Origin of the sequence: Endozoicomonas sp. ALB032 (assembly GCF_049310125.1) — a bacterium.
Taxonomy (GTDB): domain Bacteria; phylum Pseudomonadota; class Gammaproteobacteria; order Pseudomonadales; family Endozoicomonadaceae; genus Endozoicomonas_A.
Genome location: NZ_JBLYNW010000001.1, coordinates 922747 through 1038089, shown reverse-complemented (window position 1 = coordinate 1038089; position 115343 = coordinate 922747). Strand labels below are relative to the sequence as shown.

At 49.7% G+C, this 115343-nt stretch carries 105 protein-coding genes, 3 tRNA genes and 3 rRNA genes (2 of these 111 only partly in view); 85 read left to right on the top strand and 26 right to left on the bottom strand.

Annotated elements, in window-relative coordinates; translation table 11 throughout:
* The 7 genes from msrP to ACO6VG_RS02985 form a co-directional block, all read left to right on the top strand.
* On the top strand, positions 1–3 hold the 3' end of the coding sequence (gene msrP / locus ACO6VG_RS03015) for a protein-methionine-sulfoxide reductase catalytic subunit MsrP (RefSeq protein WP_422135523.1). Its footprint begins 1041 nt before the window's first position; the window shows 3 of its 1044 coding nt (coding positions 1042–1044); its start codon lies off the left edge, out of view; its stop codon occupies positions 1–3.
* 10 nt (positions 4–13) lie between these two features.
* A complete protein-coding gene (locus ACO6VG_RS03010; protein ID WP_422135522.1) occupies positions 14–592 on the top strand; it encodes a sulfite oxidase heme-binding subunit YedZ in 579 nt (192 codons plus the stop codon).
* A gap of 90 nt (positions 593–682) precedes the next feature.
* Positions 683–1261: a hypothetical protein gene (locus tag ACO6VG_RS03005; RefSeq protein ID WP_422135521.1), complete on the top strand. Its 579-nt coding sequence runs from the start codon at positions 683–685 to the stop codon at positions 1259–1261.
* Between the two features lie 589 nt (positions 1262–1850).
* A 16S ribosomal RNA gene (locus ACO6VG_RS03000) occupies positions 1851–3407 on the top strand.
* Positions 3408–3751: 344 nt separating this feature from the next.
* Positions 3752–7233: ribosomal RNA gene (locus ACO6VG_RS02995) — 23S ribosomal RNA — on the top strand.
* A gap of 217 nt (positions 7234–7450) precedes the next feature.
* A 5S ribosomal RNA gene (rrf, locus tag ACO6VG_RS02990) occupies positions 7451–7566 on the top strand.
* The 16S, 23S and 5S rRNA genes sit together here, the layout of an rRNA operon.
* Before the next feature lie 519 nt (positions 7567–8085).
* Positions 8086–9540 carry an NAD-dependent succinate-semialdehyde dehydrogenase gene (locus tag ACO6VG_RS02985; protein WP_422135520.1) on the top strand — a complete coding sequence of 485 codons (1455 nt, stop codon included), beginning with the start codon at positions 8086–8088 and terminating at the stop codon, positions 9538–9540.
* A 134-nt stretch (positions 9541–9674) separates the two neighbouring features.
* Here the strand turns inward: ACO6VG_RS02985 and ahpF are convergent, their stop codons facing one another.
* Together ahpF and ahpC are read right to left on the bottom strand one after the other, a co-directional pair.
* A complete protein-coding gene (gene ahpF, locus ACO6VG_RS02980) occupies positions 9675–11264 on the bottom strand; it encodes an alkyl hydroperoxide reductase subunit F (protein ID WP_422472680.1) in 1590 nt (529 codons plus the stop codon).
* Positions 11265–11337: 73 nt separating this feature from the next.
* Positions 11338–11901, bottom strand: a complete 564-nt coding sequence (ahpC, locus tag ACO6VG_RS02975; RefSeq protein WP_422135518.1) for an alkyl hydroperoxide reductase subunit C — start codon at positions 11899–11901, stop codon at positions 11338–11340.
* Positions 11902–12130: 229 nt separating this feature from the next.
* Between ahpC and ACO6VG_RS02970 the strand changes: the two genes are divergently transcribed.
* Positions 12131–15241, top strand: coding sequence for a cytochrome c peroxidase (locus ACO6VG_RS02970; protein ID WP_422139044.1), 3111 nt, complete (start codon positions 12131–12133; stop codon positions 15239–15241).
* Between the two features lie 85 nt (positions 15242–15326).
* Here the strand turns inward: ACO6VG_RS02970 and ACO6VG_RS02965 are convergent, their stop codons facing one another.
* Positions 15327–15884 (bottom strand): DUF1415 domain-containing protein, encoded by a 558-nt coding sequence (locus ACO6VG_RS02965; RefSeq protein WP_422139043.1) that lies wholly within the window; start codon positions 15882–15884, stop codon positions 15327–15329.
* A gap of 160 nt (positions 15885–16044) precedes the next feature.
* Here ACO6VG_RS02965 and rmuC point away from each other — a divergent pair, with 160 nt between their 5' ends.
* The 4 genes from rmuC (at position 16045) to ACO6VG_RS02945 (ending at position 18874) form a co-directional block, all read left to right on the top strand.
* On the top strand, positions 16045–17535 hold the full coding sequence (gene rmuC / locus ACO6VG_RS02960; protein ID WP_422413093.1) for a DNA recombination protein RmuC: 1491 nt from the start codon (positions 16045–16047) through the stop codon (positions 17533–17535).
* A gap of 218 nt (positions 17536–17753) precedes the next feature.
* Positions 17754–18587, top strand: coding sequence for an SDR family oxidoreductase (locus tag ACO6VG_RS02955; RefSeq protein ID WP_422413095.1), 834 nt, complete (start codon positions 17754–17756; stop codon positions 18585–18587).
* Positions 18588–18690: 103 nt separating this feature from the next.
* A tRNA-Ser gene (locus tag ACO6VG_RS02950) sits at positions 18691–18778 on the top strand.
* Between the two features lie 19 nt (positions 18779–18797).
* Positions 18798–18874, top strand: a tRNA-Arg gene (locus ACO6VG_RS02945).
* 354 nt (positions 18875–19228) lie between these two features.
* Here the strand turns inward: ACO6VG_RS02945 and ACO6VG_RS02940 are convergent.
* From ACO6VG_RS02940 to ACO6VG_RS02925, 4 genes are read right to left on the bottom strand one after another with little or no spacing between them, the layout of a single operon-like run.
* Positions 19229–19654 (bottom strand): hypothetical protein, encoded by a 426-nt coding sequence (locus ACO6VG_RS02940; protein ID WP_422472613.1) that lies wholly within the window; start codon positions 19652–19654, stop codon positions 19229–19231.
* On the bottom strand, positions 19645–20988 hold the full coding sequence (locus ACO6VG_RS02935) for a recombinase family protein (RefSeq protein ID WP_422472678.1): 1344 nt from the start codon (positions 20986–20988) through the stop codon (positions 19645–19647). The genes ACO6VG_RS02940 and ACO6VG_RS02935 overlap by 10 nt, the downstream gene beginning before the upstream one ends.
* Complete coding sequence (locus ACO6VG_RS02930) at positions 20975–21454, bottom strand: DUF2924 domain-containing protein (RefSeq protein WP_422135511.1); 480 nt, start codon at positions 21452–21454, stop codon at positions 20975–20977. The genes ACO6VG_RS02935 and ACO6VG_RS02930 overlap by 14 nt, the downstream gene beginning before the upstream one ends.
* The gene (locus ACO6VG_RS02925) at positions 21444–21647 is read right to left on the bottom strand and encodes a hypothetical protein (RefSeq protein WP_422472676.1); all 204 of its coding nucleotides are present in this window, start codon (positions 21645–21647) and stop codon (positions 21444–21446) included. Before ACO6VG_RS02925 ends, ACO6VG_RS02930 begins: the two co-directional genes overlap by 11 nt.
* A gap of 217 nt (positions 21648–21864) precedes the next feature.
* On the opposite strand from ACO6VG_RS02925, the gene ACO6VG_RS02920 reads away from it, so the two are divergent.
* The 12 genes from ACO6VG_RS02920 (at position 21865) to ACO6VG_RS02865 (ending at position 31894) form a co-directional block, all read left to right on the top strand.
* Complete coding sequence (locus tag ACO6VG_RS02920; RefSeq protein WP_422472674.1) at positions 21865–23043, top strand: hypothetical protein; 1179 nt, start codon at positions 21865–21867, stop codon at positions 23041–23043.
* A complete protein-coding gene (locus tag ACO6VG_RS02915; RefSeq protein WP_422472672.1) occupies positions 23021–23956 on the top strand; it encodes a hypothetical protein in 936 nt (311 codons plus the stop codon). The genes ACO6VG_RS02920 and ACO6VG_RS02915 overlap by 23 nt, the downstream gene beginning before the upstream one ends.
* Positions 23957–24121: 165 nt before the next feature.
* The gene (locus ACO6VG_RS02910; RefSeq protein WP_317144893.1) at positions 24122–24391 is read left to right on the top strand and encodes a helix-turn-helix domain-containing protein; all 270 of its coding nucleotides are present in this window, start codon (positions 24122–24124) and stop codon (positions 24389–24391) included.
* Complete coding sequence (locus ACO6VG_RS02905) at positions 24388–24855, top strand: hypothetical protein (RefSeq protein ID WP_317144894.1); 468 nt, start codon at positions 24388–24390, stop codon at positions 24853–24855. Before ACO6VG_RS02910 ends, ACO6VG_RS02905 begins: the two co-directional genes overlap by 4 nt.
* Positions 24852–25694 (top strand): ATP-binding protein, encoded by an 843-nt coding sequence (locus ACO6VG_RS02900; RefSeq protein ID WP_422139032.1) that lies wholly within the window; start codon positions 24852–24854, stop codon positions 25692–25694. The genes ACO6VG_RS02905 and ACO6VG_RS02900 overlap by 4 nt, the downstream gene beginning before the upstream one ends.
* 2 nt (positions 25695–25696) lie before the next feature.
* Positions 25697–26350, top strand: a complete 654-nt coding sequence (locus ACO6VG_RS02895; RefSeq protein WP_422472670.1) for a hypothetical protein — start codon at positions 25697–25699, stop codon at positions 26348–26350.
* A gap of 50 nt (positions 26351–26400) precedes the next feature.
* Positions 26401–28506 carry an AAA family ATPase gene (locus tag ACO6VG_RS02890; protein ID WP_422472668.1) on the top strand — a complete coding sequence of 702 codons (2106 nt, stop codon included), beginning with the start codon at positions 26401–26403 and terminating at the stop codon, positions 28504–28506.
* 478 nt (positions 28507–28984) lie between these two features.
* A complete protein-coding gene (locus ACO6VG_RS02885; RefSeq protein WP_422472666.1) occupies positions 28985–29365 on the top strand; it encodes a DUF6362 family protein in 381 nt (126 codons plus the stop codon).
* A gap of 185 nt (positions 29366–29550) precedes the next feature.
* Positions 29551–30828, top strand: coding sequence for a site-specific DNA-methyltransferase (locus tag ACO6VG_RS02880; RefSeq protein WP_422472664.1), 1278 nt, complete (start codon positions 29551–29553; stop codon positions 30826–30828).
* Complete coding sequence (locus ACO6VG_RS02875; protein ID WP_317144900.1) at positions 30794–31069, top strand: flagellin; 276 nt, start codon at positions 30794–30796, stop codon at positions 31067–31069. The genes ACO6VG_RS02880 and ACO6VG_RS02875 overlap by 35 nt, the downstream gene beginning before the upstream one ends.
* Before the next feature lie 16 nt (positions 31070–31085).
* Positions 31086–31529 carry an N-acetylmuramoyl-L-alanine amidase gene (locus tag ACO6VG_RS02870; protein WP_422472662.1) on the top strand — a complete coding sequence of 148 codons (444 nt, stop codon included), beginning with the start codon at positions 31086–31088 and terminating at the stop codon, positions 31527–31529.
* A complete protein-coding gene (locus ACO6VG_RS02865) occupies positions 31526–31894 on the top strand; it encodes a 3TM-type holin (protein WP_422472660.1) in 369 nt (122 codons plus the stop codon). Before ACO6VG_RS02870 ends, ACO6VG_RS02865 begins: the two co-directional genes overlap by 4 nt.
* 411 nt (positions 31895–32305) lie before the next feature.
* On the opposite strand, the gene ACO6VG_RS02860 is transcribed toward ACO6VG_RS02865, so the two are convergent.
* Together ACO6VG_RS02860 and ACO6VG_RS02855 are read right to left on the bottom strand one after the other, a co-directional pair.
* Positions 32306–32785, bottom strand: a complete 480-nt coding sequence (locus tag ACO6VG_RS02860; RefSeq protein ID WP_422472658.1) for a DUF3489 domain-containing protein — start codon at positions 32783–32785, stop codon at positions 32306–32308.
* Between the two features lie 19 nt (positions 32786–32804).
* On the bottom strand, positions 32805–32978 hold the full coding sequence (locus tag ACO6VG_RS02855) for a DUF6900 domain-containing protein (RefSeq protein WP_422472656.1): 174 nt from the start codon (positions 32976–32978) through the stop codon (positions 32805–32807).
* A gap of 153 nt (positions 32979–33131) precedes the next feature.
* Here ACO6VG_RS02855 and ACO6VG_RS02850 point away from each other — a divergent pair, with 153 nt between their 5' ends.
* Together ACO6VG_RS02850 and ACO6VG_RS02845 are read left to right on the top strand one after the other, a co-directional pair.
* Complete coding sequence (locus ACO6VG_RS02850) at positions 33132–33623, top strand: hypothetical protein (protein WP_422472654.1); 492 nt, start codon at positions 33132–33134, stop codon at positions 33621–33623.
* A 71-nt stretch (positions 33624–33694) separates the two neighbouring features.
* The gene (locus tag ACO6VG_RS02845; RefSeq protein WP_422472652.1) at positions 33695–34741 is read left to right on the top strand and encodes a PD-(D/E)XK nuclease family protein; all 1047 of its coding nucleotides are present in this window, start codon (positions 33695–33697) and stop codon (positions 34739–34741) included.
* A 196-nt stretch (positions 34742–34937) separates the two neighbouring features.
* Here ACO6VG_RS02845 and ACO6VG_RS02840 read toward each other — a convergent pair whose 3' ends face one another.
* Positions 34938–35093, bottom strand: a complete 156-nt coding sequence (locus ACO6VG_RS02840) for an HNH endonuclease (protein WP_422472650.1) — start codon at positions 35091–35093, stop codon at positions 34938–34940.
* A 17-nt stretch (positions 35094–35110) separates the two neighbouring features.
* Between ACO6VG_RS02840 and ACO6VG_RS02835 the strand changes: the two genes are divergently transcribed.
* Positions 35111–36958 (top strand): phage terminase large subunit family protein, encoded by a 1848-nt coding sequence (locus tag ACO6VG_RS02835; protein ID WP_422472648.1) that lies wholly within the window; start codon positions 35111–35113, stop codon positions 36956–36958.
* Between the two features lie 3 nt (positions 36959–36961).
* Positions 36962–37162: a phage head-tail joining protein gene (locus ACO6VG_RS02830; protein WP_422137682.1), complete on the top strand. Its 201-nt coding sequence runs from the start codon at positions 36962–36964 to the stop codon at positions 37160–37162.
* Here the strand turns inward: ACO6VG_RS02830 and ACO6VG_RS02825 are convergent.
* Positions 37159–37503 (bottom strand): hypothetical protein, encoded by a 345-nt coding sequence (locus ACO6VG_RS02825; RefSeq protein WP_422137683.1) that lies wholly within the window; start codon positions 37501–37503, stop codon positions 37159–37161. The two genes, ACO6VG_RS02830 and ACO6VG_RS02825, sit on opposite strands and share 4 nt — an antisense overlap.
* Positions 37504–37542: 39 nt before the next feature.
* Between ACO6VG_RS02825 and ACO6VG_RS02820 the strand changes: the two genes are divergently transcribed.
* The 8 genes from ACO6VG_RS02820 to ACO6VG_RS02785 are packed head-to-tail and all read left to right on the top strand — an operon-like array spanning position 37543 to position 43457.
* A complete protein-coding gene (locus ACO6VG_RS02820) occupies positions 37543–39036 on the top strand; it encodes a phage portal protein (RefSeq protein WP_422137684.1) in 1494 nt (497 codons plus the stop codon).
* Entirely contained in the window at positions 39014–40000 is a 987-nt protein-coding gene (locus ACO6VG_RS02815) for a head maturation protease, ClpP-related (protein WP_422137685.1), read from the top strand. The genes ACO6VG_RS02820 and ACO6VG_RS02815 overlap by 23 nt, the downstream gene beginning before the upstream one ends.
* A 51-nt stretch (positions 40001–40051) precedes the next feature.
* On the top strand, positions 40052–40432 hold the full coding sequence (locus tag ACO6VG_RS02810; RefSeq protein ID WP_422137686.1) for a head decoration protein: 381 nt from the start codon (positions 40052–40054) through the stop codon (positions 40430–40432).
* Positions 40429–41424 (top strand): major capsid protein, encoded by a 996-nt coding sequence (locus ACO6VG_RS02805; RefSeq protein ID WP_422139018.1) that lies wholly within the window; start codon positions 40429–40431, stop codon positions 41422–41424. The genes ACO6VG_RS02810 and ACO6VG_RS02805 overlap by 4 nt, the downstream gene beginning before the upstream one ends.
* The gene (locus ACO6VG_RS02800) at positions 41409–41708 is read left to right on the top strand and encodes a hypothetical protein (protein WP_422139017.1); all 300 of its coding nucleotides are present in this window, start codon (positions 41409–41411) and stop codon (positions 41706–41708) included. The genes ACO6VG_RS02805 and ACO6VG_RS02800 overlap by 16 nt, the downstream gene beginning before the upstream one ends.
* Positions 41692–42294, top strand: a complete 603-nt coding sequence (locus ACO6VG_RS02795; protein WP_422472645.1) for a hypothetical protein — start codon at positions 41692–41694, stop codon at positions 42292–42294. The genes ACO6VG_RS02800 and ACO6VG_RS02795 overlap by 17 nt, the downstream gene beginning before the upstream one ends.
* Complete coding sequence (locus ACO6VG_RS02790; RefSeq protein WP_422472643.1) at positions 42287–42688, top strand: hypothetical protein; 402 nt, start codon at positions 42287–42289, stop codon at positions 42686–42688. Before ACO6VG_RS02795 ends, ACO6VG_RS02790 begins: the two co-directional genes overlap by 8 nt.
* 25 nt (positions 42689–42713) lie before the next feature.
* The gene (locus tag ACO6VG_RS02785; protein ID WP_422472641.1) at positions 42714–43457 is read left to right on the top strand and encodes a hypothetical protein; all 744 of its coding nucleotides are present in this window, start codon (positions 42714–42716) and stop codon (positions 43455–43457) included.
* A 56-nt stretch (positions 43458–43513) separates the two neighbouring features.
* On the opposite strand, the gene ACO6VG_RS02780 is transcribed toward ACO6VG_RS02785, so the two are convergent.
* On the bottom strand, positions 43514–44290 hold the full coding sequence (locus ACO6VG_RS02780) for a DNA polymerase beta superfamily protein (RefSeq protein ID WP_422472639.1): 777 nt from the start codon (positions 44288–44290) through the stop codon (positions 43514–43516).
* Positions 44291–44406: 116 nt separating this feature from the next.
* Here ACO6VG_RS02780 and ACO6VG_RS02775 point away from each other — a divergent pair, with 116 nt between their 5' ends.
* From ACO6VG_RS02775 to ACO6VG_RS02750, 6 genes are all read left to right on the top strand, one after another.
* A complete protein-coding gene (locus ACO6VG_RS02775; protein ID WP_422472637.1) occupies positions 44407–47394 on the top strand; it encodes a tape measure protein in 2988 nt (995 codons plus the stop codon).
* Entirely contained in the window at positions 47394–47777 is a 384-nt protein-coding gene (locus ACO6VG_RS02770; RefSeq protein ID WP_422472635.1) for a hypothetical protein, read from the top strand. Before ACO6VG_RS02775 ends, ACO6VG_RS02770 begins: the two co-directional genes overlap by 1 nt.
* A gap of 27 nt (positions 47778–47804) precedes the next feature.
* The gene (locus tag ACO6VG_RS02765; protein ID WP_422472633.1) at positions 47805–51353 is read left to right on the top strand and encodes a hypothetical protein; all 3549 of its coding nucleotides are present in this window, start codon (positions 47805–47807) and stop codon (positions 51351–51353) included.
* Positions 51353–52561 (top strand): hypothetical protein, encoded by a 1209-nt coding sequence (locus ACO6VG_RS02760; protein WP_422472631.1) that lies wholly within the window; start codon positions 51353–51355, stop codon positions 52559–52561. The genes ACO6VG_RS02765 and ACO6VG_RS02760 overlap by 1 nt, the downstream gene beginning before the upstream one ends.
* Positions 52562–54403: a hypothetical protein gene (locus ACO6VG_RS02755; RefSeq protein WP_422472629.1), complete on the top strand. Its 1842-nt coding sequence runs from the start codon at positions 52562–52564 to the stop codon at positions 54401–54403. It begins immediately after the preceding gene.
* A 439-nt stretch (positions 54404–54842) separates the two neighbouring features.
* Positions 54843–55076, top strand: coding sequence for a hypothetical protein (locus tag ACO6VG_RS02750; protein WP_422472627.1), 234 nt, complete (start codon positions 54843–54845; stop codon positions 55074–55076).
* 10 nt (positions 55077–55086) lie between these two features.
* Here the strand turns inward: ACO6VG_RS02750 and ACO6VG_RS02745 are convergent, their stop codons facing one another.
* The 3 genes from ACO6VG_RS02745 to ACO6VG_RS02735 form a co-directional block, all read right to left on the bottom strand.
* Positions 55087–55245 carry a hypothetical protein gene (locus tag ACO6VG_RS02745; RefSeq protein WP_422472625.1) on the bottom strand — a complete coding sequence of 53 codons (159 nt, stop codon included), beginning with the start codon at positions 55243–55245 and terminating at the stop codon, positions 55087–55089.
* Between the two features lie 201 nt (positions 55246–55446).
* Positions 55447–57192 carry a DNA cytosine methyltransferase gene (locus tag ACO6VG_RS02740; protein WP_422472623.1) on the bottom strand — a complete coding sequence of 582 codons (1746 nt, stop codon included), beginning with the start codon at positions 57190–57192 and terminating at the stop codon, positions 55447–55449.
* Between the two features lie 160 nt (positions 57193–57352).
* Entirely contained in the window at positions 57353–58054 is a 702-nt protein-coding gene (locus tag ACO6VG_RS02735; RefSeq protein WP_422472621.1) for a hypothetical protein, read from the bottom strand.
* A 290-nt stretch (positions 58055–58344) separates the two neighbouring features.
* Here ACO6VG_RS02735 and ACO6VG_RS02730 point away from each other — a divergent pair, with 290 nt between their 5' ends.
* The 4 genes from ACO6VG_RS02730 to ACO6VG_RS02715 all read left to right on the top strand — a co-directional run bounded on the left by ACO6VG_RS02730 (position 58345) and on the right by ACO6VG_RS02715 (position 67713).
* Positions 58345–60486 (top strand): hypothetical protein, encoded by a 2142-nt coding sequence (locus ACO6VG_RS02730; RefSeq protein WP_422472619.1) that lies wholly within the window; start codon positions 58345–58347, stop codon positions 60484–60486.
* Positions 60483–61964 carry a hypothetical protein gene (locus ACO6VG_RS02725; RefSeq protein ID WP_422472617.1) on the top strand — a complete coding sequence of 494 codons (1482 nt, stop codon included), beginning with the start codon at positions 60483–60485 and terminating at the stop codon, positions 61962–61964. Before ACO6VG_RS02730 ends, ACO6VG_RS02725 begins: the two co-directional genes overlap by 4 nt.
* A gap of 19 nt (positions 61965–61983) precedes the next feature.
* The gene (locus ACO6VG_RS02720; RefSeq protein ID WP_422472615.1) at positions 61984–67500 is read left to right on the top strand and encodes an ATP-binding protein; all 5517 of its coding nucleotides are present in this window, start codon (positions 61984–61986) and stop codon (positions 67498–67500) included.
* A gap of 136 nt (positions 67501–67636) precedes the next feature.
* A tRNA-Arg gene (locus tag ACO6VG_RS02715) sits at positions 67637–67713 on the top strand.
* A 354-nt stretch (positions 67714–68067) separates the two neighbouring features.
* Here ACO6VG_RS02715 and ACO6VG_RS02710 read toward each other — a convergent pair.
* From ACO6VG_RS02710 to ACO6VG_RS02695, 4 genes are read right to left on the bottom strand one after another with little or no spacing between them, the layout of a single operon-like run.
* On the bottom strand, positions 68068–68493 hold the full coding sequence (locus ACO6VG_RS02710) for a hypothetical protein (RefSeq protein ID WP_422472613.1): 426 nt from the start codon (positions 68491–68493) through the stop codon (positions 68068–68070).
* Positions 68484–69827, bottom strand: a complete 1344-nt coding sequence (locus ACO6VG_RS02705; protein WP_422472611.1) for a recombinase family protein — start codon at positions 69825–69827, stop codon at positions 68484–68486. Before ACO6VG_RS02705 ends, ACO6VG_RS02710 begins: the two co-directional genes overlap by 10 nt.
* Positions 69814–70275, bottom strand: coding sequence for a DUF2924 domain-containing protein (locus tag ACO6VG_RS02700; protein ID WP_422472609.1), 462 nt, complete (start codon positions 70273–70275; stop codon positions 69814–69816). Before ACO6VG_RS02700 ends, ACO6VG_RS02705 begins: the two co-directional genes overlap by 14 nt.
* The gene (locus ACO6VG_RS02695; RefSeq protein WP_422472607.1) at positions 70265–70468 is read right to left on the bottom strand and encodes a hypothetical protein; all 204 of its coding nucleotides are present in this window, start codon (positions 70466–70468) and stop codon (positions 70265–70267) included. Before ACO6VG_RS02695 ends, ACO6VG_RS02700 begins: the two co-directional genes overlap by 11 nt.
* A gap of 212 nt (positions 70469–70680) precedes the next feature.
* On the opposite strand from ACO6VG_RS02695, the gene ACO6VG_RS02690 reads away from it, so the two are divergent.
* The 14 genes from ACO6VG_RS02690 to ACO6VG_RS02625 all read left to right on the top strand — a co-directional run bounded on the left by ACO6VG_RS02690 (position 70681) and on the right by ACO6VG_RS02625 (position 82635).
* Positions 70681–71847, top strand: a complete 1167-nt coding sequence (locus ACO6VG_RS02690; RefSeq protein ID WP_422472605.1) for a hypothetical protein — start codon at positions 70681–70683, stop codon at positions 71845–71847.
* On the top strand, positions 71840–72826 hold the full coding sequence (locus ACO6VG_RS02685) for a hypothetical protein (protein WP_422472603.1): 987 nt from the start codon (positions 71840–71842) through the stop codon (positions 72824–72826). Before ACO6VG_RS02690 ends, ACO6VG_RS02685 begins: the two co-directional genes overlap by 8 nt.
* Before the next feature lie 61 nt (positions 72827–72887).
* Positions 72888–74468 carry a DUF4041 domain-containing protein gene (locus ACO6VG_RS02680; protein ID WP_422472601.1) on the top strand — a complete coding sequence of 527 codons (1581 nt, stop codon included), beginning with the start codon at positions 72888–72890 and terminating at the stop codon, positions 74466–74468.
* 187 nt (positions 74469–74655) lie between these two features.
* The gene (locus ACO6VG_RS02675; protein WP_422472599.1) at positions 74656–74913 is read left to right on the top strand and encodes a helix-turn-helix transcriptional regulator; all 258 of its coding nucleotides are present in this window, start codon (positions 74656–74658) and stop codon (positions 74911–74913) included.
* Positions 74910–75377: a hypothetical protein gene (locus tag ACO6VG_RS02670; protein ID WP_422472597.1), complete on the top strand. Its 468-nt coding sequence runs from the start codon at positions 74910–74912 to the stop codon at positions 75375–75377. Before ACO6VG_RS02675 ends, ACO6VG_RS02670 begins: the two co-directional genes overlap by 4 nt.
* Positions 75374–76216 carry an ATP-binding protein gene (locus ACO6VG_RS02665; protein WP_422472595.1) on the top strand — a complete coding sequence of 281 codons (843 nt, stop codon included), beginning with the start codon at positions 75374–75376 and terminating at the stop codon, positions 76214–76216. Before ACO6VG_RS02670 ends, ACO6VG_RS02665 begins: the two co-directional genes overlap by 4 nt.
* Positions 76217–76218: 2 nt before the next feature.
* Positions 76219–76875, top strand: coding sequence for a hypothetical protein (locus ACO6VG_RS02660; protein WP_422472593.1), 657 nt, complete (start codon positions 76219–76221; stop codon positions 76873–76875).
* A gap of 50 nt (positions 76876–76925) precedes the next feature.
* A complete protein-coding gene (locus ACO6VG_RS02655) occupies positions 76926–79034 on the top strand; it encodes an AAA family ATPase (RefSeq protein ID WP_422472591.1) in 2109 nt (702 codons plus the stop codon).
* 301 nt (positions 79035–79335) lie between these two features.
* The gene (locus ACO6VG_RS02650; RefSeq protein ID WP_422472589.1) at positions 79336–79719 is read left to right on the top strand and encodes a DUF6362 family protein; all 384 of its coding nucleotides are present in this window, start codon (positions 79336–79338) and stop codon (positions 79717–79719) included.
* 180 nt (positions 79720–79899) lie between these two features.
* A complete protein-coding gene (locus tag ACO6VG_RS02645; protein ID WP_422472587.1) occupies positions 79900–81192 on the top strand; it encodes a site-specific DNA-methyltransferase in 1293 nt (430 codons plus the stop codon).
* 1 nt (position 81193) lies between these two features.
* Complete coding sequence (locus tag ACO6VG_RS02640) at positions 81194–81469, top strand: flagellin (RefSeq protein WP_034835171.1); 276 nt, start codon at positions 81194–81196, stop codon at positions 81467–81469.
* 16 nt (positions 81470–81485) lie between these two features.
* On the top strand, positions 81486–81929 hold the full coding sequence (locus ACO6VG_RS02635; protein ID WP_422472585.1) for an N-acetylmuramoyl-L-alanine amidase: 444 nt from the start codon (positions 81486–81488) through the stop codon (positions 81927–81929).
* On the top strand, positions 81926–82294 hold the full coding sequence (locus tag ACO6VG_RS02630) for a 3TM-type holin (protein ID WP_422472583.1): 369 nt from the start codon (positions 81926–81928) through the stop codon (positions 82292–82294). Before ACO6VG_RS02635 ends, ACO6VG_RS02630 begins: the two co-directional genes overlap by 4 nt.
* A 194-nt stretch (positions 82295–82488) precedes the next feature.
* On the top strand, positions 82489–82635 hold the full coding sequence (locus ACO6VG_RS02625) for a hypothetical protein (RefSeq protein ID WP_422472582.1): 147 nt from the start codon (positions 82489–82491) through the stop codon (positions 82633–82635).
* 53 nt (positions 82636–82688) lie between these two features.
* Here ACO6VG_RS02625 and ACO6VG_RS02620 read toward each other — a convergent pair whose 3' ends face one another.
* Both ACO6VG_RS02620 and ACO6VG_RS02615 read right to left on the bottom strand, forming a co-directional pair.
* Positions 82689–83168, bottom strand: coding sequence for a DUF3489 domain-containing protein (locus ACO6VG_RS02620; RefSeq protein WP_422472580.1), 480 nt, complete (start codon positions 83166–83168; stop codon positions 82689–82691).
* A 19-nt stretch (positions 83169–83187) separates the two neighbouring features.
* Complete coding sequence (locus ACO6VG_RS02615) at positions 83188–83361, bottom strand: DUF6900 domain-containing protein (protein WP_422137678.1); 174 nt, start codon at positions 83359–83361, stop codon at positions 83188–83190.
* Between the two features lie 153 nt (positions 83362–83514).
* Between ACO6VG_RS02615 and ACO6VG_RS02610 the strand changes: the two genes are divergently transcribed.
* From ACO6VG_RS02610 to ACO6VG_RS02600, 3 genes are read left to right on the top strand one after another with little or no spacing between them, the layout of a single operon-like run.
* The gene (locus tag ACO6VG_RS02610) at positions 83515–84003 is read left to right on the top strand and encodes a hypothetical protein (protein WP_422472578.1); all 489 of its coding nucleotides are present in this window, start codon (positions 83515–83517) and stop codon (positions 84001–84003) included.
* The gene (locus ACO6VG_RS02605) at positions 84000–85847 is read left to right on the top strand and encodes a phage terminase large subunit family protein (RefSeq protein ID WP_422472576.1); all 1848 of its coding nucleotides are present in this window, start codon (positions 84000–84002) and stop codon (positions 85845–85847) included. The genes ACO6VG_RS02610 and ACO6VG_RS02605 overlap by 4 nt, the downstream gene beginning before the upstream one ends.
* Before the next feature lie 3 nt (positions 85848–85850).
* Entirely contained in the window at positions 85851–86051 is a 201-nt protein-coding gene (locus ACO6VG_RS02600) for a phage head-tail joining protein (protein WP_422472574.1), read from the top strand.
* Here the strand turns inward: ACO6VG_RS02600 and ACO6VG_RS02595 are convergent.
* Positions 86048–86299 carry a BrnA antitoxin family protein gene (locus ACO6VG_RS02595; protein ID WP_422472572.1) on the bottom strand — a complete coding sequence of 84 codons (252 nt, stop codon included), beginning with the start codon at positions 86297–86299 and terminating at the stop codon, positions 86048–86050. The two genes, ACO6VG_RS02600 and ACO6VG_RS02595, sit on opposite strands and share 4 nt — an antisense overlap.
* Positions 86277–86555: a BrnT family toxin gene (locus tag ACO6VG_RS02590; protein ID WP_422472570.1), complete on the bottom strand. Its 279-nt coding sequence runs from the start codon at positions 86553–86555 to the stop codon at positions 86277–86279. Before ACO6VG_RS02590 ends, ACO6VG_RS02595 begins: the two co-directional genes overlap by 23 nt.
* Positions 86556–86614: 59 nt before the next feature.
* Between ACO6VG_RS02590 and ACO6VG_RS02585 the strand changes: the two genes are divergently transcribed.
* The 8 genes from ACO6VG_RS02585 to ACO6VG_RS02550 are packed head-to-tail and all read left to right on the top strand — an operon-like array spanning position 86615 to position 92529.
* Positions 86615–88108, top strand: a complete 1494-nt coding sequence (locus ACO6VG_RS02585) for a phage portal protein (protein ID WP_422472568.1) — start codon at positions 86615–86617, stop codon at positions 88106–88108.
* Complete coding sequence (locus tag ACO6VG_RS02580) at positions 88086–89072, top strand: head maturation protease, ClpP-related (RefSeq protein WP_422472566.1); 987 nt, start codon at positions 88086–88088, stop codon at positions 89070–89072. Before ACO6VG_RS02585 ends, ACO6VG_RS02580 begins: the two co-directional genes overlap by 23 nt.
* Before the next feature lie 51 nt (positions 89073–89123).
* Positions 89124–89504: a head decoration protein gene (locus ACO6VG_RS02575; protein WP_422137686.1), complete on the top strand. Its 381-nt coding sequence runs from the start codon at positions 89124–89126 to the stop codon at positions 89502–89504.
* A complete protein-coding gene (locus ACO6VG_RS02570) occupies positions 89501–90496 on the top strand; it encodes a major capsid protein (RefSeq protein ID WP_422472564.1) in 996 nt (331 codons plus the stop codon). Before ACO6VG_RS02575 ends, ACO6VG_RS02570 begins: the two co-directional genes overlap by 4 nt.
* Complete coding sequence (locus ACO6VG_RS02565) at positions 90481–90780, top strand: hypothetical protein (RefSeq protein ID WP_422472562.1); 300 nt, start codon at positions 90481–90483, stop codon at positions 90778–90780. The genes ACO6VG_RS02570 and ACO6VG_RS02565 overlap by 16 nt, the downstream gene beginning before the upstream one ends.
* Complete coding sequence (locus tag ACO6VG_RS02560) at positions 90764–91366, top strand: hypothetical protein (RefSeq protein WP_422472560.1); 603 nt, start codon at positions 90764–90766, stop codon at positions 91364–91366. The genes ACO6VG_RS02565 and ACO6VG_RS02560 overlap by 17 nt, the downstream gene beginning before the upstream one ends.
* Entirely contained in the window at positions 91359–91760 is a 402-nt protein-coding gene (locus tag ACO6VG_RS02555; RefSeq protein ID WP_422472558.1) for a hypothetical protein, read from the top strand. Before ACO6VG_RS02560 ends, ACO6VG_RS02555 begins: the two co-directional genes overlap by 8 nt.
* 25 nt (positions 91761–91785) lie before the next feature.
* On the top strand, positions 91786–92529 hold the full coding sequence (locus ACO6VG_RS02550; protein ID WP_422472556.1) for a hypothetical protein: 744 nt from the start codon (positions 91786–91788) through the stop codon (positions 92527–92529).
* Positions 92530–92539: 10 nt separating this feature from the next.
* Here ACO6VG_RS02550 and ACO6VG_RS02545 read toward each other — a convergent pair whose 3' ends face one another.
* Entirely contained in the window at positions 92540–92827 is a 288-nt protein-coding gene (locus tag ACO6VG_RS02545) for a type II toxin-antitoxin system RelE family toxin (protein WP_422472554.1), read from the bottom strand.
* A complete protein-coding gene (locus ACO6VG_RS02540) occupies positions 92817–93068 on the bottom strand; it encodes a type II toxin-antitoxin system Phd/YefM family antitoxin (protein WP_257287973.1) in 252 nt (83 codons plus the stop codon). Before ACO6VG_RS02540 ends, ACO6VG_RS02545 begins: the two co-directional genes overlap by 11 nt.
* Positions 93069–93165: 97 nt before the next feature.
* Between ACO6VG_RS02540 and ACO6VG_RS02535 the strand changes: the two genes are divergently transcribed.
* The 7 genes from ACO6VG_RS02535 (at position 93166) to ACO6VG_RS02505 (ending at position 104003) form a co-directional block, all read left to right on the top strand.
* Positions 93166–96153, top strand: a complete 2988-nt coding sequence (locus ACO6VG_RS02535; protein WP_422472552.1) for a tape measure protein — start codon at positions 93166–93168, stop codon at positions 96151–96153.
* Positions 96153–96542 (top strand): hypothetical protein, encoded by a 390-nt coding sequence (locus ACO6VG_RS02530; protein WP_422137693.1) that lies wholly within the window; start codon positions 96153–96155, stop codon positions 96540–96542. The genes ACO6VG_RS02535 and ACO6VG_RS02530 overlap by 1 nt, the downstream gene beginning before the upstream one ends.
* Positions 96543–96597: 55 nt before the next feature.
* Positions 96598–97077, top strand: a complete 480-nt coding sequence (locus tag ACO6VG_RS02525) for a hypothetical protein (RefSeq protein ID WP_422472550.1) — start codon at positions 96598–96600, stop codon at positions 97075–97077.
* A gap of 81 nt (positions 97078–97158) precedes the next feature.
* Entirely contained in the window at positions 97159–100707 is a 3549-nt protein-coding gene (locus ACO6VG_RS02520; protein ID WP_422472548.1) for a hypothetical protein, read from the top strand.
* Positions 100707–101915: a hypothetical protein gene (locus ACO6VG_RS02515; RefSeq protein WP_422472546.1), complete on the top strand. Its 1209-nt coding sequence runs from the start codon at positions 100707–100709 to the stop codon at positions 101913–101915. Before ACO6VG_RS02520 ends, ACO6VG_RS02515 begins: the two co-directional genes overlap by 1 nt.
* Entirely contained in the window at positions 101916–103757 is a 1842-nt protein-coding gene (locus ACO6VG_RS02510) for a hypothetical protein (RefSeq protein WP_422472544.1), read from the top strand.
* Positions 103758–103769: 12 nt separating this feature from the next.
* A complete protein-coding gene (locus ACO6VG_RS02505; RefSeq protein ID WP_422135477.1) occupies positions 103770–104003 on the top strand; it encodes a hypothetical protein in 234 nt (77 codons plus the stop codon).
* Positions 104004–104013: 10 nt separating this feature from the next.
* On the opposite strand, the gene ACO6VG_RS02500 is transcribed toward ACO6VG_RS02505, so the two are convergent.
* Complete coding sequence (locus ACO6VG_RS02500) at positions 104014–105171, bottom strand: hypothetical protein (protein WP_422472542.1); 1158 nt, start codon at positions 105169–105171, stop codon at positions 104014–104016.
* Between the two features lie 231 nt (positions 105172–105402).
* Between ACO6VG_RS02500 and ACO6VG_RS02495 the strand changes: the two genes are divergently transcribed.
* From ACO6VG_RS02495 to ACO6VG_RS02465, 7 genes are all read left to right on the top strand, one after another.
* Positions 105403–107538, top strand: a complete 2136-nt coding sequence (locus ACO6VG_RS02495) for a type I secretion system permease/ATPase (RefSeq protein WP_422135475.1) — start codon at positions 105403–105405, stop codon at positions 107536–107538.
* On the top strand, positions 107538–108965 hold the full coding sequence (locus ACO6VG_RS02490) for an HlyD family type I secretion periplasmic adaptor subunit (protein ID WP_422472540.1): 1428 nt from the start codon (positions 107538–107540) through the stop codon (positions 108963–108965). Before ACO6VG_RS02495 ends, ACO6VG_RS02490 begins: the two co-directional genes overlap by 1 nt.
* Positions 108966–109015: 50 nt before the next feature.
* Entirely contained in the window at positions 109016–109558 is a 543-nt protein-coding gene (locus tag ACO6VG_RS02485) for a hypothetical protein (RefSeq protein ID WP_422472538.1), read from the top strand.
* Between the two features lie 524 nt (positions 109559–110082).
* On the top strand, positions 110083–111321 hold the full coding sequence (locus ACO6VG_RS02480; RefSeq protein WP_422472536.1) for a hypothetical protein: 1239 nt from the start codon (positions 110083–110085) through the stop codon (positions 111319–111321).
* Positions 111318–112148, top strand: a complete 831-nt coding sequence (locus ACO6VG_RS02475) for a hypothetical protein (protein WP_422136765.1) — start codon at positions 111318–111320, stop codon at positions 112146–112148. The genes ACO6VG_RS02480 and ACO6VG_RS02475 overlap by 4 nt, the downstream gene beginning before the upstream one ends.
* Before the next feature lie 217 nt (positions 112149–112365).
* A complete protein-coding gene (locus ACO6VG_RS02470) occupies positions 112366–113352 on the top strand; it encodes a transposase (protein WP_422135471.1) in 987 nt (328 codons plus the stop codon).
* Positions 113353–113548: 196 nt separating this feature from the next.
* A protein-coding gene (locus ACO6VG_RS02465; protein ID WP_422472534.1) for a transglutaminase-like domain-containing protein crosses the window boundary here: on the top strand, positions 113549–115343 show its 5' portion. Its footprint extends 428 nt past the window's final position; the window shows 1795 of its 2223 coding nt (coding positions 1–1795); its start codon is at positions 113549–113551; its stop codon lies beyond the right edge, outside the window.

The following is a 115343-nucleotide window of genomic DNA, read 5'->3' as shown; positions in this document are numbered from 1 at the left end:
TAAAGGTGGCGTTATGGACTGGGTTGCAAAGTTAAAGTGGTTTGTTTTTCCACTCTGTCTGGCGCCATTGGTCTGGCTGATCAATGCTGTTATCACTCATCAACTGGGACCCGACCCGGCAAATACGCTGACCCGAGATTTGGGGGAGTGGGCTTTAATCTTCCTTTGCATCAGTCTGGCGGTGACTCCGGCAAGAAAAATCACAGGTGTTAACAAGCTGATCCGGTTTCGAAGAATGTTCGGGCTCTTCTCGCTCTTTTATGCCGTGTTGCATGTGGTGGCTTATGTTGCATTCATGCTGGGCTGGCAGTGGCAAACACTGTTGGAAGATCTATATCAGCGTCCCTATATAATAGTGGGTGCTTTTGCGATTCTGATTCTCTCGGTACTGGGTGTCACATCCACCAGGGGCATGATGCGCCGGTTAGGGAAAAAGTGGGTGAAGCTGCATAAGCTGGTCTATCTGGCTGCAGGTTTGGCGGTTCTGCATTTTGTCTGGCTTTCAAAAAGTGACTATACCGAAGCGGTAATATTTGGTTCTGTAATGGCAGGCCTGATGCTGTTTAGATTGCCCGCCAGGGGCCACCGCTAGTAGCAGGCTTTATACCTTTTATCAATGAAGAAATTTCGCACAGGTCCTTTCGCTATATTGAGAGTTACGGTTACAAAGGATACAGGTGTGATGAAACAGAAATCTCTTCTTGTGCTTCTGATGGTTCTATTCAGTCCTGTTTGTTTGAGTCATCTTATGCCAGGTGACTATGGTCTGACCGAAGAAAGCATCACAAAACCTTATCAGGCGAATGACTTTCTCTGTGGTTCTATTATCGTAGAAGTTAAGGATGGCTGGAGTATTGAGCAGGTAAGGCTCAATAAAGGTACTATTCAAAATCAGTTTCAATTTGCCGAGCAGCAGACTAAAGGGCTGTTTTTTCCAACACAACTTGGAGGTGGATTACTGCACGTCAGGCAATCCACAGGCGTTAACGAGTTCACAAGGTTGTATCCGTTTTCGGATCCTGTCGATTTCGAGTTAACTGTTTCCCAGGCAGGTCAGGTGAATCAGACTAAATATAGAATTACCAAAGGAATCTGCAGCGAAATAAAGCTGGGAGAGGTTAAGGTTGAGTTAAAGGAGGGTAACGATATCAGTTACTACGTTCAACCTGTCGTGCAAGATGATACAACGGGCCGGTTCTGGCAGGCCTGGCGTTTTGAATACTACACACCGGCCTATATGGTCATCCCATCTCCAGAGTGAAAATTAGTTTCTGGCAGCTTCCAAACTTACTCTATATGATTTTTGTCGTGTAGGTAGTTTACGAAGCTTGTCAGCCTCCCTCATCTGCGTATAATGCGCCTCCACTGATCGGGGCATGGCTCTTAACGGGCACGCAACGATCCATTGCAACAACGTTTAAAACGGTGATTGACAATCGGATCGAACAGCGTAGAATGCACCGCCGCTGAGACAGAAACGCAACGCTCACTGAGTGAACGAATGCGGTCCCGGCAAGTTGAAAAGTGGCTTGAAAAACAGGTGCTTGACAACAACCGGCGCCAAGGTAAGATGAGCGCCTCGCTGAGCAGTGCTGACCGCTGGTTCAGCCGGTTAAAACCTTCTTGTTTTAATCCAGTTCTTTAACAAATTATCAGACAATTCGTGTGGGCGCTTGTGTGAATAGCATCGGTCAACAGAGCTTTGCTCTGAAATGATTTAAATGCTGATCAAGCAAGCGAACATACCCTTAAATTCTATGAGAATTTATCTTCTCATAAAGAGTTTCATGTACGTTTAATTGCAAATGATTGAGCAGCGGACTGTTTTCGGACAGGAAGCAAAACGATTTAAACTGAAGAGTTTGATCATGGCTCAGATTGAACGCTGGCGGCAGGCCTAACACATGCAAGTCGAGCGGTAACATTTCCAGCTTGCTGGAAGATGACGAGCGGCGGACGGGTGCGTAACACGTAGGAATCTGCCCGGTAGTGGGGGATAGCCCGGAGAAATCCGGATTAATACCGCATACGTCCTACTCTTTTTCGGAAGAGGGGGGAAAGCAGGGGACTCTTCGGAACCTTGCGCTATCGGATGAGCCTGCGTCGGATTAGCTGGTTGGTGGGGTAAAGGCCTACCAAGGCGACGATCCGTAGCTGGTCTGAGAGGATGATCAGCCACACTGGGACTGAGACACGGCCCAGACTCCTACGGGAGGCAGCAGTGGGGAATATTGCACAATGGGCGCAAGCCTGATGCAGCCATGCCGCGTGTGTGAAGAAGGCCCTAGGGTTGTAAAGCACTTTCAGCGAGGAGGAAAGGTTCAAGGTTAATACCCTTGAGCTGTGACGTTACTCGCAGAAGAAGCACCGGCTAACTCCGTGCCAGCAGCCGCGGTAATACGGAGGGTGCGAGCGTTAATCGGAATTACTGGGCGTAAAGCGTGCGTAGGCGGCTTGTTAAGTTGGATGTGAAAGCCCCGGGCTCAACCTGGGAACGGCACCCAAAACTGGCAAGCTAGAGTGCGGAAGAGGAGTGTGGAATTTCCTGTGTAGCGGTGAAATGCGTAGATATAGGAAGGAACACCAGTGGCGAAGGCGACACTCTGGTCTGACACTGACGCTGAGGTACGAAAGCGTGGGGAGCAAACAGGATTAGATACCCTGGTAGTCCACGCCGTAAACGATGTCTACTAGTCGTCGGGGATCTTGCATTTCTGGTGACGCAGCTAACGCGATAAGTAGACCGCCTGGGGAGTACGGCCGCAAGGTTAAAACTCAAATGAATTGACGGGGGCCCGCACAAGCGGTGGAGCATGTGGTTTAATTCGAAGCAACGCGAAGAACCTTACCTGGCCTTGACATCCTGCGAACCTTTTAGAGATAGAGGGGTGCCTTCGGGAACGCAGTGACAGGTGCTGCATGGCTGTCGTCAGCTCGTGTCGTGAGATGTTGGGTTAAGTCCCGCAACGAGCGCAACCCTTATCCTCAGTTACCAGCACTTCGGGTGGGCACTCTGGGGAGACTGCCGGTGACAAACCGGAGGAAGGTGGGGACGACGTCAAGTCATCATGGCCCTTACGGCCAGGGCTACACACGTGCTACAATGGTGCATACAGACGGTTGCCAAGCCGCGAGGTGGAGCTAATCTGAGAAAGTGCATCGTAGTCCGGATTGGAGTCTGCAACTCGACTCCATGAAGTCGGAATCGCTAGTAATCGTGAATCAGAATGTCACGGTGAATACGTTCCCGGGCCTTGTACACACCGCCCGTCACACCATGGGAGTGGGTTGCTCCAGAAGTAGCTAGCTTAACCTTCGGGAGAGCGGTTACCACGGAGTGATTCATGACTGGGGTGAAGTCGTAACAAGGTAGCCCTAGGGGAACCTGGGGCTGGATCACCTCCTTAAACGAAGACCGACCTTCCATAAGCGTTCACACGAATTGTTTGATTATCAGTTGTCAGTTGACGGTGGTCAGTTGGCAGTTGTTAGTTTTGTTCTTTAACAATGTGGAATCCAAACTTAAATAAGCTGAGTTGATTTAAAAGACTTTGGTCTTTTAATGAAATTCTTGCTGAGACACTCTCAAGTGTAGGGCGTGTCAGTGGCCGGTTGTCAGTTGACAGTTGCCGGTTACTGAAGATCGTTAAAGGTAGTTATTGCCTATAACCATCAGTTGCCACGAATCGACTGACCACTGGTCACCGACAACTGACAACTGAGATCTCGAAGAGATCGTTTTGGGTTATATGGTCAAGTGACTAAGCGTACACGGTGGATGCCTTGGCAGTCAGAGGCGATGAAGGACGTGGTAATCTGCGAAAAGTCTTGGGGAGCCGATAAACAGGCGTTGATCCAGGAATGTCCGAATGGGGAAACCCACTCACACAAGTGAGTATCCTTAACCTGAATACATAGGGTTTAGGAGGCGAACCCGGGGAACTGAAACATCTAAGTACCCGGAGGAAAAGAAATCAACCGAGATTCCCCCAGTAGCGGCGAGCGAACGGGGAGCAGCCCTTAAGCAATTTTTGGTTTAGCGGAACACTCTGGAAAGTGTGGCCATAGTGGGTGATAGCCCCGTACGCGAAAAGCCATTGATTGTGAAATCGAGTAGGACGGCACACGTGAAATGTTGTCTGAACCGTCTTTTCGGAGACAAGGGGGGACCATCCTCCAAGGCTAAATACTCCTGACTGACCGATAGTGAACCAGTACCGTGAGGGAAAGGCGAAAAGAACCCCGTTGAGGGGAGTGAAACAGAACCTGAAACCGTGTACGTACAAGCAGTGGGAGTCAGTGGTCAGTTGTCAGTTGTCAGTTGCCAGTAGGCAAGCGACAGCAGATGACTGATTACCAGGTCGTCAAGTTGGAAAATACGGGCAGATTTGCAGAGGTGTTGAAATTGACGCTGAACAAAACTGACCACCGACAACTGACAACTGGCCACTGATGACTGCGTACCTTTTGTATAATGGGTCAGCGACTTATTTTCTGTGGCAAGGTTAACCGTATAGGGAAGCCGTAGCGAAAGCGAGTCTTAACAGGGCGTCCAGTCGCAGTGAATAGACCCGAAACCGGGCGATCTATCCATGAGCAGGTTGAAGATCAGGTAACACTGATTGGAGGACCGAACCCACTGTCGTTGAAAAGCCAGGGGATGACTTGTGGATAGGAGTGAAAGGCTAATCAAGCCCGGAGATAGCTGGTTCTCCTCGAAAGCTATTTAGGTAGCGCCTCGTGTCTCACCATCGGGGGTAGAGCACTGTTTGGGCTAGGGGGCCATCCCGGCTTACCAACCCCATGCAAACTCCGAATACCGATGAGTGCAATCACGGGAGACACACGGCGGGTGCTAACGTCCGTCGTGGAAAGGGAAACAACCCAGACCGTCAGCTAAGGTCCCAAAGTAATAGTTAAGTGGGAAACGATGTGAGAAGGCCCAGACAGCCAGGAGGTTGGCTTAGAAGCAGCCACCCTTTAAAGAAAGCGTAATAGCTCACTGGTCGAGTCGGCTCGCGCGGAAGATGTAACGGGGCTCAAACTATTCACCGAAGCTACGGGGTTCAGTTGTCAGTTTACAGTTGTCAGTTGGCAGTATGAGAAGTAAGTATGCAGCGATTTGAAGATTTAGAAGTATTTCAACGGGCCTATAAGCTTTCTTTGAAAGTTCACAAGCTCTCGCTGGAATTTCCGAGAATTGAACAAATGCATGAACTTGCTGATCAGATGCGCAGAGCCAGTAAAGGAATCTGTGCAAATATTGCTGAAGGACATGGGAAACTGATCATCTCAAAAGCAGAGTTTCGAAGGTTCATATTGATGGCTATCGGATCATCTGACGAAATGAGAGTTTGGTTAAGGTACTGCCTTGATCTCAATTACATTGACGATCAGCAATGGCAAGACCTCAAAACCGAATACAATCAAGTCAGTAAGATGTTGGTTAGTTTGCACAAGAGTTTTAAATAACTCAGTTCAAACTGACAACCGACAACTGCAAACTGACAACTGAACCGGTAGAGGAGCGTTCTGTAAGCCGTTGAAGGTTCACCGGAAGGTGGGCTGGAGGTATCAGAAGTGCGAATGCTGACATGAGTAACGATAAAGGGAGTGAGAGGCTCCCTCGCCGGAAGACCAAGGGTTCCTGCGCAACGCTAATCGGCGCAGGGTGAGTCGGCCCCTAAGGTGAGGTCGAAAGACGTAATCGATGGGAAACAGGTTAATATTCCTGTACCCCTTTTGACTGCGATGGAGTGACGGAGAAGGCTAGGCCAGCAGGGCGATGGTTGTCCCTGTTTAAGGTCGTAGGCTGTGGACTCAGGCAAATCCGGGTTCACAAAGCCGAGAACTGATGACGAACCCACCAAGGTGGGGAAGTGGTTGATGCCAGGCTTCCAGGAAAACCTTCTAAGCATCAGGTCAAAAGGGACCGTACCCGAAACCGACACAGGTGGTCAGGTAGAGAATACCAAGGCGCTTGAGAGAACCTGGGTGAAGGAACTAGGCAAAATGGCACCGTAACTTCGGGAGAAGGTGCGCCGGCTTTGGTGATCGGGCTTGCCCCGTAAGCTGAGGCTGGTCGAAGATACCAGGTGGCTGCGACTGTTTATTAAAAACACAGCACTGTGCTAACACGTAAGTGGACGTATACGGTGTGACGCCTGCCCGGTGCCGGAAGGTTAATTGATGGGGTTATCTTCGGAGAAGCTCTTGATCGAAGCCCCGGTAAACGGCGGCCGTAACTATAACGGTCCTAAGGTAGCGAAATTCCTTGTCGGGTAAGTTCCGACCTGCACGAATGGCGTAACGATGGCCACGCTGTCTCCACCCAGGACTCAGTGAAATTGAAATCGCTGTTAAGATGCAGTGTATCCGCGGCTAGACGGAAAGACCCCGTGAACCTTTACTACAGCTTCACAGTGGATCTTGATGTTGCTTGTGTAGGATAGGTGGGAGGCTTTGAAGTGTGGACGCCAGTCTGCATGGAGCCAACCTTGAAATACCACCCTGGCAATATTGAGGTTCTAACCCAGGTCCTTTATCAGGATCGGGGACATTGTGTGGTGGGTAGTTTGACTGGGGCGGTCTCCTCCCAAAGAGTAACGGAGGAGCACGAAGGTTGGCTAAGCACGGTCGGACATCGTGCGGTTAGTGTAATGGTACAAGCCAGCTTGACTGCGAGAGGTACATCTCGAGCAGGTACGAAAGTAGGTCATAGTGATCCGGTGGTTCTGAATGGAAGGGCCATCGCTCAACGGATAAAAGGTACTCCGGGGATAACAGGCTGATACCGCCCAAGAGTTCACATCGACGGCGGTGTTTGGCACCTCGATGTCGGCTCATCACATCCTGGGGCTGAAGCCGGTCCCAAGGGTATGGCTGTTCGCCATTTAAAGTGGTACGCGAGCTGGGTTTAGAACGTCGTGAGACAGTTCGGTCCCTATCTGCCGTGGACGTTGGAAGTTTGAGGAGAGCTGCTCCTAGTACGAGAGGACCGGAGTGGACGAACCACTGGTGTTCGGGTTGTGTCGCCAGACGCATTGCCCGGTAGCTAAGTTCGGACGGGATAACCGCTGAAAGCATCTAAGCGGGAAGCCCCCTTCAAGATGAGACTTCCCTGGCCGCAAGGCCCATAAGAGACGTTAAAGACTATGACGTTGATAGGCGGGGTGTGTAAGCGTTGTGAGGCGTTGAGCTAACCCGTACTAATGACTCGAGAGGCTTGACCATATAACGCCAAAGCGATTTGCGCAGCGAAGCTGCCAGCAAAAGCTGGAAGCTGGAAGCTGGAAGCTTGAAGCCGTACACAGTGAACGAGAGTGTTGAGCAAGAATAGACGACACAGCTTAAAAGAGATTTGGATTCCAGAGCCTTAGTTTTCGAGAAACAGCTTCAAGCCTCCAGCTTAAAGCTTCCAGCTCGAGAGCCAACGGCTCGACCAGTTTTGCCTGGTGACCATAGAGCGTTGGAACCACCCGATCCCATCCCGAACTCGGTAGTGAAACGACGCATCGCCGATGGTAGTGTGGGGTTTCCCCATGTGAGAGTAGGTCATCGCCAGGCATTGAATATAGCAAAACCCCAGTTGAGAGATCGGCTGGGGTTTTTGCTTTGCCCTATAAAGTTGCAAAAGAACTGGTCGTTGAACGACACATGCCCGGGCTGCATTACCGATGGTAGCGCGAGACTTCCCCATGTAACATAATCGTCGGGAACAATCTGGAAGCCGGTGTTCAGAACCTGTTTGTTGGCACCTTTTAAAAGTAAAGGGCTTTCGTTTATTCGATAAAGCCTGTTCCTAGCATGTGAACCTTGCCAGTCATAATCCATTCTATCCCGGTGCAAAGCAAATCAATGGGTTCGGAAGAGAAATTTGGGTTGCCATTCAGTATCTGTTTTAGTTGAGCTGAGCCAGACTATCCGTAAAAAAACGGATTGTCTGGCTATTCTTTCCGCTCAAACAGTTCATCCATGTCTGAGTTGCTGAGATCCCGGTCTCTGAAAGGATAATCAGAGCGCCCAATCAAGATCGTGTCTGTATGTCAGTGCTTAGATGTACGATTCACTTTCAAGGAGTTAGCCATGAACCTGAACGACTCTGGTCTTTTTAAACAGCAGGCTTACATCAATGGAAATTGGCTCAGCGCCATAGAAACGCTCCCCGTTGATAACCCGGCTACAGGCAAGGTGATTGCCCACATTCCGATGCTGAGCGCTTCAGATGTTCAAAGTGCAATAAAGGCTGCAGAAAAAGCCTTTATTGAATGGCGAGCAAAAACTGCAGCAGAGCGTTCGGGTTTACTTCGCAAGTGGTACCAATTGATTCTGGATAATAAGGAAGATCTGGCCACATTGATGACCGCAGAACAGGGTAAACCGCTGTCAGAATCCAGGAGCGAAGTGGCGTACGGGGCTTCTTACGTAGAATGGTACGCCGAAGAGGCCAAACGAGCTTATGGTGATCTGATTCCTGCTACCAAAAACAGCCAGAGAATTATGGTCAAACGGGAACCGGTAGGCGTGGTCGCTGCAATAACGCCGTGGAATTTTCCCAATGCCATGATCACCCGAAAAGCAGCTCCGGCCCTGGCTGCAGGCTGTACCATTATTATCAAGCCTTCCGAGCTGACGCCTCTCTCGGCTTTTGGCCTGACAGAACTGGCAGAGCGCGCGGGTATTCCAGCAGGTGTCATTAATATTGTCACAGGAGATGCCAAAGCAATTGGTGCTGAGTTAACGGGTAGTTCTGTAATACGAAAACTGTCGTTTACAGGCTCGACAGCTGTGGGCAAGTTATTGATGAAGCAATGCGCCGATTCTGTTAAAAAAATCTCAATGGAGCTGGGTGGTAACGCGCCTTTCATCGTTTTTGATGATGCCAATATTGATCAGGCGGTTCAGGGGGCCATAGCCTCCAAGTATCGAAATTCAGGCCAGACCTGTGTTTGTATGAATCGTCTCTTTGTGCAGGACGGTATCTATGATGAGTTCATTGAAAAGTTTTCCGAGGCAGTCTCCAGACTTACAGTAGGTTCCGCAACGGACGGAGACTTTGATCTGGGGCCATTAATCAACGAGGCTGCAATGCTGAAGATTAGGAGTATTGTCGATGATGCATTGGCCAAAAAAGCTCGATTGCTCACAGGTGGTCGCTCTCATAATCTTGGTGGCCTGTTCTACGAGCCAACTGTTCTCACAGATGCTTCCATAGAGATGAAGTGCTATCAGGAAGAGGTGTTTGGACCCATAGCCCCTGTCTTCCGGTTTCAGTACGAAGAGGACGTGGTCAAAATGGCTAACGATAGTCAATATGGTTTGGCTGCGTACTTTTATGCCAGTGACATTAGTCGTGTATTCAGGGTAGCCGAGGCACTGGAGTATGGTATGGTGGCTGTTAATGAGGGTGTGTTATCCACAGAGGTAGCTCCGTTTGGGGGCATCAAGGAGTCAGGTATTGGTCGGGAAGGGTCAAAGTATGGTCTGGACGAGTATCTGGAAATGAAATATGTACTGTTAGGAGGCATCAACGCTTCCTGAGAGCAGTCAGAAGCCTTACATCATCAAAGGTGGTTTAGAGAAGATTAAGGTGCCAGATCAGGAAGCCCTAGGTTGGCGGTCGGGCTTAAGCCCGATCTGGCAAGAAGTGATTGAATGGATTAATCCATAGTCAATCATGCGGCCACAGCAGCATCGCCTTCAAAACTGTTTCTGATCAGGTAATCAAAAGCACCCAACGAGGCGTTGGCGCCGCTGCCCATAGCAATAATAATTTGCTTGTAAGGTGCGGTTGTCACGTCACCGGCCGCAAAAACACCTGGAATCGATGTTTCGCCCCGGCCATCAACAACAATTTCGCCGCGTGGGGTTAATTCCATTGCTCCTTTAAGGAATTCGGTATTGGGTACCAGACCAATCTGAACAAAAATACCTTCCAGTTCTAAACTTACTTCGTCGTCAGTATTACGATCTTTATAAGTCAGGCCATTTACTTTATTACCGTCGCCCAGTACTTCTTTCGTCAGTGCGCTGGTAATGATAGTGACATTCTTTAGAGAACGCAGTTTGCGCTGGAGTACTTCGTCAGCTCTTAACTGGCTGTCAAACTCAATCAGAGTGACCTGGGCAACAATGCCTGCCAGATCAATAGCCGCTTCAACACCTGAGTTACCACCGCCAATCACCGCAACACGTTTGCTCTTAAAGAGAGGCCCGTCACAGTGTGGGCAGTAAGCGACTCCTTTGCCTCGGTATTCCTGCTCGCCGGGCACATTCATTTCTCTCCAGCGGGCACCGGTGGCCATCAGTACCGTTTTACTTTTCAGGCTTGCGCCACTTTCCAGTTGGATTTCTACCAGTTCTCCGACACTGCGGTTGTTTTCAATCAGGGCGCTGGCGCGCTGGTTACTCATAACATCCACATCATAGTCAAGAACGTGCTGCTCCAGATTGGCCACCAGTTTCGGGCCTTCTGTTTCCTTGACGGAGATGAAGTTTTCAATAGCCATGGTATCCATAACCTGCCCACCAAAGCGATCGGCCACCAGACCGGTGCGAATGCCTTTGCGAGCGGCATAGATAGCGGCAGCCGCTCCGGCAGGACCGGCACCTACAATCAGCAGGTCATAAGGATCTTTATTGTTGATGGCCTCTGCTGCACGTTTTTCAGCGTTCACGTCCAGTTTGGCAACGATTTCTGCGGTACTCATACGACCATGACCAAATGGCTCGCCGTTAACAAATACAGCAGGTACGGCCATTATCTGTTTTTCATCCACCTCATCCTGAAACAAGGCTCCGTCGATCATGGTGTGCTGGATACCAGGATTCAGCACAGCCATCAGGTTGAGAGCCTGCACGACCTCAGGGCAGTTCTGGCAGGAGAGGGAAATATAGGTTTCAAAATTGAAATCGCCTTGCAATTGTTTGATCTGATCGAGCAAACCAGCTTCCAGTTTGGCTGGATGACCGCCACTCTGGAGAATGGCCAGTATCAATGAGTTAAACTCGTGCCCCATAGGCAGCCCGGCAAAGCGGATTGCAGGGCGATTGTCCTGACCTTGAATGGCCATGGAAGGTTTTCTTACCAGATCGTTGTCGTTTTTACTTAACGTGATCTGGCTGGAGAGTGATTCTAGGTCTTTAGCCAGTGAAGCCATTTCCTGTGATTTCGCAGAGTCATCAAGAGACACAACGATCTCAACAGGTTTTTTCAGGTTCTGAAAGTAAGCTTCCAATTGCTTTTTGATGTTTGCATCTAACATGATTGACTCGCTTGATCGTTTCGATTGGGTTCAAGCTCCCTGTTATTGAATGATGGCAGGGAGCCCGGGCGTTTTAGATTTTGCCGACCAGGTCCAGGGAAGGTGCCAGTGTTTCTTCACCTGGTTGCCATGCAGCCGGGCATACCTGACCAGGGTTTTCTGCGATGAACTGAGCCGCCTGAATCTTGCGAACCAGGTCTCCAGCGTTACGGCCAATACCTGAATCGTTGGTTTCAACGACTTTGATTTCACCTTCGGGGTTCATAACAAAGGTGCCCCGCAGAGCCAGACCTTCTTCTTCGATCATGACTTCAAAGTTGCGAGTGATCTGACCTGTTGGGTCGCCGATCATTGGGTATTTGATCTTGTTGATGGTCTCAGAGCTGTCGTGCCACGCTTTGTGAGTGAAGTGAGTGTCTGTGGAGACAGAGTAAACTTCAACACCCATGGCTTGAAGCTGTTCGTAGTGGTCGGCCAGGTCGCCCAGTTCAGTGGGGCAAACAAAGGTGAAGTCTGCCGGGTAGAAGAAGACAACAGACCACTTGCCTTTCAGGCTCTCTTCGGTCACTTCAACGAAGTCGCCATTGTGAAAAGCAGTGGCTTTGAACGGCTTGATTTGAGTATTAATGAGAGACATGGTTTATTCCTTCTTACTGATAGTCATTTTGTTTTTTAGTCAGCCGTTTTCGGTGGCGACATGGAAAGAATATGTTGATCTGATTGATTGGTATAATTAATCATTCAAATTTTGTTAATAGTCTTAATCTATTATACGGCTGGCGGGTTATATTTCTTCGCCCGTTCCAGTATCTTTGAAGGAGTCGATTTAAAACAACTCAGGGAAGGCTATGGTGCGACAGGGATGCATGTTGACGCTGATATTGGGATCAGTAAGCGTACTCGGTGCTCAGGATCATCAACCTGGCGAGGTACTCAAAGACTGGCTTAAAACTTATCAGCTATCAGACAGACCCATTGCGGATATTGAAGGGCCCGGGATTCATTCAGACCTCAGTCAACTTGGGAAAAAACTTTTCTTCAGCCCCGATCTCAGCCTTGATGGCAAAGTGGCTTGCTCGACCTGTCATCACCCGAGGCTGGCTGGGGCAGACAGTCTGGCTCTGCCCGTTGGAGTGACCGTTGATGATCCTTTTCTGACCGGACAGCAGAGATTGGATCAATTAATTAAGCTCAGCCCGGACGACTATGTTCGTCATTTGATTCCACGTAATTCTCCTACGGTTTTCAATGTCTCTCTTTATCGAAAGAATTTGTTCTGGGACGGTAGGGTCCAGTATGTGGATTCTGACGTTTCCAGTCGAAAGATAAAAGTCGGTGGTGGTTATTCCGAACTTCCCACCAGTCGTTATCAGACCCATAGCCTGCTTCAGGCTCAGGCCAGGCTGCCGATGGTGTCACCTTTTGAAATGAAGGGGCTGTCCGATGCCAGTCATAATAACCTGGAGATACATCAGCTCATTGTGAGTCGGCTGGCTTCAAGTGATGAGTGGTGCAGACAATTCAAAAGCGTTTTTTCTCCGCAAGACGCCAATGTTTCCTGTGAAGCGGTGGTTCAAATTGACACATTGACAGAGGCTCTGGCGGCTTTTCAGGCAGACTTGGTATTGATTGAAAACCGCTTCTTTGGATTCCTCAATAATAAAAATAAGCTGTCAGAATCTGAAATGAAGGGCGCCCGACTGTTCTTCACAGCGGTCAGTGAGGGTGGGGCTGGTTGTTCAGGCTGTCATTCAGGGAGTCATTTCTCGGATGAACAATTCTACAATCTGGGCATAGAACCTTCAGGTCCTGGGGTGAATGGCAGGGGATTGGACTACGGTAGAAGCAATATCGAACCTGACACTGACACTTTTTCATTCAGGACGCCGAGCCTTTTGAATATTTCACGGACAGCCCCTTATTTTCACAACGGCAGTGCAGCGACCCTCTCTGAAGCCATTAAAGCTCATATCAGAAACAAGCCTGAAAAGAGCTTGTCTGACAGCAATAAGGGTGACAGTAATAGGAGTGATGTCGCTTATATGAAGCGTTCATTGACGACGATTCGGGAAAAAGCAGCGCAATCTCCCTTTCAGAAGCTTTTACCCGAAGCGCTCTCCGATCAACAAGTAGATCAACTATCAGCCTTCCTGGAGACGCTGACGGACCCCTGTTTGCTCTATGAGTCCTGCTTTCAGGTGTTTATTGATGATCAGCCGATCGTGACGCCTTTTACCAGGCCAGTTTCTTTAGAAGAGTCTTCAGCAGAAAAGTTATCAGCTTTACCCAGACAGACCGTTGAGAAAATCGAAATTCGTACTCCGTCGTTTGAGAAGTGTGTTGCCACTCCGGCGGTTATCCCGGTAGCAAAAACTAATCAGAACAGACTCTGGTTCAGAGAAGCAGGTGCTGAAAAGGGCATTGACCACAGGCGCAAAGTCGGTCTGATAAAGCCTGGATGGATCATGGATGTGATTAACTGGGGAGGAGTGAGCGCCGCAGATTTGAATCGAGACTGTCTGGATGATCTGGTCTTCGCTGATAACGATAATAGAGTTTGGGTTTATTACCAGCAGTCCAATGGCCAGTTCAAGCAGCAAAACATTCTTTTGAAGGGGGCAGAGCTTAAGGGTGTGATTACTCCACTGGTAGGGGATCTTGATGGCGATTACCAACCGGATCTTTTCCTGGGTAATGATGGACGATTTTATCCACAGGTGGTTTATGATTTTACTCGAGCCCCTGAGTCTCTGGTCTTTTCTGACGTCTCGGGACCGACACTGAATGCCAGTTTTGGTGATCTGGATCAGGATGGTGATCTGGATGCCGTGATGGCATTCTGGCGCACTTACAAGTCGGTCAGGCAACCGCAAATATGGCGCAATTCTGGTTATCGTCAGATGCAGCCCGCTGATTCTAAAGTTCCTGAATTAAGAGAAAGTTATGGGCCGATTACTTTAAATGATGGTCTGATTCATCAGAAACATGAAGCGCCAGTATTCGGTGGGGACGACTTTACCTTTACCCCTAATTTTGCTGACGTTAATCAGGATGGTATTTCTGATATTCTGATGACAGCCGACTTTTTTACCACGCAGCTTTGGAAGAATACCGGCACTGAGTTGCAGGATGTCACCGATATCAGGGAGGTCCATGGTAGTTTTGGTATGGGAGCAGCGATTGCGGATTTTGATAATGATGGCGATCTGGACTGGTTTGAAAGCAGTATTTTCAGCCTTAGTCAAAGCAGCAGTTATACGGGCAACCGCTTGTATCAGAATGAAGGTGACTATCAATTCCGGAATGTCACGGAAAATTCCGGCCTTCGCGAAGGTGGTTGGGGCTGGGGAAGCTGTGCGGCGGATTTTAATAATGATGGTCTGTTGGATATCTTTCATGCCACTGGCTACGGTAATATTCCGGAAACAGCGACCTATCCCAGCCAAGATTATAAGACACTGGCCACGCAAATTCTGAATAACCACAGTGAGTTTCAGCAATCCAGAGCACGACTATTTATTAATTTGGGTGAGATGACCTTTAAAGAGCAGGCTCTGGAAGCCGGGCTTGAAAAAGCTATGGATGGCAGGGGAATCAGTTGTTTTGATTACCAGCAGGATGGCGATATTGATATCGTAGTGAGTAACTGGGAAGGTTCTCCCGATTTTTTTGTCAATTCAAATCCGGACAATCATCACTGGCTTTCTGTGCGACTCATCGGCCCTCCCGGTAATACGGAAGCGCTTGGGGCTAAAATAAGGCTGTATAGTCAGGATGGAACACAGTTCCGTGAAGTCCGTTTTGAAAATAACTTCGTTTCTACCAATCCCAGGCAGCAGCACTTTGGATTAAAACAATTAGAAAAGGTAGATCGGTTAGTCATTGACTGGCCAAAGCCTTATTCAGCCAGGACGGTTCTGGAAAACCCCCGAATTAATCAGCGACACCTTGTTTTTCATCCAGTATTAAATCAGTAGCCTCCATCGGGCACGAACAGGTGCCCGAGAGACTCAAAAACTTTTCCAGTCATCTTATCTCTCGGTATTCTTTTTAAAAGCAAGTCTAAGAGCAAGTTTTGCGAACAAAGAGATAAGGAAACAACTTTAACTTCTCATCGGCAGTCAGGTTATTCATCTGTTTAATATTTCTATCGGGAATGCCATCGGGGTCCGGGTGACTGGCCAGAGCCTTTTCCAGACTGTCTTCCCGGATAATGTGCAGTAGAGGGTAGGGGGAGCGGTTGGTCAGGTTTTCATCATCATCCGGGTTGGTATCGGCGAAGCAGTAGTTTGGGTGAAAACTGGCTATCTGGAACTGGCCTTCCCAGTGGAAGCCGCGAAGCAGGGCATCCACATGATGTAGAAACTGGTTATAGTCATCAAAATCCTGAAGCATGTCCGGAATGACAATCAGGGTGGTTTCCAGTTCACTGGCCGGTGTTTCGGCGGCCAGCGTCAGTTCAGACTGCAACGTCTCCAGCAGGGCTTCTTCCGAGGTATCCCTTGAGAGGGTGATACGAATCTGGTTGTGCTGCTCTGGCCAGGCCGCAAAGGGGCAGAGATCCAGGCCGATCACTACCTCTTTAAGCCACTGGCTGACTGCTTCAATCTCTTTACTCATAAGGTGAAGTCCGGGTTAATGTGTTACGAAGTATGGCAGAAAGCACGTTTCTGAGCACGAAAGTGGCAGGGATAGACAACAGTGCTGCGCTGTTGATTTCAGTAAAAATACCGTAATGTTGACCAGTAATTATCTAACCTGTGCTGATGAGAGAGCGTGCATGTCTGCAAGTGAAATGGCTGTGGCCATTCTTTTGGTCCTGATCTGTTCTGCATTATCCTGGCTGTTTGCCAGACAGAGAGCGGCTGCCGAATTGGCAAAGCTGGCTGCACAAATGCAGCAGCAGGATCACAGAATTTCTGAACTTGTCGCAGAGCAGGAACAGCATTCCATTGCGAGAGAAAAGCTGCAACAGGACAATCGTGACCTGCACATTTTAAAAGGAAAACTGGAAACTCTGTTGAGTAATGAAAAGCGCAGAGCTGAAGAAAAGGAAGAGCTGCTCAGGAAAGGTCTGCTTAAACAGCAGGATGAGCAGGAGGCCCGGTTCAGTGCAGAAAAGCAGGTCAGGGAGCTGAAGGTCAGGTTGGAGGAGCAGCAGTTGCAAAATGAAAAGTCATTGCGGCAGCTGGAAGACAATAAACAGGCGCTCAAGGAAGAATTTGGCAATCTGGCTAACGAGATTCTGGAAGCCAAGAGTCAATCGGTTTCACAGCAGCATCAGGCAGGTCTGGAAAATCTGCTAAAACCTTTTAAAGAACAACTGGGTGAGTTTCGCAACAAGGTCGAAGAAGCCAGAAAAGCGGATAATGAAGGTCGCGCTGCGCTCAAACAACAGCTGGAAACTCTGCATAATCTGAACCAGAAGATCACCAATGAAGCAGGCAACCTTGCCAGAGCCCTTAAAGGTGATAAAAAGTTGCAGGGCAACTGGGGGGAATTGCAGGTTGCAAAGATTCTGGAAAGCAGTGGCCTGATTAGAGGGCAGGAGTTCGAGCGGGAAGCCAATTTCAAGGATGAAGAAGGCCAGAACAAGCGGCCTGACTTTATCGTCTATCTACCGGAACAAAAGCATCTGATCATTGACTCCAAAGTTTCGCTGGTGGACTATCTGAGTTATGTTAATGCCGAAACCGATGCTGAGCGTGAAGTTGCTCTGAAGCGACATATACAAAGCATCCGGAATCACATCCGGAGTCTTAACGAAAAAGATTATCCCTCGCTGCCAGAGGTTAAAGCTCCTGACTTCGTCTTTATGTTCATGCCTGTTGAACCCGCTTTCATGGTGGCCTTCCAGCATGACCAACAATTATTCAATGAGGCTTTTGAGAAGCGTATTGTGGTTGTGACACCCACCACGCTGCTGGCCACGCTCAGGACAGTGTCTAATCTCTGGACGATAGAAAGACAGAATGCCAATGCCCGAAAACTGGCTGACAAGGCTCGTCAGGTGTACGACAAGCTTCGTGTTTTTGTTGAAAAGATGGAAAAGCTGGATCAACAACTGACCAGTGTCAGAAGCACTTATGATGACGCTATGGGAAACTTGAAGCATGGTCGGGGGAATCTGATATCTCAGGCGGATCAGTTCCTAACCCTGGGAGTGCGTGTTAAAAAAGAGCTGCCCAGACAGACGCTGGAAACAGCTGACCTGGGAAGCGATAGAGTCATTGAGTCTGATCAGCAATCTATTCAGGGTGATGAACTCTGATGAAACTGTTTATCGGTTTTCTGCATCGACACCGGATTCGAAAATGCCCAATGTCTGCAACTTTTCATATTCCTTAAGCTGGAAGTTTGCAGGCACGACCAGACAGGCTTGTTCGGTCATGACATCAAGTTGTTATAGATGACCTGCCCGAGATGATTGTTTTCCTGTGGCCGACAGCCGTTTAATAGACCAGAAGCCCCGGTTTATGGAGTGAAGCAATGAAAAATGTACTGATTACCGGCTGTTCATCCGGCATTGGTCTGGCGTTGGCCCTGGAGTTGGATCAGAGGGGTTATAGGGTCTGGGCCACAGCAAGAAAGCTGGAATCAATCAGACATCTGTCAGATAAAAGTATCAGGACAGCAGAGTTGGATGTTACCGATGAAGACCAGGTTGGCAGGATACTGGCAGAGATTCAGGATGAAGAAGGTAAGCTGGATGTTCTGATCAATAATGCAGGCTATGGCGGAATGGGAGCAGTGGCTGAGTTACCCAGAGAAGAACTTCTGAAGCAATTTGAGACCAATGTATTTGCTCCGGTGTTGTTAGCCAATAAAGTTATCAAGGAAATGTGTACTAATAAGGAAGGAACAATCATTAATATTGGCAGTGTTTCAGGAGAAGTTACCACGCCCTTCTCAGGGCTTTACTGTGCTTCAAAAGCTGCCTTCAACGCCTTTTCAGATGCTATGAGGATGGAGCTTCAGCCGTTTGGCATAAGAGTTCTGACCGTATTGCCCGGAGCCATCAAATCCCGTTTTGCAGAGAATGCCAATGAAGCTCTTGACCGGGTTTTTTCAGAAGGCTCTCTGTATTTTCCTATCGAAGAGGGAGTCAGAGCACGAGCGAATGCCTCTCAGGATAGGCCCACCCCTGCCAAAAAAGTAGCATCAGAGATTGCTGCATGGCTGGAGTCATCAAGCCAGCAGGGCATTTTAAGAGTGGGCAATGGCAGTAGGGCGCTGCCCGGGCTCAAAAGATGTCTGCCTGTTTCATGGTTTGAGGCTATTCTCAGACGCAAGTTCGGACTTAGCCGTTTAACAGTTAAGTAATTGTCCTAAAAGTAGAAAAAAAGTGCATTTTGGCTTTGCCTTTCAGACGGTCCTGCTATAAAGTACGGCTCCGTTCGCAGCAACAGATGCGGGCGACGACAATGGTGAGGTGTCCGAGTGGCCGAAGGAGCACGCCTGGAAAGTGTGTATACGGAAACGTATCGAGGGTTCGAATCCCTCCCTCACCGCCAGTGAACAATTTAGTATTACGCGCTCGTAGCTCAGCTGGATAGAGTACCTGGCTACGAACCAGGCGGTCGTAGGTTCGAATCCTACCGAGCGCGCCATCTTCAGGAAGCCCTATTTTTATAGGGCTTTTTGTCGTTATGGGGGGTGGTTTTTTCTGGCTCTCTGTCTGTTTTATAGTCTTCCGGTGTCTTATAACTGAGTACTTGGAAAATTCTTAAAAAAGCCGATTTTTGGCCATTTTTGGGCTGTTTTTTCTCTCTCTTCTCTAAATAACGTACTTCGGCCACTTTGAAGTACGTTACTTGAATTCCTCTTTATAATCAGTGGGTTGCAGGTGGTTTTTGGTTGCTGGGACGGGTGTTGGGTTTGCACTTTTATAGCGGTGTGGGCGGGGAGCTGTCAGCAAACTTTTTGATTAAAAAAACAGGATAAAAAAAAGGGGGGGGAGTACATCAATCCTCCGGCATCCCCAAAGCCTTCTTCTGCTCAGACCAGAGCAGAGGAAAGGGCTTCATAAAATCAGCCAGCGTCAGGCCACCCAAGCTTCTGCCATCAATGATGGCCTCCTGAATCTCTGGCGACAGGGTGGTCAGGCGTAAGATCCGGGAGGCATAGCTGACACTGGTAATCCCTTCTTTCAGAGCCAACACTTTCAGGTGCTGCTCTTTCCCTGTTTCTAATGCCTTCAACCACCGATGCGCTCTGACCAGAGCATTCCTCAAAGCCGGATCGACCTCTTCCAGTGCCGGACGACCATCCGGGGTGGTGATCTGGCTCTTGCCCTTGCGGTTGATGAACTTAATGGGGATATGCACCAGAATGCAGTTCTCGTCTTCGAGATAGGTGCGGGTGGCTTTGCCAGTCACTTTTATGGCCATGTCACTTCTCCTTGTAGCTCATTGGTGATGGTGGGTATCCCTTCCTGGTGGAAGCGAATCTCAATGCCCTGCTGGTGGACGTCTATACGACTGACCAGTAGTTTCATTAAACGGCGCTGTTCTTCCGGGAACAGCAGGTTCCAGATGTCCGACAGATCGTTCAGGGCTTCTCGAACCTGATCTTCATTGAACGTGTCTTGATCCGTCAGCATCTGCCAGGTGGTGAAAATGATCTCTGGTTGCTTGAGTAAATCCCGGAGGTGTTCAACCACCAGAAACTCGATTTCTCTGGCTGGGAGGGTAGGCAGGGGCGAGTGTTTATGACCATGCTTCCGGGCCGTGCTACTGACGTAGTAACGGTGCAGTTTGCCCTTGCTGCGGCTGGCCGTGGGGATCAGGGCTTCCTGTTCAGGACCGAACAGAAAACCCCGCAGAAAGGAACGTGTGTTGCGGTGTCGGCTGTCTGACTGCCGGGTCGAGCTGTTGCCCTGGAGAATGGCCTCCGCCCTCGCCCAGACCTCCGGTTTGATGAGGGCTTTATGCTCACCCGGGTACCATTCACCCTTGTGTCCGATCTCACCTTTATAGAGGCGGCTCTTCAGCAGCTTGTATATGGCAGTGCGAGTGAACTTTTTGCTACCGGCGACTTGGCCACCCTTGCGCGGCAGTCGTTTGGTTCGAAAGCCCATCTCATTAATCCGTTCAGCGGTTTCAATCTGAGAGCGGGTTTCAATAAAAGTCTTGAAGATCTCCCGGATAATTACTGCTTCCCCCTCATTAGGGACCAGCTTGCGATCCACCACGTCATAACCCAGCGGTGGCGTCCCTCCCATCCACTTGCCTTTCTTTTTGGAGAGCAGGAACTTGTCCCTGATTCTTTCCCCAGTCACTTCCCGTTCAAATTGGGCAAAGGATAGGAGAATATTAAGCGTCAGTCGTCCCATGCTGCTGGTGGTATTAAACTGCTGGGTGACGGCGACAAATGACACCTGATGCTTGTCGAACACCTCCACCAGCCGGGCGAAGTCAGCCAGCGACCTTGAGAGACGATCCACTTTATAAACCACCACCACATCAATCTTTCCGGCTTCCACATCTTGCATCAGTCGCTGAAGCGCAGGCCGTTCCATATTGCCACCAGAAAAGCCGCCATCGTCGTATTCGTCCGGAACCAGAATCCAGCCTTCCTGTTTCTGGGAAGTGATATACGCTTCACCCGCTTCCCTTTGGGCGTGGAGTGAATTGAACTCCTGCTCCAGACCTTCTTCCGAAGACTTGCGGCTATAGACTGCACAGCGCTTGAGATCCTTAATCTTGCTTTTATTTCTGCCCATGGCTTTTTCCCCGCTCATGGCTGCTACCCTTCAGTCCGAAGAACACCGGCCCAGACCAGTGACTTCCAGTAATCAGCTTGGCGATCCCGGAAAGGCTCCGGTATATCTGGCCCCGGTATTCGAAACCTTCCCTGGTGACAATCACCTCGTGGGTTTCACCTTCATACTCCTTAACAATTCGGGTACCTGCTGGTGGCTTATTGACCCTGGCCTTGGGCACAGCTTTGTCTTTAGTCGATGGCTTTTGCAGTCGCTGTAATTGTTTCTTGTGCTTCTCGGAAAGGCTGCCCAGTTCCAGCTCCTGAACCCGGAAGGCCAATCTCTGTCGCAGCAGTCGTTTATTGAGCCTGGGGGCTTTGGTGCCATAGAGCTTTGGCCAGAGTTCCAGCAGTGCCTTGGTGGACATCTTCTGAATGGCAGCTACCTTGGCCGCCAGGCTTGACTGTTCCGATAATTCATTCTTCATTATTAGACTCCTGTCGTTGAAACGTATGAGACATACAGGCTCTGGTTCCGGCATTAGTCCAGTTATCTTTCTCTCTTTCGGTGTTTTCCCGCTCTTGCTGCTTCATATGGCGACGTTCAATACCGACAGCCAGAATCTGGCAGATAGCCAGGGTATTGGGATGCGGCTGATGGCTTGATAGGGTTTTGTTCATGGTCGGCTCCCATCCCTGGGTGGTGCGGATTTATTGATTATTGTCGGAAGCTCTGAAGCCTTTGTAAAAGGGCAATTTGACCCCGTTTGTACCCTCCGATCTGCTATCTGTTATCACTGTCTTTGAATGTACTCTATTGACCGAATAGCTGATTATTTATACAGTGTTTAATCCGTACGAAGTTAAGGGTTAACTCACGCCATGGCAAGGAGCCAGTATGAAAGCAGTCCAACAAGTACTGCAAGGCGCTGATCTGGAGTCAGATACCTTTTTTGAACTCTGCAAGATTGACCTCAACGCCGTCTCTCCGGGTACGACCCGCATCATTACTCCCAAAGAAGTCTACAAAAATATTCTGACGCTGGATGAGCAAGACCAGGCTCGTTTGGAGTATGTGGCTATCCGGATTGTTGATCTGGCCTGTGAGGTCGGACAACAGGTTATGAGTGACTTATCTCATAATTTCACCAGCAATCCATACGACAATGCCCTTCGGCTTCTGGCAGCGAATGAAAGCGACTTCAGGAAAGCAGAAGAGATCCGCTATGTGGAGTATCACCGACATCATGGTCGCATGTGGGATGGCTATTACCTTCCCACTCCGGTGCCTCTGGATAAAGACGTTGATCTGACTGATTTTGTGCAGAAGCTCAGAGATCAGTTCAACAATGACAAGCTGGTGATCAGGCGGCAGAAGCGACAGCGTCATAGTGACCATCAGGGTTTGGTCACTGTGTTGCAGTTCATCATTTATCGGGAAGGCTTACCGGTCAGCTTCGAAGTGCTCGATGAAGAAGGCAAGGATGTAGTACTGAAAACCATTCACCCCGCTCGTGAATACGCAGTGACGTATGAGCCGGAGACCGGTGTTATTGAGCTCTACGCAGAGCAGGTAGCCATTCGTAATCTGCTGAAGAAAGCCTTCTGTGAGTCGGTTCTGGAACAGGAAGACAGCCCTGAAAAGCTGAAGCTTAGGCAGATCAACCTGGAGATCTTTCGCCAGCGACCTGATTTTGAAGATAGCTTTGATCTTAAGCACGGAGTCATGGAAGTGACAGTCAAGAATATTGACATTCAGACATTGCCCGGGCGGGGTGGTGCGATCTTAAAAGCCACTTCAAGAAAATTCTTTGACAAGGATGTCTATCAAACCATCGAAGACCTTGGGATCAACCTTCTGAATCCGAACAGGCTCCATATTCGGGGCGTGACTCTGGCATTCCTTTGTGAAGCTGTGGGCAGCCTGCCGAAAGAAACGATCACGGTTAAGTTGAGAGCCCCCAACGGTTGTTCATTACGGGATCTGTCTCAACGAGAACGCTACTTGAATCATGATCTGCTGGTGCAGATGGGGGTTCTTCTGGAGGACAAGGATGATGAAGCGACAAGCGTTTGATTTTTTACAAAGTTGTTTTGAGGCAGCTGCGGATAGAGAGCGAATCAGTGAGCTGAAGTTCTATTACCCTGAGTGCTGGCAAGACATCATTGGCAATAATGCTTTTATCCCGAAAGGCCCTGCCGATGACCGGCTGATCATGGTGGATTATCCTGATGACTTGCAGGACGGCTATCGCCAGGTGCACAGGGTCAAGGATGAGTTTGTCTACTATTACAACGGCTGCCACAAGGTCACGGACGATGAATTAAGGATGTACAAATTCCGAATGGAGTGGTTCCCGGAATGGTTGGCTGAAAAGCTCAATCTGGATCAGGCAGAACCCATACTGGATGACCGGGTCTGGAAGTTGGGAGAGATCAAAGGCGTCACTGTATTACTGGTTCGAGAGCTGAACCCGAATTTTGATGACATTGCTGACTGTTTGTTTGCTCAATCCTTATCCTCCTGTGTAGTGATTTCCAGCCAAAAGCCCAAGTCCCGCTATATGATTTTACCTCCTGGGTTTCAGTTACTGCCTCTGGATGAGTTATTGCCGAAAGGTCCGGTCGCTGTCGACTATAATCGCTTTCTTTCGTATGTTGATCCGGATCAGGCAAGACTGGAGCGGGAAGGCATTATCTGGGATGAGCATAACGGGATACTGAGAGTGTTGGGCCTTGATCCCTGGCTACTGAAAGGTGGGCCAGCCCGTTGCCAGCTGGTGGATCAGTTGGTGCAGGCCGGTAAAAGAGGGGCTCCTCGAATTCTGACCCAGTTACTCCTGGAAGAGTCCAGTTCCAGTAATCTTAGCCAGTTCTTCCACAAGGAACCTCGCTGGAGAGATTTTATCGGCTACGAGCCAGGAGCTTCAGGACGATGTTGGTTAAAGGCTTTTGAAGAACTGGAGATGTTTCAAACATCTGAAGCTTGATCAATAAATCACAATGACATTAATACCGGCCAATGAGCCGGTTTTTTTTGCATTAATTTCAGCAAAAAACCTCCTCCTACAGTTTCTCCTACAGCTCCTACACTTCTCCTACAGTAACTCCCCCACTATCAGTCTTGCATGAACACGAAAAGCACGGAGGTCATCATGCAAGACACACTACCGGGAGCCGTTGCTCCTACACTTTGTCCTACACCTGAAAATCAGGTGGTTCATCTGGACTCACTCCAGCTGTCCAAACGCCTCAATATCAGCATCAAGTCTCTGGCCAGAATGCGTCAGGACGGCACCGGTCCCCGCTTTATGCGGATCGGAGCCAGAATCCTGTATCGCCTGTCGGATGTTCTGGAGTACGAGCAATCCCGGCTCTATAACGCAGTGGGCTCACCGGTGATGGAACAGGAGGGTGAGTCATGAGCAGTGAGCTGGAAAACATCCAGAATATGGGAATCGCAGAACTGGCAGCTCGTTCCGGAGCGGATTTGGCGACGTTGGTCGGGGATACGGAAAAAGCCCTGGCCCAACTCCAGCTGCAAAAAGACTGGCTGGAGTCAGTGATCGCGTACAAGTATGTCTACAAGGCTTCCCAGGTTCGAGCTCAGTTGCAGCAGGACTTCGGAACCATCAGTTTTGATGACGAAGGAACGCGTGTGCTGGTGGATTTGCCCAGAGAAGTCAGCTGGGACCAGCAAAAACTGAAGGCAATAGCCCAGCGCATTCAGGAACAGGGCGAAGACCCATCTGAGTTCCTGGATGTTCACTACTCAGTGCCTCAGGAGAAGTTTGATCTCTGGCCCCAAGAGATTCGTCGATCCTTCGAGCCAGCCTTGCAAGTGAAGCCAGGTCGTTGCACTTACCGGCTGGTGGGAGGTGTGAAATGAGCCTACCCATTCTCAATGCAGACCAGCGCAGCGAGGAGCATAAGGGCATCAAGTGCGTGCTGCTGGGCAACAGTGGGGTGGGTAAAACCACCCAGCTGTTGAGCCTTAACCCGGACACCACTTTGTTTGTGGATCTGGAAGCGGGTGATCTGGCGGTGCAGGAATGGCCCGGTGATGCCCTTCGACCAGCCACTTGGCCGGAGTTCCGAAACTTTGCCGTCTATCTGGCGGGTCCTAACCCAGCGCTTCGGGACGACCAGGTGTACTCGAAAGCACATTATGAGGCTGTGTGTCGCAAGTATGGTGACCCTGAGTCGTTGGAGAAATACGACACCTACTTTATCGACTCCATCACAGTGCTGGGCCGACTCTGCTTCCAGTGGTGCAAAGGCCAGCCCCAGGCGTTCTCCGAAAAAACCGGCAAGCCGGATACTCGAGGAGCCTATGGCCTGCACGGTCAGGAGATGATTGCGGCACTGACGCACCTGCAACATGCACGAGGCAAGAACGTGGTCTTTGTCGCCATCCTTGAAGAACGGGTGGACGACTTTAACCGCAAGCTCCACCAGCCCCAGATCGAAGGCAGTAAAACCGGCCTGGAGCTGCCCGGCATTGTTGACCAGGTGATCACCCTGGCCAGCCTGCCCGATGAAGAAGGCAACCTGCGTCGTACTTTTGTTTGCCAAACCCTCAACCCCTATGGCTACCCAGCCAAGGATCGCAGCGGTCGTCTGGATGTATACGAACCGCCCCATCTCGGACAGCTGTTTACCAAGATCCGCAGTGGGTCAAGGCAACCTGTCCAGTTTGAAACTCAACCTCAAGGAACGGAGAAATAACCATGAGCCAACAAAGAGCCATGACACGCTGGAACGACTTTAACGATGCTACCGATCAGGGCAGCTACGATGTCATTCCTTCAGGCACCCTGGTCAAGGTACGTATGACCCTTAAGCCGGGAGGCTACGACAATCCCGAAATGGGCTGGACCGGTGGTTACGCCACTTGCGGCGATACCGGGGCCATCTACCTCAATGCCGAGTTCACCGTGCTGGAAGGTCAGTACGCCAGACGCAAGATCTGGTCCCTGATCGGTATGCACAGCCCCAAAGGCCCGGAGTGGGAAAACATGGGCCGGTCCTTTGTCCGGGGTGTCCTGCAATCCGCCCGTAATATCAAGGCCGAAGATAACAGTCCCCCGGCTTATAAAGCCCGGCAGTTGAAATCGTTGTCAGAGCTGGATGGTATTGAGTTCGTTGCCAAGGTCAGTACTGAAAAGGATCAGTACGACGAACCCAAGAATGTCATTAAGCAGGCCATCACACCGGAGCACAAGCAATATGCCCAGCTGATGTTTGGTCAGAATGCTCAGGGCCAATCACCCGCTAATAATCAGCAGGGTGGCCACCCTCAGGCTCAGCTGCAATCCCAGCTCTACAGTCCTCCGGACTCAGCGCCTCACCCAGCTGAAAGCTACAACAACCAGTGGGATTAAGGCTCTAACGCCCACCTGCGGGTGGGCTTTTCCCTACAGGGACTGTGACAATGAAGAACAAATGGCTTGATTTTAACGATGCCCAAGAGCAGGGCACGATGCAGAAACGGGATGCGGAAGACGTTAAGCGTCGTATTCAGGAACGAATGCCAGAGTACCTGGCCTGGTTGTTACCCAATGGCAAAAAGCGAGGCCAGAAGTTTGTATTGGGCAACGTCCAGGGCAAGAAGGGCAAGAGCCTGGAAGTGGAGCTGGGCAGTGGACTTTGGCACGACTTTGAAAGCGGTGAAGGTGGTGACATTATCAGTCTGACTGCGGCGCATCAGTCTCTTGATGCTCAAAGGGACTTTCCAGAAATCATAGAGCTCATGGCGGAGTGGCTCGGCATGCCTTCATTCACGCCACCAGCTTCGGTTAGCCACCAGGAAGAATATGAAGACTTGGGTCATCACACAGGCAAGTGGGACTACCATGACCTTGAAGGCAACCTGATCGCCTGTGTTTACCGGTACGATACGCCAGAGGGTAAAGAGTTTCGGCCTTGGGATGTAAAGACCCGTAAAACCAAAGCCCCCAACCCCAGGCCACTCTACAACCAGCCAGGTATCAAGTTAGCGGACGAAGTACTGCTGGTGGAAGGCGAGAAAGCAGCACAGGCTTTGATTGAAAGTGGCTATTGTGCCACCACTGCAATGAACGGTGCCAAGGCTCCGACGGATAAGACGAACTGGTCACCTCTCACAGGCAAGCGTGTCATACTCTGGCCTGATAATGACGACGCTGGGCTGGAATATGCTTTCAGTGCGGCTAAAGCTATCGATGATGTCGGAGCTTTGTCTGTGGTGATTCTGAAACCACCGGCAGATAAACCTGAGAAATGGGATTCCGCAGATGCCGTTCAGGAAGGCTTTGATATTGATCACTGGATGGCCACAACCGAGCGGAAGACAATCAAATCGGCAGGCCTGCAACTTTCAGACTGGAGTGCGCTCCGTTACAAAGGTGTAGCCCCTGAGCAGCACTACCTGATTGAAGGCTCTTTTCCATTAGGTGTTGTCTCAATCCTTGCGGCTATGGGAGACACAGGTAAGGGAATGCTCACACTCAAGCTCGCACTGGAAATTGCCTGTGGTGAAGACCTGACGGTCGAGGTGTTTGGTGGCAAGGTCTTACAACATGGAACAGCTGTTGTTTTCACCTCTGAGGATGATCAGGCAGAAGTACATCGTCGTCTGCAAAAACTAGACCCGACAGACTTGCGACTGAAATCTCCTGAGAAACTCTTCATCATTCCATTACCTAATGCAGGTGGCCCATTCCCCATGGTCAGGGAAACTCCGGAAGGGCCAAGAACGACATCAGAGTTTACCCAGGTAGTCCGCCAGCTTCAGGCCATTGAAGATCTCAAGCTGGTGGTCTTCGATCCCTTATCCTCTTTTGTTCATGCCGATGTGAACGCTGACCCTGCAGTGGGTAGTTACCTGACGGGGCTGTTGGCGAACCTGGCCAGTGAAACGGGTGCCACTGTGATTGTGGTTCACCATATGCGCAAACCACCAGGACAGAAACCCATCGATAGTGCAGAACAGGCCAGGGATGCCATTAGAGGCAGCAGTGCGCTGGTAGATGGTGTTCGTATGGCTTATGCCCTCTGGCCTGCACAGGACCAGATCGTGCAGCAAACTTGTCAGACTCTGAACCTGATCCCCGAACCGAGAAGTTTTTACCAGGGAGCGGTGGTGAAATCCAATGGCCCGGCGGATCGGACAATTCGTACCTATAAACGCAACAGTATCGGGTTGTTGGAAGACTTGACCAGAAGACTTACGGGAGCAGCCTCATCCGACTATGAGTTGCTGGTCTCACTGTCGGGTGCCATCAGGGAAGCAGCCAGCCGTGGGCATCCTTATACGCATACCGGCGGTAATGGAATCTATAAACAGCGTCATCGTTTGCCCGAAGTTTTTCACCCCATGACTCGAGGCCGATTGGAATACTTGGTTCAAGAGCTTCTGAATGAGCGACCACCAAGAGTGGTAAAAGGTGTTGCTGAAGGCTCCCGTGAGCATAAGTGGTTGGACTCTCCCTTTGGACCCTTCGCTCTTGGTAAAGGACAGTTCGGCAAAGGAGCCGATTTTCCTTCCCGGGAAAGCTAACCAGCTTCTTGGGAAGCAAATGTAAAGATGACCTGAAACTGAGGGTATCTAATTGAAAAACAAAGAAAAACTGCTTCCCAAATTTTGCTGTGATCGTCGTATAAAAAAAGGTGGTCGATTTTCGGCTATCTCGGATTCAAGTGATTGAAAAATAACAATAAAAGTGATTTTTCTGATTGTAGGAAATGCTTCCCAAAAAAACAGAAATTCTTGGGAATTCCCAAGCATTTTGGGAATAGAGTCAACTGTAAGAACAGCGTCTAATTGCTTGAAAATCATATCAAAATGGGAATCAGGCAGAGTGAAAATGCTTCCCGAAAAGTCCGGGAACGGGAAGCAGATGGGAACGGTTAACTGATTGAAAAGTAATAAAAAACTGCTTCCCGGGAACGCCTTACTTATAAATAAGTAAGGGGGGAATATAAAGATTCCCCCCTTACTGAAGTGTTGAAGCAATTGCAGAAGCCAGGGAGGAAACATGCACACAACTGATGAATTGAGACATTGTTATCGGGAAGCCTGGCTGGTGGCACGACGAGTGTCGTCAGGTATTAATCTCCGGTACTCCGCTTTCTGGCCGGAGATCAATCCCAACCGCTGGGAGGTCTACCAGGGAGAAAACAAAATCCTGAGACTGCCTGAGCCCTCGGAAGACGAAGTGGATCGCATGGTGAAGTGTATGCGCTGGTTGCGATGGGTCAGCGAGGAGGAACGCAAGCTGATCTGGCTTCGTGCTTCGGGATTGCCCTGGCGAGTGATTGCTGACGACCTCGGGGTGAATCGAAAAACAGCCTATGGGCACTGGTGCAAGGCCATAAACCGGATTTCTATCCACATTTTACAAAAAAATTCAGGGTAATTTGACCCATGTAGAGTGTTTAAAGAGGTGTTTGTCTGTCGTTGTCGCTTAAAGTCCGTATATGGAGGATTGGACACTTTCGCCAAATTTGACAAGAATTAACGCTAAGCTCGAAGCGAAGTGCACCTGAACCTCACACCTCCCCGGTCTGAGGTTTTTTTACGTCTGGAAATCACGGAAGAACCATGTCCAGAATCCTTGTCGAAGCCATAGAACATCGCACCGTCGCCACCCTGGTGCCCTACGCCAACAATGCCCGGACTCACTCCGATGAGCAGGTGGACCAGATTGCCCGGTCAATCGAGGAGTTCGGGTTTGTCAATCCGGTGCTGGTGGGCAGTGACGATGTTATCGTAGCCGGTCATGGTCGTTTGATGGCGGCGAAGCAGCTGGGCATGGAAACTGTGCCGGTGATTGTGCTGGGGCACTTGAGTGAAACCCAGCGCCGAGCGCTGGTCATAGCCGACAACCAGATCACGGCCAACTCAGGCTGGGACGAAGAACTGCTCAAGCAGGAACTGGCAGAACTGGATGCTCTGGATTTTGACCTGGATCTGATGGGCTTTTCCGATGAGGAGTTGGAAGGTCTGTTGCTGGTGGACGAGCCTGAAGGGCAGACCGATGATGATGAAATTCCTGAACCGGAAGAGCATCCCGTCAGCCAGCTGGGTGATGTCTGGATTTTGGGAAGCCATCGGGTGCTGTGCGGCAGTGCTACCGAACAGGCCGATGTGGAAACCCTGATGGCAGGCCAGCTGGCGGATATGGTGTTCACCGATCCACCTTACAACGTTGACTACGCTAACCCTGAGAAAAACACCCAAGCCAAAAAAGATCGCCGGATCAAAAACGATAATCTCGGCTCTGAGTTCCACGCTTTCCTGCTGGCCGCCATGACCAACCTGATAGGGGTCTGCAAGGGGGCGATTTATATCTGCATGTCGTCGTCTGAGCTGGATACGCTCCAGAAAGCTTTCCGGGAAGCCGGTGGCAAGTGGTCCACGTTTATCATCTGGGCCAAGAATACTTTCACCCTGGGTCGTTCAGATTATCAACGGCAGTACGAGCCAATCCTCTACGGCTGGAAGGAAGGCAATGAACATTTCTGGTGTGGAGCCAGAGATCAGGGTGATGTCTGGTTCTTCAGCAAGCCTGCCAGGAATGACCTTCATCCCACTATGAAACCCGTGGAGCTGGTAGAGCGAGCTGTTCGCAACTCTTCCAAGACCCACGACATTGTGCTGGATCTGTTTGGCGGTTCCGGCTCTACGCTGATCGCCTGCGAGAAGTCACACCGGAGTGCCCGGCTGACTGAGCTGGACCCCAAGTATGTGGACGTGATCGTGCGCCGATGGGAGGAGTACACAGGCAAGGAAGCCTACCTTGAATCCAATAATCTGACCTTTGCCCAGGTCAAGGAAGACCGTCATGGACGAACTCTCAAGGCGACTGGATCAGATTGATTCCAAGCTCGACAAGCTGAGCGACGCAGTGTCTCGCCTGGCCATGATCGAAGAGCGGATTACTCACCAGACCAGCAATCTTTCCCGTCAGGATGAACGCCTGGACGAGCAGGAGAAACGCATCCGAAAACTGGAGTTTCAGGCCAGTCGCCGGGGTGTGATGTTGGGCTATATCGAGCGCTTCGGTTGGATCGTGCTGACCGCTGCTATTGGCCTGTTGGCTTACTTTCTTAAAACATAAACTCAGGGGATGAGTGATGGGCAAGCGTAAGGAAACCAATTACATCGTCGTTCATTGCTCGGACACCCGAGCTAACCAACACGTTACTTTTGAAGACATCAAACGCTGGCACACCATGGAACGGGCCTTTCTGGATATTGGTTATCATTGGGTGATTGAGCGGGACGGTTCAGTAAAGCAAGGTCGCCCTATTGAAGACTGGGGTGCTCATGTCAAATACCACAACCATGAAAGTGTGGGCATCTGTCTGGTGGGTGGCCTGAATGAACACAATGAGGCAGAAGATAACTTCACTCCGGAACAGAAGCGAATGCTGAAGCTTCTGGTGGCTGGCCATCAAGCTATTTATTCAAACGCTGTCGTGCATGGTCATCATCACTTTAGTAAGGTGAAGACCTGTCCCAACTTTGATGTGCACCAGTGGCTCAGACAGGAAGGACTGCTGGGGGGCAAACGGTGAGTCTGGTGGCTGCCATCCCGGTGATCGGGAAGGTCATCGACAAGCTTTTTCCTGATGCGAACAAAGCCGGGGAAGCCAGAGCGGAACTGAGCAAGATGCTGCTCAACGGTGAGCTGAATGAACTGGAGCAGAAGGCTGGCGTTGTTAAAGCCGAAGCTCAGGGTGAAAGCTGGCTGCAAAGGAACTGGCGACCCATGGTGATGCTGGTCTTTACGGCATTAGTCGTGTGTCGCTGGATGGGTTGGTCAGCACCGAATCTAACTGAGGCAGTGGAACTGAAACTGTTCAGCATTATCCAGATGGGTATTGGCGGATACATAGCCAGCCGTGGGCTGGAGAAGGTAACAAGAACATGGAAAGGCTGAGGCTTAATTTAAGCCGTTCTGAGAGCTTCTTTTTAAATGCAGGGAGCGTCTCGGGATCGAAGAGAACGATTGATAAGCGTCTTCTGACGGCTGTTCCGGGGTTCCTGGGAGGTGTCTTCCAGTGCGGGTATGCATCAGCGCGGAATAGCGCCAGCGACAGAGTGAAAATCGGGGTTGACAGTTAGGTTGACAGATTGGGCTTTAGCCCAGTAGTGGCGGGGCTTTCCGGTGTCAACCAGCCAAGGGTTTTGTCAACCAAACTGTCAACTTTTGCGTGTGGGATTGTCAACCTGGTTGACAGATCTGAAGTACAACTAAAACTTGAGTTCAACGGCAAGTAGAATGGAGCCTCTTATAATCGAGGCTCCCATAAGGAAAATGCCAGCCGCCTTGCAATTCAGGAGCGGGTGCTCATGCAGTCTCACCCTGAAAGAGCGCTTCCAGCCCGGCGGTGATCCGGTAAATGCGATCCTTGCCTTCGGGCTTCTCCGATTCAATGGTCAGTCCCAGTCGTTTTTTCAGGGCTCCGGCCAGGGTGCCGCGAACCGTGTGCTGTTGCCATCCCGTCTCGCGCATGATTTCGTGGATCTCAGCGCCCTCGGGTCGGCTCAGTAGCTCAATTACCTTGTGGAGTTTGGTGCCGGTGCGGATCTTGCCCTTCTGGGCAGGTTGGTCGTCTACCGGGAGGCCAATGGCTGCCTTGCCCTGCGGACTGATGTCGTAGGTGTCAGCCTTTTTCATAGGGATCAGAAAGCCTTTGCTGGTCAGACTGTCCAGCACTTTCTTCCGGGCACCACCCTTCAAGGTGAGTGCGGAGGTATGGAGAGTTCCTGTCTCAGCGGCTTGCTTCAGAACAGTCTCTTGGGTAGCAGTGAGTTTTGTCGTTTTCATGGTGCTTCTCCTTTTGGGGTTATTGTTTTTGGCCTTGTTTCAGGCCCAATTGATAAGCCTGTTCCAAAGCCTTTTTGACTTGCCAGACGGCGACTTCCTCGAAGTCTTCCGAAGTGTTTCGGGTTTTGAGGGTGTCTATTAGCAGGGTCTTTTGGGCGATGTTTTCCAGGGCTTGTTCGGTCTTCTTATTCATGGCCTGTTTCCTTTTTGATGCTTGTTTGCGTTATGTACAGTAAGGCTCCATAACCGGTGGTTATCAAGGAAAAAACTATTAATAATCAATAGGTTGTAGAAACAGGAGGGCGTATCCGGCCACGGCGGGACAGGGGAGGTTATACAAATCGCTATGACACTCATCTCGCAATCGGAATTCGCCAAACGTCAAGGCTGGAGCCGCCAATATGTGGCCAAATTGGTCAAGTCCGGCAAGATTCGCCTGCACAAGGGCAAGGTCAATCCGGATGAGGCCCTGAAGGCGATCCAGGCCCAGTCTGAGCCCTCGACTGTGCTGAGAAAACCTGCTTCCCAAGACCACTTGCCAGTGGCCCCCACTGATTCAAGACAGGCGGTGGATTTCGTTACGGCTCGCACCATGCGGGAAGCGTTCAGGGCCAAAATGGCCAGGATGGAGTATGAGGAAAAGGCTGGTAAGTTAACGGATGCGGCAAAAGTACGTGATGATGCGTTCCGGGCTGGGAGGATGCTCAGAGACGCATTATTGGGTATCCCAGACCGTCTGGCCGATGTTCTGGCTGCTGAAGAAGATTCACTGGCTGTTCGTCAGTTATTAGAAAATGAAATTGAACAGGCTCTGGAAAAATTGGCGAATATTGACTGAGAATTATTTTTTTAGTGGATGTTTAGCTGAACCATACTCCAGTTGTCTGTGGGGTAAAGTTGTGATGGTATATGTCAGGTAAAAATGCAGCACCATTAGAAATAAAAAATATGACTATTCCGAATATTTTCCGTTTTGCTACCAGTGAGCTTTCCCAAGATGCCTTTATCTGTTGGCTACTCTGCTGGGCTGACCCAGCGCTTAAAAATGAAAATGCAGAACTGCACACCTGTGGTTTGAGCCTTTTAGATGCACTCTTCCATAAGCAGGGGAAAACTCTGCCTGAAACCATCAATTCAGTTCAAGTCCGGAAACAGGACAGTAACATCGATGTTCTCTGTATTATCAACGGTGAATATGCTGTTCTTATTGAGGACAAGGTTGGGACTAAACAGCACTCCAACCAACTTGAACGCTATAAATATGAAATAGCTAATAGGCATTATGATAGTAACAATATAATACTGATTTATTTGCAAACCCGCGATCAGGGATCTTATAAAGCGGTCAAAGACAATGGCTACACCCCTTTTCTCCGACAGGATTTTCTGACTATTTTGAATAGTTATCTGGGAAGTAATCAGATTCTGCTGGATTACCGTGGTCATTTGCAGGGTATTGAAAATCGAGTTAAGGGCTACCTTAACATCGGTGTAACTCAATGGACTGGAGACCAGTGGATCGGTTTTTATATCCGATTGCAGGAAGAGCTGGGTACGGGAGACTGGGGGTATGTTGCCAATCCTTCCGGTGGTTTCTTTGGTTATTGGTGGTCCGCTTTTTGCGATGAGCATTCTAAGCAATACCTCCAGCTAGAACAAAACAAGCTGTGTTTTAAAATAGAGGTTTACAATAAGGAGGAACGTCGTCAGCTGAGAAGTCAGTGGCATAAGCAGATTCTTTCGGTGTCAAAAAATGATTCCTTCCGTTTGACAGTTACTCGACCATCCCGCTTTGGGAACGGCCAATACATGACTGTATGCATCTGCGAAGATTGGCGTATAACAAACTCTAGTGGTTTGCTTGATTTCAATCAGACAATTGAGCGTTTACGGGAAGCTATGAAGATTCTAAAGAATGCAATAATGGTTGCCAAAGGATCAATACAAATACTATAGACATCAGTGTGGTAGTTGGTTCTAGCTTACTGAGTATTTGGAGTACTCATGACTTTACAGCAAGCTGGTATGCGGGTCGCTCTGACGCTTACTTAGCTTGAGCTGCTTTGAGGCAGGGTATTTGCCCCTTCCACTGAATAATGCAGCGCAACTTTTCTTTCAGGGTCATGTTGGCAAATACTTGGTTCACGGTTTTTCAGCATACCACTTTGTTTTCAACAACATCCTTACCACCCAGACTTTTTGGCATCACATGATCAATGCTGGCGTTTTCCAGCTTGAGCTTTCGATCACAGTGGAAGCAATGATTTCCCTGAAACCATAACAATCGCTGAAGTTGAGATTTAGTCATTCGCAAGTCCTTTTATTATGCCTACACCCTATATTGCAGGCTTTTTTGCTGGTTTAAAACCGGACACCAAACTCTCTGTCTCTGAATGGGCCGATCAGTACCGGATGCTGCCCATGAAGGCAGCCAAAGAAGCCGGACGCTGGCGAACCGCTCGGACGCCTTACCTCAAAGAAATTATGGATTGTCTGTCGCCCTCTTCGGATGTGGAACGTGTCGTTTTTATGAAAGGTGCACAGGTCGGTGGCACCGAATGTGGCAATAATTGGCTGGGCTATGTGATCCATCATACGCCCGGTCCCATGATGTATGTGCTGCCGACGTTGGATATGGCCAAGAGAACCTCCAAGCAGCGCATAGCGCCGATGATTGAAGAGATGCCGATTTTGCGGGAGCGGGTGAAAGACCCTCGTTCCCGGGATTCTGGCAATACTCAAATGGTGAAGGAGTTTCCTAACGGTGTACTGATCATCACCGGAGCCAACTCCGCCACAGGGTTGCGCTCCATGCCTGCCCGTTTTCTTTTTCTGGATGAAATAGATGCTTATGAAGATGATGTAGATGGGGAAGGCAGTCCTATTAATCTGGCCATTAAACGGACAGCGACGTTTTCCCGTAATCGCAAGATCCTGATGCTCTCCACACCCAATATTGCCGGGGCCAGTAAAGTTGAATCGGCTTATCAGGTCAGCGACCAGCGACAATACCATGTGCCTTGTGTGAACTGTGGACACAGGCAGCCCATCGAGTGGCAGCAGATAAAGTTTGAAAACCAGGACCCGGAGACAGCCTGTTTTGAATGCATTCAGTGTCAACATCGAATGCAGGAACATGACAAGCCTCGATTACTGGAAAATGGGCGATGGGAACCCTTGAATACCGAAACTGACGGCAAAATCCGTGGCTACCATCTGAATTCACTTTACAGTCCTAATGGCTGGTACAGCTGGAAAGATGCAGTAGCGGATTTTCTGGCGGCCAAAGATGATCCGGTGCTCTTGAAAGACTGGACCAATACCGTGTTGGGCCAGACCTGGCAGGAAGCGGGAGAAACCGTTGATTACGAATTACTTTACCAGCGTCGTGAACACTATGTTGCTGAAGTACCTTGGTCAGTAGAAGTGCTGACCTGCGGAATCGATGTTCAGGATGACCGGGTCGAGTATGAAGTAGCGGGCTGGGGTGCTGGTGAAGAGAGCTGGTCTATTGATTACGTCCGGCTTTACGGTGATCTGAGCCGACCAGAAATCTGGAAGATATTGGCAGACAAACTCAGAACGACTTATCGACGGCAGGATGGAGTTTTAATGAACCTCGCCCAGATTTGTATGGACTCCGGTGGTCACTTTACCGATGAGGTGTATGCCTTCTCCCGTAAGCAAGGTGCTGACTGGTTGATTCCGATCAAAGGGGCTTCCCAGTCTGGCAAACCCATCGCTACCTTCCCGAAAACTCGCAACAAGAAAGGCGTCTACCTGACTCTGGTGGGCACCGACACGGCCAAAGAACTGATCTATCAGCGATACCGAATTCTGGAGCCTGGTGCAGGTTACTGCCACTGGCCGGTGAAGGACAGCTTTGATGAAGACTACTTCAAACAGGCTACGGCAGAAGAAAAGGTGCGCAAATACAAACACGGGGTCGCTTACTTTGAATGGGATGCCCGCAAGAAGCGGAATGAAGCTTTGGACTGTCGGGTTTATGCCCTGACTGCGGTGCGTATTCTGCAGCAACACCGTGGATTGAATCTGGAGCAACTGGCCGCTCAACGTCCAGAGCCGGAAGTTATGGTTGATGACTCTGAACCCGACGCTTTCTCTCAAGCCCGATCCCGACGATTCTCTCGCAGCTCTTATCTGAATGGGTAGCCAATGATTACGGATGCTGAATATAAAGTCCTGAAGCGTGCGGTATTACTAAGAGAAACCCGCACAGTGGAATTTGAAGGTCGCAAGGTGGAGTATGCCAGCTTCTCAGAAATGGAAAGGCGACTGCAGGCCATTGAGCGGGAATTGATCAAGCAACAGAAGCGACCCCGGCAATATGGGGTCTATTCGTCAAAGGGTATTTAATTTCCCAAGCCGAAAAGGATACAAAACCAAATGACGGTGGCAAAAAGAGCTATGAAGGCTGCACAAGCAAAAGCCAGTATGGGGTCTGTTAACCATAATGTGGATTCGGCCCAAAAAAAGTAGCAGGTTCCTAAAAATACAATGAGAGCTGGTAGCCACATAAACCATAGGCGAAGTGAAAGGCAGAACCTTTGCCTCCAAGTCAGCGGTTCATCATGGAAGGAATGTTGTTCAGCATGATCAAAGAAATAATCGCCCAGCTCAGGGATATCAGAGGTGTCAATGTCTTCATCTGACATTGCTTCCAAGCGTTTCCAGTCGGTGTCTGTTTTCTTTTTCATAGTGATTTTTACATTAGCACAGCTTTCGGGAATGATTGAATGGGCTTGAAACAACGTATTGCAGGCTGGCTACTGCCCGAACTGAAAAACCTGGCTTATACCTCGGCAGGTCAGGGGCGAAGAAGCCAGAGTTGGATTGCGCCTTCTACCGGACCCAATAACTCACTGACCGTAAACCTTGGAACCCTGATCAACCGCTCCCGGGCAGCGATTCGTAACGATCCCTGGGCCGCTTCCGGGCTGGAAAAGCTGGTCGCCAATATTGTCGGCACCGGCATCAAGCCCAAGTCAGAAGCCCGTGATGATGGGTTTCGTAAAGAGTTACAGGCCCTGTTTCTGGACTGGACCGATGAGTCCGATGCCGATGGTCAGCTCGATTTTTACGGGCAGCAGGCTCTGGCCATGCGATCAGTGCTTGAAGCTGGAGAGTGTTTTGTTCGATTCCGTCCCCGAAAACCCGGCGATGGTTTGAGTGTGCCGCTGCAGCTGCAATTGCTGGAAGCGGAGTTTGTCCCCTGGGATTACAACGAAGAACTGAAAAAGGGCCACAAGATCCGGGCCGGTATCGAGTTTAATGCCATCGGGCAGCGTGTCGCTTACTGGATGCACAAGCAGCATCCTTCGGATTACACCACACTGGATACTGCCGACCTGCGACGGGTGCCTGCCGATCAGGTGTTGCATCTTTATGAACCGCTGCGGCCAGGTCAGCTGCGTGGGCAACCTTTGTTGAGCCAGGTGCTGCTTCGAATGTATCACCTGGACAAATTCGATGATGCCACGCTGCTTCGGCAGGAAATCGCCAACCTGTTCACCGGCTTTATCACCAAACCGGCTCCGGAAACGGAAAAGGTCGATCCTTTAACCGGTCGGCCCATTGTCTATGACCTGCAAGGTGTTCCTATGGTAGCAATGGAGCCGGGCACTATGCAGGAGCTATCACCGGGTGAGGAGATAACGTTTAACACACCACCAGGAGCGGCCAGTAACTACCCGGACTTTATCCGCCAACAGCTGATGGCTGTGTCGGCGGGTATTGGCCTGCCTTATGAGATTCTGTCCGGCGATATGAAAGGCGTCAGTGACCGGGCTTTACGGGTGGTGCTTAATGAGTTCCGCCGTCGTATTCAACAGATCCAGCATAATTTGATGGTATTCCAACTTTGTCGCCCGGTCTGGAAGCGATGGCTGGAACTGGCCGTGCTCAGTGGGGCTATCTCAGCCCCGAGCTTTCATCGAAACCCAACGCACTATCGTAAGGTGAAATGGATTCCCCAGGGCTGGGCTTATATTCATCCGGTTCAGGATGTGCAGTCCCAGAATCTGGCAGTCCGTAGTGGTTTCAAATCTCGTTCAGAAGTGGTCTCTGAACAAGGCTACGACAGCGAACAAATTGACGATGAGATCGCAGCAGATAACCAGCGAGCCGACGAGCTGGAGCTGCAATACGACAGTGATGCCAGAACTCAGGAAATAAACAACACCATCATGGAAGAGGAACCCGATAACGATGAACAAAAAGCCGCTCAATAAGAACCGGGCCTGGTTCACGTTGAAAAATCAGTCAGGCCAACCAGCGGAGTTGCTGATTTATGATGTGATTGGCGATTGGGCAGGCTTATCTGCCCGGCAACTGGTCAGCAGCCTGAAAGATCTGGACACGGATGACATTACCGTTCGGATCAACAGCCCCGGTGGCTCAGTGTTTGACGGAGTCGCCATTTACAATGCCCTGCGTTACCACAAGGCTAACATCCATGTTCGGGTTGAAGGGCTGGCAGCCAGTATCGCCAGTGTCATTGCTATGGCAGGCGACACCATACATATGGCTGAAAATGCCCTGCTAATGATCCACAACCCCTTCGGTTGGGTCGGAGGTGATGCCGGTGAGTTGCGCAAAATGGCGGATATGTTGGACAAAACCACCGAGGTCATTGCCCAGACCTACTGCAATCGCTGTGAACTGGATCTGAAAGCCATGCTGAAACTAATGGACGAGGAGACCTGGTTCACCGCCACTGAAGCCCAAGGCCATGGCCTGATTGATGAGGTGGAAGCGCCGGTAAAAATGGCGGCCCATTTTGATCTTTCCAGCTTTATGCATCCACCTCAGCCCGCAAACTCTGAATCTGAAAATGGGGATAAAGGCGCTCATGCCCTGGCAGTAATGACCTTGTGTAATCAGGCCGGTTACCCGGAAATGGCTGAAACTTTTGTCCGCCAGCAGCAGGGTATCGAAGACGTCAAAGCTCGTCTGGCGGAATGTGAAACGATCAAATCGCTGTGTGCAGCAGCGCACTGTGAAGATCGAGCTGGACAGTTTATTCAGTCTGGCAAGACGGAAGCTCAGGTGCGTACCGAACTGTTTGATCTGCTCTTGCAGGATGACGACAGCATCAATAACCAGCTGACACCCGATCAGCAGGATAAAAAAATCCAGCCTCTGGTGGATACCCAGGCCGTTTACCGCAAGCGTAACGCTCAATCGGCAGCCTGAAACCACTCACCCTTTCTTAATTTTCCCTTTCTCACTCAAAGGAACTGAACCATGCCTGTGATGACAGAGCCGGTGCATGCTGGCGAATTTATCGTGTCCGAAGGAAACAACAGCATCAGTCGCGAGCTGGTCGAACTGGCTCCGGATCTGGCGCTACTGCCCGGCACCATTCTTGGCAAGAATACCTCTACAGATGTTTATGGCCCTATTGATCCGGCAGCTGTCACGGGTTTGCAAATGGCCGCTGGAGTGCTTTGGGATCATGTCATTACCGATGCCACAGGCGGCGAGGGCGTCATTATTGCCCGACTGGCAGAAGTGGATCAGGAGTTACTGGTCTGGCCGGAAGGTATCACTGACGAAGAAAAAACGACGGCGGTTGAGGAGCTGTCGTCACTGGATATCATTCTCAGGACAGGAGAACAGGGATGAACTTGCTGGATATTTTTAACAACGATGCCTTCAGTCTTACCAGCCTGACTGCAACTCTGAACGATATGCCCTATAAGCCTGGGCGTATCGGTGAACTGGGGCTGTTTACTGAAAGTGGTATTAACACCACCACGGCCATTGTGGAGTCCCGGAACGGTGAGCTGATCCTGTTGCCTACCTCTGAGCGCGGCGCTCCGGCTGCCCAGGCTCGGGGCGGTAAACGCAAGGTACGCAGTTTTGTGATCCCTCATATTCCCTATGACTCCACCATCATTGCTGATGAGGTGCGTAATGTACGAGCCTTTGGTTCTGAGAGTGCTTTGGAAGGGGTGAAAACGGTGGTTAATGATCGACTGTCGTCCATGAATGCCAATCATGAAGTGACCCTGGAGCACTTGCGACTGGGAGCTATCAAGGGACAGATTCTCGATGCCGATGGCTCCAGTGTTATTTACGACCTGTTTCAGGAATTCGGTGTCACCCAGCAAACCCATACCTTTAAATTCAGTGCGGCTGAAACGGATATCCGGCTGGAGTGCGTCGCTCTGCGCAGGAAGGTAGACACGGCTCTGGGCGCTCAGCCTTACACTGGATTAAGGGCCTTCTGTGGTGCGGATTTTTATGATGCTCTGGTCGGACACGACTACGTCAAAGATGCCTACCATCGCTATCAGGACAGCGCTTTACTGCGAAATGATCCCAAGACCGGATTCCGGTTCGGTGATATCGATTGGGAAGAGTATCGTGGGCAGGTAGGCGATATTCCATTCATCCAACCGGATGAAGCCTATGTAATCCCGGAAGGCACCGGCATCTTCCGCACCTGGTTTGCCCCAGCGGACTTTATCGAAACCGTGAATACCATTGGTCTGCCTCGGTACGCGAAACAGAAGATTCTCGACTTCGATAAGGGCGTGCAGGTCCACACCCAGTCCAACCCACTCCCCATCTGTCTTAAGCCAAGAGCCGTGATCAAATGCAAGATGAGCTAAGTGATCTGAAACGGCAGTTACTGGCTACCTTTGGAGAGGCTGTCACACTGAAAAAGTCAGATGACAGTAGGCTGGAAGTGACGGGCATTCTGACTCGGGAGCTGGTGCCTACCGGTCCTTATGAACAGGTGTTGCAAGAGGTCACCACATTGGCATTGGCCACGGATGTAAAGGTTAGTCGAGGTGATGAGGTGATCTCTGCAGCACAACAATGGACCATTGACCGGAAACTGAAAGGCGATGGTCAAATGAACTGGTGGTCACTCCATGAAGCTGGAGCTTGAGCTGGATGACAGCATTGACGAGTTGATCCATTACTTCAAGAATACTCCGGAAACTCTCCAGCTCGCCATTCGAAGATCATTGAGGAAGTTAACCCGTTTTGCTGAACGACGAACCCTGAGAGCATTAGCTCGAGAGCAAGGCATTACTCAAAAGAAGCTGAAAGAGCTGGGCCGGGTCAAGGTCAATCTCCTGCAACCGGGTGAGCGAGGGAGTGAAGGCTATAGTCTGGTGATCTGGATTGGTGCCTGGGATATACCGGCTCATTATCTCGGCAAACCCAGACAGACCAAACAAGGTGTCAGAACTGGCAAGCATTTCTGGGGAGGGGCTTTTTTAATGCAGCCGGTCAATGCTTCACACTCGATGGTCTTCAGGCGAAAAGCCAACTGGCGGCATAAATACCAGCGCTCCAAAAAATCCGGTCGCATGATGTGGATGGGCTTGCCTCTGGAAAAGAAGACTTTGCCGATCCTGAACAGTGCCATTCAGGTACTGGAAAAGCTTCAGCCCATTTTACTGGAGCGGTTTGCCACCCTGATGCAGCAAGAACTGAATTTCATCGTCAACGGAGCCGGTCATGCTTAACCCAGAACAACAACTGGTTAGCCTTTTGGTAGGTGTTCTGGAGACAGTGTGTAATCAGGTATTGTTGGGCTATGCTGCCACCGGCATTGAACAGGGTCTGAAGCCGCCAGCCGTACTGGTGCAACTGGAATCAATCAGTGAGTTACAACAACAGGGCAGTCGTCGTAAAGATCAATGGCTTTTTAATCTCAGCGCTGTGGTGCCGACCAATGACCGGGCAACTTATGCCTTGCTGGAGCTCTCCAGAACGATTCGCCAAGCCCTGAGTAATGATAAAGCCCTGACAGAACATTGTCGCAAGCTGACTTTCTCTGAAACCCAATTTGATATTGCCCCCAGCCAGGGACAGCTGTCCTTCGCAGATATCACCCTGACCCTCGAAACCGTTTTTTAAATCCTCTTCAAGGAAGGAGAATTCTATGTCTACTATCGACCGCAGCTTTATCGGCGCAGGCAGTATCCATATTCAACCCTACGACAAATCCGCACCACTGCTGCCCATTGGCAATGTCAGTGAGTTTAATTTCAGCTTTGAAGAAGATCGTAAAGAGCTGAAAAACTATCTGGGCGGTGGTGGCAATCGCAATGTTATTAGCCGAGTGTCGGGCATTACCGCCAACCTGGTAGCCCATGATTTCACTGCCAGTAATATCTCCCTGGCACTTCGAGGCAGTGTCACGGAGGCTTCGATCATGCCGGTGACTGATGAAGCGCAAGAAACCTATGGTGTGGCGGGTGAATTGATTCCTTTCGGGCATTTACCTGATTTGGATCAGACCATTACGGTAAAAGACAGTCTGGATACCGTATTGGTAGAAGGTGATGACTACCAACTGATGAAATCTGGCATTCAGGTCATTGAAGGTGGAGGTATTGATGATCAGGGCATCAAGGTCAGCTACACCCCACTTAAGGCTAATATGGTTCAAGCACTCGTAGAGTCCGGGCGGGAGTTTACCTTGTTTATGGAAGGATTGAATGATGCTCAGGAGGGCTTGCCCTTCAATATCCGGGTGCATCGGGTGAAGTTCTCTCCGGTACAGAATCTGGGTTTTATCTCGGATGACTTCGCCAGCATTCCCCTACAAGTCGATGTGCTGGCGGATACGGCGATTTCAGGGAATGGGCTGAGTTCTTTTATGCAGTTGGATTTGGCAGGATGATAATAGCCGATACCTATGGGCATCGTTTGCTAATAAGTTTGTTCTTGCAGTGAGGATTAGCTCAGACTTAGACGAAATAGTGAATTTAATGATTCCATATGTGATTTATCTATATCTGGAGAACCTTGATAGTTTTCTAAACGATTAAGCTCTGATTCAATGAAAGAATTTAATTCTGGAACAGCTGGTGCGTTCTCCTTTTCAAGACTTCTCTTTTTTCTTTCTAGAAGGTTAGAAATAGCTTTATCCAAGCTTGAACCTTCGGGAATCAGTGTTCGAAGCTTATTAAACTCGATTGGAGCTGGTTTTTCGTATTTTTCCAGCCACATAATAGACAGCAATGGGCGGAGAACATAAAAATACTTTTTGAGTGGAACTATTTCTTCTTTTAGGTAACCCCTATAGTTTGTTTTAGCCATGCTCCGATAGTGATAAATTCCTCTCTCTACAGAATAAATGTCATCAAGAAGCTTTCTTGCACCGTCTGCAAAAATATTATCATCAAAATAAACGATAGGTGACTGTAACCATTCTACAAGCGCGGGGTTAGATTTCCAGTAAAGTTGTAAGGCTTTTCTGATATCCCAGCCATTAATATCAATTTCATCTACGATCTCGTATTCAATAACATCACGTTTAAACTCCAAGTCAACTGAGATATACCATTCTGTTGGATGTGCATAAATAAACCTTACGTCATAATCGCTATTTTGGGACTCAAAGCCCCAAGCCCTGCTACCGGATTCGACTGCATAAAGTACTCTTACATTATGTTCTTTTTCCGCGTCCCTGATTCTTTTCAGGATTTCTTTCTTTATGTTTTCTTTGATCATAATTTAAGTCTGCTAGCAGAAGTTAGAAGTCAAATCAGAAATATCAGATAGTTCATACATACGCAGTATACCCTCGACATCATAAATTTTCTTTCATCATGCGCATGGAGGGGACTATGTCTTACATCAAGCAGTCAGCTCTGAGGCTGGTACTAAAAGCCAAAGACACCCTATCGAAAACCGTCCTCCGGTCTTCCACTTCTCTCGAGTCCTTCCGTAAAGAAGCCCAAACCCTCAAGCAAAAACTCTCTGAGTTGCAGAAACAGGATCGCCTGCTGTCGTCTTTCCAAAAGCAGGCGGCGGTGGTGCGTGGTGCTGGTATAGCCTACCGGGAAGCAGAAGCCAGAGTCGAGAAACTGGCCAGAGAGTTTCAGCAGACTGAGAAGCCTTCCCAGTCTCTCCAGCGCTCTATGGAATCGGCTCGTACATCCGTGGTGTCGGCCAGTCGTGCTTATCAGAATCAGCGCCAGAAGCTGGCCGGGTTGCGCAGCAGTTTGGAGCAGGCGGGCCTTTCCAATCGCAATCTGTCTGCCCAGCAACAGCGTCTGCAAAAGGAATTGAGAGAAACCGCATCAGCTTTGCAGAAAGTGGATGCCAAAGCTAAGACATCCTCCCGCACCTTCAAACGTTCCGGCATTAGGCAATTATCTCGAGATGCAGATCGCGCATCAGGCAGTATGGGGCGTTTGTCTCAACGATTGGGAGCTCTGGTGGCTGCCAGTGTCGGCTTGTATACCGTCAAACGGGCGATTCAGGGATTGCTGGGAACAGGTGATCAGTTTGAACGCTTGAGGGTGCAGCTCAATGCTGTGATGGGCTCGGTGGCTGAAGGTGAACGAGCCATTCAGTGGATCAAGCAATTTACCCGTGAGACTCCTTATCAACTGGGGCAGGTGGCGGAGGCTTTTGTACGACTGAAGGCGTTCGGTCTTGATCCCATGGACGGCAGTATGCAGGCCATGGTGGATCAGGCTTCCAAGCTGGGCGGTGGCATGGAGCGCCTGAATGGGATTTCTTTGGCGGTTGGGCAGGCCTGGGCCAAGCAGAAGTTGCAGGGAGAAGATATTCTGCAACTGGTGGAGCGGGGTGTTCCGGTTTGGGAACTGCTGGAAAAAGCCACCGGTAAAAATGTTCAGGAACTGCAGAAGCTTTCCACAGCGGGCAAACTGGGTCGGGACACCATTGCTCTGCTGATTGCCGAAATAGGCAAAAGTGCTGAAGGAGCAGCAGCCAAGAATATGTCACTGCTGTCCGGTTACGTCAGCAACCTGAAAGACAGCTGGCAGAACTTTCTGGATGAAGTGGCCCAGAGTGGCGCATTGTCTTATGCCAAGGATCAACTCAAAAGCCTTACCAACCAGATCAGTATTATGTCTGAAGATGGTCGTTTGTCTCGATTGGCTCAGTCCATCAGCGATGTGTTTGTGCAGATGGGTGAAGCGATCAAAGCCAACTTTACCGGGCTGACGTTTGACGGTGTGGTGGCCAGTTTTCAATCTGCGAGTCAGCGTATTGCTTCTACTCTGGCCAGTCTCAACAATACCTTTACTCTGACGGGTAATGCTGTCCAGTTGTTGTTTAATGGCTTTACCCTGGCTGTTAAGTCTTTTGGTCTGGTATTCAGTGAGGTTATCTCTTCAGTTTCCCGGGGGATGGGCAGTCTGTTGAATGCATTAGGTGCGACAGAGTCGGCCCAAAAACTCCAGTCCTTTGGTGAATCACTGAAAGCAGTGTCGGCGGGTTTCAGGGAAGCAGTAAAAGAAGATGTGCAGGACATTAACAACAACTGGCAGTCGCTGGGTGAAGCGATTGTTCAATCCAGCCAAAGTACCCAGCAAGCTATCCGTAATGAGAGCCAGAAAACGACAGCGTCCGTTGAGCAAGACGTCGTCAAACTTAACTCGGTCTACGTTGAATCCGGTCAAACCGCCAAGAAAGCCTTCAGCGATGCCGCCGATGCCCTGAAACAAATCAATGCTGCCGAAACCCGCACAGAGCTGGCTGATCTGGCCGTAAAACTGTCTCAAGCTTTCGCGGACGGTACCCTGACCCAAGAGCAATACAACGAAGCATTAGCGGCCAGCAGAGAGAAACTGGCCGAGCTGGAAGACGGTGCCCACTCGGCAGCAGATGCGGCAAGATCACTGGGCGATGCCGTGAATGAGGCTGGAGATAAACAAGCACAGGGGGCAGAACGTGCATCCGGCACACTCAATGGTTTAGTGGGTTTTTACAACAACATCACCTCCGAACTCTACGGTCTGAGCGCCCAGGCAGAAGATACATTCCTCTCCATGCAAGGCGCTACTCAGATCGATACCACTGACACCCTGGGCGAGCTGGGACAGCTAAAAGCGACACTGGCTGAAACCAAAGAGGAAGTCCAGGCTCTGGCCACTGCCAATGTCGGACTGGATACCACCGGCATCGGACACTGGATGAAGGATACAGCGACCAATGCCGCTTCAGTAAGAGCTGAATTTTATGAGCAGAAGATCGCCCTGGAAGACCTGGTGCAGAGCTATGAAAACGGCTCTGTGTCGGCCCAACAGATGGCCAGCGATGGTCAATACCTGGCTGACAGTCTGAACCTCCTCGACCAGCAAGACCTGGATCGTTTGAATCAAGCCATCGAACAAGCCAACGACAGTATGCAACGGCTGTCAGACAGCACCCAAGGCACACTGGACAGCCTTCAGGATGAACTGGATCGCCTTCAGGGTAGGCAGGGCGATATCGAGCAACGCCGCTATGAAGCCCGAAAGAAAGACCTCGAACTGGAGCTGGCCATCGCCAAACAGGACGGTGACTCTCAGGCGGTGAGCAACCTGCAGAAGGCGCTCTCGCTCAATCAATCGATCCGGGCCGAGAAGCAGCGCCAGTATGAGCTTCAACAGCAAGAGAAAGTGCAAAAGCAAAGGGATCAGCAAGCTCAACAGGAAAAATCACGCATTCAAACCCAACGGCAGCCCACCCAAAGTAGATCACCAGAGAAAGTCATTCGTCTGGAATACCCAGGAGGCCAGGTGGATGTTGGCGTTAAGCCGGGTGATGAGAAACGACTGCTGGAAGCTCTGAAAAATGCCGGAATGAGGTCTGCCTGATGACACTGGATACCATCACACTGCCCGATGATTTGTTATGGATTAACGAGTTCGACTGGAACCCTGTGGAGCAGAGCCAGGACCGCAGCCTGACCGGAGGCTTGATGATTCAGGAGCAAAGCAAAAGCTATGGCCGATCTATCGAGCTGAACGGTGGCGAAGACGCCGCCTGGGTATCACGCTCCGTGGTCGTCAATCTGCTCGCCCTGAGCCAGATCGCTAACAAAAGAATGACCCTGATCCTGCCCGATTTAAGGCAGTACTCCGTGATCTTTGATCGCAGCTCGGGAGCACCTATCGAAGCCCGCCAGGTTCTGCCTTATGCCTATCCGGGTGACAACTATCAATACAGCCTGATTATTCGACTGCTGACCGTCCAATAAGCAATAAAATATTACCAGGAGCAAGGGATGCCCATTAACAACGATGATGTAAAACTCTTTGAAAGCCAGCGACTCACTGACGAGCAAGACGGCGGTGGTCGGGCCACTGGCAGTGTGGTGATCGACGGCAATGTTAATAACCTCTTTCAGGACATCTCCCGGATTGACCGCACCATCGGTGACGTGGCTCTGCGAAAAGCCTACATAGGCATCAGCACCAATAACAACGACGCCTATCTCGGCAGCCATATCATCCTCACCGATGCACCGGATGATCAAAACGTCAGTGTGCTGCTGTTCAACACCGACAGCCAGACCGATGAACGCAATGCTGCCCGGGACCGGATCGAAGCCTATGTCGTGCCAGGCACATCAGCCAGCTTTGAACTTCTGGGTGATCAGCTGGTAGGCCAGCGCAGCATTGTCGGTATTCAGCGGCAAGAAAAAGCCCTGCCGGAAATTGGCGAAGTTTATCGACTGTACAACAGTGACAGTAAAAAGGAGCAGTACGTCCGCATCACCAAAGTGGAACACCGCATCGAAACCTTCACCTATGCCTACAGCGCAGGCAGCTATATCGACTTTGATCGTCGGCGGCTGGATATGGAGATCAGTGTGGCACTGATAGATCGTTTTCCAGGCGGCACTGCCACACCAGCAGGGACCGTTATGCCGGTGGATGGGCAAGGAGCCAGCGAAGCGAAGACCTCAGTTCAGTCGACCCAGATTGCAGACACCTCACGCTACTACGGCATCCAGCCAACGAAAGCAGCCATTAACCAGGGCGATCTGACTCTGAAGGTCAACAGCGTTTATTCACCTCTGGTGCCGAGCGCCCGAGTAGAAAGTCCAGTGGTTGATCAGTACGGCGGCTACACAGCCAAGAGGATGGTGGCCACCTCCTCCAGCCAGCGCAATGTCAGCCTTTCTTTTGTGCATCTTTCCGGTAACCAGAGCCGGGCCTTTTTACAGACCGGAGCTTTACCCGGAACCGTGACGCTGTCGTTGGAAGGCGGTACCTTTGAGGACGACAAAACCGGCCAGCTGGTACACAAAAGCGGGGCCAATAACTACAGTAACCTGACCATTGACTATGAAAGTGGTGAGCTGAACGTCTGGCGAAACAGCAGTTACTATACCAGTACGGCTACTGCCCTATACCAGCCTGCCACTGGCATCACCGGAGCCGCCATCAGTGGCACTCTGGACATCACCTCCCAGAACCGTGGCTTTAACTACACCTTCAACTTTGCCGAGGCCAAGCCCAAGCCTGGCACCCTGGTGGTCAGCTATATCTCTCTGGGCAAGTGGCAAGACCTGAGCGATCAGGGCAATGGTCTGCTGGCTGGTTCAGGCTCGGGCACTATGGATTTCAGCACTGGCAGCGTGGCGATGACTCTTGATGGTTTGCCCGATCCCGACAGCAAGCTGGTGTTCAGTTATATCGCCCAGGCTGATGATGAAATCACCCTGAGAACCAGCACAGTGGCTGTAGATAAGTTTTCTTTCCGGCACACCACTGCCAAGCCTGGCATCAAGCCGGGCAGCGTCGTCATTACCTATCTGGTCGGTGGTCTAACCAAAACCCTGACCGATCTGGGCAACGGCCTGTTAACGGGCGATGGCTCAGGCAGTGTCTTCTACGCTCCCGGGGAGCTGGGCTTTGTGCTGAATGCCCTGCCAGATCAGGGGACCGAGATCCAGATCCAGTATTCTGAGGGAGCAGTGGCCGGAGGCATTGTTAATGTGTCGGTGGACGGCTCTGGTTTAATGACAGGAAGCATTGCGGGAGCGCCACTGCTGCCAGGCTCGGTTCAGATTCAGTTTGCGGTTGAACGACAGAGCAATGTGCCACAGCATGCCAGCAGTCGCAGCAGTGACTACACCACTTACCAGACCACGTCTCAGCGATTTAAAAGTTACACTGACGATGGTAGCGGTAACTGGCGTGATATTGCCGGTACGATTGATTACCAGACCGGTGACTTCACTCTTCAGGCGACAGAGAACTACAGCTACCCAGAATACACACTCAGAAAAGAAGTCTACAAATACCGACTGAGTTACACCAACACCACCAGGACCGAAGTCTTCACAGGCAACACAGTGACCAGCAAGGCGCAAAGCAACAGCCTTAGTCACCAGGCGAATACCGATACCCTGAGTGCGCCAGAGCTGACCATCGACCTGCTGCCACTGATTGAAGATCCACTGCTGCCCGGCAGTGTCATTCTGGAGTGGAATGGCGAGCTTTACTTTGACCGAGACGGTGTGCTGTACAAAAACGTCAGCAGTCAGACGAATGCCGGATCATCGATAGGCACCCTGGATTACACCGGAGGCGTGGCGACACTGGCCGTCTATCCCTCGGGCACCGTCAACTCGGCAACAGTGCAGGCGGCTGCCACCATCTCCGGTGGCTTTAAAGTCGATGCGGTCGCCTTTAGAACACCAGGTGCACCCATCCGGACCGGAAGCCTTCAGCTCACCGCAGTGCGGGTGGATAATGCCGAGATCATCACCGCCACCGCAGACTTTAACGGCGATATCAACACCTCAGAGGTTCAGGGCTCCATGGATGCCACCACCGGCTGGTGTGAGCTGACCTTCACCGATGGCACCGATCCTATCTATGTCATTCCACAGAGTGTGCGCTACAACTGCATTGTGGAAACCAGCCTGCCATTGGATGCCGAGCTGGTCGGTCTGGACCCGGTACGTCTGCCACCCGATGGCCAGGTGCCGATTTATCGTCCGGGGGATATTGTGGTCATCAGTCATAGCCAGAGCACCGATGCAGGCACACCCGCAGCTGGCCAACTGGTCACCCTGAACCGGGATCATCAGGCTGAGATCACTGTGGAGGACAGCCAGGGCCAAGCCCTCGATCCAGCCCAATACACGACGGATCGTGAAGCTGGTACCGTTACCTTTGCCGATCCACTGCTGCTTCAGGATGCAGAGAGCAACAGTCTAACAGCGCCGTTTACCATTAAAGACCGGGTCGAGCATATGAGCGTGGCCAGCGACGTGCAAATCAATGGCGAGATCACCATCATTGCTCCGGTACCCTGGGACTTACCAGCCAATGAAACACAGGTCAGCAGCGCCGTGGTTTATGGTGACTTGCAAGCCAGGGTTCACAACTTCTTCAGTCAGAAAGTCTGGGACGGTGGCGATCCCAACTGGACCGATGAGCGCATCGGCGATAACACCACTGCCCAGTACAACACCATTAACTATCCATTGGTGGTGACCAACAAGGGAGCCATCTTCGGCAAGTGGGCCATTATTTTCACGTCCGGCTCCGCCTTCCAGATTGTGGAAGAGAAGCTCGGGATTATTGATACGGCCACTACTGCCGCTGATGCCGCACCGATTAACCCGGAAACTGGTACACCTTACTTCACCATCAAAGCTGAGGGTTGGGGAACCGGATGGGCTGTGGGCAATGTTATTCGTTTTGATACAGACGGCTGTCTGGCTCCGGTGTGGATCTGCCGAACTGTGCTGGCCGGGCAGGGCACAGAAACCAGTGACCAGTTCACATTGCAGATTCGGGGGGATGCTGACTGATGGCAGGGATATGGTTTTCTGAAGAGAACGCACAGGGAAGGTTGGAGAGTCCTGCAACAAACGGCTGGAATGACAGTACCGGATTTTATCCAGGCAGAGAAATGTACTTTCATGCACTGATACAAGTCAGTGCCAGTCAAGCAGATCAATACGTCCCGCTTCTCAGAATTTATTCGGACTCGAGTAGTGCAACGGGCACCGGTTACCAGACCCTGATCTGGGTAGACAGTGGATCAGTAAAAGTCACTTGCTATAACAACGGTGGGCTTTCCTATCGAGGGTATTCTGAAGGCAGTGTTCCCTTTGATGAACTCTTTGAAGTGGTTGTGACAGTGAGTCCTTCGCAAAATACCGCATCGAATAGAATTAGAATTTTTATCAACGGAACTAGCCAAAACATTCTGTCCTTATATGCCAATACCAAAGCTAATACTTTTACAGCCTATACCAGAGCTATTTTGGGAAATGATGGTGCCCAGCTGGGCAGTGCAAAAGCATTGTTCATAGCAAGTGCAACATTGACCAATGGCTATAACAACTCATCCACACCCATCAGTTCTTCCGCCAGTGATTATGTAACCGTTTGGCATTGGGACTTTGAAGACAGTGGCAACCCACTGAAAATCATCACCAGCCGTAACAATATTGCCTCAGAACTGCAGTGGACTGACACTGACGACACCACTGTCGTTTGGAGCGACACCAACGGTCCACCTTCTTCAGGCAATGGTGGCGGTATCATCATCCCGGGAAACGGCAACACCACCCGCATCCAGGGCACCGTCAAGGAAGACGATCTGCCAGTGGCTCGCCGGGTCTTTGCCATCACTCAGGCACAACTGGAAGTCGATGGCAGCCAGGAAACAAAACATGCCGTGTTGAACAGTGTGCTCAGCGACAGCATCAGTGGCAGTTACTCTCTGGATACCAGCCCCTACGAGGGAGCCGTGATTGTGGTGGCCATGGATGACTATGGCGAAGTTTGGCAGGGCGATACGGTCTACGAGGTCGGTGACGTGATCCGCCCGGCTGACTTTCAGGGTTATGTTTACCTCTGCACCCTGGCCGGTACAGGCGACAGCACCGAACCTACCTGGTGGTTTGATGACAGTGTTCAGGCAGTAGGCACCGCCCAATTCAAAGCCAAGCCCTACACTCGCCCCCTGGCCCATGGCCCGGTGACACCCGAGATCGTACCGGAGAGTTAAGTGGCCTACTTTCCTGAAAAGACACAAGACTTCAGCTTTACCCGGGAGGCTTATCAACCCGCCACCCTTTTTGAGTTTTATCCACAGCCCACCTATGCCTTTATTCCACCACCCACTGTCGTCAGTGCCTGCCAGAGCCAGTGGCAGACAGGCATCGCCTACCAGGTATCTGCCCGGCGGCTGTTCCAGCACTCAATGACGATTCAGGTCAGTGTTCAGCAAAGTAGTCATCAAGGCACCGTTCTGGAAGCTCCAGAGCTCGGACTGTTCTGGGGCAAGGTGCCTGAATTGGAAGAAGCCGTCAGAATTAGTCATCAGCAAGCCAGTGATCACCAGAGTCAGCAACAGGCTCTCTGGCAGCAACCACCTGCCAAAGAACTCAGCATCGATGAGTTCAGGGACCAGAGTATCCAGCCAAGAGAGCAGCAAAGTTCTGAACAGTGGCAGCAAGGCAGACAGATAGATCGGCAGAATACAGAGCGTTTTGATCGCAGTGACGAGTACGGCCCGGCGCGTCAGATCACGATTAATGGCTACCAGTTACCAGCACCTGCACTGCTGAACTTTACCTTTGCGGCCAAACGTTACTCACCATTGACCACCCCAGACGTGTATTTCAATCTGGGTGAGAGCACTCCCAATAGAGCCATTCAGCCGAAAGACTCTCTGCAGCAGTCAGCCTTCAGCAGTAACCGCACTCAGGATGAACCCGTCATCATCCCGTGGGGACCCGGCAGAAAAGCCAAAGATGACACAGTCGACAGTGACTATGGCGGTGAGATCGATGTCATCGAAAAGCCACAACCCGAAGAACCAGAGATCAGGGAGACCTATCTGCTTATGAACACCATCAGTGTGGTGACGCTGCCCGACAGGACACCGATCGAGATGAGCAACATGGATATCAGCCTCGACATCGACAGCTTCAGCTGGGCACTCAGTGGGGAGCTTTGGGGAGCCAGCAGTCTGGCATTAGTGGAACCCGATCAGGACGGCCCCAAACAGATCGAGGTCAACATCAATGGCTGGAAGTGGATCTTTATTGTGGAGCGATACACCGGCTCAAGAGCGTTCGGTCAAGAAAAATACTCGATATACGGAACCAGTCGTACACAACTGCTGGCAGCACCCTACGCACCCCAGCGCAGCAAGTCCAACAGCAGCAACCTCAATGCAAAACAGGCGATCACTGAAGAGCTGGACAACACCGGCTTTTCTGCACTCTATCCGGAACTGGATGATTACAGCACACCCGACTGGATCATCCCCGGTGGCAGCTTCAGCTACCAGAGCGAAACCGCCATGACCGTCATCACTCGACTGGCCAGCACAGCGGGTGCCGTGATCATTCCTTCCAGGGATACCGATCAGCTGAACATCAAACCCCGTTATCCGGCCAGCCCCTGGAGCTGGAACACTGCCACCATGGACAAGATCATACCGGCCAGCATGGTCATCAATCTCAGTGCCAGCTGGAGGCCAGAGCCGGAATACAATGCCGTCTATGTGTCAGGCACCCACACAGGAGTCGCAGTCAACGTTAAACGCCAGGGCACTGCAGGTGACAACCCAGCACCAGACATTCTGGAAGACTGGCTGACAGAGACACAGGTAAACACTGAGCGAGGTAGAAACGAACTGGCCAAGGGTGGCCATCAAAGTATCACCACATTGGAGATGCCTCTCACAGACAGCACAACTGCGCCCGGGCTGATTGAACCAGGTCAGCTGCTAGAGGTGCAGGACATCACCGGAGATTGGAGAGCACTATGCCTGTCTACCACCATCAAAACATCAGATAGTAGAGTTAGTCAGAGCCTTGAACTGGAGCGGCATTATTGAGCTACATTTGTCTGAGAACATTAAATCAAACGGACGTATGAAATGTACCAGTTGAAGGATCAACGGCAAATTAAGCAAGAGTACTGCCGAGAATTGGAGTTTAACTGCATTAGTTTTCACGGCAATGTTTCTGTAGAGGATGAGCTTCCTGATCAATTTAAGGTGTTATTTGTACCAGCTTCTCTGGAAAGAATGCTCACCGCTTGACACGCCTTACAAGGTGGAGCGACGATCACAGGGACAAAAATTCGAGGTTATGATGTTCAGTCTTCGTTGCAAGGTCGTGAAGTTCGTGATGTTCGTTTGCTCCTAAGCCAGTCAAAGCCAAATCATGTCATCATTGAACTGCAGTGCTTCTGCAAAATCAGCATTTGCTGTTTTATAAGCTGTCTTGAGTTACATGATTCATGGTTTGATACCATCGGATAAAGAGGCAGCTATGGGTACTACTAATATCTGGCAGCAGTTCAAGGCGCTTATCCCGGAAGGAAGCAAGGTTGTAGCCACTATCTCCGCACTCAATGGAAATGGAACCAGTCAGGCCCAGCTCAGGGATGGTTCAATCGTGACAGTGAAAGGAGAGTCTGTGGGAGTGGGGCAGAAGGCTTTTATTCAGGGGGGAGAGGTAAAGGGGACTGCGCCGGATTTGGCGCAGTATGATGTAGAGGTATAGTAAGTCTGACTTATTCCGGAGCAGGTAGCTGTTGCCTCATGGCATCCTTATCCAAACCAAACACTTCTTTCTCGGGTGAATGGAGTCGCTGACTACTCTTCACAATCAGTCCCGCCCGCGCAGAGGCCTGCTGGATAAGTTGAGAAGTGATGAGGCCTGTATGAGACATAATTTGACAGGAACCAATGTTTGCTGCGGTTTCGTGGCAGAGTGAAGGGGACGTTTATAGTAGCGACATATTTTGGTCGGCAGTCCGTTGCGGCGCACATATTCAGCCTGAGACAGGCCGTTGTTCTCAGACTTCGATGTGGTTTTGCCAGTATTGCTGCTTTCGTTCTCCGGTCATTGGAACCCTCCGAGGTTAGGGAGGTTAGAGTATTCTGGAGGTTTTGCAGGGTTTGAAGGTATAGTTGGCTGAAAGCTTGCGTTGTTGGATAATTTGTGGAGAGTCCTTGTGGGCAGACTCTAGATCAACTGATTCCAGTACATGGTTAACAATTTGACCAATAGCTTTACCTAGAAGTGGGGGGACGGCATTGCCGACTTGAGTGTACTGTGGCACCTCGAAACGGCGGGCTTGGTCACCGGTTGTAATCTTAGACCTAAATTTAAACCAGTCTGGAAAAGACTGTATTCGAGCCATTTCCCTGACGGTTAAGGACCTGAATTCTTCATAATGACAAGCGTCATCCGGTATTGAAAGCGCTGCTGGCGCAGGCTCATCTTTTACTAGCGCTCTCTGTGTTTGCTTCTTTGTTTTCAATCGACGAAGAAATTTAATGAGTTCAGCTCTGTCATTGAATTTGATTAAGTTCTCATCAGGCCCGAGCACTTTAACACTATCGCCCAGAAGCTCGTCGATGCTTTCTGAAGTAAGATGTACGAAGTCGTCCGTTCGAAGAGCTGAGATAACGTCATGTCGTGTTCGTGGAGATAAGCGAGACAGAGCTTGATAGAGACTAAAACGCTGTTTAACAATTGGTGAGTGGCGTCGTACCTCATGGTTAAACACCTCTGAAGGCTGTTTCCGACCAGATAATAGCCCATTGATTTCCTTCAAATATACATTGTTTTTGATGGTTTTTACCTGAGAATTGAAAGCATTAAAGCTCAAGTCTTCAATCGCATCAGCTACAGTGTGCAGCTGGGAACTTGTATGGCTGAAGAGTGGGCTTAAGAATGTCTCCTTAAAAAAAACTTGATTTTTTTCGACATCATAACAACAGGTGAACTCTGATTCGGTGATAGCCAGGTCAGGTTTGGCTTGAACTTCCCTGTAGAAATTTTGAGTCTTCTGCAGTATCTCAACTGAAGTTGGTTGGCCACTTTTTTGCTCGCAGTGTAAGAAGGTTTCAAAAACAGATTCTTTCATGGCCAGCATGATGAATCTGGGACGGTTTTGAGCTGCACCAACGTACTTTGCATTTACGTGTAGACACAGAGGCACAAAGCCTTTGGAGACAAAAGCTTTGGCGACCTCATACCAGGCGTAATGCTTTTCACCATTTACTTTGAACGCATGTAGAATGCCGGATACATTCTCGAGAACGACCATGCGAGGTTGAACTAGTTCAACGAAGTTAGCAAACTCCCAGGGTAGTCGGTTGCGCTCGTTATCATGTTGGCGAAGACCCGCTAAGCTGAAGCTCTGACAAGGAGGGCCGCCTGATACTAAATCTACGCCGGGCTCTACTCCTGAAGTGTTGTTGAAGCCTCTACGAATATATTCAAGAAGCATCTGGTCATGCTTTTTCAGGTAGCTATTCAGGGCGATGATGTCCCCGATCAGCAACCCTCCTCGTAATAAACTTACATCTTCGTTGTCAAGATCGTTATAGCCTTGACCTGGGGCTGGAGGAAGGCGGGGATTTTCCCTTAAACGTAAACCCAGTTCATTGCGGTTATATTTGCTATTGAGCCAGAAGGTCTTTTGGGCCTGTTCCCCCTTGTCAGCTAGTTTTCTGAGGTTTTCCCCATTCTCTCCCAGTAAGTTGTATGCGAAAGTTTCGCTAGCCATCGGGGATAATTCATTAGCTAAAACGAGCTCGAATCCCGCCGACTCAAGGCCTAGAGTCATACCCCCGCATCCCGCGAATAATTCGATATGGTTTGGCAACTTTTTCCCCGTGGTTCAATTGAATTAAATAAGTTACTTTTATCACTTTTTGCTATAAAAGTCATTACAGCATGTAACGGCAAAATTGGCCGCGTATTCTACCATTACTGTTACAGGTAACCTACTGTGAGTGCCCCCCTTTTTTGCCAACGCGAAACCGTCACTTTCTAGCTGTTCCTTTGCGAGAATTATTATAAAAAAGACAATAACTTGAGAGCGGGCATGCTTCGCAGTGAGGACGATTTGCCGTACATGTCGTTTTAGCCAAATCTAGGACAGCCCAGTTTAGTTCACGTGCACTGGGTGAGTTCACGATACACTCGGCCAAGTGCTTTAACTTGGGGTCACAGCGGATATCGGCCATACGGCGTGGACCGTATAAACGCTCAATCACGCGTGCAAAGTTGACATCAAGTAGTGGTACTGGTTCTTCAAATACCAGTAAGCGAATCGCATTAGCTATGTAATGACCAACCCCAGGTAGCTCCATTAATGCCTCGGGTGTATGGGGTAAACATTCATCCCGGTCGAGAATCTCCCATGCCAAGGCTTGCAGGTTTCTTGTCCGTGCTTGGACAAGACCAAAAGGGGTGAGCAGTTCTGCGAGCCGCTCTTTGTCTATGGTGATTAAAGTTTCCCAGTTCTGCACTTCGTTAAAGAACTGTGGCCAGTAAGTTGCCACGGTTTCGGCCCTGGTTCGTTGCAAGAGGCACTCTGTAATAACCAGCTGAAATAGATTAATAGATGTTTGTCGCCAGGGGTAATTGATACCGTGCTGGCTGAACCATGATAGCAATGCATTCTGTAATAATGGTATGTGCCGAGTATTCAGGAAAAATGGTGACTGGACAGTGCCATGCATTATCTTTTCCTGTTGGTTATTCACAATGTAGACGGTTGTCAGTGTTGGATAGAGTGGTAACGATATCAAGTATTGCCTTCTTTATGTTTGTACCTCCCTCTTTGATGTGTGGCAGATAAAATGCACTATCCTCTGGTAAGATGCTACGAGTTTCAACTTTTCTTACCTGTATACTTAAGTTGGTTGTTTGAGGGTTGTCTTTCTGCTGGAATACATTATCTAGATCAAGATGCACTCCGATCTGATGGGGCTGTATTATTTTTGATCTCTAAGTGCTTGTAGGGATGGTAATGAGTACGAATATAGAAAAAGAGTATAACTACCCTGTTGATCTTGTTAATTGGGCTGGCGAAGGGGCTGGCGTTCGTCGATTATGCGACGCTGGAAGTGGTCGTCCTAGTGATTCGATTGTTGAGACGAACCTGCTAGGAAGGCTTCGCGAGTGGGTAGATGAAATTGCGAAGGGAGCTAATGCCTTTCCTCGTCTGATCCTCTTGGTCGGAGGGCCTGGCAACGGAAAAACCGATGTTGTCGATTTCACGATCAGCGAAATGGACCAGAAGCTTGGTTGTCGAGGAGGTCTTGAGTTGGAGCTAGCAAAGGCATTTTTGCCTAAGCAAGGTCAGTTGGTTCCCCGGATTGTTAAGGTTCAATTAGAGAAGCTGTCCCAAGGACAAACGAATTTTGACTTGAATATTGTCCAAGATGCTACCGTGACAGAAGGATGTGAGGGTGTATCAAAAGAGCAGGCACTTATCGAAGAGCTTAGTGACATGACTGGGGATCATGGATCTCAACAGTTATACTTATGCTGTATTAACCGGGGTATTTTGGATAGTGCATTAATTTATACCAGAGAAAATAAGCTGAAAGATATTGGCGATTTATTGGGTGTGGTCACCAAAGCTGTCAGTCAAAGCCCAAATGCTCCTAGCTGCTGGCCGTTAGAAGGCTATCCAGAAGTCGTTGCTTGGCCGATGGACTCCGAATCACTACTTCGAGAAATAGATCATGGAGATACGACCCCATTTCTAGATATTCTGACAAAGGCAACCACTGAACAATTTTGGCCTGAACACAAGGCGTGCAGTGCTGGAGAATTTTGCCCCTTTTGTAATAGCAGTCAGATCTTGAGGAAGGATACTCACAAGGATGCATTGTCAAGAATACTCCGTTGGTTCGAGTTGAGTGCCGGGAAGCGGTGGAGCTTTAGAGAAATCTTTACATTAGTATCTTACCTTCTTGCAGGTCCCCGTAACAAAGAGCTAGGGGGCGTATCCGATCCTTGTAACTGGGCTAGTCAAGTTCACCAGTTAGTAGAAAAGATAGATGAGAACCCTTCGCTAAAAACAAAGAAAAATCGTTCAGATGCAATCTATTATCTCGCTTGTTCGGGCTACCAGCATCAATTGTTTTTCCGTTGGGATGACGGAGTGGCAGAGCAATTACGGAAAGACTTAAAAAGCATTGGTCTATGGGATCAGTCGAGTGATTTGGGGCACGCACTGATGGGGTTGTACTATTTTACTCGAGATCAAAAAAACACTGAGCTTCCCTCTAGCATAACTCCTCTTTTAAATGACATCATTGAGAAGCTTGATCCTGCATTGGCAAGTCCCGATGGTTCTATGCGGATAAGTAAAAGTACCGAGATTAAGGTTAGAGATTTAGATGCATTATTCAGTCGATCTGTTCAGACCGGGTTGGATTATTTAAAAAAGCGACGTAGTCTATCAGCTATAGAAAATGCATTACTGAAACGTCTAGCATTTGTTGACGACGAACTGTCGGAAACGGAAGATCGCAGGAAAAACCCGGCAGCAGCAAAACGAATACAACGTCTCTTAAGAGATTTTTCATGCCGATTTGTCAAGAGAAGTCTGGGCGTCAAGTACGCAGTAGTGAGAGATCTTGCCATTCTAGAAAGTTATGAACAAGTAGTATCGGCACCTTCCGATGATGGTCATTTGCTGTATCAAGTCAGTGAAGAGTTCCAAAATCTGCTCAATAAAAATGACCGATTTTCTGTGTCATTGAATACTACTTTTGGACAACCTCTTCCCCCGCTGCAGAAACAAGTAAAACTTACAGTGCAAGGGGTTTATGTAGAGCTCATGGGGGAAAATGAAAATGGTAGACCCCACTCTCCGTTTAGATACCTTAAAATCGGTGCAGCAGACAATATAAATCACTCTCAAGCTCTGACTTTTGATTTGTATAAAGCACTGAGGGAGCTAGGAAGTGGAGTTTCTGCTGCGTCTGTACCTCCCTCTGTCATTGCAATGCTTGATACAACCAGGGCAAGGTTAGCCGGAGCGGTTGTTAGGAATGAGTCTGTGTTGAGGGGAGCCAAAATTCAGCTAGGCAAAACAGGCACCACTATCCGCTATCAGCGTGGGAAGTTTGTTGCATCCCCAGGGGGCCAGAAATGACTTTAGAACAATTTAAGAGTTCTCCTTGGCAAAAATCTCATGCACTCTATGCTGGATCCCCTTATTCGATAACCCCGGCACCTGAGTATGCTAACTCTGAAGTGCTGATGGCCTCCCTTTACAGGAATATCGGGTATGTGGCGGTCTCAGAGTCTCAAGTACCCGCTGGTGGTAGGCAGCTTGAAAAAATTGTAAATCGATATCTCAAAAAAGAATCCCATCCCGGTAATGCCACGCTTGCAGCAGATACATTCCACACATTGATACAAGGGGTGCTTGAAAGCCCAAAATTGCCGAGACAATCCACTCAGCGTTTCATAAGTGTTACTCCATTGGTTCCAGAAGTGTCAAGGTTTTCGGGCTCTGCGCGAAACACTGGCAGTTCGTGGAATCCGGGAGGGATGATTAAAAATATGGTTTGGCTCGGTTCTTGTGGTCATGACCAAGCCCTGAATCTATGGCGAAATCTATTTGAATCATTAAGCATTGTTGAAACTGACGATGTCTTTGCACGTTGGCTTAATGAGGAACTGCATGAATGGAATCCCGAAACGGCAAATTGGGCGTTTCAAGAACCAGAAATCAATGAAGTTCGAAGCTTAAGTGAAGATATTAGTGATATTCAGTTTCCCGCAAAACAGTTTGTGAAAGATCTGGATGCTCTTATTGCAGTAAAAAAGGAAATGACCCGCAGGCAATGGGTAAGTCTGTTCGAAGCAATGGCCAGGCAAGCTATTGTTTGCCATGTTCTTTGGTTATGTGAAGTTAATATGAATATATGGTTCCAGGTAAGGAGTGCACTTACGAGTGAACCTATCGAGGCTGATTTTAAAAAAATTCTTTACCCCAGTGTTTACAAGTACCTTGAGTATGGCAATAGAGCCATCTCAAAGATTAGAGATTATGTAGCTGGCTATTTGATAGCTCGCATGAATATAAATGCTGTGTTGTGGTCCCTAGATGAAAAGGAAGTAGCTGTTCCTTGTGACCTTTCATCCAGTACTGCTATTAGGAGGTTTTGTTGCTTTCTTTCGAGTAACTCTGAGAATTTAGGTGTGGAGAGTTTATTCTCTCAGCTCGAAGAGCAGGAAATGCGCACTATCCGCTGTAAGAAAGGTATAGGCTCTAACATGATTGAGTTTGCTCGTCATATGCTAGGGCAGCGAGAAACTTCGAATGACAAGTTGCGTAATTATGATCAGGGTTATGTTTTAAAAAAACTGTCGGGTAATAAATCCACTCCAACGGTTACTCTTGGTCCTGTATCTGTACTTGCTAACACCCACTGTGCCCTGTGGAAAAAAGGGGGGATGCAATCAATCGACAGCTTAACTCGCCATCTTTCTGCCTATGGTATTGCAGTCGATGACATCATTCACAGCGATCTTTGTCAGCAATTACGTGTGTTGGGACTTGTTTTGGATAGTCCTGATGCTGAGACAGGGATGCTCATGACCTCTCCATTTGAATTGGATTAGAATTTTAAAGCGGTGAACCATGAATCAATTGGTTAGTTATTTAGCTGAGATGACAAAGAAATACATCCAGCAGGTATTTTCAAATAATGGAGAAGGGGTTGAGAGGCGTATTATTTTCAATGGACCGCCATTAGAAATACTGGAGCCGTTATATCAAGAGCTCAGTAGTAACGGACTGCTGGAAGTCGATGACGGCAACGGGGGGAGTGTCGGTGTTCCTGTTCTATTGCAAGTCAGTGATGAAACTGTACAGCCTCCGAAAGCAGGAATATCAGGGCATTGTTCTGGTGATCATCTACTAAACCTGAGAAATTTACCAGGAGGTTCTAGCTTCCTTGCACTTGTTCCTCCGGGTGTTGAAAACAACATGTCTTTAACATCGTCTACAAAGGCATTTGGGCTTAGTCCTGATAGTAATTCTGGTGGTTGTACATTCCATGATTGGTGGCAGGACTCTTTCGTCCAACGAATTCGGGAGAAAGCGTTACATTGTATTTCTGAGAAAGAACGTGATGATGTTGAACAGCTCATCCGGAAATCAATAAGTTCTTTGGACGACGTAGACCCCGAGCGTGCATCTAGAAAAGCAGCCTGGAGAGCTTTATCACGGCTCTTTTCTATTTCTGACTTATCAGACCAGTATCCTCCAGTTGAGCTAGCAGCCCTTGCATGCGGTGCTTTATCTACATCAGAGGGGAGTGTGTCACCTGATAAAAGGAAAAAGGTGTTGGGAAAGATTTCAGATGCTTTATCTGTGGCCGGTTATCGCTCAGGTATTGCTCAACTCCAAGACAAGTCTGAGAATATAGAGATCAAGCAAAATCTTGAGGAGTTGCTTATTCATGTGCAGTGTAGCCAGCTGAAAATTACGGAGTTCGAAAGGGCCATAGAAGCTGCGTACCTTCCCTCAGATGGTATGCAGCTCACCGAGCCTCCTAAGTGGTGGGAAAAGCTAACAGTTGAGGTTTGGTCCGATCTGCTTGAAGATGAAGTGGAAGAAATTGGACAAATTGAGTTAAGCATATCTTCCCAGAACTGCCTGCTTGAGGGAGGGAAAGGTATTCCCTACATTGTTCAAGATAAAGTAATTTTGAACATTTTTAGTGAAGAAGAGTTTGTAAATACCGCTGCGAAGATAAAAAGACGAGCCGGTCCAAAAGGGACACGGGAGTGGGGTTTTATTCCAAGCACTGAGCCAGAATTTATCGACGAAGAGGAAGTGCCAACACTTTCAAGCCCTGCTAGCTATAAGGTTGAAGCCGATAATTTTAAACCCTCAACGCTAAAAGTAGTTCCCATTCAGAAATGGAGTCCAGGCATTGTTGTTGCCTCAAAACAATTAAAAAAGCTCTCTTTACCCAAAAAAGTACCTGCAAAAGCCAGTAAAAATGTCGAGTATGATTGGGAGACTTCTCTGGTTTTTTCTGGTGCTGGACGCTACGAGTTGATGTTGTTTACTTCTCCAGAAGTATCGATCCCTGAAGGGACAATGGCGCAAGGTTGGTCAGAAGATGATTCAGATGATAAAACTGACTGTCAGATTCACAAGTCAGCTTTAGATAAGCAATACCGATTTGAAGTGTTTCCTGAATCAAAATACACCGTTGATATTTCTTTCGAGAGAATGCAACCCGATGGAAGCAAGGCTGATGAGATTTGCCGTGTTCATATAACTTGCGATGAGGTTAAAGAGGTTGGCTGTCGAAGTGAATTTGAAAGGTTGATTCGTCTGAACCAGCGACATCTTTCGGTAGACCAAGAGAAAGCGGTAGTGACACTGGATAGGTCTACCCGCTTAAGCTCACTTCAAAACTGGATACTTGATGAGGTTTGTATTGAAAAGTCCTTCTATCCCATTGTGCTAGCCAATGATTATGCCAATAAATGGTGCCAACCCGATTGGGAGCACTCTGAGCACTCAATTTTCTCTGAAGGGAAGTTTCACTTTGATCCACGACCAGAATTCAAAGATTTTTCACCACCAGCAGGATTCTTAGATGCGAGAAAGAAACTAGCAAAGAAAATTCGTGGAGTTGACTCTGATGCGGGCATGGTAGAGTCGGCTTTGCTTGGTGAATGGTTAAGCCGAGATGAAGAGTTTTCAAATTTAGTTGAGACGTATCTTGATAAATACAGAGACTGGTTGACAGCCGATCCAGATATAGCATGTTGGTGCGATACAATACTTATTCATACACTGGGCGATGGAAGAAGAGATCTTCCAATCGAACCTGATGCAGTTTTACTGACTCCTCTTCATCCACTGAGGTTTTCTTGGCACTGCGGGGCACAGAAAACTTTATTTGATGCTGTTGATAATGGAAAGCCTTGTCCGGCAGCCAGTGTTCTGGACCCAGACCGGGTGCCTGACCTGCTCAGTCTACCCCTGAGAGCTCCTGACCGAGTTGAAAACGTTACGTTTTTAGCTGTTGAGTCTAGTACTGATTACTGGACTGTGCTTTGGAATTGTAACCGTCTTCGTGAGTTGCCTAACCGAGGTTTCCAACCTCCATTTGATACAGAGTTTGGAATCTCAGTAGGGGGGTTGTCAAAAGGGTTTAGCACTGCCCAAGTAGCTAGAGCCTTGGATGATGTCAGCGAGCTGTTACCTGCAAAGTCACGAATAAGTGTACTTATTGGGAGTGTGGGTGGATCAACTGATGCCTGTAATAATGGGCTTGTTAATTGGTGTGAAGATAGGCTGGGTAAAGATAGCGCATATAAAATTGGGAGCTATGGAGCCAAGTTCGTCGATATTTTTGATTCTCGTGAAAGTGCTCAGCAATTGGATGATGCTTCGATTGCAAACCTATCTGAAGATACAGGTGGACATGTTCGATGGTTTTCAAAACAACCAGAAGAGGCGATCCCGGATTTAGGCATTATTGCCCAGTTAAACTCATCGGATCCCGTGACAACAGATAAAGCCAGAAACTCCCCTTTAGGAGCTGGTGGCTTAATTAGGCATAGAGTAAGAAATCAGCTGTCAGGAAAGTCGGGAGCATTTTTAAATGAGTCTAGACGCGCATTGAAAGCAGGCTCATCAGATGATGTTCTGTTGAATAAAATTTCGCAATGCATTGTGGTGCTTGAAAGTCTCGGATGTGATAAATCAGGCCTTACATTTGCGCCAGATGTACAAGCAATATCCGATATGCTGAAAGAAAACAGTGCAGAGTTTGTGGCTACATCCTCTTCATCCATAGATCCAGCTTGCTTTCTTGGGGGGTGGGTTCAAGATGCTTTTCTGTGGGATTATGACCTCCCTTCTTTTTCTCAAAGGGCGGGAGATACTAATGGCTACTACTTGCTATCCAGAATAAAAGAGGTTGATCGGGCTGCTATCGGGAGAGCGCTGAATTGGTTGCCTGGATGTGACTCGTTTAGGAGTGAAGAAAAAGAACAGCTATTACTGGAAGTTGCGCGAAGGGGTATTCCAACGGTTCGCGGTTTGTCCGGCGATGACGCTGGTGCTACCGGTGATCTGGGGTTATTTCTTGCTGTACGACTTTTACAAGACCAGTTTAGGCTTGAGAATAACTATGACAGTTTACTACCAGTTGTAGAGGATGATAACGAACAAGCAACCCTCTCGATTGTTATACCTGTTGACCCTTTTAGGGGGTATCTCAAAGACTTTACTGATACGCTAGAGAAAAAACATAAAGGCTTGTCACATTCAAGGCCTGATCTGCTGGTGGTGAGTGCCTTGATGGTTGATGAGTCTGTGACACTCAAACTTACCCCAATAGAGGTTAAATGTCGGCGTAAAAGCCCTTTTGTTGGAGATAAAACCTCAGGTTTGCCTCAGGCAAAAAATCTATCTAACCTCTTGAATGCTATCAGTTCAGAGGCAAAGGACTCGGTAATGTGGGAGCTAGCTTATCAGCACCTACTGCTATCCATAGTTGATTTTGGTTTAAGGGTCTACAGTCAGCATGAGAATATTGTTGGTGAAAGTGGAGTTTGGGCTGGCTATCAAGAACAGATTTCGACCGCAATTCTAAGTGACCCTGGTTCTGTCATCATCGATGAAATTGGTAGGCTTGTAGTTATTGATACTTCCCCACAAAGTGGTCCGAATGATAAGGATAAAGACGGCTTCAATGAGACTGTTGTAATATCCAGAGAAGATGCAGGGAGAATCATTTCTGGAAATGATGTTCAGGATTTCTATGACTCAGTGATAAGCCAGATTGGTGATTGGGGGCTCAGACCAGTATCAGGAAAAACATGCTCTGCTAGCCAGGATAGTGACTCTGATGATTCTACCTATGAACCAGAAAATATCAGTCTAAATAATGCTAAGGATGACTGTTTTAACCAAACGTCAGGAAAATCACTAGCTACTACAGTAGTTTCTTTGGCTGAATCGAATCAGATAGATGACGAGAAACAAATACAAGCTATATCAGGCATTAAACTGTCAATTGGTGAAACTTCAGGAGTATTTGAACCAAAGTCTCTGACTCTGAATATCTCTGATACTCGGTTAAACAACCTTAATATTGGAGTCGTGGGGGATCTTGGTACTGGTAAAACCCAACTGTTGAAGTCACTGATATACCAGATTTCTATAGTCAAAGAAGAGAATCGGGGTATAAAACCTCGTTTTCTGATTTTCGATTATAAGCGAGATTATTCTGATCCTGACTCAGATTTTGTTAAGGCTACAAATGCAAAAGTCATCAAGCCACAAAAGCTTCCGTTGAATTTGTTTGATACCAGCTCAATTGGTGAGTCAGCTGTTCCATGGCTCGACCGGTTCCGTTTTTTTACAGATGTTCTGGACAAAATTTTTTCTGGCATTGGGCCAGTTCAGAGAAGGAACCTAAAAAATGCGGTCAAGTCAGCGTACGAGAATCGGTTGGATGGCCAACAGCCAACTATATATGATGTGCATAGGGAATATGAGGAGATTCTTGGCGATAAGTCAGATTCGCCGTTAGCCATTATTGACGACCTAGTTGATATGGAAATCTTCGAAAGAGATCCCTCAAAAATCATACCATTTAATGAATTCCTCGACGGTGTTGTTGTGATCTCACTAGATGCTTTAGGTCAAGATGACCGCAGTAAGAACATGTTGGTTGCTATCATGCTGAACATGTTTTACGAGAACATGTTGAAAACGCCAAAGAGACCTTTTGTTGGTGTTAATCCTCAACTTAGGGTAGTCGACTCGTATTTGCTGGTAGATGAAGCCGATAACATCATGCGTTATGAATTTGATGTTTTACGGAAGCTACTGCTTCAGGGCAGGGAGTTTGGTGTAGGGGTTGTTCTTGCATCACAATATTTAAGTCACTTTAAGGCTGGGGCCACTGACTACAAGGAACCTTTGTTAACCTGGTTTATCCATAAAGTTCCAAATGTAACCCCTAATGAGTTGAAAGCGCTTGGAATTACCGCTGATCAGCTCACGGATAAAGCAGAGCAGGTTAAGGCGATGAAGAATCATCATTGCTTATATAAAACTTTTGATCATTCTGGCGGAAGCATTAAAGGAATGCCATTTTTTAAGCTTTTGGAGTGAAATCAGAGGGGTTAGGCTGGTTGAGTTGCTTCAGAACTCTGAGATGCCTTCTCTCTAAGTTGAACCAATGTTAGGAGTTATCAGAAAATTCCTCCACTGGTTCCCCGCCCACCGCCAGTGAACAATTTAGTATTACGCGCTCGTAGCTCAGCTGGATAGAGTACCTGGCTACGAACCAGGCGGTCGTAGGTTCGAATCCTACCGAGCGCGCCATCTTCAGGAAGCCCTATTTTTATAGGGCTTTTTGTCGTTATGGGGGGTGGTTTTTTCTGGCTCTCTGTCTGTTTTATAGTCTTCCGGTGTCTTATAACTGAGTACTTGGAAAATTCTTAAAAAAGCCGATTTTTGGCCATTTTTGGGCTGTTTTTTCTCTCTCTTCTCTAAATAACGTACTTCGGCCACTTTGAAGTACGTTACTTGAATTCCTCTTTATAATCAGTGGGTTGCAGGTGGTTTTTGGTTGCTGGGACGGGTGTTGGGTTTGCACTTTTATAGCGGTGTGGGCGGGGAGCTGTCAGCAAACTTTTTGATTAAAAAAACAGGATAAAAAAAAGGGGGGGGAGTACATCAATCCTCCGGCATCCCCAAAGCCTTCTTCTGCTCAGACCAGAGCAGAGGAAAGGGCTTCATAAAATCAGCCAGCGTCAGGCCACCCAAGCTTCTGCCATCAATGATGGCCTCCTGAATCTCTGGCGACAGGGTGGTCAGGCGTAAGATCCGGGAGGCATAGCTGACACTGGTAATCCCTTCTTTCAGAGCCAACACTTTCAGGTGCTGCTCTTTCCCTGTTTCTAATGCCTTCAACCACCGATGCGCTCTGACCAGAGCATTCCTCAAAGCCGGATCGACCTCTTCCAGTGCCGGACGACCATCCGGGGTGGTGATCTGGCTCTTGCCCTTGCGGTTGATGAACTTAATGGGGATATGCACCAGAATGCAGTTCTCGTCTTCGAGATAGGTGCGGGTGGCTTTGCCAGTCACTTTTATGGCCATGTCACTTCTCCTTGTAGCTCATTGGTGATGGTGGGTATCCCTTCCTGGTGGAAGCGAATCTCAATGCCCTGCTGGTGGACGTCTATACGACTGACCAGTAGTTTCATTAAACGGCGCTGTTCTTCCGGGAACAGCAGGTTCCAGATGTCCGACAGATCGTTCAGGGCTTCTCGAACCTGATCTTCATTGAACGTGTCTTGATCCGTCAGCATCTGCCAGGTGGTGAAAATGATCTCTGGTTGCTTGAGTAAATCCCGGAGGTGTTCAACCACCAGAAACTCGATTTCTCTGGCTGGGAGGGTAGGCAGGGGCGAGTGTTTATGACCATGCTTCCGGGCCGTGCTACTGACGTAGTAACGGTGCAGTTTGCCCTTGCTGCGGCTGGCCGTGGGGATCAGGGCTTCCTGTTCAGGACCGAACAGAAAACCCCGCAGAAAGGAACGTGTGTTGCGGTGTCGGCTGTCTGACTGCCGGGTCGAGCTGTTGCCCTGGAGAATGGCCTCCGCCCTCGCCCAGACCTCCGGTTTGATGAGGGCTTTATGCTCACCCGGGTACCATTCACCCTTGTGTCCGATCTCACCTTTATAGAGGCGGCTCTTCAGCAGCTTGTATATGGCAGTGCGAGTGAACTTTTTGCTACCGGCGACTTGGCCACCCTTGCGCGGCAGTCGTTTGGTTCGAAAGCCCATCTCATTAATCCGTTCAGCGGTTTCAATCTGAGAGCGGGTTTCAATAAAAGTCTTGAAGATCTCCCGGATAATTACTGCTTCCCCCTCATTAGGGACCAGCTTGCGATCCACCACGTCATAACCCAGCGGTGGTGTACCACCCATCCACTTACCTTTCTTTTTGGAGAGCAGGAACTTGTCCCTGATTCGCTCGCCAGTCACCTCCCGTTCAAACTGGGCAAACGACAGTAGAATGTTGAGTGTCAGTCGCCCCATGCTGCTGGTGGTATTGAACTGCTGAGTGACGGCTACGAATGACACCTGATGCTTGTCGAACACCTCCACCAGTCGGGCAAAGTCAGCCAGTGACCTTGAGAGACGGTCTACTTTATACACAACCACTACATCAATCTTGCCTGCTTCCACATCTTTCATCAGTCGTTGAAGTGCAGGCCGTTCCATATTGCCCCCGGAAAAACCGCCATCGTCGTACTCATCCGGTACCAGTATCCAGCCTTCCTGCTTCTGGGAAGTGATGTAAGCTTCCCCGGCCTCCCGCTGGGCGTGGAGTGAATTGAATTCCTGCTCCAACCCTTCCTCGGAAGATTTACGGGTGTAGACTGCACAACGTTTGATGTCCTTAATCTTACTCTTACTTTTGCCCATGGCTGCCTCCCTTCAGTCCAAAGAACACTGGCCCTGACCAGTGACTTGCAGTAATCAGCTTGGCGATCCCAGAAAGACTCCTATACATCTTCCCTCGATACTCAAAGCCCTCTTTGGTGACAATCACCTCGTGAGTTTCCCCTTCATACTCCTTAACGATCCGGGTACCTGCTGGTGGCTTGTTCACTCTGGCCTTGGGGACAGGCTTGTCCTTGGCGGAGGGCTGTTGCAGTCGCTGTAATCGATTTTTGTGCTTCTCGGAAAGACTCCCCAGTTCCAGCTCCTGAACCCGAAAGGCCAATCTTTGTCGAAGCAGTCGTTTATTCAGCTTGGGGGCATCGGTGCCATAGAGCTTTGGCCAGAGCTCCAGCAGTGCCCTGGTGGACATCTTCTGAATGGCAGCGACCTTGGCCGCCAGGCTTGACTGTTCGGATAATTCATTCTTCATTGTTGGACTCCTGTCGCTGAACCGTATGAGACATACAGGCTCTGGTTCCGGCATTAGTCCAGTGTTCTTTCTCTCTTTCGGCGTTTTCCGGCTCTTGCTGCTTTATATGGCGGCGTTCAATACCGACAGCCAGAATCTGGCAGATAGCCAGGGTATTGGGGTGCAGCTGGTGGCTTGATGGGGTTTTGTTCATGGTGGGCTCCCATCCCTGGGTGGTGCGGATTTATTTAAAAGTGTTGCTGTAAAAGGGGTTGGAATCCATACCGAGGTAACCGGTTCCATCCGGTGTTTTCCGGGGGATTGACAGACAGGACAATCGGGTACAAGATGATGCTGTATAAAAAAACAGTAGTTTAAAAGAGGTCGGGATGTAGCAGTAGAAAAAATATAAAACCGGAGGACGGGATGCCCCATGTAAAGCGAGTCCTGAAATATGTTCGGGATGATTATTGTCGTCAGCTGTTGCAGCTAACCGGAGTGACGAGAGCGCAAAGGATTATCGCTCATGAGCCGGAACTCAGTACCACCATCAATCTGAAAGACGCCTATGCCAACCTCGATAAGAGACAACGGCAGACCTTTGATGACCTGACCCGGCGCATTGACCAGATGACGGACGAAGTGGGTCAGGAGTTTCTGGCCAGACTGGTCAAGAATAAAGCCGAATATGCTGCCCAGGATGATCCTTATAATCAAGCGGCCTGGGTGCTTCTTCATGAGCAATCGATCTTTGAACAGGCTGAAAGTGAGCGCTTCGCCGATGAGGCGCGCCTTACGGCGAAGTGGGACAGTTTCAAGGTATTGTCCAGTGTCAATCAACTCCCGGATCTGAAAGGATTAAAAGAGTATCTCACGCAGCACTTTGGCGGTGATGATGAAGTGCTGGTGGAGCTGTTTGAACGTGAACGTCCAGGCATCGATGGCACCACAGAAACCCTGCAGCAAGTGATGGTTTACCGGGAAGGCGTGCCCAGCCTACTAAAGGAAGTCTCCAAAGAGAAGAAAGCACTTAGGGAAACCATGGTCAGACCAGCCAGGGAGTATGCTTTCCTCTGGAATCCGCAGAAGGGTGAACTGGAAGTGGTGACTCGCAAGAAGCAGGAACGCGAGCAGCTGGCCCAGCTTTTCACCAGCAAGGGACTGGGAATAGAACAGGCTCCAGAGAAGCTGGAAAGAAGACAGCTTACGCTTGATGTCCTGAAATCAAATCCTGCACTACCATTTACCCGGGAAGAAGGGATCGAACAGGTCTCTGTCTCCTATCTGAAATTCAAATCGACCCGAACCAAGGCACCTTACACCGTTCGATCCCCGGCCCATAAAGCTCATGAGAAAGATGTCTATCAGGTGATGAAAGAGGATGAGGTGGAACACTTTCTGAATTGTGACCATTACTCTGTTGCTGAAGCTGCCATCGCTGTGAAGTTCAGGAAAAGGGAAGGACAGAGTCGAGCCAACAGCACCACCATCATTCTGAAAGACCCCTGCACTTCTAACCTGCAGGATCTGACCGAACGGGAACGTTATCTCAGCTGGAACAAACTCAAGGAGTGGGGACTGACTCATGACTGATGCACTGAAATTACCCAGGAAACAGCGCTCATTTCATTACTTGGCCGGACTGTATGAAACCGATTCAGAGACGGTTCTGAAAATCTGCCTGGAGAACGACAGACCTAATGAAGCTACTGATATCATCAGCTCCGGAGCCTTGACCCCGGGAGGCTTGGCTTCCGTCATCCCCATTGATACCGACGACGGAGAGTTATGGCTGGAGGTGATTGAGAGAAACCCGGAGCGGGAGCCCGGAGTCTTCACTTGCTACTGCGTCTCCGAGGGCTTCGTTGAGGTCACGGAAGAACAGCAACGACAATACAAGTACGACCGGGACTGGTTAATCAAAGTGCTCAAGAGCCACCTTAAATTGTCAGGTGAACAGGTCACGGTGATTCCTGAACTGCTCGAGTGGTTGGGCAATATTCAGGTAGATGGGCAGCCCTACCAGGTTCTGCTTGCCCGACATCTGACCAGTATGAGTGGCTTCAAAAGCATTTATCAGAGCTTGGAAAGCTGGAAGGGTAAGGCTCCTGGTGTGGTTCTAACAGTATCCGAGCGGTTTGACCATCTGCTTCCCTTGCCAGGCCCGTATCCGATTGTATCTATTATGTCGCTGCTGTCTTCTGATGGTCCTTGTGAAATAGATGCCCGAAAACTGAAAGACGTACTGCGAGCAACCTTTGAGCCAGAAGCTGAGTCAGTGGAAGTCAGGTGGGAATGTTATGACAACCAGGGAAGGTTTGAGGCCGATAACCGTGAGCCTTGGGATATTAGCGGTGGTCAGCGTTGTAAGGTGGCCAGCATGATTTATGATGCCTGGCTAATGGGCAATCGGGGAGTTACTACCAGTCAACTCAGAGAGGAAGGCATAGGCTACACCCGTCCAAGCAACTGTTTTAATGACAGTGATTTGTGGCAAGAGTACATCCAGTATGAAAACCGGTTGTGGAGTCTGAAAGCCCCTCCCCGATCCAGAAGAAAAACGACTCCATAATGAAATTTTAGTCCCAAAAAATTATTATCACGTATGCACTTAGTACGATGGAAAATGCGTAATGGATACTCCTACAGTAACAGCCCTCCTTATCTTGCTTGCTCCGTTGGGCATCGCGGCCTTATTTTGGTGGAAAAATAAACAATCCACAAAAAAAGTCTCCGAGCTTCAGTCTGAAAAGGAAGCTCTCTTACACCTCAAAAAATATGAAGCAATTGTTGATGCTGAGTCAGAAGCTAGAAATATTATTTCGCAGGCCAGAAACGAAGCAGAAGAAATAGTTAATGATGCTGCTAAACGATTGAATGAAGCTGAGCTCCAAGCTGAGAGTAGGAAGAAAGAAGCCAATGTTGCCCATGAAAGAATTGTAAAAGAAGCAAGAGAGAATCTTAAAAAAGCAAAAGAAAAAGCTGAGCTAACCATGCAAGAAGCTTTTACTAATGCTGATAAAATCGTCAAACAAGCTGAAGATAATGCACGAGAAATTGCGGGTGAAGCACTTGAGGCTAAATCTAAGGCTGATACTTTTGAGAAAAAAGCCAAAGCCATGAAAAATATTATTGATGGCTATGGAAATGAGTACCTTATTGCAAATCAAACAGTTCTTGATGATCTTGCTGAAGAGTTTAGCCATAAAGATGCTGGTGTTGAGCTGAAAAAATCCAGATATTTTACAAAAACGCTTGTTACCAAAAATAGAGCGGCTATTTGCGACTATGCAGAAGTAAACCGAAAAGAAACGGCTATTAGATTCGTTCTGGATGCATTCAACGGTAAGGTTGATACCGCATTGGCGAAAGTAAAACATGATAATTACGGGAAGCTAGAAGCAGAAATAAAAGATGCATTTGCCCTTGTAAATGGAAATGGCAGAGCTTTCAGGAATGCTCGTATTGCTGATGAATACTTAAATGCCAGGCTTGATGAATTAAAGTGGGCTGTGACAGTTAATGAGCTAAAGCTTCAGGAGAGAGAGGAGCAGCGGCAAATAAAAGAAGCTATCAGGGAAGAAGAAAAAGCAAGAAGAGAGATGGAAAAAGCCATCAAGGAGGCAGAGAAAGAGGAGAAAATGCTTCAGAAAGCTATGGAGAAAGCTCGCAAGGAACTTGAGAAAGCGAGTGAAGAGGAAAAACTCAAGTTTGAAGAGCAACTATCAGCTCTTCAGAGTCAGCTTGAAGAAGCTGAAGCCAAAAACCAAAGAGCAATATCTATGGCTCAGCAGACTCGAAGAGGGCACGTGTATGTTATTTCTAACGTTGGATCATTCGGTGAAGATATTCATAAAATTGGTCTGACTCGTCGATTAGAGCCTATGGATCGAGTAAAAGAGCTTGGTGATGCAAGTGTACCATTCGACTTCGATGTCCATGCAATGATTTACTCTGAAGACGCACCAAAGCTCGAAAAAGAGCTCCATAAGGTCTTTGAGTTACAACAAGTAAACAAAGTTAATTACAGGAAAGAATTCTTTAGAGTTAATGTATCTGATATCAAGAGTAAAATTGATGAAATGGATATAGAAGCCCACTGGACGATGAAGGCTGAAGCCAAGGAGTACCGTGAAACCCTGGCTATAGAAAACCAGATTGATTCAGTATTCGACTATGGACAGCACTCAGTTCAAAAAGTTATGTCTGCTTAAGGTCTTACAGTCTCATCAATAAGGCTGCAATCAGGTAGCCTTATTGACTTCCTTTCAAATGAAAAATCACTCAATGCTTGACTAACTTACCGGTTACATGCCGGTTTTTTTGTGATTTTTTAATAAAAAATATGCCGTCTCCGCTCTGTCTCCGCCCCATCTCCGCTCTGTCTACGTGGACTGCCCCATGATTGTTCCTGCCTTTGGAAAAAACAAGAAGGAGCATGAAATGGAAGTGCAACACCTGAGCCAGAAAGAACTGGCCGACCGCTGGCGGCTAAGCCCCTATACCTTGGAGAAGTGGCGTATGCGCGGGTTGGGGCCTTGCTATATCAAGCTGGGTAATCGTGTCGTTTACCGGTTGTCAGATATTGAAGCGCACGAAGCTTCACATACCCATGCAGGTACATCCCAGCCAGTCGCCTGTCAGGGAGGTGATGTATGAGCAGTGAGCTGGAAAACATCCAGGGCATGGGCGTCGCTGAACTGGCCGCTCGTTCCGGAGCTGAGCTGGCGATACTGCTAAACGATGTTGAGAAGGCCATGAGCCAGCTGACTGTCCAGAAAATGTGGTTGGAGTCAGTGATCGCCTACAAGTACGTCTTCAAGGCTTCCCAGATCCGAGCCCAGTTGCAACAGGACTTCGGAACGATCAGTTTTGATGACGAAGGAACGCGTGTGCTGGTGGACTTGCCCAGGGAAGTCAACTGGGATCAACAGAAACTGAAGAGCATAGCCCAGCGGATTCAGGAGCAAGGAGAAGATCCTTCTGAGTTCTTGGATATTGAGTATTCAGTGTCTCAGGAACAGTTTGATCAATGGCCGGAGCCGGTTCGCCAGACCTTTGAGTCCGCTTTGCAGATCAAACCCGGTCGCTGTGCGTACAAGCTGGTGGGAGGTTCGAAATGAGCCTTCCCATTCTCAACTCACAGCAACGCAGCCAGGAGCACAAGGGCATCAAGTGTGTGCTGCTGGGCAACAGTGGGGTGGGTAAAACCACCCAGCTGCTGAGTCTCAACCCAGACACCACCCTGTTTGTGGATCTGGAAGCCGGTGATCTGGCGGTGCAGGAGTGGCCAGGCGACACCCTGCGTCCAGCCACCTGGCCTGAGTTCCGAAACTTTGCCGTCTACCTGGCTGGTCCCAACCCAGCGCTTCGGGACGATCAGGTGTATTCGAAAGCGCATTATGAATCGGTGTGTCGTAAGTATGGAGATCCCCAGTCCCTGGAGAAGTACGACACCTACTTCATCGATTCCATCACGGTGCTGGGTCGGCTTTGCTTTCAGTGGTGCAAGGGTCAGCCCCAGGCCTTCTCCGAGAAAACCGGCAAACCGGATACTCGTGGAGCCTACGGTCTGCACGGCCAGGAGATGATTGCCGCACTGACGCACCTGCAACATGCAAGAGGCAAGAACGTGGTCTTTGTCGCCATTCTCGAGGAGCGGGTGGACGACTTTAACCGCAAGCTCCACCAGCCCCAGATCGAAGGCAGTAAAACCGGCCTGGAGCTACCCGGCATCGTTGACCAGATCATCACCTTGGCCAGCCTGCCTGACGAAGAAGGCAACCTGCGTCGTACCTTTGTTTGCCAGACTCTCAACCCCTATGGCTACCCGGCCAAGGATCGCAGCGGGCGTCTGGATGTATTCGAGCCGCCTCACCTTGGACAGCTGTTTACCAAGATCCGCAGCGGATCAAGGCAGCCTGTCCAGTTTGAAACTCAACCTCAAGGAACGGAGAAATAACCATGAGCCAACAAAGAGCCATGACACGTTGGAATGATTTTAACGATGCCACTGACCAGGGCAGCTACGATGTCATTCCTTCAGGCACCTTGGTCAAAGTGCGTATGACCCTCAAGCCCGGAGGCTACGACAATCCCGAAATGGGCTGGACCGGAGGTTATGCCACCAGCGGAGATACTGGAGCCATCTACCTCAATGCCGAGTTCACCGTGCTGGAAGGCCAGTACGCCAAGCGCAAGGTCTGGTCCCTGATCGGGATGCACAGCCCCAAAGGCCCGGAGTGGGAGAACATGGGCCGGTCATTTGTCCGGGGTATTTTGCAGTCAGCTCGCAATATTAAGGCTGAAGATAACAGTCCACCGGCCTATAAAGCCCGACAGTTACAGTCTTTGTCAGAACTGGATGGTATTGAATTCGTCGTCAAGATCAGTACTGAAAAGGATCAGTACGACGAACCCAAGAATGTCATCAAGCAGGCCATCACTCCGGAGCATAAGCAGTATGCCCAGCTGATGTTTGGCCAGACTGTTGCTCCCCAGGGGCATCCAGCAGCCAGTCAGCAGAGTGGTCATTCCCAGGCTCAACTGCAATCACAGCCATACAGTCCTCCGGATTCAGCTCCCCATCCGGCTGAAAGCTACAACAACCAGTGGGATTAACGCTCTGATGCCCACCTGCGGGTGGGCTTTTCCCTACAGGGACTGTGACAATGAAGAACAAATGGCTTGATTTTAACGATGCCCCTGAGCAGGGCACGACGCAGAAACTGGATGCGGAAGAAGTCAAACGTCGCATTCAGGAACGATTGCCAGAGTACTTGGCCTGGCTGTTTCCCAACGGAAAAAAGCGAGGCCAAAAGTTTGTGCTGGGCAATGTCCAGGGCAAGAAAGGCAAGAGCCTGGAAGTGGAACTGGGCAGTGGGCTTTGGCACGACTTTGAGAGTGGTGAAGGCGGCGACATTATCAGCCTCACGGCAGAACACCAAAAACTGGATGTACAAAGGGACTTTCCCGAAATTATTCAGTTCATGGCGGACTGGCTGGGAATGCCTTCATTCACGCCACCAGCCACTGCTAACCACCAGGAGGAGTATGAGGATCTGGGCCACCATACCGGCAAGTGGGACTACCACAATGCTGAAGGCAACCTGATCGCTTGCGTCTATCGGTACGATACGTCAGAGGGTAAAGAGTTTCGGCCCTGGGATGTAAAGACCCGTAAAACCAAAGCCCCCAATCCCAGGCCGCTCTATAACCAGCCGGGCATCAAGGTAGCAGACGAAGTACTGCTGGTGGAGGGAGAGAAAGCAGCCCAGGCACTCATTGACAGTGGCTATTGCGCCACTACCGCCATGAACGGTGCCAAGGCTCCTACAGATAAGACGGACTGGTCTCCATTAAAAAACAAACGAGTGCTGGTGTGGCCCGATCATGATGAAGCTGGACTGCTTTATGCTCAGCAAGCGGCACAGTCTATATCTGATGCTGGTGCAGCATCGGTCATCATTCTGAAACCACCCGAGCAGCAACCCGAGAAGTGGGATGCAGCCGATGCAGTGGCTGAAGCATTTGATATTCGCCACTGGTTGATTACCACACGACGCAAGACGATTAAGGAGTCCGTGCCTTTCTATCGTTTTGGTGAGCTGCTGGATGATGAATCCCCCATGCCTGAGGATTTGTTGTCACCCAGAATACTAACACCTGGCGGCATGTTGGTATTGGGTGGTGCTCCCAAGGTCGGCAAGAGTGACTTTCTGTTGAATTTGCTCGCACATATGTCAGCAGGCTTGACCTTTCTGGATATGCGCCCCAGTCGTCCCCTGAAGGTGTTCTATCTACAGGCGGAGGTGCAATATCACTATCTGCGTGAACGGGTGAAGCAATTGCCACTCAAGGACTTTCAGCTGACCCGAGTCCGAGAGAACCTGGTGATGACTGCCCGGTTAAAACTGATTCTCAATGCGGTGGGTTTGCCTATCATCGCCAGGGCTATCCAGCAGGCATTTCCTGAAGGCCCTGATGTCATTGTCATCGATCCCATCAGGAATGTGTTTGATCCGGGTCCGGACGGCAGCAGTGAAAATGATAACAACGCCATGCTGTTTTTTCTCAAGGAGCGAGTGGAGCAGCTGCGGGATATCGTTAACCCGGACGTAGGCATAGTGCTGGTGCACCATACCCGCAAGATGAGTAAACGACAGCTGGAAGAAGACCCTTTTCAGGCGCTTTCCGGGGCTGGCAGCCTGAGAGGTTACTATACCTCCGGAATGCTGCTGTTCAGGCCAGAAGAGCTGGAGCCTGAGCGGATGCTGTATTACGAACTGAGAAACGGTCCTTCCCCCAAGGCCCAGAGGATCATCAAGAAAGATGGTCAGTGGCGGGAAGCGCCTCCCAACAGTATGCGCCTGGCGGGTGAAGAATTAGGCAAGAAGCATGATGCAGAGCGCATCAGAAAGCGGGAAGTGATCGTCAACCTGATTTACCAGGAAGCTCTGAAAGGCAGGGTTTTCACCGTTAACCAATTCTCCGAGCAGTTTGAAAACCAGCTGGGGCTGGGTGGTAAAACGACCATCTATGACCGAATTCAGGTACTGGCCACCAAGGGCTATATCAAGTTTTTCCGGGATTATGACGAGTACAATTTGCCTGCTCCAAAGCGCAGCAAACTCGGGTATTTATGTGTTGATGGTATGGCCTATGGAGTGGAGGGTGAAGCGCTTTGCAGCATCAGGCCAACGGATTTTAAATGCCCGAATACCGGTGCATTGCTACCGGTTGAAAACCCGGATGTATGGGTTTATCAGGACACTCTTTAGAAGTCAAAAACCGACTGAAAATGGCCTTTCAGAATTCGGCCAGATTTCAGAATTCGCAGAATTCAAAAAAATTGAAATCTGGTTGAGAACTTATTTTTAAAAGGATTTCAAACAGTTATGCAGGCTTTTTAGAATTCAACTCAGGCTTTCCGAATTCTGGAATCCGAAGTCTGTAAGTGATTGTTTATTAAGTAATAATTTCTAGATTTCAGAATTCAACAACACCGTATATATAAATATATACAGGCGAGCCTCCTTCAGGTCGCCTCGCCTGTATAACAAAACCACAGGAGGCGAAGTCATGGAGTGCAAGGATGAACTGGCCAATCGCTATCGGGAAGCCTGGCTGGTGGCACGACGTGTGTCGTCAGGTATTAATCTCCGGTACTCCGCCTTCTGGCCCGAGATCAATCCCAACCGCTGGGAAGTTTACCAGGGGGAAAACAAAATCCTGAGACTGCCTGAGCCTTCCGAGGATGAGGTCGACCGCATGGTGCAGTGCATGCGCTGGCTGCGCTGGGTCAGCGAGGAGGAGCGCAAACTGATCTGGCTTCGTGCTTCGGGACTGCCCTGGAGAGTGATTGCTGAAGACCTGGGTGTGAACCGGAAGACACCTTACGCACACTGGCGCAAAGCCATGAGCCGGATTGCCATCCATTTGGCCGGAGGACGTAACCCGGAGTAACCCGAAGTAACTCGTAGTATCCGGTTTTGTCCGGGTAAATCCAAAATAGAGGCCTGTTCAAGGGTTGGACACTTTCGCCAAATTTGACAAGAATTAACGCTAAGCTCGAAGCGAATTACACCTGAACCTCACACCTCCCCGGTTTGAGGTTTTTTTGTCCCTGGAAATCACGGAAGAACCATGTCCAGAATCCTTGTTGAAGCCATCGAACATCGCTCAGTTGCCAGCCTGGTGCCCTACGCCAACAATGCCCGGACTCACTCCGATGAGCAGGTGAACCAGATTGCCCGGTCCATCGAGGAGTTCGGGTTTGTCAATCCGGTGCTGGTGGGCAGTGATGACGTGATCGTAGCGGGTCATGGTCGTTTGATGGCGGCGAAACAACTAGGCATGGAAACCGTGCCGGTGATCGTGCTGGGGCACCTTTCCGAAACCCAGCGTCGTGCGCTGGTGATTGCTGACAACCAGATCACAGCCAATTCAGGCTGGGATGAAGACCTGCTCAAGCAAGAGCTGGCAGAACTGGATGCCCTGGATTTTGACCTGGACCTGATGGGTTTTTCTGATGAAGACCTGGAAGGTTTGCTGCTGGTGGACGAGCCTGAAGGCCAGACCGACGATGATGAGATTCCTGAGCCGGAAGAGCACCCTGTCAGCCAGCTGGGTGATGTCTGGATTCTGGGGAGTCACCGGGTGCTTTGCGGCAGTGCTACCGAGCAGGCCGATGTGGAAACACTGATGGCAGGCCAGCTGGCGGATATGGTGTTCACCGATCCACCCTACAACGTCGACTACGCCAACCCCGAGAAAAACACTAAAGCCAAAAAAGACCGCCGGATCAAGAACGACAACCTGGGCACTGAGTTCCATGCTTTCCTGCTGGCCGCCATGACCAACCTGCTCGGGGTCTGCAAGGGGGCGATTTATATCTGCATGTCGTCGTCGGAGCTGGATACGCTCCAGAAAGCCTTTCGGGAAGCCGGTGGCAAGTGGTCCACGTTTATCATCTGGGCCAAGAACACGTTTACCCTGGGGCGCTCCGACTACCAGCGTCAGTACGAACCGATTCTCTACGGCTGGAAGGAAGGCAATGAACACTTTTGGTGTGGTGCCCGGGATCAGGGCGATGTCTGGTTCTACAGCAAGCCTGCCAGGAACGACCTGCATCCCACCATGAAGCCGGTAGAACTGGTGGAACGGGCTATCCGTAACTCTTCCAAAACCCATGACATTGTCCTGGATCTGTTTGGCGGTTCTGGCTCCACATTGATCGCCTGTGAGAAGTCTCACCGAAGTGCCTGTGTGACTGAGCTGGACCCCAAGTATGTGGACGTTATTGTGCGCCGATGGGAGGAGTACACCGGCAAGGAAGCCTATCTTGAATCCAGCAATCTGACCTTCGAACAAACCAGAGACGACCGCCAGGGAAGGCGGAAGTGTCTCCTTGCTACGGAAGAAAAGGAGACCGAATGACATGGACGATCTCTCAAGGCGACTGGATCAGATTGATTCCAAGCTCGACAAGCTGAGCGATGCGGTGTCTCGCCTGGCCATGATCGAGGAACGGATTACCCACCAGACCAGCAACCTTTCCCGCCAGGATGAACGTCTGGATGAACAGGAGAAGCGCATCCGGAAGCTGGAGTTCCAGGCCAGTCGCCGGGGAGTGATGCTGGGCTATATCGAACGGTTCGGCTGGATCGTGCTGACCGCTGCTATTGGGCTGCTGTCTTACTTTCTCAAATCATAAACTCAGGGGATGAGTGATGGGCAAGCGTAAGGAAACCAATTATATCGTCGTGCATTGTTCGGATACCCGGGCTAATCAGTATGTGACTTTTGATGACATCAAACGCTGGCACACCATGGAGCGGGCCTTCCTGGATATTGGTTACCATTGGGTGATTGAACGGGACGGTTCGGTAAAGCAGGGTCGGCCTATTGATGACTGGGGTGCTCATGCCAAAAGCCACAACCACGAGAGCGTGGGTATCTGTCTGGTGGGTGGCCTGGATAAGAACAACCTGCCGGAAGATAACTTCACTCAGAACCAGAAGCGAATGCTGAAGTTCCTGGTGGCTGGTCACCAGGCGCTTTATCCAAACGCTGTCGTGCATGGCCATTACCACTTCAGCAAGGTGAAGACCTGCCCGAACTTTGATGTACATCACTGGCTGAGACAGGAAGGATTACTGGGAGGCAAGCGGTGAGTCTGGTGGCTGCCATTCCAGTGATCGGGAAGGTCATCGACAAACTCTTTCCTGATGCGAATAAAGCCAAAGCAGCCAAGGTTGAACTGACCGAGATGCTGCTCAACGGTGAGCTGGACGAACTGGAACAACAGGCGGGTGTCGTCAAAGCGGAAGCTCAGGGAGAAAGCTGGCTGCAAAGAAACTGGCGACCCATGGTGATGCTGGTGTTTACGGTATTAGTCGTGTGTCGTTGGATGGGTTGGTCAGCACCAAACCTCACAGAAGCAGTGGAACTGAAACTGTTCAACATTATCCAGCTGGGCATCGGCGGATACATTGCCAGCCGGGGGCTGGAGAAGGTGACAAGAACATGGAAAGGCTGAGGCGCAATTTAAGTCGATCTGAGAGGCGCTTTTTAAATGCAGGGAGCGTCTCGGGATCGAAGAGAACGTTTGACAGACGGCTTCTGACGACTGTTTCGGGGTCCCTGTGCAGTGACTTCTAGTGCGGGTATGCATCAGCGCGGAATAGCGCCAGCGACAGAGTGAAAATCGGGGTTGACACTCAGGTTGACAGAATGAGCTTCAGCCCAGTAATGGCGGGGCTTTCCGGTGTCAACCAGCCAGGGATTTTGTCAACCAAACTGTCAGCCTTTGCGGCCAGGGTTGTCAACCTGGTTGACAGATCTGAGGTGCCACTAAAACTTGAGTTCAATGGCCAGTAGAATGGAGCAATAGCGACCGTCAGCCAGCCGCCTTGCAATTCGGGAGCGGGTGCTCATGCGATCTCTCCCTGAAAGAGCGCTTCCAGCCCGGCGGTGATCCGGTAAATGCGATCCTTGCCTTCAGGCTTCTCCGATTCAATGGTCAGTCCCAGTCGTTTTTTTAAGGCTCCTGCCAGAGTGCCGCGAACCGTGTGCTGTTGCCAGCCGGTCTCGCGCATGATTTCGTGGATCTCAGCGCCCTCGGGTCGGCTCAGCAGCTCAATCACCCTGTGGAGTTTGGTGCCGGTGCGGATCTTGCCCTTCTGGGCAGGTTGGTCGTCTACCGGGAGGCCAATGGCTGCCTTGCCCTGCGGGCTGATGTCGTAGGTGTCAGCCTTTTTCATAGGGATCAGAAAGCCTTTACTGGTCAGACTGTCCAGCACTTTTTTCCGGGCACCTCCTTTCAGGGTGAGCTTGTTAGCGTCAAGGGTTCCTGTCTCAGCGGCTTGCTTCAGAACAGTCTCTTGGGTAGCAGTGAGTTTTGTTGTTTTCATGGTGCTTCTCCTTTTGGGGTTATTGTTTTTGGCCTTGTTTCAGGCCCAATTGATAAGCCTGTTCCAAAGCCTTTTTGACTTGCCAGACGGCGACTTCCTCGAAGTCTTCCGAGGTGTTTCGGGTTTTGAGGGTGTCCATTAGCAGGGTTTTTTGGGCGATGGTTTCCAGGGCTTGTTCGGTCTTCTTATTCATGGCCTGTTTCCTTTTTGATGCTTGTTTGCGTTATGTACAGTAAGGCTCCATAACCGGTGGTTATCAAGGAAAAAACTATTAATAATCAATAGGTTGTCGAAAAAGGAGGGCGCATCCGGCCAAGGCGGGACAGGGGAGGTTATACAGATCGCTATGACGCTCATCTCGCAATCGGAATTCGCCAAACGTCAAGGCTGGAGCCGCCAATATGTGGCCAAATTGGTCAAGTCCGGCAAGATTCGCCTGCACAAGGGCAAGGTCAACCCGGATGAGGCCCTGAAGGCGATTCAGGCCCAGGCTGAGCCCTCGACTTTGCTTAGGAAACCTGTTTCCCAAGATACTCTGCCAGTGGCCCCCACTGATTCAAGACAGGCGGTGGATTTCGTTACGGCTCGGACCATGCGGGAAGCTTTCAGAGCCAAGATGGCAAAGATGGAGTATGAGGAAAAGGCCGGAAAGCTCACCGAAGCCAGCAAAGTTCGAGAAGATGCTTACCGGGCGGGACGAATGCTGAGGGATGCTTTGTTGGGCATCCCGGATCGACAAGCGGATGTCCTGGCGGCAGAAACCGATCCTCGCAAAGTACGACAGCTGTTGATGGATGAACTGGAAGAAATCCTTTCTGAGCTGAGTGGCCCATGACTTCACCTTATCTGGATGGTTTTTTTGCAGGTCTGAAACCTGACACACGACTGACCGTTTCAGAGTGGGCCGATGAATACCGCATTCTGCCCATGAAAGCGGCCAAAGAGGCCGGTCGCTGGCGAACCGCTCGGACGCCTTACCTCAAAGAAATTATGGATTGTCTGTCACCCTCTTCGGATGTGGAACGTGTCGTTTTTATGAAAGGTGCACAGGTCGGTGGCACCGAATGTGGCAATAATTGGCTGGGCTATGTGATCCATCATACGCCCGGTCCCATGATGTATGTGCTGCCGACGTTGGATATGGCCAAGAGAACCTCCAAGCAGCGCATAGCGCCGATGATTGAAGAGATGCCGATTTTGCGGGAGCGGGTGAAAGACCCTCGTTCCCGGGATTCTGGCAATACTCAAATGGTGAAGGAGTTTCCTAACGGTGTACTGATCATCACCGGAGCCAACTCCGCCACAGGGTTGCGCTCCATGCCTGCCCGTTTTCTTTTTCTGGATGAAATAGATGCTTATGAAGATGATGTGGATGGGGAAGGCAGTCCTATTAATCTGGTCATTAAACGGACGGCGACGTTTTCCCGTAATCGAAAAATCCTGATGGTGTCGACTCCCAATATTGCCGGGGCCAGCAAGGTTGAATCGGCCTATCAGGCCAGTGACCAGCGACAATACCATGTGCCTTGTGTTAACTGTGGGCACTTGCAACCCATAGAGTGGCAGCAGATAAAGTTTGAAAACCAGGACCCGGAGACGGCTTGTTTTGAATGCATCCAGTGTCAGCATCAAATGCTGGAACATGACAAACCCAAATTACTGGAGAATGGGCAGTGGAAGCCTCAGAATCCAGAGAGTGACGGCAAAATCCGGGGCTACCATCTGAATTCACTGTACAGTCCTAACGGCTGGTACAGCTGGAAAGATGCAGTGGCGGATTTTCTGGCGGCCAAAGATGATCCGGTTCTCTTGAAAGACTGGACCAATACCGTGTTGGGCCAAACCTGGCAGGAAGCGGGAGAAACCGTCGATTACGAATTACTTTACCAGCGTCGTGAGCACTATGTTGCTGAAGTACCTTGGTCAGTAGAAGTGCTGACCTGCGGTATCGATGTTCAGGATGACAGGGTCGAGTATGAAGTAGTGGGCTGGGGTGCCGGTGAAGAGAGCTGGTCCATTGATTACATCCGGCTCTATGGCGATCTGAGTCGTCCGGAGATCTGGAAGATTCTGGCGGATAAACTGAGGACGACTTATCGGCGGCAGGATGGGGTATTGATGAACCTCGCCCAGATTTGTATGGACTCTGGTGGTCACTTTACCGATGAGGTGTATGCCTTTTCCCGTAAGCAGGGGGCCGACTGGTTGATTCCGATCAAGGGCGCATCCCAGTCTGGCAAACCCATCGCTACCTTCCCGAAAACTCGCAACAAGAAAGGTGTCTACCTGACTCTGGTGGGTACTGACACGGCCAAAGAACTGATCTATCAGCGTTACCGAATTCTGGAGCCAGGCGCAGGTTACTGCCACTGGCCGGTGAAGGACAGCTTTGATGAAGATTACTTCAAGCAGGCTACGGCAGAAGAAAAGGTGCGCAAATACAAACACGGGGTCGCTTACTTTGAATGGGATGCCCGCAAAAAGCGGAATGAAGCTCTGGACTGTCGGGTTTATGCCCTGACTGCGGTGCGTATTCTGCAGCAACACCGTGGATTGAATCTGGAGCAACTGGCTGCTCAACGTCCGGAGCCAGAAATTAGGGTAGAAGCGTCTGAATCAGAGGCTTTGACTCAAGCCCGATCCCGACGATTTTCTCGCAGCAGCTACCTGAATGGATAACGCATGATTACAGAAGCTGAATATCAGGCTTTGAAACGAGCCGTGTTACTGAGAGAAACCCGCACAGTGGAGTTTGAAGGTCGTAAGGTGGAGTATGCCAGCTTCTCAGAAATGGAAAGACGACTGCAGGCCATTGAGCGGGAATTGATCAAACAGCAGCAGCGACCCCGGCAGTATGGGGTTTATTCTCGCAAAGGGATTTAGCGAGACTGTTGGGTTTCCATATATTTCCTGAGCAAGTTATTGATACGTGTCTGGTAGCCCTGCCCCTGACTTTTAAACCACTCTAGAACATCGGAGTCCAACCGGATTGTGACGGGCTTTTTAACGGGCAGGCGCAGATCAGCCTGGTTAAAAAACTCATCATCCAGCTCGGGGATGTCAGAGGTGTCAATTTCATCATCGCTCATGGCTTCAAGCCGTTCCCAGTCAGTTCCAGATGCTTTCTTCATAGCGCTTGATCTCTCTTTTGGTGGCTTTTCGGGCTGAAATGATCCGCACAATATCGCCGACCCGTTCTGTGTAGACCACTACCCCGGTATGGTGATGAATGCGTCCAATGGTGATCCAGCGTTCTTCATCATAACTCGTTCGGTCATCAACCTGACAGAGCTGAGGATGATTGAAAATATCGACAGCATCTTCAAAGGCTATCCCGTGTTTGCGGATATTGGCCTGATTTTTTTCCTCATCCCATTCAAATTGCATGGTAAAACCAGTATTTACATTTGTACATACAAATTAGCATAAATTTCAGGAAATACTGAATGGGCTTGAAACATCGTATTGCAGGCTGGCTACTGCCCGAACTGAAAAACCTGGCTTATACCTCGGCAGGGCAGGGTCGCAGAAGCCAGAGTTGGATGGCACCTTCTACCGGTCCCAATAATTCCCTGACCGGCAATCTTGGAACCCTGATCAACCGCTCCCGGGCAGCGATTCGTAATGATCCCTGGGCTGCTTCCGGGCTGGAAAAGCTGGTCGCCAATATTGTCGGCACTGGCATCAAGCCCAAGTCAGAAGCCCGGGATGATGGGTTTCGTAAAGAGTTACAGGCCCTGTTTCTGGACTGGACCGATGAGTCCGATGCCGATGGCCAGCTCGATTTTTATGGCCAGCAGGCTCTGGCCATGCGTTCGGTATTGGAAGCTGGAGAGTGCTTTGTTCGCTTCCGTCCCCGCAAACCCGGCGATGGTTTGAGTGTGCCACTGCAGCTGCAATTGCTGGAAGCGGAGTTTGTCCCCTGGGATTACCACGATGATCTGAAAAAGGGTCATAAGATCCGTGCAGGCATTGAGTTTAATGCCATCGGGCAACGTGTCGCTTACTGGATGCACAAGCAGCATCCTTCGGATTACACCACACTGGATACTGCCGACCTGCGACGGGTGCCTGCCGATCAGGTGTTGCATCTTTATGAACCGCTGCGGCCAGGTCAGCTGCGTGGGCAACCTTTGTTGAGCCAGGTGCTGCTTCGAATGTATCACCTGGACAAATTCGATGATGCCACGCTGCTTCGGCAGGAAATCGCCAACCTGTTCACCGGCTTTATCACCAAACCGGCTCCGGAAACGGAAAAGGTCGATCCGCTGACTGGTCGGCCCATTGTCTATGACCTGCAAGGTGTTCCTATGGTAGCGATGGAACCGGGCACCATGCAGGAGCTATCACCGGGTGAGGAGATTACGTTTAACACACCACCAGGAGCGGCCAGCAATTACCCGGACTTTATCCGTCAACAATTGATGGCGGTATCAGCGGGTATTGGTCTGCCTTATGAGATCCTGTCCGGCGATATGAAAGGCGTCAGTGACCGCGCTTTACGGGTGGTGCTTAATGAGTTTCGTCGTCGTATTCAACAGATCCAGCATAATCTGATGGTGTTCCAACTTTGTCGCCCGGTCTGGAAACGATGGCTGGAACTGGCCGTACTCAGTGGGGCGATTTCAGCCCCGGACTTTCATCGAAACCCAACGCACTATCGCAAGGTGAAATGGATTCCCCAGGGCTGGGCTTACATTCATCCGGTCCAGGATGTGCAGTCCCAGAATCTGGCAGTCCGTAGTGGTTTCAAATCTCGTTCAGAAGTGGTCTCTGAACAAGGCTACGACAGCGAACAAATTGACGATGAGATCGTAGCAGATAACCAGCGAGCCGACGAGCTGGAGCTGCAATACGACAGTGATCCCAGAACTCAGGGAATAAACAACACCATCATGGAAGAGGAACCCGAGAACGATGAACAAAAAGCCGCTCAATAAGAACCGGGTCTGGTTCACGTTGAAAAATCAGTCCGGCCAACCGGCGGAGTTGCTGATTTACGATGTAATTGGCGATTGGGCAGGCTTATCTGCCCGGCAACTGGTCAGCAGCCTGAAAGATCTGGACACGGATGACATTACCGTTCGGATCAACAGCCCCGGTGGCTCAGTGTTTGACGGAGTCGCCATTTACAACGCCCTGCGTTACCACAAGGCTAACATCCATGTCCGGATTGAAGGGCTGGCGGCCAGTATCGCCAGTGTCATCGCTATGGCAGGTGATACCATACATATGGCTGAAAATGCCCTGCTAATGATTCACAATCCTTTCGGCTGGGTCGGAGGTGATGCCGGTGAGCTGCGCAAAATGGCGGATATGTTGGACAAAACCACCGAGGTGATTGCCCAGACCTACTGCAATCGCTGTGAATTAGATCTGAAAGCCATGCTGAAACTGATGGACGAGGAGACCTGGTTCACTGCCACTGAAGCCCAAGGCCATGGCCTGATTGATGAAGTGGAAGCACCGGTGAAAATGGCAGCTCATTTCGACCTTTCCAGCTTTATGCATCCACCTCAGCCCGCAAACTCTGAATCTGAAAATGGGGATAAAGGCGCTCATGCCCTGGCAGTAATGACCTTGTGTAATCAGGCCGGTTACCCGGAAATGGCTGAAACTTTTGTCCGCCAGCAGCAGGGTATCGAAGACGTCAAAGCTCGTCTGGCGGAATGTGAAACGATCAAATCGCTGTGTGCAGCAGCGCACTGTGAAGATCGAGCCGGACAGTTTATCCAGTCTGGCAAGACGGAAGCTCAGGTGCGTACCGAACTGCTTGATCTGCTCTTGCAGGATGACGACAGCATCAATAACCAGCTGACACCCAATCAGCAGGATAAAAAAATCCAGCCTCTGGTGGATACCCAGGCCGTTTACCGCAAGCGTAACGGTCAATCGGCAGCCTGAAACCACTCACCCTTTCTTAATTTTCCCTTTCTCACTCAAAGGAACTGAACCATGCCTGTGATGACAGAGCCGGTGCATGCTGGCGAATTTATCGTGTCCGAAGGAAACAACAGCATCAGTCGCGAGCTGGTCGAACTGGCTCCGGATCTGGCGCTACTGCCCGGAACCATTCTTGGCAAGAATACCTCTACAGATGTTTATGGCCCTATTGATCCGGCAGCTGTCACGGGTTTGCAAATGGCCGCTGGAGTGCTTTGGGATCATGTCATTACCGATGCCACAGGCGGCGAGGGCGTCATCATTGCCCGACTGGCAGAAGTGGATCAGGAGTTACTGGTCTGGCCGGAAGGCATCACTGACGAAGAAAAAACGACGGCGGTTGAGGAGCTGTCGTCACTGGATATCATTCTCAGGACAGGAGAACAGGGATGAACTTGCTGGATATTTTTAACAACGATGTCTTCAGTCTGACCAGTCTGACTGCAACTCTGAACGATATGCCCTATAAGCCGGGGCGTATCGGTGAACTGGGGCTGTTTACTGAAAGTGGCATTAACACCACCACGGCCATTGTTGAGTCAAGGAATGGTGAGCTGATCCTGCTGCCCACTTCCGAGCGCGGTGCTCCGGCTGCCCAGGCTCGCGGAGGCAAGCGGAAGGTACGCAGTTTTGTGATCCCTCATATTCCCTATGACTCCACCATCATTGCTGATGAGGTGCGCAATGTACGAGCCTTTGGTTCTGAGAGTGCTTTGGAAGGGGTGAAAACGGTGGTTAATGATCGACTGTCGTCCATGAATGCCAATCATGAAGTGACCCTGGAGCACTTGCGACTGGGAGCTATCAAGGGACAGATTCTCGATGCCGATGGCTCCAGTGTGATCTACGACCTGTTTCAGGAATTCGGTGTCACCCAGCAAACCCATACCTTTAAATTCAGTGTGGCTGAAACGGATATCCGGTTAGAGTGTGTGGCTCTTCGCAGGAAGGTAGACACGGCTCTGGGCGCTCAGCCCTACACGGGATTAAGAGCCTTCTGCGGTGCGGATTTTTATGATGCTCTGGTTGGACACGACTATGTCAAAGATGCTTACCACCGTTACCAGGACAGCGCTTTACTGCGCAATGATCCCAAGACCGGATTCCGGTTCGGTGATATCGATTGGGAAGAGTATCGTGGACAGGTAGGCGATATTCCTTTCATTAAACCGGATGAAGCTTACGTGATCCCGGAAGGCACCGGCATCTTCCGCACCTGGTTTGCCCCAGCGGACTTTATCGAAACCGTGAATACCATTGGTCTGCCTCGGTACGCGAAACAGAAGATTCTCGACTTCGATAAGGGTGTGCAGGTCCACACCCAGTCCAACCCACTCCCCATCTGTCTTAAGCCAAGAGCCGTGATCAAATGCAAGATGAGCTAAGTGATCTGAAACGGCAGTTACTGGCTACCTTTGGAGAGGCAGTCACACTGAAAAAGTCAGATGACAGTAGGCTGGAAGTGACGGGCATTCTGACTCGCGAGCTGGTGCCTACGGGTCCTTATGAACAGGTGTTGCAAGAGATCACGACATTGGCCTTGACCACGGATGTAAAGGTGAGCCGGGGCGATGAGGTGATTTCAGCAGAACAACGCTGGACAGTTGAGCGGAAACTGAAAGGCGATGGTCAGATGAACTGGTGGTCACTCCATGAAGCTGGAGCTTGAGCTGGATGACAGCATTGATGAGCTGATCCGTTTCTTCCAGAACACCCCGGAAACTCTCCAGCTTGCTATTCGAAGGTCGCTGAGGAAACTGTCTCGATTTGCTGAGCGACGAACCCTGAGAGCATTAGCTCGAGAGCAAGGCATTACTCAAAAGAAGCTAAAAGAGCTGGGCCGGGTCAAGATCAATCTACTGCAACCGGGTGAGCGAGGGAGTGAAGGCTATAGTCTGGTGATCTGGATTGGTGCCTGGGATATACCGGCTCATTATCTGGGCAAACCCAGACAGACCAGACAAGGTGTCAGAACTGGCAAGCATTTCTGGGGAGGGGCTTTTTTAATGCAGCCGGTCAATGCTACACACTCGATGGTCTTCAGGCGAAAAGCCAACTGGCGGCATAAATACCAGCGCTCCAAAAAATCCGGTCGCATGATGTGGATGGGCTTGCCTCTGGAAAAGAAGACTTTGCCGATCCTGAACAGTGCCATTCAGGTACTGGAAAAGCTTGAGCCCATTTTACTGGAGCGGTTTGCCACCCTGATGCAGCAAGAACTGAATTTCATCGTCAACGGAGCCGGTCATGCTTAACCCAGAACAACAACTGGTTAGCCTTTTGGTAGGTGTTCTGGAGACAGTGTGTAATCAGGTATTGTTGGGCTATGCTGCCACCGGCATTGAACAGGGTCTGAAGCCGCCAGCCATCTTGTTGCAGCTGGAATCAATCAGTGAGCTACAACAACAGGGCAGCCGTCGTAAAGATCAGTGGCTGTTTAATCTCAGTGCTGTGGTGCCGACCAATGACCGGGCAACTTATGCCCTGCTGGAATTTTCCAGAATGATTCGACAAGCCCTGAGCAATGATAAAGCCCTGACAGAACATTGCCGCAAGCTGACCTTCTCTGAAACCCAATTTGATATTGCCCCCAGTCAGGGACAGCTGTCTTTTGCAGATATCACCCTGACTCTCGAAACCGTTTTTTAAATCCTCTTCAAGGAAGGAGAATTCTATGTCTACTATCGACCGCAGCTTTATCGGTGCAGGCAGTATCCATATTCAGCCCTATGATAAATCAGCACCACTGCTGCCCATTGGCAATGTCAGTGAGTTTAACTTCAGCTTTGAAGAAGATCGTAAAGAGCTGAAAAACTATCTGGGCGGTGGTGGCAATCGCAATGTTATCAGCCGAGTGTCGGGTATTACTGCCAATCTGGTAGCTCATGATTTTACCGCCAGCAATATCTCTCTGGCACTACGAGGCAGTGTCACAGAGGCTGCAATCACCCCGGTGACTGATGAAGCGCAAGAAACCTATGGTGTGGCGGATGAACTGATTCCTTTCCAGCGGTTACCTGATTTGAGTCAGACCATCACGGTAAAAGACAGCCTGGATACCGTATTGGTAGAAGGTGACGACTACCAACTGATGAAATCTGGCATTCAGGTCGTTGAAGGTGGAGGTATTGATGACCAGGGCATCAAGGTTAGTTACACCCCACTTAAGGCTAATATGGTTCAAGCCCTCGTAGAGTCCGGGCGGGAGTTTACCTTGTTTATGGAAGGGTTGAATGATGCTCAGGAAGGCTTGCCCTTCAATATCCGGGTGCATCGGGTGAAGTTCTCGCCGGTGCAAAATCTGGGCTTTATCTCGGATGACTTCGCCAGCATTCCCTTGCAAGTGGATGTGCTGGCGGATTCGTCGATTTCAGGCAATGGGCTGAGTGCGTTTATGCAGTTGGATCTGGCTGGGTAAGGGAGGATGCTTATGGGCGTCGTTTTCTTAAGGTCTTATAGACAGCGTCCTTGTCTCGCTTGTCGATGGCTAATACATAGACAACAATCTCCTTATCAATAACTTCATATGCCAAGCGATATCCAGCTGTCCGTAGTTTGATTTTGTATACGTTGTCGTAGCCTTTCAGTTTGGCCGAGGGAACATGGGGGTTCTCCAGACGCTCTGCCAGTTTTTTCTTAAACTGGTTACGCAATGGAGAGGCCAGCTTGTTCCACTCTTTCGTAGCTGCCGGAAGGAACTTGAGCTTATAAGTCATCCAGGTTCACTTCCACAGCCTGATCCAGGTCTTTACGACGTTCCTCAACCAGTCTGGATAACTCCTGGTCATCCAGGGCATCCATTAACCATTCGTAGGTCTCTGCCGGAATCAGATAAGCCGTCGGCTTATTGTGATTAAGGATTGCTATAGGTGAACCTTCTGACTGGGCCAGCAGTGCTGTCGGGTTTTTCTTGAGCTCTGAAATACTGGCCGAGCAATCTGCTAATACCTGTCTCATTATAAATACTCCTTATTTAATTCTAAAAACAGGTCTTATATTAGACCATTTTTATTCTAGCTGTTAACTTTATTGCGTTTGACTCAGGGAGTGGACTATGTCTTCCATCAAGGAATCCGCCCTTCGGCTGGTACTAAAAGCCAAAGACTCCCTATCCAAAACCGTCTACCAGTCAGCAACCTCCCTCGAATCCCTCCGCAAAGAAGCCCAAACCCTCAAACAAAAACTGTCTGATTTGCAGAAGCAAGATCGTCTTCTGTCGTCTTTCCAAAAACAGACAGCAGCCGTTCTAGATACAGGCAAAGCTTACCGGGAAGCGGAAGCCAGGGTTGAGAAACTGGCCAGGGAGTTTCAACAGGCTGAGAAGCCTTCCCGGTCTCTTAAGCGTTCTCTGGAGTCCGCTCGTAAATCCGTGGTGTCAGCCAGCCGTTCTTACAAGGCTCAGCGCCAGAAGTTATCTGAGCTGCGCGGCAGTTTGGAGCAGGCAGGGCTTTCCAATAAGAATCTGTCTGTTCAGCAGCAGCGTCTGCAAAAGGAGCTGAAAGAGACGGCTTCTGCTTTGCAGAAAGTGGATGCCAAAGCCAAGAGTTCTACTCACTCCTTCAAACGTTCCGGCTTCATGCAGTTAGCCCGAGATGCAGATCGGGCATCTGGTAGTATGGGGCGTTTGTCGCAGCGGTTGGGCGCTCTGGTGGCGGCCAGTGTTGGCTTATATACCATCAAACGGGCCATTCAGGGACTGCTTGCCACAGGTGATCAGTTTGAGCGTCTGCGGGTACAGCTCAATGCCGTGATGGGCTCGGTGGCTGAGGGTGAGCGGGCCATTCAGTGGATCAAGCAGTTTACCCGTGAGACGCCTTATCAACTGGAGCAGGTGGCGGAGGCTTTTGTACGACTAAAGGCGTTCGGTCTTGATCCCATGGACGGCAGTATGCAGGCCATGGTGGATCAGGCTTCCAAGCTGGGCGGTGGCATGGAGCGTCTGAATGGGATTTCCCTGGCGGTTGGGCAGGCCTGGGCCAAGCAGAAGTTGCAGGGCGAAGAGATTCTGCAACTGGTAGAGCGGGGTGTTCCGGTTTGGGAGTTGCTGGAAAAAGCCACTGGTAAAAATGTTCAGGAACTGCAGAAGCTCTCCACAGCGGGCAAACTGGGTCGGGATAGCATTGCCCTGCTGATCGAGGAAATTGGCAAGAGCTCTGCCGGGGCTGCCGCTGAGAATATGTCCCTGTTGTCCGGTTACGTCAGCAACCTGAAAGACAGCTGGCAGAACTTTCTGGATGAAGTGGCCCAGAGTGGCGCATTGTCTTATGCCAAGGATCAGCTCAAAAGCCTTTCGGACCAGATCAGTATTATGTCTGAAGATGGTCGTCTGTCTCGACTGGCTCAGTCTATCAGTGATGCGTTTGTGCAGATGGGTGAGGCGATCAAGGCCAACTTTACCGGGCTGACGTTTGAAGAAGTGGTAGCCAGCATTCAGTCTGCCAGCCAGCGTATTGCTTCCACACTGGCCAGTCTCAACAACACCTTCACTCTGACGGGTAATGCTGTCCAGTTGCTGTTTAATGGCTTTACCCTGGCCGTTAAGTCTTTTGGACTGGTGTTCAGCGAAGTTATTTCATCCGTTTCCCGAGGGATGGGCAGTCTGTTGAATGCATTAGGTGCGACAGAGTCGGCCCAAAAACTTCAGTCCTTTGGTGAGTCGCTGAAAGCGGTGTCGGCGGGTTTCAGGGAAGCGGTGAAAGAAGATGTGCAGGACATTAACCACAGCTGGCAGTCACTGGGTGAGGCTATTGTTCAATCCAGTCAAAGTACCCAGCAAGCTATCCGTAATGAAAGCCAGAAAACGACAGCGTCCGTTGAGCAAGACGTCGTCAAACTCAACTCGGTCTATGTCCAATCCGGCCAGACCGCCAAGAAAGCCTTAACCGATGCCGCCGATGCCCTGAAGCAGATCAATGCTGCTGAAACCCGCACAGAGCTGGCTGATCTGGCCGTGAAACTGTCTCAAGCCTTCTCTGACGGTACCCTGACCCAGGAGCAATACAACGAAGCACTGGCAGCCAGCAGAGAGAAACTGGCCGAGCTGGAAGACGGTGCCAACTCAGCTGCAGATGCAGCCCGGTCATTGGGCGATGCCGTGAATGAGGCTGGAGATAAACAAGCACAGGGGGCAGAACGTGCATCCGGCACACTCAATGGTTTAGTGGGTTTTTACAACAACATCACCTCCGAACTCTACGGTCTGAGCGCCCAGGCAGAAGACACTTTCCTCAACATGCAAGGCGCTACTCAGATCGATACCACTGACACTCTGGGTGAGCTGGGACAGCTGAAAGCGACACTGGCTGAAACCAAAGAGGAAGTCCAGGCTCTGGCCACCGCCAATGTCGGACTGGATACCACCGGCATCGGACACTGGATGAAGGATACAGCGACCAATGCCGCTTCAGTAAGAGCTGAATTTTATGAGCAGAAGATCGCCCTGGAAGACCTGGTGCAGAGCTATGAAAACGGCTCTGTGTCGGCCCAACAGATGGCCAGCGATGGTCAATACCTGGCTGACAAACTGAACCTGCTCAACCAGCAAGACCTGGATCGTTTGAATCAAGCCATCGAACAAGCCAACGACAGTATGCAACGGCTGTCAGACAGCACCCAAGGCACACTGGACAGCCTTCAGGATGAACTGGATCGCCTTCAGGGTAGGCAGGGCGATATCGAGCAACGCCGCTATGAAGCCCGAAAGAAAGACCTCGAACTGGAGCTGGCCATCGCCAAACAGGACGGTGACTCTCAGGCGGTGAGCAACCTGCAGAAGGCGCTCTCGCTCAATCAATCGATCCGGGCCGAGAAGCAGCGACAGTATCAGCTTCAGCAACAAGAGAAAGTACAAAAGCAAAGGGAGCAGCAAGCTCAACAGGAAAAATCACGTATTCAAACCCAAAGGCAACCCACCCAAAGTAGATCACCAGAGAAAGTCATTCGTCTGGAATACCCGGGAGGTCAGGTGGATGTTGGCGTTAAGCCGGGTGATGAAAGACGACTGCTGGAAGCTCTGAAAAATGCCGGAATGAGGTCTGCCTGATGACACTGGATACCATCACACTGCCTGACGATTTGTTATGGATTAATGAGTTCGACTGGAACCCTGTGGAGCAGAGCCAGGATCGCAGCCTGACCGGAGGCTTGCTGGTTCAGGAGCAGTCAAAACAATCGGGTAGACCCATAGAGTTATCGGGAGGTTTGGACGCCGGTTGGGTAGATCGTTCAACAGTCGTTGAACTGCAGTCTCTCAGTGAATTAGCCAATAAAAGCATGCTTCTGAAACTTCCTGATGGGCGTCAATTTACTGTCATTTTTGACCGAACTAACGGTAGCCCAATTGAAGCAAGGCAGGTTCTACCTTCTGCATATCCTGATGACCATCATTTTTATCAGCTCTCTCTTCGATTATTGGTAGTTCAAGGCACATGAAATGGTTATCTCGACAACTATACTGTCAGAACTAGCAGAACAAGGAAGTCAGCTGATGGATATAAGGAAAACAGAGGGAAAGTCGGTTACATTTTCTGAACCCGAGAAGTCTGAAGCGCCTGAAAATGATGCTTCTTGGGAATCTCGAAAAGTTGAAAAAGCCTGCAAAAGAAAACCAGAAGAAACCAAACAAGAAGCTCCAGAGTCCAAAAAGAGTAACTTGCAGCCAACTGCAACATCTGTTTCAGATAAATCGTTGTTGGAAAGAGAACTGGAAGAAATCAACACTGCTTTAGCAGAGGCAAGGTTAAATCCTAATTCGGATGCAGACGAAGAAAGGGCTCGCGTTGATGTGAGGTGGTACAAATCAATTGTTAATCGGATGAAAGGTAAAGGGCTTTCTCTGGAATCTTTATCCAATAAGAACTCAGAAGAAGTGATAACATTTTTGCTTGAAAATAAAGTTATCACGCAGACTACGTCCATGCGTATAAGAATGCAAGGAGTTGACTTGGAAGGCTCTCCGTACTGGTAACTGAATTCTTGTTTAATCCTTCTTCAACATAAAAACCACTCTTGAGGGTGGTTTTTTTTCGTCTAAAGAAAAGGAATTTTTATGCCCATTAACAACGATGACGTAAAACTCTTTGAAAGCCAGCGTCTCACTGACGAGCAAGACGGAGGCGGGCGGGCCACTGGCACTGTAGTGATCGACGGTAATGTGAATAACCTGTTCCAGGACATCTCCCGGATTGACCGCACCATCGGTGACGTCGCCCTGCGAAAAGCCTACATAGGCATCAGCACCGACAACAACGACGCCTATCTCGGCAGTCATATCATCCTCACCGACGCACCGGATGACGACAATGTCAGTGTGCTGTTGTTCAACACCGACAGCCAGACCGATGAGCGCAATGCCGCCCGTGATAGGATCGAAGCCTATGTGGTGCCGGGCACATCAGCCAGCTTTGAACTGCTGGGTGATCAGCTGGTAGGTCAGCGCAGCATTGTCGGCATTCAGCGAGAAGAAAAAGCCCTGCCGGAAATTGGTGAAGTTTATCGACTGTACAACAGTGACAGTAAAAAAGAGCAGTACGTCCGCATCACCAAAGTGGAACACCGCATCGAAACCTTCACCTATGCCTACAGCGCAGGCAGCTATATCGACTTTGATCGTCGGCGGCTGGATATGGAGATCAGTGTGGCACTGATAGATCGTTTTCCAGGCGGCACTGCCACACCAGCAGGGACCGTTATGCCTGTGGATCGCCAGGGAGCCAGCGAAGCGAAGACCTCAGTTCAGTCGACCCAGATTGCAGACACTTCTCGCTACTACGGCATCCAGCCAACCAAAGCAGCCATTAGCCAGGGCGATCTGACCCTGAAGGTCAACAGCGTTTATTCACCTCTGGTGCCGAGTGCCCGGGTTGAAAGTCCTGTGGTGGATCAGTACGGGGGCTACACCGCCAAAAGGATGGTGGCCACCTCTGCCGCACAACGCAATGTCAGCCTCTCTTTTGTGCATCTTTCTGGCAACCAGAGCCGGGCCTTTCTGCAGACGGGAGCACTGCCAGGAACCGTGACTCTGTCGTTAGAAGGCGGCACCTTTGAAGACGACAAGACCGGCCAGCTGGTACACAAAAGCGGGTCCAATAACTACAGTAACCTGACCATTGACTATGAAAGTGGTGAGCTGAACGTCTGGCGAAACAGCAGTTACTATACCAGTACGGCCACTGCACTATACCAGCCTGCCACTGGCATCACCGGAGCCACCATCAGTGGCACCCTGGACATCACTGCCCAGAACCGTGGCTTTAACTACACCTTCAACTTTGCTGAGGCCAAGCCCAAGCCCGGCACTCTGGTGGTCAGCTATATCTCTCTGGGCAAGTGGCAAGACCTGAGCGATCCGGGCAATGGCCTGCTGGCTGGTTCAGGTTCGGGCACTATGGACTTCAGCACTGGCAGCGTGGCGGTAACTCTCGACGGTTTGCCCGATCCCGACAGCAAGCTGGTGTTCAGTTATATCGCCCAGGCGGATGACGAAATCACTCTGCGAACTGGCTCGGTGGCGGTGGATAAATTTTCGTTTCGGCACACCACTGCGAAGCCAGGTATCAAGCCGGGCAGTGTCGTCATCACCTATCTGGCCAGTGAGCAAACCAAGACCCTGACCGATCAGGGCAACGGCCTGTTGACGGGCGATGGCTCAGGCAGTGTCTACTATGCCCCGGGTGAGCTGGGCTTTGTGTTGAATGCCTTGCCAGACCAGGGCACCGAGATCGAGATTCAGTACGAAGAAGGCGCAGTGGCCGGTGGTATTGTGGATGTGGCAGTAGATGGTTCAGGTTTAATAACCGGCACCATTGCCGGTGCGCCTCTCTTGCCAGGCTCCGTTCAGGTTCAGTTTTCGGTGGATCGACAAAGTAATGTGCCACAGCATGCCAGCAGTCGCAGCAGTGACTACACCACTTACCAGACCACGTCTCAGCGATTTAAAAGTTACACTGACGATGGTAGCGGTAACTGGAGTGATATTGCCGGTACGATTGATTACCAGACCGGTGACTTCACTCTTCAGGCGACAGAGAACTACAGCTACCCAGAATACACACTCAGAAAAGAGGTCTACAAATACCGACTGAGTTACACCAACACCACCAAGACCGAAGTTTTCTCAGGCAGCACAGTGACCAGCAAGGCCCAGAGCAACAGCCTCAGCCATCAGCCGAATACCGATACCCTGAGTACGCCAGAGCTGACCATCGACCTGCTGTCTCTGATTGAAGATCCACTGCTGCCCGGCAGTGTCATTCTGGAATGGAACGGTGAGCTCTACTTTGATCGAGACGGTGTGCTGTACAAAAACGTCAGCAGTCAGACGAATGCCGGAGCATCTGTGGGAACAATAGATTACACCGGAGGCGTGGCGACACTGGCCGTCTATCCCTCGGGTACCGTCAACACGGCAACAGTGCAGGCGGCTGCCACCATCTCCGGTGGCTTTAAAGTCGATGCGGTCGCCTTTAGAACACCAGGTGCACCCATCCGGACCGGAAGCCTTCAGCTCACTGCAGTGCGGGTGGATAATGCCGAGATCATCACCGCCACCGCAGACTTTAACGGCGATATCAACACCTCAGAGGTTCAGGGCTCCATGGATGCCACCACCGGCTGGTGCGAGCTGACCTTCACAAACGGCACCGATCCTATCTATGTCATCCCTCAAAGTGTGCGCTACAACTGCATAGTGGAAACCAGCCTGCCACTGGATGCCGAGCTGATCGGTCTGGACCCGGTACGTCTGCCACCCGATGGCCAGGTGCCGATTTATCGGCCGGGGGATATTGTGGTCATCAGCCACACCCAGAATGCCGATGCAGGCACACCTACAGCGGGCCAGCTGGTCACTCTAAACCGTGATCATCAGGCAGAGATCACTGTGGAGGACAGTCAGGGCCAAGCCCTCGATCCAGCCCAATACACGACGGATCGTGAAGCGGGCACCGTCACCTTTGCTGATCCACTGCTGCTCCAGGATATCGAGAGCAACAGTCTGACAGCGCCGTTTACCATTAAAGACCGGGTCGAGCATATGAGCGTGGCCAGCGACGTGCAAATCAATGGCGAGATCACCATCATCGCTCCGGTCCCCTGGGGCTTACCAGCCAATGAAACCCAAGTCAGCAGCGCCGTGGTTTATGGTGACTTGCAAGCCAGGGTTCACAATTTCTTCAGTCAGAAAGTCTGGGACGGTGGCGATCCCAACTGGACCGATGAGCGCATCGGCGATAACACCACTGCCCAGTACAACACCATTAACTATCCATTGGTGGTGACCAACAAGGGAGCCATCTTCGGCAAGTGGGCGATTATTTTCACGTCCGGCTCCGCCTTCCAGATTGTGGAAGAGAAGCTCGGGATTATTGATACGGCCACGACTGCTACTGATGCTGCACCCATTAATCCGGAAACCGGTACACCCTACTTCACCATCAAAGCTGAGGGTTGGGGAACCGGATGGGCTGTGGGCAATGTTATTCGTTTTGATACAGACGGCTGTCTGGCTCCGGTGTGGATTTGTCGAACTGTGCTGGCTGGACAGGGCACCGAAACCAGTGATCAGTTCACACTGCAGATTCGGGGGGATGCTGACTGATGGCCGGTATATGGTTTTCTGAAGAGAACGTTCAGGGAAGGCTGGAGAGTCCTGCAACAAACGGCTGGAATGACAGTACCGGATTTTATCCAGGCAGAGAAATGTACTTTCATGCACTGATACAAGTCAGTGCCAGTCAAGCAGATCAATACGTCCCGCTTCTCAGAATTTATTCGGACTCGAGTAGTGCAACGGGCACCGGTTACCAGACCCTGATCTGGGTAGACAGTGGATCAGTAAAAGTCACTTGCTATAACAACGGTGGGCTTTCCTATCGAGGGTATTCTGAAGGCAGTGTTCCCTTTGATGAACTCTTTGAAGTGGTTGTGACAGTGAGTCCTTCGCAAAATACCGCATCGAATAGAGTTAGAATTTTTATCAACGGAACTAGCCAAAACATTCTGTCCTTATATGCCAATACCAAAGCTAATACTTTTTCAGCCTACACCAGAGCTATTTTGGGAAATGATGGTGCCCAGTTGGGCAGTGCAAAAGCATTGTTCATAGCAAGTGCAACATTGACCAATGGCTACAACAACTCATCCACACCCGTCACTTCTTCCTCCAGTGATTATGTAACTGTTTGGCATTGGGACTTTGAAGACAGTGGCAACCCACTGAAAATCATCACCAGCCGTAACAATATTGCCTCAGAACTGCAGTGGACTAACACTGACGACACCACTGTCGTTTGGAGCGACACCAACGGTCCACCTTCTTCAGGCAATGGTGGCGGCATCATCATCCCGGGAAACGGCAACACCACCCGCATCCAGGGCACCGTCATGGAAGACGATCTGCCCGTGGCTCGCCGGGTCTTTGCCATCACTCAGGCACAACTGGAAGTCGATGGCAGCCAGGAAACAAAACATGCGGTTCTGAACAGTGTGCTCAGCGACAGCAACAGTGGCAGTTACTCCCTGGACACCAGCCCCTATGAAGGAGCCATGATTGTGGTGGCCATGGATGACTATGGCGAAGTCTGGCTGGCCAACAGCACCTATGATGTGGGCAATGTAATCCGTCCGGCCAGCTTCCAGGGCTACGTTTATATCTGCACTGTGGCTGGTACAGGTGATGGTACCGAACCCACCTGGTGGTTTGACGACAGTGTTCAGGCTATCGGCACAGCTCAGTTCAAAGCCAAGCCCTACACTCGGCCTCTGGCCCATGGCCCGGTGACACCCGAGATCGTACCGGAGAGTTAAGTGGCCTACTTTCCTGAGAAGACTCAAGACTTCAACTTTACCCGGGAGGCTTATCAACCCGCCTCCCCTTTTGAGTTTTATCCACAGCCCACCTATGCCTTTATTCCACCGCCCACTGTCGTCAGTGCCTGCCAGAGCCAGTGGCAGACAGGCAACACCTATCAGGTATCTGCCAGAGGACCGTTTCAGCACTCAATGACGATTCAGGCCAGTGTTCAGCAAAGTAGTCATCAAGGCACCGTTCTGGAAACTCCACAGCTCGGACTGTTCTGGGGCAAGGTGCCTGAATTGGAGGAAGAAGTCAGGATTAGTCACCAGCAAGCCAGTGATCTCCAGAGTCAGCAACAGGCTCTCTGGCAGCAACCGCCTGCCAAAGAACTCAGCATCGATGAGTCCAGGGAGCAGAGTATCCAGCCAAGAGAGCAGCAAAGTTCTGAACAGTGGCAGCAAGGCAGACAGATAGATCGGCAGAATACAGAGCGTTTTGATCGCAGTGATGAGTATGGCGCAGCGCATCAGATCACCGCCAGTGGCTACCAGGTACCAGCACCTGCACTGCTGAACTTTACCTTTGCGGCCAAACGTTACTCAACATTGACCACCCCAGACGTGTATTTCAATCTGGGCGAGAGTGCTCCCAATAGGGCCATTCAACCAAGAGACTCTCTGCAGCAGTCAGCCTTCAGCAGTAACCGCACTCAGGATGAACCCGTCATCATCCCGTGGGGACCCGGCAGAAAAGCCAAAGATGACACAGTCGACAGTGACTATGGCGGTGAGATTGATGTCATCGAAAAGCCACAACCCGAAGAACCAGAGATCAGGGAGACTTATCTGCTTATGAACACCATCAGTGTGGTGACGCTGCCCGACAGGACACCGATCGAGATGAGCAACATGGACATCAGCCTCGACATTGATAGCTTCAGCTGGGCACTCAGTGGTGAGCTTTGGGGAGCCAGCAGTCTGGCATTAGTGGAACCCGATCAGGATGGCCCCAAACAGATCGAAGTCGACATCAATGGCTGGAAGTGGGTCTTTATTGTGGAACGCTACACCGGCTCAAGAGCGTTCGGAAAAGAACAATACTCCATCTACGGAACCAGTCGTACACAATTGCTGGCAGCTCCCTATGCACCAAAGCGCAGCAAGTCCAACAGCAGCAACCTCAATGCAAAACAGGCGATCACTGAAGAGCTGGCCAATACCGGCTTCTCTGCAATCTATCCGGAGCTGGATGATTACAGCACACCCGACTGGATCATCCCTGGCGGCAGCTTCAGCTACCAGAGCGAAACCGCCATGACCGTCATCGCTCGACTGGCCAGCACAGCAGGTGCCGTGATCATTCCTTCCAGGGATGCCGACCAGCTGAACATTAAACCCCGTTATCCGGCCAGTCCCTGGAGCTGGAATACTGCCACCATGGACAAGATAATACCGGCCAGCATGGTCATCAATCTCAGTGCCAGCTGGAGGCCAGAGCCGGAATACAATGCCGTCTATGTGTCAGGCACCCATGCGGGCGTGGCGGTCAATGTAAAACGGCAGGGCACTGGAGGAGATAAACCAGCGCCGGATATTCTGGAAGACTGGCTGACGGAAACACAGGTGAATACTGAGCGAGGCAGAAACGAACTGGCCAAAAGTCGCCTTCAAAGTATCACCACATTGGAGATGCCTCTTACAGAGAGCACAACTGCGCCCGGGCTGATTGAACCGGGTCAGCTGGTAGAGGTTCAGGATATTTCGGGCAACTGGAGAGCTTTATGCCTGTCCGCCAGCATCAGTACCAGACAGGGTAAAGTCAGTCAGAGCATCGAGCTAGAACGTCATTACTGAGCGGAGAACAACATGGCCACCACCAACATCTGGCAGCAGTTCAAATCACTAATCCCGGAAGATGGTAGAACAGTCGCAACCATCATGGCCAAAAACGGCAACGGCATTAGTCAAGTTCGCCTGCGAGATGGCTCTGTAATTTCTGTACAGGGGGAGTCTGTCGGTGTTGGGCAGAAGGCATTTATCCAGGGAGGTGCTATTCAAGGCTCTGCGCCAGAACTGGCGCAGTATGAAGCTGAGGTTTAATGCTGTGTAATCAGATAGATTTAGCAATCAAGTCCGATTTCAGCAACCCACCCTTGGTCAAAAGCCTGGCGGAAAACTTAGGCTTACGTCTGGCTTTGTACGCTTCCAGAATTTTTTTCAGCCCTGCTGATTCCAACAGGGAAATATTCACTTCCGTATCCATCTCGGCGGACTCAATAAAATCCGGCGAGAATCCTGGAGAGACAATCAATACCTGGGATACCCGGTTACCATTGCCTTCACATCGGTTGACGTAAGATTTTACCTGTCTGGATGTTGATGAGTATTTGGCAAAATCACCATTCTTGTAGGATTTAACCTCCCCAATAATTACGTCTTCATCGCCGAGGGAGAGTATGACATCCGGTCGGTCTTTCTTGGTACTGACTTGCTTTCTGAGCTCTTCATCCACTTTCAGTCCAAGCTGCTCAAAGATGGTTTTTGTGATTTCCTCAAACTTCGCACCGATTTCAGCTTCTTTGATGCTGATACCCACTGCCTGGAGCCCCGCTAGATCTCGGGAAGCCAGTAACTCGTAATGCTCCAGCAGCTTGTCGTTAGCACTGGCAAAGCTGTTCAGTATGGCTAGACGCGGATTATTGCGTTTGGGCAGTCCCATGGCATCTCTGATGGCCTTGACCTCATCATTGGTATAAACGTATAGGATGTCCAGAGGTGAAATGCCCAGCGCCCTCAGCCTTTCAGGCTCAAGATCTTCACTTTCTTCAATTTCAAACTCATCACGCAGCCTTTCCAGAACAGGTGGAATGGTATCAGACAGTGAATCGATAAGTTCCTTGAAGCCACTGACACTCAGCAACTCAAACTCAGCTTCAGCGTTACTTTTTATCGATTCCATCAATATGGATACCCTGTTCTCAAGGGTGGTGCCCAGTCGAGAAACGTTCAGACCAAGATCTTCCATCAGCAGTTTGACTCTGTCTTTACGCTGGCCCTGATTGTCTGTTGCTTCAAAAATATCCCGAAGCAGAATATTGGATACTGGAATGCCAGCATGCATAACAAAGGCTATCTTATCGTGACGGCTGACCCCTCTACTTTTTTGGCCATAACGTCGTAGCAGATTGGATAACTCAGGGTCAGTCAGTGATCGAAGAATTCTGAGCATGTATTTGTCGGCCAGCTCTTTATGCTGAAGTTTGTGCAAGATGGACACCACCTCATCAGCGATAAGCACTACTCCTTTGCGTTTATTGATAAACAGCAACCTTGAGCCTGTGAGATGTTGGTTATAGAGGGGCTCTGCGCTATCGCTATTTTAATCCTTCTGTATTACATGTCACTTGACGTATTAATGGCTGATCCGGTAAAACCAGTGCTGCCAAGGTTGGTGAAGAAAAAGAAAAACAGAATAATAGGAAAAACAGGAGCAGTACCGATGGATGGTGTACGCAGTTCGGATTCAGCCGTAACCTGTCTGGTGATGCTGGCCCGTTTTCATGGATTGGCCGCTCAGCCGGAGCAGATCAAACACCAGTTTGGTGATTCCGATCGACCTGTTGAAGGGATAGACCTTTTAAGAGCCGCAAAATTTTTAAAGCTCAAGGCACGTCGTACAGAAGTTCAGTGTGAAAAACTTCAAGATCTGCCTCTACCCGCCATTGCCCGTCACTCTGATGGCCATTACTTTATCATTGCCCGCTTTCATGATGGCAAAGCACTGATCCAGGACCCTTTGAAAGACCGGCCTGAAACGGTATCACTGGATGTACTGGAAACCCTGTTCACTGGTGAACTCTTTCTATTCACCAAGCGATCATTGCTACCAGGGGGAATGGCAAAATTCGACTTCAGCTGGTTTATTCCGGCCATACTCAAGCATAAAAAACTGATTTATGAAGTGCTGCTGGCATCCTTCTTTATTCAGCTCTTTGCCCTGATTACGCCTCTGTTCTTCCAGGTCATTATTGACAAGGTTCTTGTCAATCAGGCACTAACGACACTGGATGTACTGGCTTTTGGTCTGCTCGTGCTGTCAGTCTTTGATATTGTGCTGAATGGACTCAGGAACTACGTGTTCAGCCATACTACCAATCGGGTAGATGTGGTGCTGGGTTCCCGGCTTTTTAATCACCTGCTCCGCTTGCCCGTTGCTTTCTTTCATGCCCGCAGAGTCGGTGACACGGTAGCCCGTGTCCGTGAGCTGGATACAATTCGGGAGTTTATTACCGGTTCTGCGCTGACGCTGTGTATTGATCTGTTGTTTACTATCATTTTCTTTGTAGTAATGTACTTCTACAGCCCGACACTGACCTGGATTGTTCTCGGCTCTATTCCTTTCTATATCATTCTGTCCCTGATAGTAACGCCTGTTCTTCGTGCCCGATTGAATGAAAAGTTCAAGAGAGGCGCAGAAAACCAGTCCTTTCTGGTGGAGTCTGTCACCGGGATGGAAACCATTAAAAGCAGTGCGGTTGAGCCTCAGATGCAACGAGTCTGGGAAGATCAGCTTGCAGCTTATGTCTCTGCCACGTTCCGGGCGATGAACCTGGGTAATATTGCCAGCCAGTTTGCAGGGCTAATCAACAAGGTAGTCACAGTGCTGATTCTCTGGGTTGGCGCCACCCTGGTGATCAATGGTGAGCTATCGGTCGGTATGCTGATTGCCTTCAATATGATTGCAGGCAGAGTCAGTGCACCTATTTTGAAACTGGTTCAACTTTGGCAGGACTTTCAGCAGGCAGGTATTTCCGTTCAGCGGCTGGGCGATGTTCTGAATACACCCACAGAACCGGGACATGACCCAAATCGTACGACACTTCCAACACTGAAGGGTGTTGTCAAGTTTGAACATGTCACGTTCCGCTATCAACCCGATCGTCCTGCTGTCTTGAATGGCATCTCCATCGCCGTCAAACCGGGTGAAGTCATTGGCATTGTCGGTCGCTCCGGTTCAGGAAAAAGCACACTTACCAAACTGGTACAGCGACTTTATGTGCCTGAGTCTGGTCGAGTATTGGTCGATGGCATTGACCTTGCGTTAGTCGAGCCCGCCTGGTTGAGAAGGCAAGTCGGCGTGGTGCTTCAGGAAAACTTTCTGTTTAACCGCTCAGTACGCGACAACATAGCACTGGCTGATCCGGGTGCTTCTATTGAGCGGGTCACTGCTGCCGCCCAGCTGGCAGGTGCCCATGACTTTATTCTTGAATTGCCTGAAGGTTATGACACTCAGGTTGGTGAACAGGGCAGCTCCCTCTCCGGTGGGCAGAAACAGCGTATTGCCATAGCCCGGGCATTACTGACCAATCCGAAAATACTGATATTTGATGAGGCCACCAGTGCGCTGGATTATGAGTCCGAGCATATCATCCAACAGAATATGAAGCGGATCAGCCGGGGTAGGACGGTTTTTATTATTGCCCATCGTCTTTCAACTGTGCGGGATGCTGACCGCATCATTGTCATGGAAAAAGGACGTATCGTGGAAGAAGGCGCTCATGATCAACTGGTTAAGCAAGGCGGACATTACGCCCGACTGAATGCCCATCAACATGGTTTGCGGGAGGCTATCTAATGGTCAGACCAGTTTGGGAAAAAGCGACCAGGTTCCTGTTGTCCAGAACAGAAAAGCAGGAAGCATTGCACAATACACGACGCCAATTTCTACCGGCAGCTCTGGAAGTGGAGGAAACACCGGCGAACCCGACCAGCCGAATAATTGTAAAAACCATCATCCTGTTATTCACAACAGCCATTGTGTGGGCTTGCGTGGGCAGGATTGATATTGTTGCCACGGCACAGGGCAAAATCGTACCGGGCGAGCGCGTAAAAACCATTCAGCCGATGGTGATAGGTGAAGTACAGGCCATTCACGTTCGGGAAGGGGATGAGGTGAAAGCTGGCGATCCACTGGTTTCTCTGGTTGGCATTGTGACCGAGGCAGAACTGGTCAGGCTGAAAAAAGAAATAATCGCTCTTGAGCTGCAATTGGCCAGACAACGGGCGTTTGTTAGTTATCTTGATCAACCAGCCCAAGACCAGCCGGACAGTATCCGGGTACCCCAATATAAGCCAGCTGACCAGTACTCGAGTGGCTCGCCGACACAGGAAACACTGGCTTTTGAAGAACAGTTGCTTGCCCAGCAGATAGAAGACTACTTAACGGCTTCAGACACCCTAAAGAGCCAGCTTAAGATTAAAGTGGCTGAGCAGCGGACTATTGAAGCTATCGTCAGCAAGCTCCAGCGGATTTTACCGATCATTGAAGAGCGAACACTGGCACTGGAGGGGCTCTACAAAAAGAACTTCGGCTCAAGGGTTCAGTATCTCGAACTGGAACAGCAACGCATAGAGCTGGAAGAAGATATCAAGGCACAAAAAGCGTCGGTTCAGCAGCTGGTCGCAGAACAGGAAGAGACTCAAAACCAGCTGCACAGCCTCCATGCCCAGAAACGCCGGGAGAGCCTGGATCAACAGGAGCAGGTTCGTCGCCAGCTGACCAGCCTGAAGCAGGAAAGCATCAAGGCCCAGGAACTGCATGACCAGCAGAAGATTGTTTCGCCCATAGACGGCACAGTGCAGCAACTACAGATCCACACTATTGGCGGTGTCGTCCAGCCTGCACAGGCACTGATGCAGATCGTACCTAAAGAAGCAACCATGGAAGTTGAAGCCTGGGTGCTGAACAAAGATATCGGCTTTGTGCAGGAAGGCCAGCGGGCAGAGGTGAAAATCGACACCTTCAACTTCACCAAATACGGTCTGATTGGGGGTGAGCTGATCAATATCTCCGACGACGCTGTACCCGATGAAAAGCAAGGATTGCGGTACCTGGCCAATGTCCAGATAGAAAAAGACTGGATGCTGGTAGAGAAAAGGAAAGTGAATCTGTCGCCTGGCATGAGTGTAGCTGTGGAAATTAAAACCGGGCAGCGGCGATTGATAGAATACTTTTTGAGTCCGCTTTTGAGGTTTAAGCAGGAGAGCATCAGGGAAAGGTAAAGCCTTTTTCTGGGCAGTCTATTTTATTGATTCAGTTACAGGTAGAGAGAATGAAGAAGAGAAAAGTAAAACAAGAAATGCAAGAACTACTCAACAAAGGTATTGGAAAAAGTGAAATTTACAAAAAATATCAGGATAACGGCCTACCAGAGAAAAAACTGGCCTTAATGGTAACTGCATTGCCTGATCCTTTCTTGTGCCAGAAGTATGAAAAAATGAATAACCTGCTTATTCTTGTAATGTTCGTTCAGGCAAGCATCGCAGCACTGATTGGTTTCGATACGGGGGCCTTGTTAGGAGGGCATAACATTATCCTTTTTGGTCTGATCGGTATTGCTGTGCCTGTACTGTTTATTATTGGTTTCTATCGCTATAGCTTAACAGCCTACAATGCTTTTCTTATCCTTGGCATTATCCAGTTCCCCCGCTTATTCAAAGATATAGGGCAAGTGCCAGTTTTTACCACTTTGGTCGTTGTCTTTTCAATACTGAGCATGGGCTACGTCTGGTTTTTGAAAAGTAGGCTTTATCCAGACAGTGGGCTGTTTGGCGTGAAGAAAAAGGGTAGAGGCTATTTTCAATTAAACCAGTAGTTATAGGTGACTGAATAGCTTATGAAAGTTGTTTTTAAATTACCAAAATCATCGGTAAGTAGAACTTTTTTCTACTCGCTTTTATTGGGGTTTCTTATAATCGCTTTCACTAACTTGGAGAAACTGACAAGGAGTTTAGATGATTTAAAATCAGAAAAGAAATACTGTGGTGTTGTTATTAGCGTTTATTTGAGTCAGGGTCGAAGGAGTTCTGCTTCCTGGATTTTAAAGATCAAAAGTGATCGGGTAATCAAAACTTTTAACTTATCCGGTGTGCACTTTAATGGAATAGACATAAATAGACGCTTAGAGAGAGGTGACTCTGTTTGTGTTAGCTATCTTGAGCCAAATTTTCCAAGGCTAAGTTTATTTATAACTCAAATAGAGAATAATAAAGACAAATTGCTAGAACTACATAAGGTAAAAAATAGTTTCACAAAGGTTAGCAACAAAGTCTGGTGCTTTGCCTTTATCCTGTTTTTTTTATCCTTATGTTTTAGCATCAGGATTAAAAGGGATTAATAATGTCAGCGATGACAAATGCTGAAGCTGCAATAAGCATTTTAAGCGGCCTTAATGCTAAAGTTGCCATAGCCAATGCTACCAAAGGTTACGCAGAGAGTGCTGGTGACGATTTTTCAGTTAAAGAATACAAAAGTGCAGTGGACTTATACTCAGCTATGAGTGCATTGAAAGAATTATCTGTAGCCAAATCACTTCCGGGTGTAAATTTGCTACAGCTATCATCTCTTTTGGCTGAAATGTCAAAAGACATTGAAAATGGGAAAATAAGTGATAATGTTATCCAAGACACTCTTGGCTTAGTCGTTACTGTTTTAGCAGTTAGTTCAACTGGGCCTATAGCTATAGCCGCTGCTGTGACAGGCGTGGCATTGGGTGCCTATTCACTGGTTAGGTCTGAAGGCACTACACACATTGCAGACACTATTTCAAATGCTTTGGATGATGCATTCAACTCTGAAATAACCGTTGACCCATCAAGTCAAACAACATCACCCAACGACCCAGCTCTTATTATTTCAAACGACCCTAACATTACAATAACCGATGAGCCATTACAGTCGACAGATATTAACCTCAGTTTTGAAACTGACAACGCCACCGGCTTGAAAGTTATCACCATAACTGATGAGAATGGCAAGGCATCTATTGTCACTGTTCAACCGAAAGAACCTCTGGATACCAGTGAGCCACTGAGCTTGAATGATCAGTTTGGCACTGCTGAGACCAGTGAATCAATCATCGGATTTCATAAAAATAATCAGTATATTTCAAAAGTTATTGAAACCGAGGGACGAACGCTTGTTGAGTTTGTCAATCCAGATACTGGCGAAACCTACTACGTTAATACCAAGACTGACGAGATTACTCAGGGTGCCTTGAGTAATATTAATGAATACACTGGCCCTGTAGACAACTCCCTCCTCGACATCGACACCCACACCACCCAGGGTACTTCCGAAAACTCGCATTTCGATCCAGAGCAGTCATCCAGCCTGATTGGTGAGGGGTATCTGGAATACGACAGTAACTGGTATGCGCTCTCTACCGACAGCATTGTCAACGACAACGGCATTCACAACACCCTGATTGGCGATATCATCGGTAACGGATTACGGCCCGGTAACCATAACCTCAATCTGGAGTTCGACTATGGTCTGGGTTCTGTCTCCTCCCTCCACCAGGCTGTTGCCAGCAGCTATCCGGGTAGAGAACAACGAACAATGGAGCGATTGTCGTGATGAACCTCTTTTACTCCACGTTGGGATACGGGTACCTCCTGAAAAAACTGAAATCAGCGGTTAGCCTGGTTTTCTTATTGCCAGTCACCCTCTGGGCAGAACACAAACAATCTGACAACTTTCGGATCACCCGAGACCGCTCTAATTTTGTAGAGGGCATTGAAGGGAACGTCTGCAAAGCTTTTCTGGAGGTTATCAATCGTATTCCAGAAGAAAAGCTGTTGCCTTGTCACACCCCGGATTTCAGTGATAGCCCCTTTAATCTGGTGCCTTTTACGCCGCTGGACAGTAAACGACAGATTGAATACGGAAAGATTCTCTATCACCGGGATAATGGCACAGAAGCTTACCGGAATGCCTGGCCGGAGAAAGAAAAAGAGTATGAGACAGGCTACAGCAAACTCTCTGAGGCTTTTCTAGACTTGGATGGGGATGGGGTTAAAGAGCATGTAATTGAAGAACGAGTTCCAACCAAGCTTTGTATACCTTCAATAAAAGGAGAAGCGCTATCGACTAAGGAGAAGTGGGATGACTTAAGTAACGATCAAAGATATAGGGCTGCACAAAAGTACGGCTTCAGCAAACATTATGTTGTGTTCACAGCGGATAGAAAACGTGAATGGATGGCTTTGGTTGAGAATATTGTCCAGTATGAACAGCGTTTTTTTTCAATAGCAACAATATTCACTCTAGATCGAAAAAATAAGATAGGAAACTGGAGAGATAGGGAATGGGTTGAGCTAGATAGAATACAAAAAAACAGAAAAAAAGCTCGCTTCGAAGCATGGCCTTCATGCAAATATTGGCTTAATGAAAATGTAAAATGATAAAAGGATTTTATGATGAGTCTGTTCGAAGAAATAAAAAGATTGGAAGATGCAAAATTGAACGTTTATGCTGATTCCAAGGGCATTCCCACGATTGGGGTTGGTTATAATCTACAAAAGAATAATAGAAATAATAGGACACCCTTATATTTGACAAAAAAACCAGTTCGTCTATTTTTTTTCCTGTCGCTGATATTTAGTTCCGGCAGGAGAGGTTATGACCCGTGCACGAAGTTCTTTGATCGACCCAGGTTCCACGCCTTATTATCACTGTATAGCTCGATGTGTGCGCAGAGCGTATTTGTGTGGAGAGGATTATTTAACGGGCAAAAACTACGAGCACCGTCGGCAGTGGGTTGTAGATAAGCTCAGGGAACTGGTTTCAATCTTTTCTATAGAAGTCTGCGCCTATGCTGTTATGTCGAATCACTACCATGTGGTTTTGCATATCAATCAGAAACCTGCCAGAGAGTGGACACGAGATGAAATTTTGAGTCGATGGACAAGACTTTTCTCAGGGCCGCTTCTGGTTCAGAGGTATCTTGCTGCTGACCAGCTGAGTCATTCGGAACTGGCTCGCGTGGACGAATTTGTTGAAGAGTATCGAAATCGTTTAACGAATATCAGCTGGTTCATGCGTTGCCTGAACGAATATCTTGCTCGTGAGGCTAACCAGGAAGATGGCTGCAAAGGTCGCTTCTGGGAAGGGCGGTTTAAAAGTCAGGCGCTGTTGGATGAGGCTGCGTTGTTGACCTGCATGGCCTACGTTGACCTGAATCCGCTCCGTGCCGAAATGGCGAAAACTCCAGAAAAATCAGACTACACGTCGATCCAAGAACGAATAGAAAATTTGTCAGGTTCTGATACCCGAAAGCAGCCAATCACCCTTATGCCTTTTCGATCACAGGGGCAAAATCCGGATAAGGCATTGCCTTATATTCTTCACGATTACCTTGAGCTGGTTGATTGGAGTGGACGTGCAGTCCGATCCGATAAGAAAGGTTCAATCCCTTCAGATATCCCACCCATTCTGACCCGACTGGAAATTGATTCAAATGAATGGCTCAAAACCATGAAATGGAATAATCGCTTTTATCGGGCAGTGGGCAGGCTGGAAGCGATGAAAACCTTTGCTCGGGAAATGGGGCAGCAATGGGTACAGGGGTTGTTTACATGTAGTCGTTTATTTCGCTGTGTAAGTTGATTGCCTGATTTTTCCATTGTTATTTGTTGCTCCTGTCATCTGGGGAGCTTTGCTATTTCTGACTTTTCCCCTTTTTGAGCGATTCGCTGTTGTTTGTTATGACAAACGATTAATATCCTCATTTGAGTGGCTGTCAGGGCTTACTGGACTGCTGGGCTCGCGGCTTTTGGGCCGTACTTATTAGGGTTTATTTTATATGGGTGTCCTGTTTTTTGGTTTTTTGGACCTGAACAATAATCCGACAGAAATCTATGCCTGGGTGCACAACAATATCCGGTTTATTCCCAGTTACGGGTCTATTCAGGGTGGAGCCATGACCCTGGAAACCCGTCGGGGCAATGCGACCGATATTGCCAGTTTGCTGATTGGCTTGCTGCGTACCGCTAAAATCCCCGCACGCTATGCCTACGGCACTATTGAAGTGCCTGCCGATAAAGTCATGAACTGGGTAGGTGGAGTCGAAGTGCCTGCCGCAGCCCAGAACCTTATGGGGCAGGGCGGCATTCCCAATACAGGCCTGTTGCGCGGTGGCAAGGTCACCGACATTCGTATGGAGCACACCTGGGTAGAAGCCTGGGTCGATTTTGAACCCAGCCGGGGTGTCAAGAATCGTCAGGGCGATAACTGGATTCCCATGGATGCCAGTTTCAAACAGTATGAATTCACCCAAGGCATGGATCTACAGGAACAGGTCCCCTTTGATGCCCAGGCTCTGGTGGATGAGATTCAAGCCAATTCAACTATTAATGAGGAGCAGGGGTTTGTTCAGAACCTGCCCCAGGCGGCCATAGAACAGCAGTTGCAGGACTATCAGCAAAAGCTGCAGGACTACATTACCAACCAGAATCCTGATGCCACCGTGGGCGAAGTGTTGGGCCTACAGGACGTCAAGGTAAAACCACCGGCTCCTTTAGCAGCTGGCCTGCCCTATAAAGTGCTGGTCACCAGCGAACGTTTTGCAGAAGTACCGGAAAAGCTACGCCATAAATTCAAGTATCAGCTCCAGACCCAGCTCTATGGCAACCCGGACGTCAGTCTGTTTAACTTTGAACAGCCTACCGTCAAACTGGCCGGTAAAAAACTGGCCCTGTCCTTCCGACCCAGTACCGAAGAAGACGAAGCCATTATCGAGAAATATCTTCCCAAGCCAAACGACGATGGCAGCCCGATAGATCCATCACAACTACCAGATACCCTTCCCGGCTACCTGATCAATATGACGGCTGAGTTCACCCTGGACGGTGAGGTGGAACTCACTGCCGGGGCAGGGAAAATGGGTACAGAGTTATACAGTACACTGGGTCTGTATTCACCGACTCATGGCTGGACGACAGCAAATAACAAACCGGTAGCGGGTGAGTATCGGGCTATTGGGTTGGATTTGCAGGGGGTGTCCGCAGAGCAGGCAACTGATTTACAGAAAAAAGTGGAAGAAACAAAATCCAGAGTAGATGCATCGGATCTCACAGGAATGACCAAGCACGATCTGGTAGGGGATATTGTGTTCTCGACGATATTCAGCTACTTCGGTTTGAACGATATTCAGGATCAAATATCGGCGCAATCCAGCGATATGGTTCAATACCGTGCCCCCAGTTTTGGTCTGTTTATGACCAGCGTCACACCTTTATACTGGTTTGGCATGCCCAGGGATGTGAAAATGGGTGGACTGGTTATGGATGTGGATAACTATATGACCATGGCTGTTCATAAACAAAATGATAAAAAACTCTGGGCAGACTACAACCAAAGAACAGGCACTAACAGCTCAGCGATGGAACATCTGGTGCCTGAGCAGATATTTTCAACGGAAGACTCTCCGGCAGAAGGTGTGAGTGCTGTAAAAGCTCTAACTCTGGCGGTGGCTGAAGGGCAGAAAGTATTTACTATCACTCGGGATAATCTTGATCAGGCACTTGCCAGCATAACCTTGGCGACTGAAGTTGAACAGGAAATCCGGCAGGGTGTTCTGGCTGGAAAAACGGTTACAG

Bases quoted from the DNA above. Each gene is read 5' to 3' on its own strand.
- ACO6VG_RS02555 (WP_422472558.1), top strand. From the start codon at position 91,359: ATGCTTAACCCAGAACAACAACTGGTTAGCCTTTTGGTAGGTGTTCTG.
- ACO6VG_RS02620 (WP_422472580.1), bottom strand. From the start codon at position 83,168: ATGAAAACAACAAAACTCACTGCTACCCAAGAGACTGTTCTGAAGCAA.
- ACO6VG_RS02565 (WP_422472562.1), top strand. From the start codon at position 90,481: ATGCAAGATGAGCTAAGTGATCTGAAACGGCAGTTACTGGCTACCTTT.
- rmuC (WP_422413093.1), top strand. From the start codon at position 16,045: ATGTCTGCAAGTGAAATGGCTGTGGCCATTCTTTTGGTCCTGATCTGT.
- ACO6VG_RS02680 (WP_422472601.1), top strand. From the start codon at position 72,888: ATGGATACTCCTACAGTAACAGCCCTCCTTATCTTGCTTGCTCCGTTG.
- ACO6VG_RS02720 (WP_422472615.1), top strand. From the start codon at position 61,984: ATGAATCAATTGGTTAGTTATTTAGCTGAGATGACAAAGAAATACATC.
- ACO6VG_RS02810 (WP_422137686.1), top strand. From the start codon at position 40,052: ATGCCTGTGATGACAGAGCCGGTGCATGCTGGCGAATTTATCGTGTCC.
- ACO6VG_RS02515 (WP_422472546.1), top strand. From the start codon at position 100,707: ATGGCCGGTATATGGTTTTCTGAAGAGAACGTTCAGGGAAGGCTGGAG.
- ACO6VG_RS02790 (WP_422472643.1), top strand. From the start codon at position 42,287: ATGCTTAACCCAGAACAACAACTGGTTAGCCTTTTGGTAGGTGTTCTG.
- ACO6VG_RS02910 (WP_317144893.1), top strand. From the start codon at position 24,122: ATGCAAGACACACTACCGGGAGCCGTTGCTCCTACACTTTGTCCTACA.
- ACO6VG_RS02780 (WP_422472639.1), bottom strand. From the start codon at position 44,290: ATGATCAAAGAAAACATAAAGAAAGAAATCCTGAAAAGAATCAGGGAC.
- ACO6VG_RS02885 (WP_422472666.1), top strand. From the start codon at position 28,985: ATGCACACAACTGATGAATTGAGACATTGTTATCGGGAAGCCTGGCTG.
- ACO6VG_RS02845 (WP_422472652.1), top strand. From the start codon at position 33,695: ATGTCAGGTAAAAATGCAGCACCATTAGAAATAAAAAATATGACTATT.
- ACO6VG_RS02540 (WP_257287973.1), bottom strand. From the start codon at position 93,068: ATGAGACAGGTATTAGCAGATTGCTCGGCCAGTATTTCAGAGCTCAAG.
- ACO6VG_RS02880 (WP_422472664.1), top strand. From the start codon at position 29,551: ATGTCCAGAATCCTTGTCGAAGCCATAGAACATCGCACCGTCGCCACC.
- ACO6VG_RS02580 (WP_422472566.1), top strand. From the start codon at position 88,086: ATGAACAAAAAGCCGCTCAATAAGAACCGGGTCTGGTTCACGTTGAAA.
- ACO6VG_RS02700 (WP_422472609.1), bottom strand. From the start codon at position 70,275: ATGAAGAATGAATTATCCGAACAGTCAAGCCTGGCGGCCAAGGTCGCT.
- ACO6VG_RS02485 (WP_422472538.1), top strand. From the start codon at position 109,016: ATGAAGAAGAGAAAAGTAAAACAAGAAATGCAAGAACTACTCAACAAA.
- ACO6VG_RS02760 (WP_422472631.1), top strand. From the start codon at position 51,353: ATGGCAGGGATATGGTTTTCTGAAGAGAACGCACAGGGAAGGTTGGAG.
- ACO6VG_RS03005 (WP_422135521.1), top strand. From the start codon at position 683: ATGAAACAGAAATCTCTTCTTGTGCTTCTGATGGTTCTATTCAGTCCT.
- ACO6VG_RS02800 (WP_422139017.1), top strand. From the start codon at position 41,409: ATGCAAGATGAGCTAAGTGATCTGAAACGGCAGTTACTGGCTACCTTT.
- ACO6VG_RS02595 (WP_422472572.1), bottom strand. From the start codon at position 86,299: ATGAAGAAAGCATCTGGAACTGACTGGGAACGGCTTGAAGCCATGAGC.
- ACO6VG_RS02640 (WP_034835171.1), top strand. From the start codon at position 81,194: ATGGACGATCTCTCAAGGCGACTGGATCAGATTGATTCCAAGCTCGAC.
- ACO6VG_RS02610 (WP_422472578.1), top strand. From the start codon at position 83,515: ATGACGCTCATCTCGCAATCGGAATTCGCCAAACGTCAAGGCTGGAGC.
- ACO6VG_RS02985 (WP_422135520.1), top strand. From the start codon at position 8,086: ATGAACCTGAACGACTCTGGTCTTTTTAAACAGCAGGCTTACATCAAT.
- ACO6VG_RS02470 (WP_422135471.1), top strand. From the start codon at position 112,366: ATGACCCGTGCACGAAGTTCTTTGATCGACCCAGGTTCCACGCCTTAT.
- ACO6VG_RS02725 (WP_422472617.1), top strand. From the start codon at position 60,483: ATGACTTTAGAACAATTTAAGAGTTCTCCTTGGCAAAAATCTCATGCA.
- ACO6VG_RS02935 (WP_422472678.1), bottom strand. From the start codon at position 20,988: ATGGGCAGAAATAAAAGCAAGATTAAGGATCTCAAGCGCTGTGCAGTC.
- ACO6VG_RS03010 (WP_422135522.1), top strand. From the start codon at position 14: ATGGACTGGGTTGCAAAGTTAAAGTGGTTTGTTTTTCCACTCTGTCTG.
- ACO6VG_RS02815 (WP_422137685.1), top strand. From the start codon at position 39,014: ATGAACAAAAAGCCGCTCAATAAGAACCGGGCCTGGTTCACGTTGAAA.
- ACO6VG_RS02535 (WP_422472552.1), top strand. From the start codon at position 93,166: ATGTCTTCCATCAAGGAATCCGCCCTTCGGCTGGTACTAAAAGCCAAA.
- ACO6VG_RS02520 (WP_422472548.1), top strand. From the start codon at position 97,159: ATGCCCATTAACAACGATGACGTAAAACTCTTTGAAAGCCAGCGTCTC.
- ACO6VG_RS02875 (WP_317144900.1), top strand. From the start codon at position 30,794: ATGGACGAACTCTCAAGGCGACTGGATCAGATTGATTCCAAGCTCGAC.
- ACO6VG_RS02770 (WP_422472635.1), top strand. From the start codon at position 47,394: ATGACACTGGATACCATCACACTGCCCGATGATTTGTTATGGATTAAC.
- ahpF (WP_422472680.1), bottom strand. From the start codon at position 11,264: ATGTTAGATGCAAACATCAAAAAGCAATTGGAAGCTTACTTTCAGAAC.
- ACO6VG_RS02920 (WP_422472674.1), top strand. From the start codon at position 21,865: ATGAAAGCAGTCCAACAAGTACTGCAAGGCGCTGATCTGGAGTCAGAT.
- ACO6VG_RS02490 (WP_422472540.1), top strand. From the start codon at position 107,538: ATGGTCAGACCAGTTTGGGAAAAAGCGACCAGGTTCCTGTTGTCCAGA.
- ACO6VG_RS02530 (WP_422137693.1), top strand. From the start codon at position 96,153: ATGACACTGGATACCATCACACTGCCTGACGATTTGTTATGGATTAAT.
- ACO6VG_RS02860 (WP_422472658.1), bottom strand. From the start codon at position 32,785: ATGAAAACGACAAAACTCACTGCTACCCAAGAGACTGTTCTGAAGCAA.
- ACO6VG_RS02480 (WP_422472536.1), top strand. From the start codon at position 110,083: ATGTCAGCGATGACAAATGCTGAAGCTGCAATAAGCATTTTAAGCGGC.
- ACO6VG_RS02605 (WP_422472576.1), top strand. From the start codon at position 84,000: ATGACTTCACCTTATCTGGATGGTTTTTTTGCAGGTCTGAAACCTGAC.
- ACO6VG_RS02820 (WP_422137684.1), top strand. From the start codon at position 37,543: ATGGGCTTGAAACAACGTATTGCAGGCTGGCTACTGCCCGAACTGAAA.
- ahpC (WP_422135518.1), bottom strand. From the start codon at position 11,901: ATGTCTCTCATTAATACTCAAATCAAGCCGTTCAAAGCCACTGCTTTT.
- ACO6VG_RS02795 (WP_422472645.1), top strand. From the start codon at position 41,692: ATGAAGCTGGAGCTTGAGCTGGATGACAGCATTGACGAGTTGATCCAT.
- ACO6VG_RS02940 (WP_422472613.1), bottom strand. From the start codon at position 19,654: ATGGCCATAAAAGTGACTGGCAAAGCCACCCGCACCTATCTCGAAGAC.
- ACO6VG_RS02590 (WP_422472570.1), bottom strand. From the start codon at position 86,555: ATGCAATTTGAATGGGATGAGGAAAAAAATCAGGCCAATATCCGCAAA.
- ACO6VG_RS02690 (WP_422472605.1), top strand. From the start codon at position 70,681: ATGCCCCATGTAAAGCGAGTCCTGAAATATGTTCGGGATGATTATTGT.
- ACO6VG_RS02915 (WP_422472672.1), top strand. From the start codon at position 23,021: ATGATGAAGCGACAAGCGTTTGATTTTTTACAAAGTTGTTTTGAGGCA.
- ACO6VG_RS02660 (WP_422472593.1), top strand. From the start codon at position 76,219: ATGAGCCAACAAAGAGCCATGACACGTTGGAATGATTTTAACGATGCC.
- ACO6VG_RS02970 (WP_422139044.1), top strand. From the start codon at position 12,131: ATGTTGACGCTGATATTGGGATCAGTAAGCGTACTCGGTGCTCAGGAT.
- ACO6VG_RS02870 (WP_422472662.1), top strand. From the start codon at position 31,086: ATGGGCAAGCGTAAGGAAACCAATTACATCGTCGTTCATTGCTCGGAC.
- ACO6VG_RS02775 (WP_422472637.1), top strand. From the start codon at position 44,407: ATGTCTTACATCAAGCAGTCAGCTCTGAGGCTGGTACTAAAAGCCAAA.
- ACO6VG_RS02570 (WP_422472564.1), top strand. From the start codon at position 89,501: ATGAACTTGCTGGATATTTTTAACAACGATGTCTTCAGTCTGACCAGT.
- ACO6VG_RS02560 (WP_422472560.1), top strand. From the start codon at position 90,764: ATGAAGCTGGAGCTTGAGCTGGATGACAGCATTGATGAGCTGATCCGT.
- ACO6VG_RS02615 (WP_422137678.1), bottom strand. From the start codon at position 83,361: ATGAATAAGAAGACCGAACAAGCCCTGGAAACCATCGCCCAAAAAACC.
- ACO6VG_RS02545 (WP_422472554.1), bottom strand. From the start codon at position 92,827: ATGACTTATAAGCTCAAGTTCCTTCCGGCAGCTACGAAAGAGTGGAAC.
- ACO6VG_RS02625 (WP_422472582.1), top strand. From the start codon at position 82,489: ATGAGCTTCAGCCCAGTAATGGCGGGGCTTTCCGGTGTCAACCAGCCA.
- ACO6VG_RS02735 (WP_422472621.1), bottom strand. From the start codon at position 58,054: ATGCATGGCACTGTCCAGTCACCATTTTTCCTGAATACTCGGCACATA.
- ACO6VG_RS02965 (WP_422139043.1), bottom strand. From the start codon at position 15,884: ATGAGTAAAGAGATTGAAGCAGTCAGCCAGTGGCTTAAAGAGGTAGTG.
- ACO6VG_RS02600 (WP_422472574.1), top strand. From the start codon at position 85,851: ATGATTACAGAAGCTGAATATCAGGCTTTGAAACGAGCCGTGTTACTG.
- ACO6VG_RS02730 (WP_422472619.1), top strand. From the start codon at position 58,345: ATGAGTACGAATATAGAAAAAGAGTATAACTACCCTGTTGATCTTGTT.
- ACO6VG_RS02710 (WP_422472613.1), bottom strand. From the start codon at position 68,493: ATGGCCATAAAAGTGACTGGCAAAGCCACCCGCACCTATCTCGAAGAC.
- ACO6VG_RS02550 (WP_422472556.1), top strand. From the start codon at position 91,786: ATGTCTACTATCGACCGCAGCTTTATCGGTGCAGGCAGTATCCATATT.
- ACO6VG_RS02505 (WP_422135477.1), top strand. From the start codon at position 103,770: ATGGCCACCACCAACATCTGGCAGCAGTTCAAATCACTAATCCCGGAA.
- ACO6VG_RS02675 (WP_422472599.1), top strand. From the start codon at position 74,656: ATGATTGTTCCTGCCTTTGGAAAAAACAAGAAGGAGCATGAAATGGAA.
- ACO6VG_RS02830 (WP_422137682.1), top strand. From the start codon at position 36,962: ATGATTACGGATGCTGAATATAAAGTCCTGAAGCGTGCGGTATTACTA.
- ACO6VG_RS02840 (WP_422472650.1), bottom strand. From the start codon at position 35,093: ATGACTAAATCTCAACTTCAGCGATTGTTATGGTTTCAGGGAAATCAT.
- ACO6VG_RS02745 (WP_422472625.1), bottom strand. From the start codon at position 55,245: ATGTCTCATACAGGCCTCATCACTTCTCAACTTATCCAGCAGGCCTCT.
- ACO6VG_RS02835 (WP_422472648.1), top strand. From the start codon at position 35,111: ATGCCTACACCCTATATTGCAGGCTTTTTTGCTGGTTTAAAACCGGAC.
- ACO6VG_RS02895 (WP_422472670.1), top strand. From the start codon at position 25,697: ATGAGCCAACAAAGAGCCATGACACGCTGGAACGACTTTAACGATGCT.
- ACO6VG_RS02705 (WP_422472611.1), bottom strand. From the start codon at position 69,827: ATGGGCAAAAGTAAGAGTAAGATTAAGGACATCAAACGTTGTGCAGTC.
- ACO6VG_RS02670 (WP_422472597.1), top strand. From the start codon at position 74,910: ATGAGCAGTGAGCTGGAAAACATCCAGGGCATGGGCGTCGCTGAACTG.
- ACO6VG_RS02765 (WP_422472633.1), top strand. From the start codon at position 47,805: ATGCCCATTAACAACGATGATGTAAAACTCTTTGAAAGCCAGCGACTC.
- ACO6VG_RS02850 (WP_422472654.1), top strand. From the start codon at position 33,132: ATGACACTCATCTCGCAATCGGAATTCGCCAAACGTCAAGGCTGGAGC.
- ACO6VG_RS02900 (WP_422139032.1), top strand. From the start codon at position 24,852: ATGAGCCTACCCATTCTCAATGCAGACCAGCGCAGCGAGGAGCATAAG.
- ACO6VG_RS02575 (WP_422137686.1), top strand. From the start codon at position 89,124: ATGCCTGTGATGACAGAGCCGGTGCATGCTGGCGAATTTATCGTGTCC.
- ACO6VG_RS02855 (WP_422472656.1), bottom strand. From the start codon at position 32,978: ATGAATAAGAAGACCGAACAAGCCCTGGAAAACATCGCCCAAAAGACC.
- ACO6VG_RS02525 (WP_422472550.1), top strand. From the start codon at position 96,598: ATGGATATAAGGAAAACAGAGGGAAAGTCGGTTACATTTTCTGAACCC.
- ACO6VG_RS02495 (WP_422135475.1), top strand. From the start codon at position 105,403: ATGGATGGTGTACGCAGTTCGGATTCAGCCGTAACCTGTCTGGTGATG.
- ACO6VG_RS02930 (WP_422135511.1), bottom strand. From the start codon at position 21,454: ATGAAGAATGAATTATCGGAACAGTCAAGCCTGGCGGCCAAGGTAGCT.
- ACO6VG_RS02805 (WP_422139018.1), top strand. From the start codon at position 40,429: ATGAACTTGCTGGATATTTTTAACAACGATGCCTTCAGTCTTACCAGC.
- ACO6VG_RS02665 (WP_422472595.1), top strand. From the start codon at position 75,374: ATGAGCCTTCCCATTCTCAACTCACAGCAACGCAGCCAGGAGCACAAG.
- ACO6VG_RS02750 (WP_422472627.1), top strand. From the start codon at position 54,843: ATGGGTACTACTAATATCTGGCAGCAGTTCAAGGCGCTTATCCCGGAA.
- ACO6VG_RS02825 (WP_422137683.1), bottom strand. From the start codon at position 37,503: ATGAAAAAGAAAACAGACACCGACTGGAAACGCTTGGAAGCAATGTCA.
- ACO6VG_RS02635 (WP_422472585.1), top strand. From the start codon at position 81,486: ATGGGCAAGCGTAAGGAAACCAATTATATCGTCGTGCATTGTTCGGAT.
- ACO6VG_RS02685 (WP_422472603.1), top strand. From the start codon at position 71,840: ATGACTGATGCACTGAAATTACCCAGGAAACAGCGCTCATTTCATTAC.
- ACO6VG_RS02925 (WP_422472676.1), bottom strand. From the start codon at position 21,647: ATGAACAAAACCCTATCAAGCCATCAGCCGCATCCCAATACCCTGGCT.
- ACO6VG_RS02905 (WP_317144894.1), top strand. From the start codon at position 24,388: ATGAGCAGTGAGCTGGAAAACATCCAGAATATGGGAATCGCAGAACTG.
- ACO6VG_RS02585 (WP_422472568.1), top strand. From the start codon at position 86,615: ATGGGCTTGAAACATCGTATTGCAGGCTGGCTACTGCCCGAACTGAAA.
- ACO6VG_RS02645 (WP_422472587.1), top strand. From the start codon at position 79,900: ATGTCCAGAATCCTTGTTGAAGCCATCGAACATCGCTCAGTTGCCAGC.
- ACO6VG_RS02695 (WP_422472607.1), bottom strand. From the start codon at position 70,468: ATGAACAAAACCCCATCAAGCCACCAGCTGCACCCCAATACCCTGGCT.
- ACO6VG_RS02785 (WP_422472641.1), top strand. From the start codon at position 42,714: ATGTCTACTATCGACCGCAGCTTTATCGGCGCAGGCAGTATCCATATT.
- ACO6VG_RS02650 (WP_422472589.1), top strand. From the start codon at position 79,336: ATGGAGTGCAAGGATGAACTGGCCAATCGCTATCGGGAAGCCTGGCTG.
- ACO6VG_RS02655 (WP_422472591.1), top strand. From the start codon at position 76,926: ATGAAGAACAAATGGCTTGATTTTAACGATGCCCCTGAGCAGGGCACG.
- ACO6VG_RS02890 (WP_422472668.1), top strand. From the start codon at position 26,401: ATGAAGAACAAATGGCTTGATTTTAACGATGCCCAAGAGCAGGGCACG.
- ACO6VG_RS02955 (WP_422413095.1), top strand. From the start codon at position 17,754: ATGAAAAATGTACTGATTACCGGCTGTTCATCCGGCATTGGTCTGGCG.